This is a genomic window from Streptomyces sp. NPDC019443 (assembly GCF_044389785.1).
Taxonomy (GTDB): domain Bacteria; phylum Actinomycetota; class Actinomycetes; order Streptomycetales; family Streptomycetaceae; genus Streptomyces.
In genome coordinates, this window is record NZ_JBIRYJ010000008.1 from 57,672 (window position 1) to 168,584 (window position 110,913).

Annotated in this window: 107 protein-coding genes, 2 tRNA genes, 5 pseudogenes and 1 riboswitch (2 of these 115 running past the window's edge); of the genes and pseudogenes, 71 read left to right on the top strand and 43 right to left on the bottom strand. The window is 68.9% G+C overall.

The annotated features are described in order from the left end of the window. The 4 genes from ACH492_RS24370 to ACH492_RS24385 all read left to right on the top strand — a co-directional run. A protein-coding gene (locus ACH492_RS24370; protein WP_398989802.1) for an anti-sigma factor family protein crosses the window boundary here: on the top strand, positions 1–678 show its 3' portion. 153 nt of this gene lie to the left of the window's left edge; the window shows 678 of its 831 coding nt (coding positions 154–831); the start codon falls outside the window, past its left edge; it ends in the stop codon at positions 676–678. A 61-nt stretch (positions 679–739) separates the two neighbouring features. Continuing rightward, on the top strand, positions 740–3,040 hold the full coding sequence (locus tag ACH492_RS24375; protein ID WP_398989803.1) for a HelD family protein: 2,301 nt from the start codon (positions 740–742) through the stop codon (positions 3,038–3,040). A 406-nt stretch (positions 3,041–3,446) separates the two neighbouring features. After that, positions 3,447–4,880, top strand: a complete 1,434-nt coding sequence (locus ACH492_RS24380; protein ID WP_398989804.1) for an NAD-dependent malic enzyme — start codon at positions 3,447–3,449, stop codon at positions 4,878–4,880. Between the two features lie 306 nt (positions 4,881–5,186). Further along, positions 5,187–5,468 carry an HU family DNA-binding protein gene (locus ACH492_RS24385; RefSeq protein ID WP_004571953.1) on the top strand — a complete coding sequence of 94 codons (282 nt, stop codon included), beginning with the start codon at positions 5,187–5,189 and terminating at the stop codon, positions 5,466–5,468. Between the two features lie 110 nt (positions 5,469–5,578). On the opposite strand, the gene murA is transcribed toward ACH492_RS24385, so the two are convergent. Then, positions 5,579–6,919 carry a UDP-N-acetylglucosamine 1-carboxyvinyltransferase gene (gene murA, locus ACH492_RS24390; protein WP_356229732.1) on the bottom strand — a complete coding sequence of 447 codons (1,341 nt, stop codon included), beginning with the start codon at positions 6,917–6,919 and terminating at the stop codon, positions 5,579–5,581. Positions 6,920–7,196: 277 nt separating this feature from the next. On the opposite strand from murA, the gene ACH492_RS24395 reads away from it, so the two are divergent. The 12 genes from ACH492_RS24395 (at position 7,197) to mycP (ending at position 21,891) form a co-directional block, all read left to right on the top strand. Next, complete coding sequence (locus ACH492_RS24395; protein WP_398989805.1) at positions 7,197–7,757, top strand: YqgE/AlgH family protein; 561 nt, start codon at positions 7,197–7,199, stop codon at positions 7,755–7,757. 30 nt (positions 7,758–7,787) lie between these two features. Further along, positions 7,788–8,075, top strand: a complete 288-nt coding sequence (locus ACH492_RS24400) for a DUF3039 domain-containing protein (RefSeq protein ID WP_398989806.1) — start codon at positions 7,788–7,790, stop codon at positions 8,073–8,075. Positions 8,076–8,276: 201 nt separating this feature from the next. Continuing rightward, a complete protein-coding gene (locus tag ACH492_RS24405) occupies positions 8,277–9,581 on the top strand; it encodes an extracellular solute-binding protein (RefSeq protein ID WP_398989807.1) in 1,305 nt (434 codons plus the stop codon). Between the two features lie 404 nt (positions 9,582–9,985). After that, a complete protein-coding gene (locus ACH492_RS24410; RefSeq protein ID WP_398989808.1) occupies positions 9,986–10,933 on the top strand; it encodes a carbohydrate ABC transporter permease in 948 nt (315 codons plus the stop codon). Further along, positions 10,930–11,769: a carbohydrate ABC transporter permease gene (locus ACH492_RS24415; protein ID WP_307663117.1), complete on the top strand. Its 840-nt coding sequence runs from the start codon at positions 10,930–10,932 to the stop codon at positions 11,767–11,769. Before ACH492_RS24410 ends, ACH492_RS24415 begins: the two co-directional genes overlap by 4 nt. A gap of 19 nt (positions 11,770–11,788) precedes the next feature. Then, the gene (locus ACH492_RS24420; protein WP_398989809.1) at positions 11,789–13,468 is read left to right on the top strand and encodes a beta-N-acetylhexosaminidase; all 1,680 of its coding nucleotides are present in this window, start codon (positions 11,789–11,791) and stop codon (positions 13,466–13,468) included. A gap of 288 nt (positions 13,469–13,756) precedes the next feature. Further along, a complete protein-coding gene (locus ACH492_RS24425; protein ID WP_398989810.1) occupies positions 13,757–14,653 on the top strand; it encodes an FAD binding domain-containing protein in 897 nt (298 codons plus the stop codon). Then, positions 14,650–16,020 carry a 2Fe-2S iron-sulfur cluster-binding protein gene (locus ACH492_RS24430; RefSeq protein ID WP_398989811.1) on the top strand — a complete coding sequence of 457 codons (1,371 nt, stop codon included), beginning with the start codon at positions 14,650–14,652 and terminating at the stop codon, positions 16,018–16,020. The genes ACH492_RS24425 and ACH492_RS24430 overlap by 4 nt, the downstream gene beginning before the upstream one ends. Next, on the top strand, positions 16,017–18,332 hold the full coding sequence (locus ACH492_RS24435) for a xanthine dehydrogenase family protein molybdopterin-binding subunit (protein WP_398989812.1): 2,316 nt from the start codon (positions 16,017–16,019) through the stop codon (positions 18,330–18,332). The genes ACH492_RS24430 and ACH492_RS24435 overlap by 4 nt, the downstream gene beginning before the upstream one ends. Before the next feature lie 104 nt (positions 18,333–18,436). After that, entirely contained in the window at positions 18,437–18,931 is a 495-nt protein-coding gene (locus ACH492_RS24440) for a hypothetical protein (RefSeq protein WP_398989813.1), read from the top strand. Positions 18,932–18,976: 45 nt separating this feature from the next. Further along, positions 18,977–20,491: a hypothetical protein gene (locus ACH492_RS24445; protein ID WP_398989814.1), complete on the top strand. Its 1,515-nt coding sequence runs from the start codon at positions 18,977–18,979 to the stop codon at positions 20,489–20,491. Positions 20,492–20,520: 29 nt separating this feature from the next. Next, a complete protein-coding gene (gene mycP, locus ACH492_RS24450) occupies positions 20,521–21,891 on the top strand; it encodes a type VII secretion-associated serine protease mycosin (RefSeq protein ID WP_398989815.1) in 1,371 nt (456 codons plus the stop codon). A 223-nt stretch (positions 21,892–22,114) separates the two neighbouring features. Here the strand turns inward: mycP and ACH492_RS24455 are convergent, their stop codons facing one another. Further along, the gene (locus tag ACH492_RS24455; protein ID WP_398989816.1) at positions 22,115–22,243 is read right to left on the bottom strand and encodes a hypothetical protein; all 129 of its coding nucleotides are present in this window, start codon (positions 22,241–22,243) and stop codon (positions 22,115–22,117) included. A 66-nt stretch (positions 22,244–22,309) separates the two neighbouring features. Between ACH492_RS24455 and ACH492_RS24460 the strand changes: the two genes are divergently transcribed. The 6 genes from ACH492_RS24460 (at position 22,310) to ACH492_RS24485 (ending at position 28,005) form a co-directional block, all read left to right on the top strand. Continuing rightward, a complete protein-coding gene (locus tag ACH492_RS24460) occupies positions 22,310–22,555 on the top strand; it encodes a hypothetical protein (RefSeq protein ID WP_398989817.1) in 246 nt (81 codons plus the stop codon). Positions 22,556–22,560: 5 nt separating this feature from the next. After that, complete coding sequence (locus ACH492_RS24465) at positions 22,561–24,354, top strand: alpha/beta hydrolase (protein WP_398990031.1); 1,794 nt, start codon at positions 22,561–22,563, stop codon at positions 24,352–24,354. Then, a complete protein-coding gene (locus tag ACH492_RS24470; protein WP_398989818.1) occupies positions 24,351–24,929 on the top strand; it encodes a hypothetical protein in 579 nt (192 codons plus the stop codon). The genes ACH492_RS24465 and ACH492_RS24470 overlap by 4 nt, the downstream gene beginning before the upstream one ends. A gap of 1,368 nt (positions 24,930–26,297) precedes the next feature. Further along, the gene (locus tag ACH492_RS24475) at positions 26,298–26,990 is read left to right on the top strand and encodes a hypothetical protein (RefSeq protein WP_398989819.1); all 693 of its coding nucleotides are present in this window, start codon (positions 26,298–26,300) and stop codon (positions 26,988–26,990) included. A gap of 28 nt (positions 26,991–27,018) precedes the next feature. Further along, positions 27,019–27,672 carry a hypothetical protein gene (locus ACH492_RS24480; protein ID WP_398989820.1) on the top strand — a complete coding sequence of 218 codons (654 nt, stop codon included), beginning with the start codon at positions 27,019–27,021 and terminating at the stop codon, positions 27,670–27,672. Positions 27,673–27,834: 162 nt separating this feature from the next. Next, positions 27,835–28,005 (top strand): hypothetical protein, encoded by a 171-nt coding sequence (locus ACH492_RS24485; RefSeq protein WP_398989821.1) that lies wholly within the window; start codon positions 27,835–27,837, stop codon positions 28,003–28,005. A gap of 152 nt (positions 28,006–28,157) precedes the next feature. On the opposite strand, the gene ACH492_RS24490 is transcribed toward ACH492_RS24485, so the two are convergent. After that, positions 28,158–28,613, bottom strand: a complete 456-nt coding sequence (locus ACH492_RS24490; RefSeq protein ID WP_398989822.1) for an ATP-binding protein — start codon at positions 28,611–28,613, stop codon at positions 28,158–28,160. A 36-nt stretch (positions 28,614–28,649) separates the two neighbouring features. On the opposite strand from ACH492_RS24490, the gene ACH492_RS24495 reads away from it, so the two are divergent. Both ACH492_RS24495 and ACH492_RS24500 read left to right on the top strand, forming a co-directional pair. Further along, a complete protein-coding gene (locus ACH492_RS24495) occupies positions 28,650–28,868 on the top strand; it encodes a Scr1 family TA system antitoxin-like transcriptional regulator (protein ID WP_398989823.1) in 219 nt (72 codons plus the stop codon). Beyond that, positions 28,865–29,074, top strand: coding sequence for a DUF397 domain-containing protein (locus tag ACH492_RS24500; RefSeq protein ID WP_398989824.1), 210 nt, complete (start codon positions 28,865–28,867; stop codon positions 29,072–29,074). Before ACH492_RS24495 ends, ACH492_RS24500 begins: the two co-directional genes overlap by 4 nt. A 54-nt stretch (positions 29,075–29,128) precedes the next feature. Here the strand turns inward: ACH492_RS24500 and ACH492_RS24505 are convergent, their stop codons facing one another. The 6 genes from ACH492_RS24505 to ACH492_RS24530 all read right to left on the bottom strand — a co-directional run bounded on the left by ACH492_RS24505 (position 29,129) and on the right by ACH492_RS24530 (position 40,346). Beyond that, entirely contained in the window at positions 29,129–31,228 is a 2,100-nt protein-coding gene (locus tag ACH492_RS24505; RefSeq protein WP_398989825.1) for a serine/threonine-protein kinase, read from the bottom strand. A 23-nt stretch (positions 31,229–31,251) separates the two neighbouring features. Continuing rightward, positions 31,252–33,471, bottom strand: coding sequence for a protein kinase (locus ACH492_RS24510; RefSeq protein ID WP_398989826.1), 2,220 nt, complete (start codon positions 33,469–33,471; stop codon positions 31,252–31,254). 3 nt (positions 33,472–33,474) lie between these two features. Beyond that, complete coding sequence (locus ACH492_RS24515) at positions 33,475–34,395, bottom strand: serine/threonine protein kinase (RefSeq protein WP_398989827.1); 921 nt, start codon at positions 34,393–34,395, stop codon at positions 33,475–33,477. A 141-nt stretch (positions 34,396–34,536) separates the two neighbouring features. Then, entirely contained in the window at positions 34,537–36,564 is a 2,028-nt protein-coding gene (locus tag ACH492_RS24520) for a protein kinase (RefSeq protein WP_398989828.1), read from the bottom strand. Between the two features lie 22 nt (positions 36,565–36,586). Then, positions 36,587–38,797 carry a PQQ-binding-like beta-propeller repeat protein gene (locus ACH492_RS24525; RefSeq protein ID WP_398989829.1) on the bottom strand — a complete coding sequence of 737 codons (2,211 nt, stop codon included), beginning with the start codon at positions 38,795–38,797 and terminating at the stop codon, positions 36,587–36,589. Between the two features lie 682 nt (positions 38,798–39,479). Beyond that, positions 39,480–40,346: a GyrI-like domain-containing protein gene (locus ACH492_RS24530; RefSeq protein ID WP_398989830.1), complete on the bottom strand. Its 867-nt coding sequence runs from the start codon at positions 40,344–40,346 to the stop codon at positions 39,480–39,482. A 266-nt stretch (positions 40,347–40,612) separates the two neighbouring features. On the opposite strand from ACH492_RS24530, the gene ACH492_RS24535 reads away from it, so the two are divergent. Further along, positions 40,613–41,203, top strand: coding sequence for a hypothetical protein (locus tag ACH492_RS24535; protein WP_398989831.1), 591 nt, complete (start codon positions 40,613–40,615; stop codon positions 41,201–41,203). Positions 41,204–41,325: 122 nt separating this feature from the next. On the opposite strand, the gene ACH492_RS24540 is transcribed toward ACH492_RS24535, so the two are convergent. Next, positions 41,326–41,397 (bottom strand) — tRNA-Cys (locus ACH492_RS24540). 177 nt (positions 41,398–41,574) lie between these two features. Here ACH492_RS24540 and ACH492_RS24545 point away from each other — a divergent pair. The 4 genes from ACH492_RS24545 (at position 41,575) to ACH492_RS24560 (ending at position 46,965) form a co-directional block, all read left to right on the top strand. After that, complete coding sequence (locus ACH492_RS24545; protein ID WP_398989832.1) at positions 41,575–43,038, top strand: MFS transporter; 1,464 nt, start codon at positions 41,575–41,577, stop codon at positions 43,036–43,038. A 165-nt stretch (positions 43,039–43,203) separates the two neighbouring features. Continuing rightward, on the top strand, positions 43,204–44,988 hold the full coding sequence (locus ACH492_RS24550) for a DEAD/DEAH box helicase (RefSeq protein WP_398989833.1): 1,785 nt from the start codon (positions 43,204–43,206) through the stop codon (positions 44,986–44,988). 334 nt (positions 44,989–45,322) lie between these two features. Continuing rightward, positions 45,323–45,964 (top strand): IclR family transcriptional regulator, encoded by a 642-nt coding sequence (locus ACH492_RS24555; protein ID WP_398989834.1) that lies wholly within the window; start codon positions 45,323–45,325, stop codon positions 45,962–45,964. A 212-nt stretch (positions 45,965–46,176) separates the two neighbouring features. Further along, entirely contained in the window at positions 46,177–46,965 is a 789-nt protein-coding gene (locus tag ACH492_RS24560) for a S16 family serine protease (protein ID WP_398989835.1), read from the top strand. A gap of 109 nt (positions 46,966–47,074) precedes the next feature. On the opposite strand, the gene ACH492_RS24565 is transcribed toward ACH492_RS24560, so the two are convergent. From ACH492_RS24565 to ACH492_RS24585, 5 genes and pseudogenes are all read right to left on the bottom strand, one after another. Beyond that, on the bottom strand, positions 47,075–47,254 hold the full coding sequence (locus ACH492_RS24565; protein ID WP_398989836.1) for a hypothetical protein: 180 nt from the start codon (positions 47,252–47,254) through the stop codon (positions 47,075–47,077). 14 nt (positions 47,255–47,268) lie between these two features. Next, positions 47,269–47,853 (bottom strand): ArsR/SmtB family transcription factor, encoded by a 585-nt coding sequence (locus ACH492_RS24570; RefSeq protein WP_398989837.1) that lies wholly within the window; start codon positions 47,851–47,853, stop codon positions 47,269–47,271. An 89-nt stretch (positions 47,854–47,942) separates the two neighbouring features. Then, positions 47,943–48,420: pseudogene (locus ACH492_RS24575) on the bottom strand (glycine betaine ABC transporter substrate-binding protein); the annotation flags it as partial. Between the two features lie 104 nt (positions 48,421–48,524). Beyond that, positions 48,525–48,926, bottom strand: a pseudogene (locus ACH492_RS24580) (ABC transporter permease); the annotation flags it as partial. An 11-nt stretch (positions 48,927–48,937) separates the two neighbouring features. Further along, positions 48,938–49,414: an Lrp/AsnC family transcriptional regulator gene (locus tag ACH492_RS24585; protein ID WP_398989838.1), complete on the bottom strand. Its 477-nt coding sequence runs from the start codon at positions 49,412–49,414 to the stop codon at positions 48,938–48,940. 122 nt (positions 49,415–49,536) lie between these two features. Between ACH492_RS24585 and hppD the strand changes: the two genes are divergently transcribed. From hppD to ACH492_RS24610, 5 genes are all read left to right on the top strand, one after another. Continuing rightward, on the top strand, positions 49,537–50,682 hold the full coding sequence (gene hppD, locus ACH492_RS24590) for a 4-hydroxyphenylpyruvate dioxygenase (RefSeq protein WP_307663133.1): 1,146 nt from the start codon (positions 49,537–49,539) through the stop codon (positions 50,680–50,682). A gap of 89 nt (positions 50,683–50,771) precedes the next feature. Further along, positions 50,772–51,479: a response regulator transcription factor gene (locus ACH492_RS24595; RefSeq protein ID WP_398990032.1), complete on the top strand. Its 708-nt coding sequence runs from the start codon at positions 50,772–50,774 to the stop codon at positions 51,477–51,479. After that, positions 51,466–53,418 (top strand): sensor histidine kinase, encoded by a 1,953-nt coding sequence (locus ACH492_RS24600; protein ID WP_398989839.1) that lies wholly within the window; start codon positions 51,466–51,468, stop codon positions 53,416–53,418. The genes ACH492_RS24595 and ACH492_RS24600 overlap by 14 nt, the downstream gene beginning before the upstream one ends. A gap of 119 nt (positions 53,419–53,537) precedes the next feature. Continuing rightward, a complete protein-coding gene (locus tag ACH492_RS24605; RefSeq protein ID WP_398989840.1) occupies positions 53,538–53,957 on the top strand; it encodes a hypothetical protein in 420 nt (139 codons plus the stop codon). Between the two features lie 86 nt (positions 53,958–54,043). Beyond that, positions 54,044–54,637: a class F sortase gene (locus tag ACH492_RS24610; RefSeq protein WP_398989841.1), complete on the top strand. Its 594-nt coding sequence runs from the start codon at positions 54,044–54,046 to the stop codon at positions 54,635–54,637. Positions 54,638–54,694: 57 nt separating this feature from the next. On the opposite strand, the gene ACH492_RS24615 is transcribed toward ACH492_RS24610, so the two are convergent. Further along, positions 54,695–56,326 (bottom strand): tetratricopeptide repeat protein, encoded by a 1,632-nt coding sequence (locus ACH492_RS24615; protein ID WP_398989842.1) that lies wholly within the window; start codon positions 56,324–56,326, stop codon positions 54,695–54,697. A 109-nt stretch (positions 56,327–56,435) separates the two neighbouring features. Between ACH492_RS24615 and ACH492_RS24620 the strand changes: the two genes are divergently transcribed. Together ACH492_RS24620 and ACH492_RS24625 are read left to right on the top strand one after the other, a co-directional pair. Further along, the gene (locus ACH492_RS24620; RefSeq protein ID WP_398989843.1) at positions 56,436–57,803 is read left to right on the top strand and encodes an FAD-binding oxidoreductase; all 1,368 of its coding nucleotides are present in this window, start codon (positions 56,436–56,438) and stop codon (positions 57,801–57,803) included. 98 nt (positions 57,804–57,901) lie between these two features. After that, positions 57,902–58,282: a VOC family protein gene (locus ACH492_RS24625; RefSeq protein ID WP_398989844.1), complete on the top strand. Its 381-nt coding sequence runs from the start codon at positions 57,902–57,904 to the stop codon at positions 58,280–58,282. Between the two features lie 3 nt (positions 58,283–58,285). On the opposite strand, the gene ACH492_RS24630 is transcribed toward ACH492_RS24625, so the two are convergent. Beyond that, positions 58,286–58,765 carry an SsgA family sporulation/cell division regulator gene (locus tag ACH492_RS24630; RefSeq protein WP_398989845.1) on the bottom strand — a complete coding sequence of 160 codons (480 nt, stop codon included), beginning with the start codon at positions 58,763–58,765 and terminating at the stop codon, positions 58,286–58,288. Positions 58,766–58,984: 219 nt separating this feature from the next. Between ACH492_RS24630 and ACH492_RS24635 the strand changes: the two genes are divergently transcribed. Together ACH492_RS24635 and ACH492_RS24640 are read left to right on the top strand one after the other, a co-directional pair. Beyond that, complete coding sequence (locus tag ACH492_RS24635; RefSeq protein WP_398989846.1) at positions 58,985–60,553, top strand: RDD family protein; 1,569 nt, start codon at positions 58,985–58,987, stop codon at positions 60,551–60,553. A 64-nt stretch (positions 60,554–60,617) separates the two neighbouring features. Then, positions 60,618–61,346 carry an RDD family protein gene (locus tag ACH492_RS24640; RefSeq protein WP_398989847.1) on the top strand — a complete coding sequence of 243 codons (729 nt, stop codon included), beginning with the start codon at positions 60,618–60,620 and terminating at the stop codon, positions 61,344–61,346. On the opposite strand, the gene ACH492_RS24645 is transcribed toward ACH492_RS24640, so the two are convergent. After that, positions 61,332–61,679 (bottom strand): hypothetical protein, encoded by a 348-nt coding sequence (locus ACH492_RS24645; protein WP_398989848.1) that lies wholly within the window; start codon positions 61,677–61,679, stop codon positions 61,332–61,334. The genes ACH492_RS24640 and ACH492_RS24645 overlap by 15 nt on opposite strands. Positions 61,680–62,050: 371 nt before the next feature. Here ACH492_RS24645 and ACH492_RS24650 point away from each other — a divergent pair, with 371 nt between their 5' ends. Next, positions 62,051–64,468: an immune inhibitor A domain-containing protein gene (locus ACH492_RS24650; protein WP_398989849.1), complete on the top strand. Its 2,418-nt coding sequence runs from the start codon at positions 62,051–62,053 to the stop codon at positions 64,466–64,468. Positions 64,469–64,591: 123 nt separating this feature from the next. Beyond that, positions 64,592–64,894, top strand: a pseudogene (locus ACH492_RS24655) (hypothetical protein); the annotation flags it as partial. Between the two features lie 270 nt (positions 64,895–65,164). On the opposite strand, the gene ACH492_RS24660 reads toward ACH492_RS24655, so the two are convergent. Next, positions 65,165–65,749, bottom strand: coding sequence for a nicotinamidase (locus ACH492_RS24660; RefSeq protein WP_398989850.1), 585 nt, complete (start codon positions 65,747–65,749; stop codon positions 65,165–65,167). 121 nt (positions 65,750–65,870) lie between these two features. After that, entirely contained in the window at positions 65,871–67,199 is a 1,329-nt protein-coding gene (locus ACH492_RS24665; RefSeq protein ID WP_398989851.1) for a nicotinate phosphoribosyltransferase, read from the bottom strand. Between the two features lie 80 nt (positions 67,200–67,279). Here ACH492_RS24665 and clpS point away from each other — a divergent pair, with 80 nt between their 5' ends. The 7 genes from clpS to ACH492_RS24700 all read left to right on the top strand — a co-directional run bounded on the left by clpS (position 67,280) and on the right by ACH492_RS24700 (position 72,087). After that, positions 67,280–67,594 (top strand): ATP-dependent Clp protease adapter ClpS, encoded by a 315-nt coding sequence (gene clpS, locus ACH492_RS24670; RefSeq protein WP_398989852.1) that lies wholly within the window; start codon positions 67,280–67,282, stop codon positions 67,592–67,594. Then, complete coding sequence (locus tag ACH492_RS24675; RefSeq protein ID WP_398989853.1) at positions 67,594–68,187, top strand: DUF2017 domain-containing protein; 594 nt, start codon at positions 67,594–67,596, stop codon at positions 68,185–68,187. Before clpS ends, ACH492_RS24675 begins: the two co-directional genes overlap by 1 nt. 344 nt (positions 68,188–68,531) lie before the next feature. Beyond that, positions 68,532–69,998, top strand: coding sequence for an amino acid permease (locus tag ACH492_RS24680; protein WP_398989854.1), 1,467 nt, complete (start codon positions 68,532–68,534; stop codon positions 69,996–69,998). A gap of 78 nt (positions 69,999–70,076) precedes the next feature. Further along, positions 70,077–70,499 (top strand): Mov34/MPN/PAD-1 family protein, encoded by a 423-nt coding sequence (locus ACH492_RS24685; RefSeq protein WP_398989855.1) that lies wholly within the window; start codon positions 70,077–70,079, stop codon positions 70,497–70,499. Between the two features lie 110 nt (positions 70,500–70,609). Further along, entirely contained in the window at positions 70,610–70,726 is a 117-nt protein-coding gene (locus tag ACH492_RS24690) for a putative leader peptide (RefSeq protein ID WP_398989856.1), read from the top strand. A gap of 132 nt (positions 70,727–70,858) precedes the next feature. After that, positions 70,859–71,137 carry a MoaD/ThiS family protein gene (locus ACH492_RS24695; RefSeq protein ID WP_356226465.1) on the top strand — a complete coding sequence of 93 codons (279 nt, stop codon included), beginning with the start codon at positions 70,859–70,861 and terminating at the stop codon, positions 71,135–71,137. Continuing rightward, entirely contained in the window at positions 71,137–72,087 is a 951-nt protein-coding gene (locus ACH492_RS24700; protein WP_307663153.1) for a PLP-dependent cysteine synthase family protein, read from the top strand. The genes ACH492_RS24695 and ACH492_RS24700 overlap by 1 nt, the downstream gene beginning before the upstream one ends. A 209-nt stretch (positions 72,088–72,296) precedes the next feature. Here ACH492_RS24700 and ACH492_RS24705 read toward each other — a convergent pair whose 3' ends face one another. Beyond that, a complete protein-coding gene (locus ACH492_RS24705; protein ID WP_398989857.1) occupies positions 72,297–72,761 on the bottom strand; it encodes a type II toxin-antitoxin system PemK/MazF family toxin in 465 nt (154 codons plus the stop codon). Between the two features lie 178 nt (positions 72,762–72,939). Between ACH492_RS24705 and ACH492_RS24710 the strand changes: the two genes are divergently transcribed. Further along, complete coding sequence (locus ACH492_RS24710) at positions 72,940–73,692, top strand: MBL fold metallo-hydrolase (RefSeq protein WP_398989858.1); 753 nt, start codon at positions 72,940–72,942, stop codon at positions 73,690–73,692. Between the two features lie 102 nt (positions 73,693–73,794). On the opposite strand, the gene ACH492_RS24715 is transcribed toward ACH492_RS24710, so the two are convergent. Both ACH492_RS24715 and ACH492_RS24720 read right to left on the bottom strand, forming a co-directional pair. Beyond that, positions 73,795–75,048: a PTS transporter subunit EIIC gene (locus tag ACH492_RS24715; protein ID WP_398989859.1), complete on the bottom strand. Its 1,254-nt coding sequence runs from the start codon at positions 75,046–75,048 to the stop codon at positions 73,795–73,797. A gap of 263 nt (positions 75,049–75,311) precedes the next feature. Then, on the bottom strand, positions 75,312–76,607 hold the full coding sequence (locus ACH492_RS24720; RefSeq protein WP_398989860.1) for a PTS transporter subunit EIIC: 1,296 nt from the start codon (positions 76,605–76,607) through the stop codon (positions 75,312–75,314). A gap of 240 nt (positions 76,608–76,847) precedes the next feature. Here ACH492_RS24720 and ACH492_RS24725 point away from each other — a divergent pair, with 240 nt between their 5' ends. The 4 genes from ACH492_RS24725 to rdgB all read left to right on the top strand — a co-directional run bounded on the left by ACH492_RS24725 (position 76,848) and on the right by rdgB (position 79,092). Beyond that, positions 76,848–77,081 (top strand): glucose PTS transporter subunit EIIB, encoded by a 234-nt coding sequence (locus ACH492_RS24725; protein WP_398989861.1) that lies wholly within the window; start codon positions 76,848–76,850, stop codon positions 77,079–77,081. A 172-nt stretch (positions 77,082–77,253) separates the two neighbouring features. Continuing rightward, positions 77,254–77,994, top strand: a complete 741-nt coding sequence (gene rph / locus ACH492_RS24730) for a ribonuclease PH (RefSeq protein WP_398989862.1) — start codon at positions 77,254–77,256, stop codon at positions 77,992–77,994. A 101-nt stretch (positions 77,995–78,095) separates the two neighbouring features. Next, on the top strand, positions 78,096–78,479 hold the full coding sequence (locus ACH492_RS24735; protein WP_398989863.1) for a hypothetical protein: 384 nt from the start codon (positions 78,096–78,098) through the stop codon (positions 78,477–78,479). Between the two features lie 10 nt (positions 78,480–78,489). Next, positions 78,490–79,092 (top strand): RdgB/HAM1 family non-canonical purine NTP pyrophosphatase, encoded by a 603-nt coding sequence (gene rdgB / locus ACH492_RS24740; protein WP_398989864.1) that lies wholly within the window; start codon positions 78,490–78,492, stop codon positions 79,090–79,092. A gap of 61 nt (positions 79,093–79,153) precedes the next feature. On the opposite strand, the gene ACH492_RS24745 is transcribed toward rdgB, so the two are convergent. The 4 genes from ACH492_RS24745 to bcp form a co-directional block, all read right to left on the bottom strand. Continuing rightward, a tRNA-Leu gene (locus ACH492_RS24745) sits at positions 79,154–79,238 on the bottom strand. A gap of 53 nt (positions 79,239–79,291) precedes the next feature. Next, positions 79,292–80,290, bottom strand: coding sequence for an HNH endonuclease signature motif containing protein (locus tag ACH492_RS24750; RefSeq protein ID WP_398989865.1), 999 nt, complete (start codon positions 80,288–80,290; stop codon positions 79,292–79,294). Further along, entirely contained in the window at positions 80,283–80,579 is a 297-nt protein-coding gene (locus tag ACH492_RS24755) for a hypothetical protein (protein ID WP_398989866.1), read from the bottom strand. Before ACH492_RS24755 ends, ACH492_RS24750 begins: the two co-directional genes overlap by 8 nt. Before the next feature lie 133 nt (positions 80,580–80,712). After that, positions 80,713–81,180, bottom strand: coding sequence for a thioredoxin-dependent thiol peroxidase (gene bcp / locus ACH492_RS24760; RefSeq protein ID WP_398989867.1), 468 nt, complete (start codon positions 81,178–81,180; stop codon positions 80,713–80,715). A 126-nt stretch (positions 81,181–81,306) separates the two neighbouring features. Here bcp and ACH492_RS24765 point away from each other — a divergent pair, with 126 nt between their 5' ends. From ACH492_RS24765 to ACH492_RS24775, 3 genes are all read left to right on the top strand, one after another. Then, positions 81,307–81,627: a DUF3618 domain-containing protein gene (locus ACH492_RS24765; protein ID WP_398989868.1), complete on the top strand. Its 321-nt coding sequence runs from the start codon at positions 81,307–81,309 to the stop codon at positions 81,625–81,627. A 43-nt stretch (positions 81,628–81,670) separates the two neighbouring features. Next, the gene (locus ACH492_RS24770; protein ID WP_307663164.1) at positions 81,671–82,012 is read left to right on the top strand and encodes a co-chaperone GroES; all 342 of its coding nucleotides are present in this window, start codon (positions 81,671–81,673) and stop codon (positions 82,010–82,012) included. A gap of 76 nt (positions 82,013–82,088) precedes the next feature. Then, positions 82,089–82,153, top strand: a riboswitch (guanidine-III (ykkC-III) riboswitch). 32 nt (positions 82,154–82,185) lie between these two features. Continuing rightward, positions 82,186–82,506, top strand: a complete 321-nt coding sequence (locus ACH492_RS24775; RefSeq protein WP_398989869.1) for a DMT family transporter — start codon at positions 82,186–82,188, stop codon at positions 82,504–82,506. Positions 82,507–82,546: 40 nt separating this feature from the next. Here ACH492_RS24775 and ACH492_RS24780 read toward each other — a convergent pair. After that, positions 82,547–84,850: pseudogene (locus ACH492_RS24780) on the bottom strand (transglycosylase domain-containing protein); the annotation flags it as partial. A gap of 127 nt (positions 84,851–84,977) precedes the next feature. On the opposite strand from ACH492_RS24780, the pseudogene ACH492_RS24785 reads away from it, so the two are divergent. From ACH492_RS24785 to ACH492_RS24795, 3 genes and pseudogenes are all read left to right on the top strand, one after another. After that, positions 84,978–85,625: pseudogene (locus ACH492_RS24785) on the top strand (ABC transporter permease); the annotation flags it as partial. Between the two features lie 100 nt (positions 85,626–85,725). After that, the gene (locus tag ACH492_RS24790) at positions 85,726–86,715 is read left to right on the top strand and encodes an ATP-binding cassette domain-containing protein (protein ID WP_398990033.1); all 990 of its coding nucleotides are present in this window, start codon (positions 85,726–85,728) and stop codon (positions 86,713–86,715) included. A gap of 51 nt (positions 86,716–86,766) precedes the next feature. Further along, positions 86,767–87,447 carry a DUF1707 domain-containing protein gene (locus tag ACH492_RS24795; protein ID WP_398989870.1) on the top strand — a complete coding sequence of 227 codons (681 nt, stop codon included), beginning with the start codon at positions 86,767–86,769 and terminating at the stop codon, positions 87,445–87,447. Between the two features lie 260 nt (positions 87,448–87,707). Here the strand turns inward: ACH492_RS24795 and ACH492_RS24800 are convergent, their stop codons facing one another. Further along, a complete protein-coding gene (locus tag ACH492_RS24800; protein ID WP_398989871.1) occupies positions 87,708–88,949 on the bottom strand; it encodes an SGNH/GDSL hydrolase family protein in 1,242 nt (413 codons plus the stop codon). Between the two features lie 99 nt (positions 88,950–89,048). Between ACH492_RS24800 and ACH492_RS24805 the strand changes: the two genes are divergently transcribed. Next, positions 89,049–90,473, top strand: a complete 1,425-nt coding sequence (locus tag ACH492_RS24805; protein WP_398989872.1) for a DUF445 domain-containing protein — start codon at positions 89,049–89,051, stop codon at positions 90,471–90,473. Between the two features lie 77 nt (positions 90,474–90,550). Here ACH492_RS24805 and ACH492_RS24810 read toward each other — a convergent pair whose 3' ends face one another. Beyond that, positions 90,551–91,519: a CHRD domain-containing protein gene (locus tag ACH492_RS24810; RefSeq protein ID WP_398989873.1), complete on the bottom strand. Its 969-nt coding sequence runs from the start codon at positions 91,517–91,519 to the stop codon at positions 90,551–90,553. A gap of 172 nt (positions 91,520–91,691) precedes the next feature. On the opposite strand from ACH492_RS24810, the gene ACH492_RS24815 reads away from it, so the two are divergent. After that, a complete protein-coding gene (locus ACH492_RS24815) occupies positions 91,692–92,195 on the top strand; it encodes a hypothetical protein (protein WP_398989874.1) in 504 nt (167 codons plus the stop codon). Positions 92,196–92,358: 163 nt separating this feature from the next. Here the strand turns inward: ACH492_RS24815 and ACH492_RS24820 are convergent, their stop codons facing one another. Both ACH492_RS24820 and ACH492_RS24825 read right to left on the bottom strand, forming a co-directional pair. Continuing rightward, a complete protein-coding gene (locus tag ACH492_RS24820; RefSeq protein WP_398989875.1) occupies positions 92,359–93,087 on the bottom strand; it encodes an excalibur calcium-binding domain-containing protein in 729 nt (242 codons plus the stop codon). A 646-nt stretch (positions 93,088–93,733) separates the two neighbouring features. After that, positions 93,734–94,564 (bottom strand): class I SAM-dependent methyltransferase, encoded by an 831-nt coding sequence (locus tag ACH492_RS24825; RefSeq protein ID WP_398989876.1) that lies wholly within the window; start codon positions 94,562–94,564, stop codon positions 93,734–93,736. A 73-nt stretch (positions 94,565–94,637) separates the two neighbouring features. Here ACH492_RS24825 and ACH492_RS24830 point away from each other — a divergent pair, with 73 nt between their 5' ends. Continuing rightward, complete coding sequence (locus ACH492_RS24830; RefSeq protein ID WP_398989877.1) at positions 94,638–95,237, top strand: TetR/AcrR family transcriptional regulator; 600 nt, start codon at positions 94,638–94,640, stop codon at positions 95,235–95,237. A 557-nt stretch (positions 95,238–95,794) separates the two neighbouring features. Further along, on the top strand, positions 95,795–96,745 hold the full coding sequence (locus tag ACH492_RS24835; protein WP_398989878.1) for a hypothetical protein: 951 nt from the start codon (positions 95,795–95,797) through the stop codon (positions 96,743–96,745). Between the two features lie 78 nt (positions 96,746–96,823). On the opposite strand, the gene ACH492_RS24840 is transcribed toward ACH492_RS24835, so the two are convergent. The 4 genes from ACH492_RS24840 to ACH492_RS24855 form a co-directional block, all read right to left on the bottom strand. Continuing rightward, positions 96,824–97,198, bottom strand: a complete 375-nt coding sequence (locus ACH492_RS24840) for a hypothetical protein (protein ID WP_398989879.1) — start codon at positions 97,196–97,198, stop codon at positions 96,824–96,826. A gap of 75 nt (positions 97,199–97,273) precedes the next feature. Next, positions 97,274–97,711 carry a glycine-rich domain-containing protein gene (locus tag ACH492_RS24845; protein ID WP_398989880.1) on the bottom strand — a complete coding sequence of 146 codons (438 nt, stop codon included), beginning with the start codon at positions 97,709–97,711 and terminating at the stop codon, positions 97,274–97,276. Between the two features lie 144 nt (positions 97,712–97,855). Then, the gene (locus ACH492_RS24850; RefSeq protein ID WP_398989881.1) at positions 97,856–98,050 is read right to left on the bottom strand and encodes a hypothetical protein; all 195 of its coding nucleotides are present in this window, start codon (positions 98,048–98,050) and stop codon (positions 97,856–97,858) included. Then, positions 98,047–98,196 (bottom strand): hypothetical protein, encoded by a 150-nt coding sequence (locus ACH492_RS24855; RefSeq protein ID WP_398989882.1) that lies wholly within the window; start codon positions 98,194–98,196, stop codon positions 98,047–98,049. Before ACH492_RS24855 ends, ACH492_RS24850 begins: the two co-directional genes overlap by 4 nt. A gap of 197 nt (positions 98,197–98,393) precedes the next feature. Between ACH492_RS24855 and ACH492_RS24860 the strand changes: the two genes are divergently transcribed. The 4 genes from ACH492_RS24860 to ACH492_RS24875 all read left to right on the top strand — a co-directional run bounded on the left by ACH492_RS24860 (position 98,394) and on the right by ACH492_RS24875 (position 101,025). Further along, positions 98,394–98,654 carry a hypothetical protein gene (locus ACH492_RS24860; RefSeq protein ID WP_398990034.1) on the top strand — a complete coding sequence of 87 codons (261 nt, stop codon included), beginning with the start codon at positions 98,394–98,396 and terminating at the stop codon, positions 98,652–98,654. Then, positions 98,620–99,141 (top strand): DUF6879 family protein, encoded by a 522-nt coding sequence (locus ACH492_RS24865; RefSeq protein WP_398989883.1) that lies wholly within the window; start codon positions 98,620–98,622, stop codon positions 99,139–99,141. Before ACH492_RS24860 ends, ACH492_RS24865 begins: the two co-directional genes overlap by 35 nt. A gap of 14 nt (positions 99,142–99,155) precedes the next feature. Next, positions 99,156–100,004 carry a helix-turn-helix domain-containing protein gene (locus ACH492_RS24870; RefSeq protein WP_398989884.1) on the top strand — a complete coding sequence of 283 codons (849 nt, stop codon included), beginning with the start codon at positions 99,156–99,158 and terminating at the stop codon, positions 100,002–100,004. Between the two features lie 169 nt (positions 100,005–100,173). Next, positions 100,174–101,025, top strand: a complete 852-nt coding sequence (locus ACH492_RS24875) for a helix-turn-helix domain-containing protein (RefSeq protein WP_398989885.1) — start codon at positions 100,174–100,176, stop codon at positions 101,023–101,025. A 617-nt stretch (positions 101,026–101,642) separates the two neighbouring features. On the opposite strand, the gene ACH492_RS24880 is transcribed toward ACH492_RS24875, so the two are convergent. The 3 genes from ACH492_RS24880 to ACH492_RS24890 all read right to left on the bottom strand — a co-directional run bounded on the left by ACH492_RS24880 (position 101,643) and on the right by ACH492_RS24890 (position 102,965). Further along, entirely contained in the window at positions 101,643–101,843 is a 201-nt protein-coding gene (locus tag ACH492_RS24880) for a transposase (protein WP_398989886.1), read from the bottom strand. A gap of 82 nt (positions 101,844–101,925) precedes the next feature. Next, positions 101,926–102,120 carry a DUF397 domain-containing protein gene (locus ACH492_RS24885; RefSeq protein ID WP_398989887.1) on the bottom strand — a complete coding sequence of 65 codons (195 nt, stop codon included), beginning with the start codon at positions 102,118–102,120 and terminating at the stop codon, positions 101,926–101,928. Then, on the bottom strand, positions 102,120–102,965 hold the full coding sequence (locus tag ACH492_RS24890) for a helix-turn-helix domain-containing protein (protein ID WP_398989888.1): 846 nt from the start codon (positions 102,963–102,965) through the stop codon (positions 102,120–102,122). Before ACH492_RS24890 ends, ACH492_RS24885 begins: the two co-directional genes overlap by 1 nt. A gap of 254 nt (positions 102,966–103,219) precedes the next feature. On the opposite strand from ACH492_RS24890, the gene ACH492_RS24895 reads away from it, so the two are divergent. After that, entirely contained in the window at positions 103,220–103,834 is a 615-nt protein-coding gene (locus tag ACH492_RS24895; protein ID WP_398989889.1) for an ATP-binding protein, read from the top strand. 35 nt (positions 103,835–103,869) lie between these two features. Here ACH492_RS24895 and ACH492_RS24900 read toward each other — a convergent pair whose 3' ends face one another. Both ACH492_RS24900 and ACH492_RS24905 read right to left on the bottom strand, forming a co-directional pair. After that, positions 103,870–104,964, bottom strand: a complete 1,095-nt coding sequence (locus tag ACH492_RS24900) for a YDG/SRA domain-containing protein (protein WP_398989890.1) — start codon at positions 104,962–104,964, stop codon at positions 103,870–103,872. Positions 104,965–105,332: 368 nt separating this feature from the next. Further along, positions 105,333–106,346 carry an SEC-C metal-binding domain-containing protein gene (locus tag ACH492_RS24905; RefSeq protein ID WP_398989891.1) on the bottom strand — a complete coding sequence of 338 codons (1,014 nt, stop codon included), beginning with the start codon at positions 106,344–106,346 and terminating at the stop codon, positions 105,333–105,335. 90 nt (positions 106,347–106,436) lie between these two features. Between ACH492_RS24905 and ACH492_RS24910 the strand changes: the two genes are divergently transcribed. From ACH492_RS24910 to ACH492_RS24925, 4 genes are all read left to right on the top strand, one after another. Next, entirely contained in the window at positions 106,437–107,237 is an 801-nt protein-coding gene (locus ACH492_RS24910) for a class E sortase (protein WP_398989892.1), read from the top strand. Between the two features lie 52 nt (positions 107,238–107,289). Beyond that, positions 107,290–107,604: a DUF6412 domain-containing protein gene (locus ACH492_RS24915; RefSeq protein ID WP_398989893.1), complete on the top strand. Its 315-nt coding sequence runs from the start codon at positions 107,290–107,292 to the stop codon at positions 107,602–107,604. An 89-nt stretch (positions 107,605–107,693) separates the two neighbouring features. Continuing rightward, entirely contained in the window at positions 107,694–108,428 is a 735-nt protein-coding gene (locus ACH492_RS24920; RefSeq protein ID WP_398989894.1) for a YidC/Oxa1 family membrane protein insertase, read from the top strand. 126 nt (positions 108,429–108,554) lie between these two features. After that, positions 108,555–109,415, top strand: coding sequence for a fumarylacetoacetate hydrolase family protein (locus ACH492_RS24925; RefSeq protein ID WP_398989895.1), 861 nt, complete (start codon positions 108,555–108,557; stop codon positions 109,413–109,415). Positions 109,416–109,594: 179 nt separating this feature from the next. Here ACH492_RS24925 and ACH492_RS24930 read toward each other — a convergent pair whose 3' ends face one another. Further along, a complete protein-coding gene (locus ACH492_RS24930) occupies positions 109,595–110,110 on the bottom strand; it encodes a heme-degrading domain-containing protein (protein ID WP_398989896.1) in 516 nt (171 codons plus the stop codon). Beyond that, a protein-coding gene (locus tag ACH492_RS24935; RefSeq protein ID WP_398989897.1) for a Gfo/Idh/MocA family oxidoreductase crosses the window boundary here: on the bottom strand, positions 110,107–110,913 show its 3' portion. It continues 348 nt past the right edge of the window; 807 of the gene's 1,155 nt are visible here — the last part of the coding sequence; its start codon lies beyond the right edge, outside the window — the gene reads right to left on this strand; it ends in the stop codon at positions 110,107–110,109. The genes ACH492_RS24930 and ACH492_RS24935 overlap by 4 nt, the downstream gene beginning before the upstream one ends.

The following is a 110,913-nucleotide window of genomic DNA, read 5'->3' on the forward strand; positions in this document are numbered from 1 at the left end:
ATGCTGGCCATGCTGGCTGAGGCCCCGGTGCCGGTGCAGCAGCCGAATGTGCTGAACATGCCCGGCATGCGGTTCACGCCCGACGTCCCGCCGCCGCGACCGGTCCCCGTGGTGCCCACCGCGCCCCGCCCGCAGCTGCTCGGCGGACTGCTCGACGAGGTCGCCGCCAAGCGCGCGGCCAAGCGCCGGCGCGGCATGTATATGGTCGCGGCCGCCGCCGCCCTGATCATCGGCGGTCCCACCGTCGCGGTCGTGGTCACGGCGGACGACACCGGAAGCAACAACCAGGCGCGCACCGATCCGCACCCCACCAGTCCCGCCGAGGACGCCTTCTTCAACCACATGAACGAGAAGGTGCAGGCCACGGACGCGACCACCAAGGTCAGCGCGACCGTCGGCCTGGAGGAGAAAGGCTGGGGCACCCACACCGTTCTCGAACTGAAGAACGTCAAGGGCCCGCTCAAGTGCAATCTGATCGCCGTTTCCAAGAGCGGCGAGGAAGAGGTCGTGACCTCCTGGGCCGTCCCGAAGTGGGGTTACGGCATCGAGGACAGCCCGAACAAGTTGGGCAAGAACCCGCTCTACGTCCACGGCGGAGCGGCGATGGACCGGAACGACATCGACCACTTCGAGGTCCGCACCTTCGATGGCAAGCGACTGGTGGAGGTCGAAGCCTGACAGATTCGCCCCCTTCGCGTACGGTTGACGGCTGCCCAGTGCACGTCAGAAGGGGGCCTCGGTGGCCGCGCAGGATGCCGCTGTCGAAACCGCTGATCCCGGTGTCGATTCCGTACGAGACCGCGAGATCGGTATCGAGCAGGAACATCTGAATCAGGTGTACCGCCGCCTCGAGGAGAAGATCCACGAGGCGGAGTTCCTCATGCACGATGCCGCCAAACGCGGGCAGGTCGGCACGCCGGGCGCGCTCGCCGAGCGGGACGCCCAGGTCTTCCGGGCGGGAGTGCACCTCAACCGGCTGAACAACGAGTTCGAGGACTTCCTGTTCGGCCGGATCGACCTGCTGCATGGCAAGGACGGCAAGAAGGGCCCGGACGGCGCGTACACCTCGGTCGAGCCCGCGGACGAGGCCGTACGGGCGGACAACACGGCCGACATCGGGGAGACCCTGCACATCGGCCGTATCGGAGTCCTCGACTCCGACTACGCGCCGCTGGTCATCGACTGGCGCGCCCCGGCCGCCGCTCCCTTCTACCGCTCGACCCCGGTCGATCCGGGCCGGGTGGTACGCCGCCGGGTCATCCGCTCCAAGGGCCGCAAGGTCCTCGGCGTCGAGGACGACCTGATGCGCCCGGAGCTGATCGCCACGCTGGACGGGGAGCAGCTCCCGGTCGTCGGGGACGGCGCGCTGATGGCGGCACTCGGGCAGGCCCGCAGCCACACCATGCGGGACATCGTCGCCTCCATCCAGGCGGAGCAGGACCTGGTGATCCGGGCCCCCGCCGCGTCCGTCACCTATGTGGAGGGCGGGCCCGGCACCGGCAAGACCGCGGTGGCCCTGCACCGGGCGGCGTATCTGCTCTACCAGGACCGCCGGCGGTACGCGGGCGGCATCCTGATCGTCTCGCCGACCCCGCTGCTCGTCGCGTACACCGAGGGCGTGCTGCCCTCGCTGGGCGAGGAGGGGCAGGTCGCGATCCGCGCGGTCGGCAATCTGGTGGACGGCGTGGAGGCCACGGCGTACGACGAACCTGCCGTGGCCCGCGTCAAGGGCTCCTCGCGGATGCTGAAGGTGCTCCGCAAGGCCGCCCGGGGCGCGCTGGAGCTGGGGGACGGCCCGGACCGGCTGCGCGTCGTCGCCTTCGGGCGCCGCGTCGAGCTGGAGGCCGACGAGCTCCAGCGCATCCGCCAGGCGGTGCTGGGCGGCACTGCCCCGGTCAATCTGCTGCGCCCGCGCGCCCGCAGGCTGCTGCTCGACGCCCTGTACGCCAAGTCGGGCGCCGCGACCCGTCACACCGACCCGGAGCTCGCCGCCGAGCTGCGGTCCTCGTTCGACGAAGACGTGGCCACCGAGGACGCCTTCATCGGCTTCCTGGACGCCTGGTGGCCCGAGCTCACCCCGCGCCGGGTGCTCACCGCGATGGCCGACGAGAAGCTGCTCGGCCGCTGGGCTCGCCGGATCCTCAACCCGGGCGAGGTGCGCCGCCTCGCCCGCTCGCTGCGCCGCGAGGCCCTGTCCGTACACGACGTGGCGCTCCTCGACGAGCTGCAGACGCTGCTCGGCACCCCGGCCCGCCCCAGACGCAGGCGCGATCTCGATCCGCTGGACCAGCTCACCGGTCTGGAGGAGCTGATGCCGCAGCGCGAGGAGACCCAGCGCGAACGGGCCGAGCGGCTGGCTCAGGAACGTACCGAGTACGCGCATGTCATCGTCGACGAGGCGCAGGACCTGACCCCCATGCAGTGGCGGATGGTCGGCCGCCGCGGTCGGCACGCCACCTGGACGGTCGTCGGCGACCCGGCGCAGTCGTCCTGGTCGTCCCAGGACGAGGCGGCCGAGGCCCGCGACGAGGCGCTCGGCTCCCGCCCGCGCCGCCGCTTCCAGCTCACCGTCAACTACCGCAACCCGGCTGAGATCGCCGAACTCGCGGCCAAGGTGCTGGCGCTCGCCATGCCCGGCATGGAGTCCCCGTCCGCGGTCCGCTCCACGGGCGTGCAGCCGAGCTTCGCGGTCGTACGGGACGGGAACCTTGCCCAGACCGTACGGGCCCAGGCGCAGCGCCTGCTGGACCGGGTCGACGGCACGGTCGGCGTGGTGGTCGCGATGAACCGGCGCGAGCAGGCGGCGCGTTGGCTGGCCGGACTCGGCGAACGCGTGGTCGCGCTCGGCTCGCTCGAGGCGAAGGGCCTGGAGTACGACGCGACGGTCGTCGTCTCGCCCGCGGAGATCGCGGACGAGTCCCCGGCCGGGCTGCGGGTTCTGTACGTGGCGCTGACCCGGGCGACCCAGCAGTTGACGGTGGTCTCGGACCGGCGCGACGAGCCGGACGCGAACGGGGTGCCGGACCTGCTGCGGGACTGATGGAGAGTCAACCCGCGATGCGGGAGTCACTTACCGGGGTTGAGGGTCCGGGGGCGTCCCCAGGGAAAAGCACAGTGTTAGCCTGGTTGTGGCACCGGCTCGATCCAAGCCCCCGGGCCCAACCTTCGTCGCTACGAGCGACCACTTGCCGCGAGGCGAGCATGGCGGGTCGGTGCCACCTATTCGTACGAGAGACAGGTCCGCGTCACCGTGAGGTGACGCGGACCTGTTTCGTTGGAGGTTTCCGCCCGAACCGCCACATCTCGTATGGTGAAAAATACTTTCCGAAAACAAAACGAACGCTATTACCTGCTACTCGCAGGTAGGTGCGACCATCGGAAAGCGTCGCCGGGCACCAGCCGCGGCCGCATGGCAATGAAGCTAGCAAAAGCGGAGGAACCCGGTCATGGCAACGGCGCCCAGCGTCTCGTACTCGATGACGGTCCGGCTGGAGGTCCCCGCGAGCGGTACCGCGGTCTCTCAGCTCACCACGGCCGTGGAGTCCTCCGGCGGCTCTGTGATCGGCCTGGACGTGACCGCTTCCGGCCACGAGAAGCTGCGGATCGACGTCACGATCGCGGCGACCTCGACCACGCATGCCGACGAGATCGTCGAGGAACTGCGCAAGATCGAGGGCGTCGTCCTCGGCAAGGTCTCCGACCGTACGTTCCTGATGCACCTCGGCGGCAAGATCGAGATGCAGTCCAAGCACCCCATCCGCAACCGTGACGATCTCTCGATGATCTACACCCCGGGTGTGGCCCGGGTCTGCATGGCCATCGCCGAGAACCCCGAGGACGCCCGCCGCCTCACCATCAAGCGCAATTCCGTTGCGGTGGTGACCGACGGCTCCGCCGTACTCGGCCTCGGCAACATCGGCCCCATGGCCGCACTCCCGGTGATGGAGGGCAAGGCAGCCCTCTTCAAGCGGTTCGCCGGCATCGACGCCTGGCCGCTGTGCCTGGACACCCAGGACACCGACGAGATCGTCGCGATCGTCAAGGCGATCGCCCCCGGCTTCGCGGGCATCAACCTCGAGGACATCTCGGCGCCCCGCTGCTTCGAGATCGAGGCGCGGCTGCGTGAGGCGCTGGACATCCCGGTCTTCCACGATGACCAGCACGGCACCGCGATCGTCGTCCTCGCCTCGCTGACCAACGCGCTGCGCGTGGTCGGCAAGGCGATCGGTGACGTACGGGTCGTCATGTCCGGCGCGGGCGCCGCCGGTACGGCCATCCTGAAACTGCTGATCGCAGCGGGTGTCAAGCACGCCGTCGTGGCCGACATCCACGGCGTGGTGCACGCGGTCCGCGAGGACCTGGTGGACGCGGAGCCCGAGTCGCCGCTGCGCTGGATCGCCGACAACACCAACCCCGAGGGCGTCACCGGCACGCTCAAGGAAGCGGTCGTCGGCGCGGATGTCTTCATCGGAGTGTCCGCCCCGAACGTGCTGGGGGCGGCGGACGTCGCGGCGATGGCCGACGGCGCAATCGTGTTCGCGCTCGCGAACCCCGACCCGGAAGTCGACCCGGCAATCGCCCGCCAGACGGCGGCAGTTGTGGCCACGGGCCGCTCCGACTTCCCCAACCAGATCAACAACGTGCTGGTCTTCCCGGGCGTCTTCCGCGGCCTGCTGGACGCGCAGTCCCGGACGGTCAGCACGGAGATGATGCTCGCGGCGGCGGCCGCGCTTGCGGACGTCGTCACCGAGGACGAACTCAACCCGAACTACATCATCCCGTCCGTCTTCAACGACAAGGTCGCCGGAGCGGTCGCGGGAGCCGTCCGCAGTGCCGCGAAGGCGACCGGAGCGGCTGTGACGGGCCACACGTCGGCGTGACGCCCGGCGCGTCGCGAGTCGCGGGTCCGCGACTGCCGCTCTAGGGTGGCGGACCATGAGCCCCGCGGCTCGCGGCTCCAAGGAGTCTCCACCGAGTGGACGGAACGTCACCACGACGAGGCCGTGGCGCTTTTCGTGTGACTCCGGAGGGTGCCGGATTGGCTTTCCCGCCGCTGGTGGGGGCAGGATGCGTATTCGGGCGCGAGGGTCTGACAGCAGACCCGGGTCCGGGGACTGTCCGAGGGCCCTGGCAGCATCGGCTTCGATCTCACGCCTCACAGGCAAGAAGAACACGGGAGTAACAACATGAACCGCAGTGAGCTGGTGGCCGCGCTGGCCGACCGCGCCGAGGTGACCCGCAAGGACGCCGACGCCGTGCTGGCCGCTCTCGCCGAGACCGTCGGCGAGGTCGTCGCCAAGGGCGACGAGAAGGTCACGATCCCCGGCTTCCTGACCTTCGAGCGCACCCACCGTGCCGCTCGCACCGCTCGTAACCCGCAGACCGGCGACCCGATCCAGATCCCGGCCGGCTACAGCGTGAAGGTCTCCGCGGGCTCCAAGCTCAAGGAAGCCGCCAAGGGCAAGTAATCCGCCTGGGCAAGCCAATGGGCGGCCACCCCTGCCGGGGGTGGCCGCCCATTGGCGTGTGGCTGGGGCTCCGGGGGCGTCTCTTCGGCGCCGCCGCGGAGCCCCCGGGGTCAGACGAGCCTGCCGCCCGGCAGCTCCACCTTCGCGCCCAGCTTCTCGAGCTTCTCCATGAAGTTCTCGTAGCCGCGGTTGATCAGGTCGATGCCGTGGACCCGGGACGTCCCCTGCGCCGCGAGCGCCGCGATCAGGTACGAGAAGCCGCCGCGCAGGTCAGGGATGACCAGGTCCGCGCCCTGGAGCTTCGTCGGGCCCGACACGACCGCCGAGTGCAGGAAGTTGCGCTGGCCGAAGCGGCAGTCCGAGCCGCCCAGGCACTCGCGGTACAGCTGGATGTGCGCACCCATCTGGTTGAGCGCGGAGGTGAAGCCGAGCCGCGACTCGTACACCGTCTCGTGGACGATGGACAGGCCCGCCGCCTGGGTCAGGGCCACCACCAGTGGCTGCTGCCAGTCGGTCTGGAAACCGGGGTGCACGTCCGTCTCCAGCGCGATCGCCTTCAGCGCGCCGCCCGGGTGCCAGAAGCGGATGCCCTCGTCGTCGATCTCGAAGGCGCCACCCACCTTCCGGTAGGTGTTCAGGAACGTCATCATCGAGCGCTGCTGCGCGCCGCGCACGTAGATGTTGCCCTCGGTCGCCAGCGCCGCCGACGCCCAGGACGCCGCCTCCAGGCGGTCCGGGATCGCCCGGTGGGTGTAGCCGCCGAGCTTGTCGACACCGGTGATCCGGATCGTCCGGTCGGTGTCCATGGAGATGATCGCGCCCATCTTCTGCAGTACGCAGATGAGGTCCTCGATCTCCGGCTCCACCGCCGCGTTGGACAGCTCGGTGACGCCCTCCGCCAGCACCGCCGTCAGCAGCACCTGCTCGGTCGAGCCGACCGACGGGTACGGCAGCCGGATCTTGCAGCCGCGCAGCCGCTGCGGGGCCTCCAGATACTGGCCGTCCGCCCGCTTCTCGATCGTCGCCCCGAACTGGCGCAGCACCTCGAAGTGGAAGTCGATGGGCCGCCCGCCGATGTCGCAGCCGCCCAGACCCGGAATGAAGGCGTGGCCGAGCCGGTGCAGCAGCGGGCCGCAGAAGAGGATCGGGATGCGCGAAGAGCCCGCGTGCGCATCGATGTCCGCGACGTTCGCGCTCTCGACGTGGGACGGGTCGAGTACCAGCTCACCCGGCTCGTCACCGGGCCGGACCGTCACTCCGTGCAGCTGCAGCAGTCCGCGTACGACGCGCACATCACGGATGTCGGGCACGTTGCGCAGTCGGCTCGGCTCGCTGCCCAGAAGAGCGGCGACCATCGCTTTGGGCACCAGGTTCTTCGCGCCGCGGACGCGGATCTCACCCTCCAGCGGGGTTCCGCCGTGGACAAGCAGTACATCGTCTGTGCCGGTCATGAATCTCGCGTTCCGGAGGGGGTCCCCCCAGCGGAGCGAGGGGATGTCGGGCAGGGGGCCAGTCAAAAGAGTAAGGGGCGTCTACCCCTGTCCCGTAAGGCCAAGGACGCTCCGCGAGCGTAATGAATTGGGCACAACACACTGGGTGGCTGCCCCCTTGCGGAGCGTCACCGTCCCGGGTTCGCGTGCCGCCCCTCCTGTCGCGTCCTGAGCTGCGCCGGCTCACACTCAGCCGCCCGCTCCCCGCAGAGGGCGAAGATGCGGGATCATGTCTCGCATGACCGAGGTGTCCTCGCTCACAGGGCGGCTGCTCGTCGCCACTCCCGCCCTTGCGGACCCGAACTTCGACCGGGCGGTGGTTCTGCTGCTCGACCACGACGACGAGGGCTCGCTCGGCGTTGTCCTCAACCGGCCCACCCCGGTGGTCGTCGGCGACATCCTGGAGTCCTGGGCCGCCCTCACGGGCGAACCGGGCGTGGTGTTCCAGGGCGGGCCGGTCTCCCTCGACTCGGCGCTGGGCGTCGCCGTCATACCGGGCGACGAGGGGCCGCTCGGCTGGCGGCGGGTGTACGGCGCGATCGGTCTGGTCGACCTGGAGGCCCCGCCGGAGCTGCTCGGCGGGGCGCTCGGCTCGCTGCGGATCTTCGCGGGGTACGCCGGATGGGGGCCCGGTCAACTGGAGGACGAACTGAACGAGGGCGCGTGGTACGTCGTCGAGTCGGAGCCGGGCGATGTGTCGTCGCCGCGGCCGGAGAGCCTGTGGCGGGCGGTGCTGCGACGGCAGCGCAACGAGCTCGCCATGTTCGCGACGTACCCGGACGACCCTTCGCTGAACTGAGTGGCGTGGCCTTCAGTACCCTTGGCAGTTATGAGCACTCTTGAGCCCGAGCGCGGGACAGGCACGGGGACCCTCGTAGAGCCGACGCCACAGACGTCGCACGGCGACGGCGACCACGAGCGCTTCGCCCATTACGTCCAGAAGGACAAGATCATGGCGAGTGCCCTCGACGGCACTCCCGTGGTGGCACTGTGCGGGAAGGTCTGGGTACCGGGGCGTGACCCCAAGAAGTATCCGGTCTGTCCGATGTGCAAGGAGATCTACGAGTCCATGTCCGCCGGCGGCGACAAGGACAAGAGCGGCAAGGACAAGAAGTAGTCCTTCCGCCGGGGACGGCCCCCGGGACGCGCATTCGTGCGCGCCCCGGGGGCCGTTTCCGTTGCACGGGGTGCGTCTGCTGGTCACAGAGTGGTTGAGACCTCTTGTCCGGTTGTTGGCGCGCCCTTAGCCTCCTGCGTGTTGTGCAGAACGAAACGTTCGTTGCGCAGAGTGCAACGCCTACTCGTAGGGGAACCACGCATGAAGCTCATCGCCCGAATTGCCGCCCCGTCCGTGGCACTTGTGCTGGCGGGCCTCACCGCCACCGCCTGCGCCCCCCAGACCTCCGACAACAGCGCCAAGAAGGACGACAAGAGCGGCACCCTGCGCGTCTGGCTCTTCCAGGAGGTCAACAACAAGCCCAAGGAGCAGGTCGTCGACGCCGCCGTCGCCGCGTTCCGCAAGGCGCACAAGGGTGCCGAGGTCGAGGTCGAGTACATACCGGTCGAGACCCGCGCCCAGCGGATCAAGGCCGCCTTCAACGACCCGAAGAGCGCGCCGGATCTGATCGAGTACGGCAACACCGACACCGCCGGCTACGTCAAGGACGGCGGACTCGCCGACGTCGGTGAGGAGTTCACCGCCTGGGACGAGGCCAAGGACACCGACCCGACCGCCAAGAAGTCGGTCACGGTTGACGGCAAGATCTACGGCGCCCCGCTCTTCGTCGGCGTACGAGCGCTGTATTACCGCACCGACGTCTTCAAGGAGCTGGGGATCGCGGCTCCCAAGACCCAGGACGAGCTGATCGCCACCGCCAAGAAGATCCACAAGGCGAAGCCGGAGCTGTACGGGCTCGCGGTCGGCGGCGCGTACACCTATGGCGCGATGCCCTTCATCTGGGCGCAGGGCGGCGAACTGGCGCAGGAGAGCGGCGGTTCGTACAAGGCGGCCATCAACAGCCCGGCCGCGCAGAAGGGCATCACGGCGTACACCTCGCTCTTCGGCGACGACAACTGCCCGGCCGCGAAGTGCGCGTCGATGGGCGGCAACGCGACGGTGACCGCCTTCGCCTCCGGCAAGGCGGCGATGGCGATAGGCGGCGACTTCAGCCACCAGGCGGTGGAGGCGGGCGCGGTGAAGGGCAAGTACGCGGTGGTGCCGCTGCCGGGCAGGGAGGCGGGCTCGATCGCGCCGGCCTTCGCCGGCGGCAACAACATCGGCGTACTGAAGAGCAGTTCGCACCGCACGCTGGCGGTGGACCTGATGAAGCAGTTCACCGGTAAGGAAACACAGCGCAAGCTCTTCGACGCGATGGGGTTCCTGCCGACGTACACGGATGTACGGGCGGAGGTCGCGAAGAAGGAGCCGTTCGTCGAGCCGTTCGTACGGACGCTGGGCGCGGGCGCGAAGTTCGTGCCGGCCTCGTCGGGCTGGGGTCAGATCGACGCGTCGCTGGTGCTGCCGACGATGTTCCAGGAGATCGTCAGCGGCAAGAAGGACGTGGCGGCGGCGTCGGGTGACGCGGCGAAGAAGATGGACACGGCGTTCGCAGCCGCGGGCTGAGTGCGATGACAAACGGTACGGAGCCGGGGCCGAACGCTCCGGACAGCACGGGCACGCGCGAGACCGCGGTCCCGCCGCCGGGGACCAGGGCGCCGGACGGTGGGGGCACGTCGGCCGGTGCTTCGGCGGCTGAGGCCGCTGCGTCTGCCGGTGGTGCGGGACCGGCGGTCGGTCTCCCGGCGGCTGCCGCTGCCGGGCCGTCGGTCGAGGGTGTGGTCGCGTCGGCCGCTGTCGGGGCGGGGCTGTCCGGTGGGACCGCTGCGTCTGCCGGTGGTGCGGGACCGGCGGCCGGTCTCCCGGCGGCTGCCCGTGGGGCGGCTACGGCCTCCGGCGGGCCGGACGCGTCGGTCGGTGGCTCCTCGGTCGTCGGCACCGCCGGGCGGTCCGAGGGGCCGCCCGCGCGCGTGCCCAACGCCCGGAAGGCGGCCGGGGGTTCGTCCCCCGGCGACGGGCGCGCGGCGCGGCGCGGCCGGCGGCGCGACGGCTCCTGGACCCCGTGGCTGTATCTCGCGCCCGCGCTACTCGTCCTCGGTGGGCTCCTCGTCTACCCGATCTACCAGCTCGGCCTGATCTCCTTCCTCGAGTACACCCAGGCCCAGGTCAGCGGCGGCGAGCCGACCACCTTCCAAGGCCTCGGCAACTACCGCACACTCCTCGCCGACAGCCAGTTCTGGCAGGTCCTGCTGGCCACCGTCGCCTTCGCCGCCGCCTGCGTACTCGCCACCCTCACCGTCGGCTGCGCCCTCGCCGTCCTGCTGACGCGCGTACGCGCCCTCCCGCGGCTCGCCCTCATGCTCGCCGCCCTCGGCGCCTGGGCGACCCCCGCAATCACGGGCTCCACCGTCTGGGTCTTCCTCTTCGACCCGGACTACGGACCGGTCAACCGTCTCCTCGGACTCGGCGACTTCTCCTGGACGTACGGGCGCTACAGCGCCTTCGCGCTCGTACTCCTCGAAGTCGTCTGGTGCTCGTTCCCGTTCGTGATGGTGACGGTGTACGCGGGCATCAAGGCGATCCCCTCGGAAGTCCTGGAGGCGGCCTCACTGGACGGCGCGTCCCAATGGCGGATCTGGCGCTCCGTCACCGCCCCGATGCTCCGCCCCATTCTCGTCGTCGTGACCATTCAGTCGATCATCTGGGACTTCAAGGTCTTCACCCAGATTTACGTGATGACGAACGGCGGCGGCATCGCCGGCCAGAATCTCGTGCTCAATGTGTACGCCTATCAGAAGGCCTTCGCGTCCTCCCAGTACAGCCTGGGCTCGGCCATCGGCGTCGTGATGCTGCTGATTCTGCTGGTGGTCACCCTCGTGTATCTGCGGCTGCTGCGACGCCAGGGAGAAGAACTGTGAGCCTGCTCAGCATTCGCCGCCCCTGGCGGCTCGCCGCCGAGGCATCGGCGCTCGTCATCGCGGTCGTCGTGGCCTTCCCGCTGTACTGGATGGTGCTCTCGGCGTTCAAACCGGCGGGCGAGATCCAGTCCACCGAGGCACGCCCCTGGACGCTTTCCCCCTCGCTCGACTCCTTCCGCCGCGTCTTCGAACAGCAGGAATTCGGCCGGTACTTCCTCAACAGCCTGTTCGTGGCAGGCACAGTAGTGATCGCTTCCGCGCTGATCGCCTTCCTGGCGGCGACCGCGGTGACGCGGTTCCGCTTCAAGTTCAGGACGACTCTGCTGATCATGTTCCTGGTCGCCCAGATGGTGCCGATCGAGGCGCTGACCATCCCGCTGTTCTTCCTGATGCGGGACTTCGGCCAGCTGAACACCCTCGGCTCGCTGATCCTGCCGCACATCGCTTTCTCGTTGCCGTTCGCGATCTGGATGCTCCGTGGCTTTGTGAAGGCGGTCCCGGAAGCCCTGGAGGAGGCGGCCTACATCGACGGCGCGAGCCGGACCCGCTTCCTGTGGCAGATCCTGTTCCCGCTGGTCTTCCCGGGGCTCGTGGCGACGAGCGTGTTCTCCTTCATCTCGACGTGGAACGACTTCCTGTTCGCCAAGTCCTTCATCATCAGCGACACCTCACAGTCGACGCTGCCGATGGCGCTGTTGGTCTTCTTCAAGCCGGACGAGAACGACTGGGGCGGCATCATGGCGGCGTCTACCGTGATGACCGTGCCAGTGCTCGTCTTCTTCGTACTCGTACAGCGACGCCTGGTCTCCGGCCTGGGCGGCGCGGTGAAGGACTGACGCAATGAGCCTTATGGCCATGACCCTTACGGCAACGAGCCCTGCGGATCTGATCCCCGCGCCGCGCGCCGTCGACGGCCCGTACCGCACCCCCTTCGTGCTCGGTACCGGTGCCGCACTCGCGGCGGCGCCCGGCACCGAGGGCGTCGCCCGCTGGCTGCGTACGACCCTCGGCGGCGCTCTGGGACGCGAACTCCCGTCGGGGGTGGCGGGAGCCGCGCACACCATCACGCTGCGGACCGATCCGTCCCTGGAGCCCGAGGCGTACCGGCTCTCGGTCGCATCCGGTGTCGAGATCGTGGGCGGCGCCGCGGCCGGGGTGTTCTGGGGAGCACAGACGCTCCGTCAGCTCCTCGGCCCCGATGCGTACCGCCGGGCCTGCGTCGATCCGGAAGCCTGGCGGGGCATTCCGCACCAGGTCATCGAGGACGCACCCCGCTTCCCCTGGCGCGGCATGATGCTCGACGTCTCACGGCACTTCCTGTCCAAGGACGACGTCCTGCGCTATCTGGACCTCCTCGCCGCCCACAAGCTGAACGTCTTCCACATCCACCTCACCGACGACCAGGGCTGGCGCATCGAGATCAAGCGCTACCCCAAGCTCACGGACATCGGCGCGTGGCGGGCACGCACCAAATACGGCCACCGCGCCTCCGAGCTCTGGGACGAGAGGCCGCACGGCGGCTACTACAGCCAGGACGACATCCGCGAGATCGTCGCGTACGCCGCCGAGCGGCATATCAGTGTCGTCCCCGAGATCGACATCCCCGGCCACTCGCAGGCCGCCATCGCCGCGTATCCGGAACTGGGCAACACCGACGTCATCGACACAACAACCCTCTCCGTCTGGGACAACTGGGGCATCAACCCGAACGTACTCGCCCCCACTGACAACACCCTCCGCTTCTACGAGGGCGTCTTCGAGGAGCTCCTCGGCCTATTCCCCGCCGCCGTCTCACCGTTCATCCACGTCGGCGGCGACGAGTGCCTCAAGGACCAGTGGAAGGCGTCCCCGGCCGCCCAGGCCCGTATGAAGGAACTCGGTCTGGCCGACGAGGACGAGCTCCAGTCCTGGTTCATCCGCCACTTCGACACCTGGCTCGCCGACCGCGGCCGCCGCCTCATCGGCTGGGACGAGATCCTGGAGGGCGGGAGTCGAGCCGGAGGCGAGACGACGGAATTGGGCCTGGCCCCCGGCGCCGCCGTCTCCTCCTGGCGTGGATACGCCGGCGGCATCGCCGCCGCCGAGGCCGGTCACGACGTCGTCATGTGTCCCGAGCAGCAGGTGTACTTGGACCACCGCCAGCACGGCGGCGCCCAGGAGCCGATGCCCATCGGATACGTACGCACCCTCGAGGACGTCTACCGCTTCGAGCCCGTGCCCCCGGCCCTCTCGCCCGATGCCGCCGCGCACATCCTCGGCACCCAGGCCAATGTCTGGACCGAGGTGATGCAGGACCGTTCCCGCGTCGACTACCAGGTCTTCCCGCGGCTCGCCGCCCTGGCCGAGGTCGCCTGGTCCGCCCTGCCCGCCCCCGCAGAGCGCGACTTCGCGGATTTCGAGCGGCGAATGACCGCCCACTACAAGCGCCTTGACGCGCTCGGTGTCGACTACCGGCCGCCCGGCGGCCCGTTGCCGTGGCAGAAGCGACCGGGGGTGATCGGACGCCCGATCGAGGGTGCGCCCCCAAACGTGTGAGCCCGGCTCAAAGACGCATCTCCCGGGCACGTGACCCTGGGACCGTGTAAAGCCGCAAGGAATAAGTCGCACAAGGATCGCCGAAAAGCGGCAATCCGCACGTGGCGGCGAGGATGTTGCAAACCGGACCATCCGCGCGAGCCGGTATATCCGGTACGGATCTGCCCTTCGCGGACCCTCTCGCCGGTCGGCTCGGAAGATGTGCCAGAGTTGCCACGTCCGGGCTGTGAGCACGTACGGTACGGCAACACAGGCGGGACAGCCGGGACACCGGGAAGGGGCAGCTGGGTGACCACGCACGCACCGCAGACGGGGCAGTCGGTGACGCTGCCGGCTTCGCTCGACGAGGCCGTGGCGGCGCTGACCGCCATGCCCGCCGCCGTGCCCGTCGCGGGCGGCACGGATCTCATGGCCGCCGTCAACAAGGGCCAACTCCGCCCGGCCGGCCTCGTGGGCCTCGGCCGCATCAGCGAAATCCGCGGCTGGCGCTACCAGGACGGACACGCGCTGCTCGGGGCCGGCCTCACCCACGCCCGGATGGGACGGCCCGACTTCGCGGCCCTCATCCCCGCGCTGGCCGCGTCCGCGCGCGCCGCCGGCCCGCCCCAGATCCGCAACGCGGGCACGCTCGGCGGCAATATCGCCACGGCCGCCCCGACCGGCGACACCCTGCCCGTGCTGGCCGCCCTGGAGGCGGACCTGGTGATCGCGGGACCCGGCGGCGCACGCCGCGAGATCCCCGTCTCGCACCTCCTGGCAGGCCGGGAGATGCTCGCTCCCGCCGAACTCATCGGCTTCGTACGCGTGCCCCTCCTGCACGCCCCACAGGTCTTCCTGAAGGCCACCGGCCGCACCGGTCCCGGCCGCGCCACCGCATCCGTAGCCGTCGTCCTCGACCCGGCGCGGCGCGGCGTGCGCTGCGCGGTGGGCGCGATCGCGCCGATGCCGCTGCGGCCGCTGGAGGCGGAGCGGTGGATCGCGTCACTGATCGACTGGGACGGCGAGCGCGGCCTCGCGGGCGAGGCTCTGGCGGCCTTCGGTGAGTACGTCGCGGCGGCGTGCATCCCGGATCCGGCACCGGCCGCGCAGGGCGAGGAACAGCCCGTGCTGCCGCCCGCCGTACTGCATGTGCGGCGCACCGTCGCCGCGCTGGCCCGACGTGCACTGGGGAGGGCGCTGTCGTGAGCAACGAGGAGAACCCGCAGGGACGCCCGCCGGAGCAGGGGGGCTGGCAGCCCACGCCTCAGGGCGGTGAGTACGACGCCGAGGCCACCGCCTTTCTGCAGCTCCCGTCCGAGGGCGCGCTGGACGCGGCGCCGCTCGAAGCGCCCGGACACGGCTACGTACCGCCGATGATCACGCCTCTGACTCCGGCCTCCGCGGCCGATCCGGCGGCGACGGGCGACTGGGCCGTGCAGCAGGCGACGGGGGAGTCGGCGGTGCAGTGGCCGGAGCCCGCGGGCACCGAGCAGCATGTCGACCCGCACGCCACGGGGCAGTGGACCTTCACGGGTGCCGAGCCGGCCGGGGCGCCGGTCCCGCCCGCGCCTGCCTCCGAGTTGACCGGCCAGTGGACGATTCCGGTGGCGGACGGCGATCTGCCCGACGAGTCCGGCGAGTTCACGACGTCTTCGCTGGCGTCCCACTGGGGTACGACGACCCCGCCCGCGACGCTGCCGGGCGGGGCGACGGCCCCGTGGGCGACCGCGCAGGAGCCCCCGGCGACGCTGCCGGGCGGAGCGGCCGCGCCCTGGGCGACGGCCCCGGAGCCGTCGCCGGAGCCCGCCGCGGTGGCCGAGGAGCCGGAGTCCGTGCAGTCGGGGCCCGTGCAGTCGGGGCCCGTACAGGAGCCGGAGCAGGCGCCGGAAGCGGTCGAGGCCGAGGCGGTGGCGAGCCCCGACGAGGCCGCCGAGGCGCCCGCCGACACTCCTGAGGCCGCCGCCCCCACCTCCTCCACGGGCAGTGACGAACACCCGCCGACCTCCTACGTCCTGCGCGTCAACGGCACCGACCGCCCCGTCACCGACGCCTGGATCGGCGAGTCCCTCCTCTACGTACTGCGCGAGCGCCTCGGCCTCGCCGGCGCCAAGGACGGCTGCTCGCAGGGCGAGTGCGGCGCGTGCAACGTCCAGGTCGACGGCCGTCTCGTCGCCTCCTGCCTGGTCCCGGCGGCGACCGCCGCCGGCTCCGAGGTCCGTACGGTCGAGGGCCTGGCCACCGACGGCGAACCCTCGGACGTCCAGCGAGCCCTGGCGGGCTGCGGCGCGGTCCAGTGCGGCTTCTGCATCCCCGGCATGGCCATGACCGTCCACGACCTGCTCGAGGGCAATCACGCCCCCACCGAGCTCGAGACCCGCCAGGCGCTCTGCGGCAACCTCTGCCGCTGCTCCGGCTACCGGGGCGTCCTCGACGCCGTACGCGAAGTGGTCGCCGAGCGCGCGGCGAGTACCGCGGCCGCCGCCGAGGCGAGTGAGGAAGCCCGCATTCCGCACCAGGCGCCCCCAGGCGCGGGTAGTGTGCAGCTCCACCCGCACGACGGAGGCATGGCGTGAGCAACGACGCGGCCACCACGACGACGCCCAGGACGGTAGACGGCCCCCAGACGGAGCCTCCCGCCCACGGCCTCGGCGCGTCCCTCCCGCCGGCCGACGCCCGCGCCAAGACCGAGGGCACATTTCCGTACGCCTCCGATCTGTGGGCCGAGGGCCTGCTGTGGGCGGCGATCCTGCGCTCCCCGCACCCGCACGCGCGTATCGGCTCGATCGACACCTCGGCGGCGCTGGAGATGCCAGGCGTACGAGCCGTGGTCACCCATGAGGACATTCCGGGCGATTCATCGTACGGCAGGCGAATCGCCGACCGTCCCGTCTTCGCCTCCGAGCTCGTACGCCACCACGGCGAGGCGATCGCGGCGGTCGCCGCGGACCACCCCGACACGGCCCGCCTCGCGGCGGCGGCCATCGCCGTCGAGTACGACGTGCTCGACCCGGTCACCGACCCCGAGAAGGCATTCGCCGCCGAGCCCCTGCACCCCGACGGCAATCTGATCCGCCACATCCCCCTCCGCTACGGCGACCCCGATGTGACGGGCGAGGTGATCGTCGAGGGCCTCTACCGCATCGGCCGCCAGGACCCCGCCCCGATCGGAGCCGAGGCCGGCCTGGCCGTCCCGCGCCCCGACGGCGGCGTGGAGCTCTACGTCGCCTCCACCGACCCGCACACCGACCGCGATCTGGCCGCCGCGTGCTTCGGCCTGGAACCGGACCGGGTGAAGGTCGTGGTCACGGGCGTCCCGGGCGCGACGGGCGACCGCGAGGACCCTGGCTTCCAACTCCCGCTCGGCCTACTGGCATTGAAGACCGGCTGCCCGGTCAAGCTGACGGCGACCCGCGAGGAGTCCTTCCTCGGCCACGCCCACCGCCATCCGACGCTGCTGCGCTACCGCCACCACGCGGACACCGAGGGCCACCTGATCAAGGTCGAGGCCCAACTGCTGCTTGACGCGGGCGCGTACGCCGACGCGTCCTCCGAGTCACTCGCGGCCGCGGTCGCGTTCGCCTGCGGTCCGTACGTCGTCCCGCACGCCTTCATCGAGGGCTGGGCGGTCCGTACGAACAACCCTCCCTCGGGCCATGTGCGCGGCGAGGGAGCGATGCAGGTGTGCGCGGCGTACGAAGCCCAAATGGACAAACTGGCCTCGAAATTGGGCGTCGACCCCACCGAACTGCGGCTGCGCAACGTGCTCGCGACCGGTGACATCCTCCCCACGGGCCAGACAGTCACCTGCCCCGCACCTGTCGCGGAACTCCTCCGCTCTGTCCGGGACTTCCCGCTCCCGTCCCTCCCCAAAGACAGCCCCGAGAACGACTGGCTGCTCCCCGGCGGCCCGGAGGGAGCAGGCGAACCCGGAGCCATCCGCCGCGGAGTCGGCTATGCGCTGGGCATGGTCCACATGCTGGGGGCGGAAGGCGCCGACGAAGTCTCCACGGCAACGGTCAAGGTCCACGACGGCATCGCGACGGTGATCTGCGCGGCGGTGGAGACCGGCCAGGGCTTCTCGACCCTGGCCCGCCAGATCGTCCAGGAGACGCTGGGCATCGAAGAGGTCCACGTGGCCTCGGTCGACACCGACCAGCCCCCGGCGGGCCCGGCGGCCCACGGCCGCCACACCTGGGTCTCGGGCGGCGCGGTCGAACGCGCCGCGAAGATGGTCCGTACGCAACTGCTCCAGCCCCTGGCCCACAAGTTCGGCATGTCCACCGAACTCCTCCAGATCACAGACGGCAAGATCACGTCGTACGACGGCGTGCTGTCGACGACGGTCACGGAAGCGATGGACGGCAAGGAACTCTGGGCCACGGCCCAGTGCCGCCCCCACCCCACGGAGCCCCTCGACGAGTCCGGCCAGGGCGACGCCTTCGTGGGCCTCGCCTTCTGCGCGATCCGCGCGGTGGTCGACGTAGACATCGAGTTGGGTTCGATCCGCGTGGTCGAAATGGCGGTGGCCCAGGACGTCGGCCGCGTCCTGAACCCGGCCCAACTGACCGCCCGCATCGAGGCCGGCGTCACCCAGGGGGTCGGCACGGCCCTCACCGAAAACCTCCGCACGGCCCGCGGCCTGGTCCGCCACCCGGACCTGACGGGCTACGCACTCCCGACATCCTTGGACGCCCCGGACATTCGCATCGTCAAACTGGTCGAGGAACGCGACGTGGTGGCCCCCTTCGGAGCAAAGCCGGCGAGCGCGGCCCCGGTGGTGACGTCCCCGGCGGCGGTCGCGTCGGCGGTGCGGGCGGCAACGGGCCGCCCGATCAACAGGCTGCCGATCAGGCCTCAGGCGGCGGTGGCCGTCCCCAACTCGTAAGAGTGTGACGCGCGTTGCATGTGCAGGTGCAATGTAAGGGTGCGCACTGTCGGCGTGGCTCGGTACAGTGATCCCTGTAGACGTGTGTAAACGGGGAGGCGTTCGTGGCGGAGGACAACGGGGCGGAGGCGGGGCTCTTCGGGGCCTTTAGTTTGATGCCCATCGTGGGTAGCGCAGTGTCGGCGGCCAAGTTGGTCGCCGACATGGAGACGATGTCGGACTTCAAGAGGGAGGTCGACAAGATCCTCGTCGACCTTGAAGGCTCCGAGGCTGCACCAGAGAAAGTCTCCGCCGACCGGCTTGAGCCGAGCCACTTCGGCAAGCCTGAGTTTCGCGAGAGCGCGTACCTGTACGGCGTCTATTCTATCGTCCATGACGAGCTCGAGAAGCTTTCCAAGATTCTCGCCTTGCAGGTCGACGGCCTGAGCATCGCGGTGCAGGCCTCTCAAGTGGGCTACGAGAACATCGATTACGACATCCGGCAGCGAATGCGACGGCTCGCCAGCGAGGTGCAGCAGCAAGAGCAGGCGCAGCAGAACGGTGCCAACCAGGCGGGTGGCGGCGGGTCGCAGTCCGGCGACGGCGAGGCCGCTGTCTGATGAACACGGGGACGGGGACGGGGAAGGCGGGATTGGTGATCCACCATGGCTGATGAGGCGAAGACTGGACGTAGCGCTGTGCCAGCACTGCGGGAGACGGACTTCGAGTCCAAGACGCACAACGAGCTGCTGGACATGCTCGAAGGGACCAACGCCGAGTCGGCCGCGCAGCTTGCCAAGAAGCTGTCCAAAGCGGCGTCCATGATCACGCAAGTCGGTGAGGGCATGAAGACCCATATGACTCGGGTCGTATGGGAGGGCGAGGGCGGCCAGGCTTTCAAGGACTGGGGTCACAAGGCGGCCATGGCCACGATGGAGCTCGGCAAGTACAGCGAAGGCGCCTCAATGGTGCTCGAGCAAGTTGCCACCGCCATCGCCCAGGCGAAGGCGGCCGTGCCGAAGAAGGACGGGTCGCTCGAAACGCAGGCGAAGGAAGCCCAAGAGCTCTTGAGGGCGGCGCAGAAGACTGGCGGCGCCGGCGACATGCCCGAGACCAGCAAGCAGCTTCACACTGCCCAGGTCGAGATGGAGAGGCGACGCCTCGAGGCGGCCGACCAACTGAGGAAGTTGGGGCAGACCTACACGCATTCCGGGCAGCAGATCATGAGCATGCCCCCGCCGGAGTTCCCGCCGCCGCCGGGCCAGTTCGTGCCGCCGCCGACCGCCAAGGTCTACGACGCTGAGCGCATAGGAGAATCTGGCACGCGTGACGGGACTGGACGGTCCACCGCTGACGCCTACGTGTCCCCGCCCAGCCGTGAGGGCATCGCGAAGCCAACAGAGCTCGCACCGGCGGACTCCCGTCACGCCGCTCTGCCAGATCGGTCTGTCGATATGGAGATCGACAGCGTGGCAACGCTGCCTGACGTGCACACAACGCCTCCTGGAACGTCTGGCAGCATTCCGCCGGTCGCCAAGCCTGACGGGCCGGGCTACCCGCTCCCGGGGATGATCCCTCCTACGTTCGCTGGAAATTCCGGCCTGCCCAATACCAGTGCCCCGGGGGGGAAGGCCCTTCCGAGTGCTCGAGGCCTGGTGCCGCCCGGACAAGCCGGTGTCGGCTCGAGGATGCCGCGTGAAGGAATTGTCGGTGGCCGCCCTGTTGCGCCGAGCACGGGTCGGCCCACGGGTGGGATTCCTCGTGGCACGGTGATCGGCGGCGAAGGGACCACCGCCCGCGGACCGATGGGCCGCGGAGGCATGCCCGGAATGCATGGCGGCGGGGCCATGGGAGGGGTGGGCCAGAGCGGTATCTCTGGTGGTCGTCGCCTCGCATCCGAGACGGGTGGTGTTGTCGGAGGCCGGCCTCAGCAGGGTGGTCAGAACAGCACCCGTCCCTTCACGCCCGGTGGCTCCGGTCTGGTTCGAGGGACCAACGCGAATGCGGGCGGCGGCGCAAACGCCGGACTCGCAAGCCGCGCCGGTGCAATTCCCCCGGCGTCGAGTGGTGCCAACCCTCACCGGGATGAGGGGAACGGCGAGCGTCCGGACTACTTGTCGGAGGACGAAGAGACGTGGCAGCAGGGCGGCCGCCGCGTAGTCCCGCCGGTCATCGACTGATCCAGAGCTGAAACCGTCAGAAGGAAGAGATGCGAACCACCAGCAGCAAGCGAATTGTCCGGCCCACTGCCGTTGCGTCGGCTGCATTGGGATTGCTGCTGGTGGGCATCGCAGCGACTCCCGCGCACGCAGAGGCTGCGCGGGATCAGCAGTGGCACCTGGACGCGATGAAGGCTGACGAGATGTGGAAGGTCAGCACGGGGAAAGGCGTCACTGTTGCCGTAATCGACAGTGGCGTGGACAAGAGCCTTCCCGATCTCCGAGGACAAGTGCTCCCCGGCCTCGACCTCTCCAATAAGCCCGGTGATGAATACTCTGACTACGACGGGCACGGGACTGGGATTGCTGCGATGATCGCAGGCACGGGGAGTGGGCCAGGCAGCAAGGGGGCGGTCGGGCTCGCTCCAGGCACCAAGATCCTTCCTATCCGGATGCCCAAGGAGACTGAGGGCACCAAGCTGGCTTGGAATCCGGAGCTGTTCAACAAGTCCCTGAGCAAGGCGATTCGCCACGCTGCGGATTCCGATGCGAAGGTGGTCAACATCGCGCTGGCCGTACCGGAGACGACGGACGAAGTCGCGGAATCGGTGAAGTACGCCCTAAGCAAGGGTTCTTTGATCTTTGCTGGTGTTGGCAACAGTGGCGACGAGGCGAACCCGGTGCTGTACCCGGCCGCGGTCCCGGGTGTCATCGGCATGGCGGCCTTCGACAGGAATATCAAGGCGACGAAGGAGTCGGAGCGAGGGCCGCAGGTGGATTTCGGTGCACCGGGTGACGAGATTGTTCATGCGTGCCCCGGCGGCTCGCAGCTTTGTAGGAGCCACGGCACCAGTGACGCCACTGCTCTCGCTTCGGCTTCTGCCGCACTGATTTGGTCCAAGCATCCGGATTGGACCAATAACCAGGTCCTCCGCGTCATGCTCAACACCGCCGGCAAGGCAAAGAGTGGCAAGCACCGTACTGACGCCGTCGGCTACGGTGCTGTCCGCCCCCGCATAGCCCTGAAGACCCCTGGCGACCCGGGCCCCGCCGACGAGTACCCCCTCCCGGACCTAGCGGCCGCAGCCCCCAAGTCGCCTTCCCCGGAAGCCTCCATGCCCGCTGGCGATGCCGAGACCGACAAGGACCAGCCCGCCACCGCCCCGGCCGCGTCCAAGGACGACAGCAACACCGGCCTCTGGATCGCCATCGGCGTCGGAGCCGCCGCCATAATCGGTGCCGCGGTCGCCGCCTTGGTCGTCCGCTCCCGTCGGCGCAGCGCAACTGTCCCAGCGGCTCCGGCCTTCCCGCCCAATGCGTATCAACAGCAGCCGCAATACCCGGCCTACGGCTCGCCGCACGCTGGCCACAACCAGAACCCGCCGTACCCCGGTCCGCCCGGACCTGGTCAGCTAGGGTGACGTAGCTGTCTCCATTGAGTCTCTGTGCCCTTGTGGCTATGGGTGTCGAATGGTATGGCCGTCGGCGAGGATTGCTCACAGAATCCCCATTGCACTTGCGCATGGTGGTGTCGTCTTCGATAGCGTTTCCACGCGCGATAAGCGGTGTCGGATGAACGTGACAAGACGGGGGAGAGACGTGGCGAGCGAGACGCAGCCGCAAAGCCTGCAGCATCTGGTCGAACTAGAAGGGCAGCACGCAGCAGGGGTCCAGTCGGCGGGATCCGGCTCTGGGGATGGTGAGATGACGCTTGCTGCGGCCGATCCGGCCGACGGCGGGGGCGGTGGTGCGGGTGCCGACGGACTCAAGCACAGTGAGGGCCCTTGGACACACGGTGCAACGGTCGTTGGTGAGCTGAAGACGGACACCAGCTCCGGCATGACCAAGCTTGAGACGGCACACGGCGGAGTCTCCACCGGCACCGAGGGACTGGAGACCACCGCTGCGCTCAGTGCCGTCCTCTACTCCTGGCAACAACGGCTGAAGTCAGTCCGGGACGAGTGCGGAAACCTGGAGGCGCCGCTGCGTCTGGTGGCCAAGGACCAGGGGGAGTTCGAGAAGTATACGATGGGGAAATTCACTCAAGTGATGCCCCCTAAGAGCCAGGACAAGGGCGGGCGTTGACAGCGATGGTGTCCTTGCTGGAGCTGAAGGATATGAAGCTGCCGGAGCTTGTCGAGGCGGCCGAGGGCTGGGCTGACGTCAGCAACCGTGCGTACACGTCTCGCAGAAGAGTCGACCACGAAGTAGTGGCTAAGCTGACTGACACTCAGGAGAGTGTGGCGGCCATATTCGCCGTGATTCGCCTGGGGCGGCTGAGCCGTAACTTTCAGTACATCCACACCGAATGCGGACTGCTCCAGGCTTCGCTCAGCGGTCTGGCTCAGGAATTGGCTGCCCCCCAACGCCGTCTCCTCACGGTGATGGCCGAAGCTCAGTACCGCAAATTCACCGTGCACGACGACGGTTCGGTGAGCTACCCGGCGGCGGGGGAGGAGGTCGACGGTCAGCAGCCTCAAGGCGACACCGTCAAGGGCGCCGACGGCCTGTTTGGGAGTCTCTTCAAGACCCCGATGGCCATGGTGAACCCCAACCCCAACCCGAACGCAGCGGAGGCGCAGCGCATCGCCGACGAGATTGCAAGCGCCCTCAGTGAGGCCACCGAAATAGACGCCGAGTACGCCGCCGCTGTGCGGAGACTCAAGGCGGAACAGGGCCTTGAGGTAACCGAGAACACCTGGGCCGACGTCAGTGGTGACGCGAAGGCCGTCCATGGAGCGGCGGACGATGTCCTCAAGGACGACATTCCGACGGGCGGGACTGCGGTGGAGCGCAAGACTTGGTGGGAAGGGCTTAGCGAGGACGAACGGATTGCCTATCTGGCGGTCTACCCGGACACCGTCGGCAACCTGGACGGCATCCCGGCCGTGGCGCGTGACGAAGCCAATCGCAGCTATTTGCCACAGCTCATGGGCAAGCTTCAGGAGCAAGGCGACGAGACGTCCATGACCAAGCTGGCAGGCCTGCGCAAGATCGACGAGAAGCTGAGGCTGGGGGAGCAGCCCCCCATGTATCTCCTGGGCATCGGAGATCAGGGGAACGGCCGCGCGATCGTCTCGTACGGAAACCCCGATACCTCGAGGAATGTGTCGGCGTATGTCCCCGGGCTGAGCACCAAGCTCGACGATGAGTTCGCTGGTGGCACGCTGAACCGTGCGCGAGACACGGCCGTCGGTGCTCAGGAAGTCCATCCGTCCAGCGCCTCAATCATTTGGCTCGGCTACGACGCACCGCTGAGCGCTGACGTCGCGACCACCAATGACGCAGCGAATGGCGCCCCCGCCTATCAGAGCTTCATGGGCGGGCTCGCGGCGACCAATGAGAATGCCGACCCGCACCTCACCGCCATTGGTCACTCGTACGGCTCGCTAACTGTCGGTACGGCCACACAGCAGCCAGGCGGCATGCCTGACGTCGATGACATCATCCTCCTTGGCAGCCCCGGTGTCGGTGTGGATCGTGCGGAGGACCTGGGCGTCCCCAAGAACCATGTCTTCGTCGGCGCTGCGGAGAACGACGTTGTCACCAAGGCACCCTCCGGGGGCTCGGTCGTAGGTGGAATCGCTGGAGGAGTGACCGGGTTCGTCGTTGGAGGTCCGGGGGGAGCGGTAGCTGGCGCCGCCATCGGTTCGGACCTGGGTGACCCGGGCGACGACGACAACTGGTTCGGCAAGGACCCGGCCAGCGACTCCTTCGGTGCCACCCGGTTCAGGACGGAAGACGGACCGAACGCGCTGTGGAACCTCACAATGGGCGCACACTCGAACTACTTCGACCCCGACAAGGATCAGATGTCTGCGGACAGCATCGCCAACATCGTGGGTGGTAAGCCTGGCGCCATCACTCCGGAGGCCCGGCGATGAGGGCACGTCTCGCTGCCGCTGCCGCGCTGGTGCTGCTCGTCACCGGCTGTGGCCTCACGGAAGGGTCGGGAAGCGCGGAAGAGCGAAAGGCTCCGGATATGAATATGCAAGAGGCGGCAGAACGAGCCGACGCGCTCTTGAACGACACCATCAGCTCCATCAAGCCTCCGGTGAAATGGGCGCACGGTATTTCGACAGACGGCGGCTGCGAGGTGTCCCGGCGGATCTCGGTGACGACCGTCATTTCTCCTGTGAGAATGGGGAGCTTCCTCGGAGCGGTGGAGCGCCACTGGAAAGAGCGCGGATTCACCTACCGGGGATCGAACAAGAGCGAGGAGAGCCCGGCGACCTACTTCCTGACGCCGGACGGCTTTCAGATCAGGGTGCGGTTCGGCTTCCAGGGGCAGGCGCACTTCGAGGTGGCAACGCCCTGCGTCGAAAAGTCCGTAGTCGAACCGCCGAGGCAGGTTCCCAATGGACCCAATTATGACGGCAACAAAGCTCCTCTTCCTAGCGAGCAGTCGGACTTCTGGTCCGCTGGAACACCTGCTCCGGGAAGCTCGCCCAGTACGTGAAAACCCAAGAGCAGGTGAACACGGTGGCGTTGTTTCGGTGGCTTCAGCCGAATCGCCGTTCTTCGGGCGATGGTGCATCGCACGCCTTCAACTTTGCTGACAGCCTCGTAATTCATGACAAAGCGGCCAAGGGGCGGCGAAAGTATCGGTCAGATTCCGGGAGGGCGTGGCACCCGGAGCTCTGCGGCGATTGCTTCTGCGGACTGACAGGCCACGGCCGCCAGCCAGTCTGGCGCAGGAGTTGCCTAGCGGTAGGCATGGGGCGGTGGCGCACTCCCGGACAGATGAGCCGAAGCGGAGCGTCTCCCGGGGTCAAATAATCCCAACCCTCGCCGTGATGAGAAGAACGGCGAGCGCCCGGACTACCTGTCGGAGGACGAGGCACCGGGAATGGACCAATACCCAGGTCCTCCGCGTCTTGATCAACCCGGCTGGAAGGCAAAGAGCGGGAAAGCCCGTACGGGCACTGGGGGTATGGAGCTGTGTGCCCTCGCATCGCCTTCAAGACTCCTGGCGACCCGGGCCCCGCCGACGAGTACCCCTCCCTGACCTCGCAGCCACTTCCCCCAAGTCACCCTCCCCGCAAGCCTCCAAGTCTGCGGCGGGCGGCAGCGAGTCCGACAACGAGCGGCCTGACGCCGCGGCGCCCGTGTCCAAGGATGACAGCAACACCGGCCTCTGGATCGCCCTCGGCGTCGGCGCGGCTGCCCTTATCGGCGCCGCGGTCGCCGTCCCGGCCATCCGCTCCCGCCGCCGCAGCGCCGTCGCGCCTTCGCTGGCCCCGGCCTCCGCGCCGTCGTATCACCAGCAGCCTCCATGTCCGGCCTACGGTCCGGATAGCCACCGACACACAGCAACGGGGAACCATGTCGTTCGACGAGGAATGGACCAGCGCACGATCCAGTGCGACCAGCACGCGACTCAACCGGTTGCCTGCCGAGGGTGGGGGCGGTGGTGGCGGAGCGTCGGACTACAAGGTCACGTCCAAGGACCTGCAGGCCATCGGTAATGAAGCCCAGGAGTTCTTCCACGGTCTCGAAGTCGCTGCCTTCCACGCGGGAGCTAAGACCGACGCCGCCTCCACGAGTCTTGATCAGGACGGCTTTAAGACGGGCGCGGGCATGTGGAGTGGAGGAACACAAGGACAAGGTCGACGATCAGATCCGAGAGCAGCGGACCATTATCTACACCGCAGGTGAGAACAACTCCAAGGCGGCGATGGAAGACTTCCTTCAGCGGCACCAGATCAAGCCCGACAGTGACTTTGGGTAAGACCTGAAGACGTCTGTCAACCTTGGATACATCAATGGTAATTCCAAGGAAGACCAGCAGGGGCAAGACCCCGAGACAGGCACCTAGGTGGATCGAGTGAAGAAGCGTAGTGTCGCGATGTCGGTAATGGTGGTTTCCTTCCTGCTTTGGGGAACTGCGGCGTGTGGTGGTGATTCTGGGCGCGAGGACGCGATCAAGGAGCAGATGTCCACAACTGCTGACAAATTCTGTGGTGGCGCGGTTTCACCGGATGCGGAGCGGGCGCTGGCGCTGCTGACAGGAACGTCCGACCTTCACCCGACAGATGCCGATGAGAACGTGCGCACTACCGCCGACGCGTTGATCGCGGGGTGGGCACCCTTCGGCCCTCCGCCCAAGACCCCAGTTGATCACGACCTGTGCTCGATCTCGACGGAGAAGAACCTTGGTGAAGGGCGAGGAGATGTGCGAATCACGTTCAGTCTCTCGGATGCCGAGCAGGCGAAGGGAGACGGGGAGATCGCGAAGTCGCTGACACCGTACGAGATGGGGGAGCGCGCCTCGATCGGTACTGAGCGGGCCTACATGTGGTTCTCGTGCAAGAGCGCTCAGCTGTCGGGGTCGGAGGAGACCCCAGCTCATATTCTCGGAGCGGTTGAAAACTGGCGCGACCCGCAGGGTGAGGACGGACAGCTGCGTGACGCTAACGCGACGCTGCTGCACTCCACGTCTCTCGCCCTTGCTCGTCAGCTCGCTTGTGAGGGCGATGGGGCACTTCAGTCGAAGCCCGCGCTGAAGCACGCGACGTAGTGTGTTCCGCACGAGCCGAAGAGGTGACATGCGAAACATGCTGAGCAGGCTCATGGTGCCCGCGGCCGTCGTCGTCATGGCGGTGACGACGGGCTGTTCCTCCGACAGCGGTGGCGGGGATAGAGGTCAGGGCAAGCCGGCCGATGAGGTCTGCGGCGCTTTCGCCAAAGATGATGCCGCTTCCGCCGCGCTCAACGCCATCAGTGGAGGAGGGAACTTCACCAGTAGTCTCTCGGAGCCGGAGAAGGTTATCGTTGCCCTCCGTGAGGCTGCGCGAACGCAGTCGAGCGCGCAGGAACGCGCGCAGAGCCGCCACTTCTGCTGGCTCCTCCCCGCCGAGGGGGGAGAGACGGATCTGATTATTGATTTCCGTGAGGTCACGGGCGTTCCGCAGCGGGATGCCCGGCTGGAGGATTCCGTCACCTACTTCTCCACCGGTGGGCTGGCATCATCGTCCGACAGCCTTGCGTCGGTCTTCTTCAAATGCCGTATGAAGGCCCCCGCTCACGAGATCGTCATTGCTGCGCAGCTCCGTGGACCGGCCGGGAACAACGCCTCAAAGAAGGGCATCCGGGGCAACCAGATCACCGTGGCCAACGCCGCCGCACGCAAGGTCGCCGCCGACCTGGGCTGCCAGAACGACACCAAGCTGGTGAGCGGGGTGCCCAAGCCCGCGGCCTGAGCCAGCGCAGAACGCCGGCGGTTCCGGAGGGCGGCAACCGCGGCAGAGGCCGGGTTCTGGAGCGCGGAAGGCACGGTCGCAGCGGTCGCAGTTCTGGAGGGGGTCCGGGCGCTCTTGTTGTCGCGTCGCCGGGAGCGGTGGGGGAAGCATCGCGGTGAGGCGGTGGGTGAGCAGCGCCGCCGGGTGGTGGATCGGGCCTGTGGGGAGAGCGGCGGTGAGAGTGCGGCGTACCGCCTCCGGGGTGATGCCGCGCTCCAGCCAGGCGTCGACCGCCGGGGCAAGGCGTCGCACGTCGCGTTCGGCGAGGAGCAGGCGCGGATCATCGCGCCGTAGGGACGCGACCAGGTCGAAGGCGGCCGCAGTCGCCGACGCGGGTAGTGGTAGGACGGGAGCGGGGCGCGCGGGTTGCGGGCGACTGGGTGGTTGTGTTGGAGGTGAACTCGGCTCCGTGGCATGGGGGTTGTTGTACGAGACCGTACGGGTGATCACCCTGCCCGACGACAGCCGCTCGCGCGTACGGGCGAGGTAGCCGTGAGCCTCCAACTCACGGAGAGCGGCGGCGCAGGGCCGAGGACGGTTCCCCAGCGGTCGGCCAGCACCTCGACGAGCAACAGTCCGCGCCCCGACTCGGCCTCCGGCTCCGAGGGTTCGGGAGTCCGAGGCAGTCTGTCCGCACGGGTGTCGGTGACCTCGATACGTACAGTCTCGGAGTCGCTGAGGGTAAGGGCGAGGCGGAAGTCCCGACCGGATACGCGGCCATGCAGGGCGGCGTTTGCTGCGAGCTCGGCGACGATTTGCTCGGCCGCGTCGAATGGCCGCCCCCAGTCGCTGAGTTGCTGCACAGTCAGACGTCGGGCCAGGCAAGCGCCTCCGCGGGTCGAGGACAGCAGGACCGTGAAGTGGCGGACGCTGGTTGTGGATTGGGTGACTTCCTGGTTCACGTCAGTCAGCGTGGCCAAGCACACCTACGCTGAACAATGGTGCTGCGTCGGCAGCTCGAACGCCTCTTGGAGGTAGGACAGTTGCGGAATGTTGGGATCCAGGTGATGCCCTTGGACCGCGAGGACAACGCCGGTCTCGGCGGTTCGTTCCGGCTGCTGAGGCTGCGAGCGGGTGCCACGGTGGGGCTGAATGAAGTGCAGCTCATTCAGCCGCGTGAGCTCCGATCCCAAAGAGATCCTCTGGGAGAGACATGACCATAACGCCGTTTACCGGAGACCAAGGTTGCGGGCTGGAGTGGCTCAAGAGCACTTACAGCGCGGACGATGGGCCTTCGTGTGTCGAGGTCGCCAACACCCCCGGCACCGTTCACGTACGGGACTCCAAGAACACCCAAGGCCCTCAGCTCGCGTTCGGGCCCGCCACTTGGGCCGACTTCGTCGGCTTCGCCTCTGGAGACTGAGTCGGCCGACGCCGCTCCGAGGCCTGACCAGAGGCGAGAGACCAGGATGTAGGCTCAGATCACGGGCAGTGCTGTCAGTGATTCCTCGGTCATCAGGAAGACGCGGTTGCCGTTGGCCCGGAATCCCCGGATCGGGGCGTGATCTTCTGGCCGGAAGGACGCGAAAAGCCTGCCGCCACCCAGCTCCAACACGTCCACCGACCTGTCATTCACGATCCAGGCGGAGTCGCCCTGCCTCAGGACAGGGCTCTTGGCCTCCCCCACCGCCCCAAGTTCCCAGGTGACGCTGCCGTCCGTCATCGTGAGACGTTTGGCAAATCGGCCGCGCATGGCGTACACCCATTGGCCGTCGACCGTTGGCGTCGACCAGGTCTGGAGATCGTCGTTGTAGTCCCTGTAAGGCTTGGTCGTCCAGATCTCCTTGCCGTCGGAGATACGACGCGCGGTCAGGTTCTTGCCGCCGAAGTAGACCGTGTTGCCGTGGACGGTGGGGGCGTAGGTGACCTCGGCCTTGGAGGGGAATCCCCATACCTTTCTGCCGTTTCTCGTGTCGATCGCCACGATGTCCCCGCCGTTGGCACAGAAGAGGAGACGACCCTGCGCGACGACTCCCCGCGGCCCTCCTCCCGCGAGGACGTCAGCCAGACTGTCAACCGTCCAGCGAATCTTGGCATCGGAGCGGCTTACGGCGCGCAGTCGGCCGTCCGTCGTGACCAGATAGACCGAGTCCTTGTCAGCGGCGAGGACGAATCGGGCCTGGGCGGAGGCTGTCCACTTGCGTTCTCCAGTGGAGGCGACGAAGGTCACCAGCTTGCTTCCGAGGCCGACCGCCGCAATCAGCTGGTCGGACAGGGAAATGTATCCACCGGCAGTGACAACCTCCGGGGCGCTCCAGCGCAACTTCCCGTCGACGACGCTGTGCGCCGCCAGGCCGCCGTTGCGCGCGCCGAAGACGATGACGTCTCGCACAGGCTTGGGTGGCGGTGAGTCTTTGGCGTTCACGGGCAGTGGGCCCCACAGCGGTTTGAGTTCCGCCCCGATGGTGGGCTCGAGCTCACTCGGGCCCAGGGTGCGGGCTTTTGGCGTCTCCACCGCAGGGGGGATGTCGAAGGGACCGGGTGCTGGTTTGCCCTGCGTACCGGAGTCCGAACTCTCGTCGCCGCGCCGCAGCCACCAGACGCCCCCGCCGGCTGCCAGTACGGTCCCGCCTGCCGCGAGCGTGGTCAGAAGTCGGCGGCGGGAGACGGTGTCTGAGGTGTCCGAGCCGGGCTGGGTGGTGAGCTGGTGGACTCCCGTCTCGCGTGCCTTGATGTCATCGGCCAACCTGCCCTGCTGCCAGGCACGTTCCGCGCCACGCGGCGGCGCGAAGGCCGTGGCGATCTGACCGGAGGTGGGTCGCATACCGGCGTCCTTGGCGAGGCATGGGCCGATCAATGCCCGGAGAGTGGGTGAGACCTGTGCCAGGTCCGGTTCGCCGTGCACCACTTCGTACTGAACGGCAGCGACATGGCCGGCGTCGAACGCGCGGCTGCCGCTCGCGGCGAAAGCGAGTACGGCTCCGAGAGAGAACACATCGGCGGGGGGGCCGACCCGCTGCCCGAGGACCTGTTCCGGGGCGCCGTATCCGGGAGTGACCGGGACCTGGCCCGTGGTGGTGAGTGTCAACCCGTGCTCGGGACGGGCGATGCCGAAGTCGATGATGCGCGGTCCGGCCGACGTCATGACGATGTTCGGCGGCTTGAGGTCGCGGTGCACGAGTCCGGCCGTGTGGATGTCGTGGAGTGTGCGGGCGAGTGCCGACGCGAGAGCCCGTACGGTCGCGTCGTCCATGGGCCCGTACGAGCGGATCGCCTCGTCCAGCGTCGGTCCCGCCAGGAACTCGGTGGCGATCCACGGGCGCCCGCCCTCCATCTGCGACCCCAGCACCCGGGCCACGCCCTTGCTGGTCACGGCCTGGGCCATCTGGGCCTCTCGCACGAAGCGCTGGGCAAGACGCTGATCGTGGGCGAGTTCGGGACGCAGCACCTTGACGGCAGCGGTCCGGCCCGTGCCGTCCTGGCCGAAGTAGACCTTGCCCATGCCTCCCTCGCCGAGCACGCCGAGAAGGCGGTACGGGCCGAGGCGGAGCGGGTCACCGGTGCCGAGCGGGTTCATGGGGCGAGGGCTTTCTGTGGGGGTCACTGGAGCGGGAAGGCGCTGAGGGAGTTTCCGCCCAGGGCAATCACGACCTGAGCGCGGTCGTGGGCGACGAAGCGAGTGCCGGTTGTGTCGTACACACGAGAGGCCCTACGGGAGGCGAGCGAGAGGGCCCGCAGACTACGAGATCCCCTCTTGACGTAGATGTGCTCCACGCCGATGACGGGGGGAACGGTGACGTCTACCGCCACGGCCGTCCCCTCCTGGTCCAACCACTCGAAGTCACCGCTGTCCGCCCCGATGCCTTTGATGCTGATGTTCCTCTCCACCGCGTACACGACGCCATTCGCGACAGCCGGTGGTCCGAAGCCATCGGCACGGGGCGAGTCGTGACGCCAGACTTCGCCGCCGTCACTCAGTCGCAGGGCGCGCAACGCTCCCATTCCCAGGTAGACATGCTTGTCGTCCGTCGTCAACATTCCGCGAACCTGGTCCGGCTTGGCACCGGTCATCGGCTTGTCCCAAAGGGCCTTTCCGGTACTAGCGTTGCGGGCGACGACGCGGACGGTCCCCTCGGCGGTCTCCTGGAGCAGGACGAGCCGGTCGCCGACGGCCCGGCCGGTGAGGAAATGCAGCCGCTTGGACCCCTCCGCGCGGGCCGGCAGACGCTGTCTCCACAGCTCCTTGCCGGTACGAGTGTCCAGAGCGGCCAGGAACCAGGGCTGATCGTGCTGGATTCCAGCCTTCTTGTCGGCGCCCTGGCCCATGGCGAGGTAGACGACTCCGTCCCCGACGCACACCAACTGGTTCTCCCGAATGACTCCGTTGAAGTCATTCATCTGAGGAAAGCGCTTCTTCAGCTTGCCATTCGTGAGATCGACCGTCTCGATGACGAGCGGCCAGGCGCGGTCCGTCTCCCCGGCGGACTCTTTCAACTTGCCTATGCGGTAGATCTCCTCGCCGTCGGTAGTGACCTGCCATTGGCGCTCGAGTTCGCCGGTCGTCCACGCGGTCTGCCCGGTTTTAGGGTCGACCGCCGCCAGCCCGCTACTGATGATCAAGGCCAGCAGGTCACCAACAGGGAAGGGGGTCGACGCCGCCGCGGGCCATAGATCCTCTTGAGGACTGCGGACCTGGACCTGCCAGACGTAGTCCTCATCAGGAACCTTCGGGGACGGAGAGGAGATGCCCAGGGTCTTCAATGTGTCGTGCTCAGTCTGATTCCGTGGGCGGAACCACGACCAGGCGCCCGCCCCGGCGCCAGCCACCGCCACGGCCGAACCCCCGCCTATCGTCAGAAGCCTGCGGCGGGACATGGTGGGGGTGCTCTGTGTCGTTGATGCGGTCGCCTCCTGAGCCGGGGCCTGGAGGCGGTACGGGTGGTACTGCCAGACCTCTGCTGCGCGGCGGGCGATTTCTGTGAGGAGGGTGTCGGGGAGGTGGTCGGCGAATTGGCCCTGGCCGTTGTGGAGTTGGGTGGAGAGTTCCAGCGTGGTGGGGCGCTGGCCGGGGTCTTTGGTGAGGCAGCGCGTGAGGATGGGGAGCAGCGACTCTGGTACGCCGGTGAGGTCGGGGTCTGCGTAGCGGACGCGGTACAGCAGGTCCGCCGGCTGGCCCGAGCCGAAGGGACCGTGGCCCGTTGCCGCGCAGGTGAGGACTCCTGCCAGTGCGAAGACGTCGCCCGCCGGTGTGTGTTCCCGGCCCGTGGCCTGCTCGGGAGACATGAAAGCCGGGGTGCCCGCCGCCGCTCCCGTGCGAGTGAGGCGGTCGTCTCCTGCCGCCCGTGCGATGCCGAAGTCGATGATCTTGGGGCCGTAGGCCGTGACCATGACGTTCGAGGGCTTGAGGTCGCGGTGGACGACGCCCGAGGCGTGGAGTTGGGCAAGTGCTCCGGCAAGTGCTGCTCCCAGGGCGCGGACCGACGGCTCGGGGAGCGGGCCGGAGAGGGTGACCGCGGTGTCGAGCGGTGGGCCGAGGACGTACTCCGTTGCCAGCCACGGGGTTTCGGCGATCGGGTCCGCGTCGACGACCGTGGCGCCGTGGTGGCCGCCGATGATGCGGGCCGCGTCGATCTCCAGCCGGAAACGGGAGCGGAAGTCGACGTCGGCCGCGATGCCCGCATGCATCGTCTTCAGCGCGACCGTACGGCCGCCGGCAGAGCGGGCCAGATATACCGTGCCCATACCGCCGCTGCCCAGGCGCGCGGTCAGACGGTATGCGCCCAGCTGGACAGGGTCGTCGTACATCAGAGGCGAAAGCACCGGTCAGATCCTGGGGGAGAGCGGGACGCGGAGCTCCGCGGCGAGTACTTCAGCCGACTGACGGGCAACCGCCGCCACCACCCGGCCCGGCAGCCAGCCGGGGGTGAGCAGCGACGCCGTGGAGTCCAGCACCGTCGCGGTGGGGGCGGGCGACGACGGCGGGAGGGCGTGCAGGACCTCGGGTGCCGTGGGGCGGTCCGCCGGGTCCCTGGTCAGGCAGGCGGAGATCAACCCCCTTAGCGAGTTCGGGAGTTCGGAGCGTTCCGGGACCGTGTGGCCGGTGGCGGCGTACGCGAGGACCGCGCCCAGTGCGTAGATGTCGCCCGGCGGGCGTGGACGGCCGCCCGATGCCTGTTCCGGGGCCAGGCTGCCTGGCTCCAGGCCCGGGAGGCCGGTGCGCTGTTCGCCGTCCGGGGCCGCCGCGCGTACCGCGCCGAAGCATGTCAGGCGTGGGCCGTCGCCGGCCAGGAGTACGGCCGCGGGGGACAGGCCCGCATGCGTGATGCCCGTCGCGTGTGCGCCCGCAAGCGTCTCGGCCAGCGCCGCGCCCAGAGCCCGTACCGTGCGCTCGGGCAGCGGGCCGCCGTGGACGGCCAGGGCTACGGGGAGCGGCAGCGCGGGGAGGTAGGGGGAGGCGTACCAGGGGGCCGTGGACGGGGGCGAGACTTCGGCGACGGGGGAGACCCAGGGGCCCAGCAGGCGGCGGGCCGCGTCGGCCTCGACGAGGAAGCGGCCCGGGTCGGTGCCTTCGAGCGGGGCCCTGACCAGCATTGTGCGTTCGCCGTCCGCGCTGCGCGCGACGAACCGGCGCTCGGGTACGGGCGGGAAGCCGGGGCCGGTCGGATCGAGACGGGTGATCAGGTAGTACGGGCCGATCTGGCGCGGAGTGTCCACGCGGTGCCGTTCCGCCTGTGCTCGTTCCATCTGCGAATCCCCCGGGCTGGTCTCGAATGACAGGAGCCTACTCAAGTCGCGGAACCTGCCCGAAGAGTGGTCGGAGCCTGCCCGGAGAGTGGTCGGCCGACCGTCGCGATTCTGAAGGTCAGGGCGGGCGCGGGACGGTACTCATGCCGGGACGGACAGGACGGTCAGTTCTTCGTGGGAGAGGAGGAACAGACGGTTGCCTTCCGCCGACATAGAGCGAATTGGCCAGTCCTGCGGGTGGAACCATGCGCGCTCACCGCTGTCCTTGCGGACTGCTGCGACCCCCAGGGCGGGGTCCTCGAGGGCACGCGCATAGACGAATCGGCCGTGAACCAGCGGACTTTTCTCGGACGATGTGCGGAAGTTCAGTTCGTGCGTCCAGACCTTCGCGCCGTCGCTCATGCGCCGGCAGTGGAGGACGTTGCCGTCGATCGCGTAGACGAAGGCTCCGGAGACGGTCGCCGGGCTCCAGCGGTTCTTGTTGAGGAGTCCCTGCATGGAAACGGACCACACCTCCTTGCCGTCGCTCAGCCTCACCGCCTTCAATGTGTCGTTGCCCAGCAGGACCAAGTCCTTGTGTATCGCCGGTGTCGTGGGAAAGAGAGCCAGGTCATTGCGGGCCCACACCTTCTTGCCCGTACGACTGTCGAGAACGGCCGCATCACCCGTCGCGCTGTAGAGGGCAAGCCGGTTCCCGGCAACGGCGCCCTGGGCTACGGCGTCGATGTTGGCGCGGATCGGTGAGGGGACGATCCACCGCTGTTTGCGCGTTGCCAGGTTGTAGCAGCGGATCTCTTCGCCGTAGTGGACGTACAGGGAATCTTCGTCCATCGCGATCAGCGTTTCCCACCCCGCGTAATCCGACCATCTCTCCGTTCCAGTGGATGGGTCGAGGCCAAATGTTTCGCCGTGGCTGCTCGCAAGGACCAGCCCGCCGGGCAGGGCGAGGAAGCCCTGCTGCGCGTCGAAATCGGGCTTCGCCCACTTCTGCTTTCCGCTCCCGGCGTCGTACGCAGCGATGCCCTCGTCCGGCATGCCGACGACCACGACGCCTCCCACCGGCAACGGCGGCGGGCTCAACACGTCCGCGACCTCCAGTGGTCCCCACAGCACCACCGGCTCCGTACTGGTCTTCAGGGCGTTCTTGTCCGCCCCGCCGTCCTCCTTGCCCCTCCCCATCAGCCAGGCGGTGGTTCCGCCGCCGGCCGCCAGCACTGCCGCCCCCGTCGCCAGGCCTGCCAGCAGCCGCCGACGGCTCGGCGCGGCCGGTACGACCGTCCCGGGGAGGGTGGCCTGCGCTTTCGCGTTCGCCTCGCGGTGCTGGATATCGGCGGCCATGGCCCCCTGCCGCCAGATCCGATCGGCGCCTCGCGGTGGTGCGAAAGCCGTACGGATCTGCGGGGGGAGGGGACGGTAGGCCGGATCCTTCGCAAGGCATGGCCCGATCAGTACGCGCAAGTGCTCCGGAATGTGGCCGAGGGACGGCTGCCCGTGCACGACTTCGTACTGCACCGCGGCCACATGCGCGCCTTCGTACGCCTGGCGCCCGCTCGCCGCGTACACCAGCACCGCTCCCAGAGAGAAGACGTCCGCCGCCGTTCCGACGCGCTGTCCCAGCACTTGCTCGGGGGCGCCGTAACCCGGTGTCACCGGGGTCTGGCCCGTGGTTGTCAGAGTGAGTCCGTGCTCGGGCCGCGCGATGCCGAAGTCGATGATGCGAGGGCCCCGCGAGGTCAGCACGATGTTCGACGGCTTGAGGTCGCGGTGGATCAGCCCGGTGGCGTGGATGTCCTGGAGCGTGCCGGCGAGCGAGGCGGCGAGCGCGCGGAGAGCCGGTTCGGCGAAGGGGCCGTACGCCTGCACTGCCTGGTCCAGCGTGGGTCCCGCCAGGAACTCCGATGCGATCCAGGGACGGCCGCCCTCGGTCTGGGCCGCGAGGACACGCGCCACGCCCTTGCTCGCCACCGTCCGGGCGGCTTCGGCCTCGCGCAGGAAGCGCTGCACCAGATGCTGGTCATGGGCGAGTTGAGGCAGCAGGACCTTGATGGCCGCGGCCCTGCCCTGGCTGTCGTGGCCGAAGTACACCTGGCCCATGCCGCCCGCGCCGAGTACGCCGACAAGACGGTACGGGCCGAGGCGAAGGGGGTCGCCGGGGCCGAGGGGGTTCATCGGGGTTGCCTTTCCGGGTCGGTCAGTTCTGGTCCAGCCGGATGGCCACGACCAGATCGTCGCCCACCCCGACGAGCCGCGCGGCGCGTTCGTGGAGGACGAAGGTCGAGGGACTGGGGCTGAAGGTCCAGTCCTTCTTGTACGAAGCGACATTGACGGCGCCCAGCTGCGTGCCGTCCGAGCTGAAGACGTGGGAGCCATGGATGACGGGCGGGATGCGGAGCGCGGGGAACTGATTCCGCGGCTGCTCCTCCCAGCGCAGATTTCCGTCGGCCGCGGCCAGGCCCACGAGCCCGCCCTGGTACTCCGTCACGTACACCACGCCGTCCTTCACCGCCGGTGTGCCGTACGAACGGGCGTCCGCGGCGGCGATGCTGTCGCGCCCCTCGCCGAACCGCCAGGCGACGGAGCCGTCGGAGAGACGCAGAGCCAGGGCCTCGTCGGCCCCGAAGTAGACGTGCCGACCGTCCACCGCGAGCTCGCCCGGGAGGAGGACACTTGTGTCGGTCTCGCCCCTGGCCACGGTCGCCTTCCACAGCTCCGCACCCGTACGGACGTCCCTGGCGCTGACTTCGAGGGCGTTACCGGTGGTGGCCTTCCGGCACAGTACGAGCCGGCTGCCGCTGCGGGCCGAGACGATGGTCTCCTCGAGCACGCCGATCCGGTACGAACGCAGGGGCGTGCTCCACAGCTCCTTGCCCGTACTCAGGCTCACGGCCATCACGTGCCAGCTCTTCTCCTGCACCGGGCCGGGGTCGCCGGACGCCCCCTTCCTGGCGGCGAGGTAGAGCGTGCCGTTGGCGACGTCCAGCAGCTGGGCCTGCTGGACGGGCTTGTCGAACTTCCCGAACGCGGTGAGCGGCGTTGTGCGGCCATCGGTGAGGTTCACGGTGTGCGGGGACAGCTGATGGCCGTGCGAACCGCCGGGAAGCAGCACGTAGATCCGGGCTCCATCCGAGTGCAGCTGCCAGGCCTGCTTGAGGTCCTTGTTGAGCCAGCGCTGCTTTCCGCTCGTGGCGTCCAGGCTCAGGAGCCCCTCGTCGGTGGGCAGTACGACGCTGTCGCCCACTGCCATCGGCGGGATCCTCGTCACCTCGCTCTTGATCGTCCGGCGCCAGGCCTCGCGTGGGTCCTTGGCCTGCGCGGGCGGCGTGCTGGACGGGGTGTTCGAGGCTGTGGGGCTTGTGTCCGGGGCGTCGTTCTTGAGCCAGGTCCAGGTGCCGAAGGCTGCGGTGGCCGTGCCGAGGACCGACCCACCACCGACGGTGAGGAGTTTGCGGCGGGAGATGGGGCGGTGGGAGGGGACGGTGGGGCTGAGGGCGTGGTCGGCGGGGGCGGGGAGGCGGTGGGGCTGGTGCAGCCAGACCTCTGCCGCGCGGCGGGCGATCTCCGCGAGGAGGGTGTCGGGGAGGTGGTCGGCGAATTGGCCCTGGCCGTTGTGGAGTTGGGTGGAGAGTTCCAGCGTGGTGGGGCGCTGGCCGGGGTCTTTGGTGAGGCAGCGCGTGAGGATGGGGAGCAGCGACTCTGGTACGCCGGTGAGGTCGGGGTCTGCGTAGCGGACGCGGTACAGCAGGTCCGCCGGCTGGCCCGAGCCGAAGGGACCGTGGCCCGTTGCCGCGTAGGTGAGGACTCCTGCCAGTGCGAAGACGTCGCCCGCCGGTGTGTGTTCCTGGCCGGTGGCCTGTTCCGGGGACATGAAGGCGGGGGTGCCCGCTGCCGCTCCCGTACGGGTGAGGCGGTCGTCGCCCGCCGCCCGTGCGATGCCGAAGTCGATGATTTTCGGGCCGTAGGCCGTGACCATGACGTTCGAGGGCTTGAGGTCGCGGTGGACGACGTCGGAGGAGTGGAGTTGGGCGAGGGCTCCGGCGAGGGCTGCGCCGAGCGCGCGGACGGAGGTCTCCGGGAGTGGTCCGGTGAGGGTTACGGCGTCGTCGAGGGGCGGGCCGAGGACGTACTCGGTTGCCAGCCAGGGGGTTTCGGCGAGCGGGTCCGCGTCGACGACGGTCGCGCCGTGGTGGCCGCCGATGATGCGGGCCGCGTCCGTCTCCAGGCGGAATCGGGTCCGCGAGGCCGGATCCGATGCGATGCCGGCGTGCATGGTTTTGAGCGCGACCGTACGGCCGCCGGCGGAACGGGCCAGATAGACGGTTCCCATACCGCCGCTGCCCAGGCGGGCGATCAGGCGGTGGGCGGCGATCGCGACGGGATCATCGTGCGTCAGCGGGGAGAGCACCGGTCAGATCCCGGGCCCGGGAAGGAGGCAGTCATGCACGGCAGCGCATTGCTGCAGGGCTGTGCGCAGTCGTCCCATGTGTGAATCCCCCTTGGTGTCCCCAACAGAATCAGGAGCTTACTCAGCGGCTCGACAGACGTTTGGCCGGGTCGCCTGCCTCCCGGAAGGAGTTGTGGGTCACCTTGCTGCCCCGGCGGGCCAGGCAGTGAGGGCAGACGTACTCAATTGCGTACGGAAACGCGGGCGATGGCCGGGTGGTGCCGCCGAGGACCTGAATGAGTGCCGGTGCTCAGGGCAGTTAGTGATCCATACTCATCCGGGCCCGCGCCTGAACCGGCAGGGTTCGTACGACATCCCCCACGTGCGGGTGGCATGCCCGCGGAACGAGGTGCGCACCGATGACTCAGCCGCCGTATCAAGGTCCTCAGGACTGGCCGGGGCAGTACGGTCAGCCAGGACCGGAGGATGCGCGGCCCGGGGTGCCACCGGTTCCGCCTCCGCCGCCGGCGCAGCCGCCACAGGCTCCGCAGTATCCGCCGAACCAGCCCTTGCCGAATCAGCCGCTGCCGAACCAGCCCCTGCCGAACCAGCCCCTGCCGAACCAGTATCCGCAGTACGGCACGCCCTACGGGTCGTACGGTCACCCAGCGCGCGGCGGCCCGGGGCCGCCGCGCGCTGCCGCTCAGACCGCAGTCCGCTCCACGGGGATCCACAGCTCCGCGTCCGCCTGTGCCGCGTCCTGCGACAGCCGGGTGCGCAGGATCTCGGGCCCCGGCCGGCTCCGGTACGGATTGGACGGGAACCACTGCGTGAACACGTCCCGCCACAGGTACTGGAGCGCCTGCGGAAACGGCCCGGAGCTCTCGAAGACGGCCCACGTCCCGGCCGGGACGGTGAGCGCGTCCATGCCATCGGGCACAGCGGCGCGGGTCACCACGCCGTGGTAGTAATCGAGTTCGGTTCCCTCCGCGCGACTGTCGTCCAGATTGTCACTCACCGAGACGATCCCCTCCGGCACCTGATCGGACAGGCTCTGGATGCGCTGCAGCGTCTCCTGGCCGATGTCCCGGATGAAGGCGGCGATGGCGGGATTCACCCCCTCGTGCACGAGGGGGACGCGCGCCTTCCTGCCGACCACACGGAACTCCTCCTTCTCCACGACCCTGTACCGCATGCTGCTGCTCCCTTCGACGATGAGGCGGAAGGACATCCGTGGCTGGGACTGCAGACTCGCACCGGCCCGCCTGGCCTCGCCGGGACCGACGCCGTGCATGACGCGGAACGCACGCGCGAACGCCTCCCCCGAGGTGTAGCCGTAACGCACCGCGACCTCCAGCAGCGTCCGCTCCCCGGCCAGCACCTCGGCACCCGCGACCGTCAGCCGCCTGCGCCGGATGTACTCCGACAGCGGAATCCCTGCCAGCGCGGAGAACAGCCGCCGGAAGTGGTACTCCGACGTCACCACGATCCGCGCCAGGTCGGACACCTCGATCCGCTGATCAAGGTGGCACTCGATGTGCTCCATGGCCTGGTTCAGCCGCTCCAGCACCCCGGCCTCCTTCCCTTTCGATCACTCACGTTAGGAAGGACTCACCCTGCCGGACCCGACATCCTGTGCCCGGTCCGGTCGGGCCCGGTCGGGTCCGGTCGGGCCCGGCGGGCCACGGACGGCCCGCGCACACCACACCTGCCTCAGTCACAACGAGCAAACGCGGCCTAGCAGGGGCTGGACGGCGTACGCAAGAGCATCCGCGCGCGGAAGGTTGAGTGGGAGGTCTCTCGCCGGGGATTCCCCGGCTCCGTAGCGTCACGGCCATGATGGCGACGGTCGGACGCAAGGCGCTGACACTGGCGGGGACACTTCTGGGCGTGTGGGCGCTCGGTGGGTGCCAGGTGATGGGGGGCGGAGGAGGTTCCGACCCGGATCCCGCTGTCTATCTCTCGGAGGCCAGGCAGCGGCTCGATGCGCGTTCGCAGAGTGTGTACGACGGACTGGGCCTGGCGGGCGAAGTCCAGGTCAACGACATCCAGTCCACCGGTTGTTACACCACGACCTTGAGTCTCAAGGAGGAGCTGAACGGTCTCGGCATGGAGCACCGGTGGCAGATCAAGGATGTCGCCGAGGCCGACGCCGGGTCCGCGGACCGGCGGATGCGGGAGCGGATGCGCGCGGACGGCTGGGAGGTCGTCTACGACAGGCCGGGCAGCAGGGACGGGGTCGCAGGCGTCAACGTCCGGTTCAAGGATCCCGAGACCAAGGACTCGCTCAACCTCTCCTGGTGGCCCACGGCCAGGAGCCTCTCCGTGACGCAGTACGTGAACTGCACCCCGGTCGACGGCGACAGACCGGGTGCGCACGACCTCGTCACCACGTGGGACACGGACTTTCAGGGAGTACGCGCATAGCCGGCGAGTACGCGCGTGACCGGCGCCCTGGGCATGGGGCGCGGGCGGACGCGGAACGCTGGGCCGGGTACGGCAGCGGCCGCCCCCGCGCTATGGGGGCGGCCGCTGCCGTACGTACGCAGAGGCCGTGACCGGAATCGAACCGGCGTAACTCGCTTTGCAGGCGAGTCCCTCAACCACTCGGGCACACGGCCGTGTGCATCCAATACGTCGACCGTAGGCGGGGCCGGGACACCGCTCAAGGGTTCCGCTCGGGACGAAATGCGACTGCCATACGGCGTTCACGGTTCACGGTCGTACGACCAAGGGACCAGTGGGGGCCCGTCCAGAGACAGGGCCCATCCAGGGCCACGCCCCTTACTCTGAGGCTCATGACCGCCCTCGAACCCCGTGACGCCGAGGTCACGCCGCCGACCGATGACAGAGATGACAGAGACGCGGTGCCCGATGGCCAGGGCGTCCTCGGCAGGACACATCGTGCGCTCAGTGTCGGCATCGTCTCCGTCGTCGTGCTGATCGCCTTCGAGGCGACCGCCGTCGGCACCGCGATGCCGGTCGCCGCGCGGGAGCTGCACGGCATTGAGCTGTACGCCTTCGCCTTCTCCGCGTACTTCACCACCAGCCTCTTCGCGATGGTGCTCTCCGGGCAGTGGGCCGACCGGGACGGTCCGCTCCGGCCGCTCGCCACCGGGATTTCGGCTTTCGGCGCGGGGCTGCTGATGTCCGGGACCGCGGGCACGATGTGGCTGTTCATCATCGGGCGGGCCGTCCAGGGGCTCGGCGGCGGGCTGGTGATCGTGGCGCTGTACGTGGTCGTCAGCCGCGCGTACTCGGAGCGGCTGCGGCCCGAGATCATGGCGGCCTTCGCCGCGAGTTGGGTCATCCCGTCGGTCGTGGGGCCGCTCGCGTCCGGGACGGTCACCGAACACCTCGGCTGGCGCTGGGTGTTCATCGGCATCCCGGCGCTGGTCGTCTTCCCGCTGGCGCTCGCGCTGCCGGCGATCCGGCGGATGGCGTCCGGGCCCGCGGATCCCGCCGCGCCGCCGCAGCCGTTCGACGGGCGCCGGATCCGGCTGGCGCTGGGCATCTCGCTGGGCGCGGGTCTGCTGCAGTACGCGGCCCAGGACCTGAACTGGTTCTCTCTGGTCCCGGCGGCGGCGGGCGCGGCACTGCTGGTGCCGGCCGCGCTCGGGCTGCTGCCGCGGGGTACGTACCGGGCGGTGCGGGGGCTGCCTTCCGTCGTACTGCTACGGGGCATCGCGGCCGGGTCCTTCATCGCGGCGGAGTCGTTCGTACCGCTGATGCTGGTCACCCAGCGCGGTTTGTCGCCGACGATGGCCGGGCTTTCGCTGGCGGTGGGCGGGGCGACGTGGACGCTGGGCTCGTACGTACAGTCCCGGCCGCGGGTCGAGCCGTACCGGGAACGGCTGATGGCGCTGGGGATGGTGCTGGTCGCGGCATCGATCGCGACGGCGCCGAGCGTGCTGATCGCGTGGGTTCCGGTGTGGATCGTGGGGGTCGCGTGGGGCGTGGGCTGTTTCGGCATGGGGATGGTGATCGCGTCGACGAGCGTGCTGCTGCTGAAGCTGTCGGCGCCGGAGGAGGCGGGCGCGAATTCGGCGGCGCTGCAGATCTCGGACGGGCTGTCGAACGTGCTGCTGCTGGCGGCGGGCGGTGCGGCGTTCGCTGCGCTGGGCGGGGGAGCGGTGGGGGCGGCGCACGTCGCGTCGGGGGCGTCGGGCTCGTATCCGGGGGCGTTCGCGGCGGTGTTTGTGCCGATGGCGGGGGTGGCGTTGGCGGGGGCGTGGGTGGGGACGCGGCTGCGGACGCGGTGAGGCCGGGCGGGGTGAGGGTGAAGTCGCCCAAGACCCGCGCACTGTGAGGCGGGTCTCAACGAGGCCCGCCTCGCCTCGTCTGCCGTGGGGTGCGACAGTCCCACCGGTAGGGTGGCCCGGTTGTCGTACCGACCGACGTGTACCCGAGCCCGTGAACCGGAGACCGTGACTACTACCGCCTCCCACCACCTCTCACCCGCCTTCCCCGGGCGCGCCCCCTGGGGTACCGCCAACAAGCTGCGTGCCTGGCAGCAAGGCGCCATGGAGCGGTATCTCCAGGAGCAGCCACGCGACTTCCTCGCCGTCGCCACCCCCGGCGCAGGCAAGACCACCTTCGCGCTCACCCTCGCCTCCTGGCTGCTGCACCATCACGTCGTCCAGCAGGTCACCGTCGTCGCGCCCACCGAGCACCTCAAGAAGCAGTGGGCCGCGGCGGCCGCGCGGATTGGGATCAAGCTCGATCCGGAGTACAGCGCCGGGCCGCTGAGCAAGGAGTACCAGGGCGTCGCCGTCACCTACGCGGGCGTCGGCGTACGGCCCATGCTGCACCGCAATCGCTGCGAGCAGCGCAAGACCCTCGTCATCCTCGACGAGATCCACCATGCCGGCGACTCCAAGTCCTGGGGCGAGGCATGCCTGGAGGCCTTCGACCCTGCGACCCGCCGCCTCGCGCTCACCGGTACGCCCTTCCGGTCCGACACCAACCCGATCCCCTTCGTCCAGTACGAAGAGGGCAACGACGGGATCCGACGGTCCGCCGCCGACTACACGTACGGATACGGAAATGCGCTGGGCGACGGGGTCGTCCGCCCGGTGATTTTCCTCAGCTACAGCGGCAACATGCGCTGGCGCACCAAGGCCGGCGACGAGATCGCCGCCCGCCTCGGCGAGCCGATGACCAAGGACGCCATCTCGCAGGCCTGGCGCACCGCGCTCGACCCGCGCGGCGACTGGATGCCGAACGTGCTGCGCGCCGCCGACAAGCGGCTGACCGAGGTCAGGAAAGGCATCCCGGACGCCGGCGGGCTCGTCATCGCGTCCGACCAGGACTCCGCACGTGCGTACGCCAAGCTCATCCGCGAGATCACCGGCACCAAGGCGACCGTCGTGCTCTCCGACGAGACCGCCGCCTCCAAGCGGATCGAGGAGTTCAGCGAGAACGAGGACCGCTGGATGGTCGCGGTCCGCATGGTCTCCGAGGGCGTTGACGTGCCACGCCTCGCCGTCGGTGTGTACGCCACGACCATCTCGACGCCCCTCTTCTTCGCGCAGGCGGTGGGCCGTTTCGTACGGTCCCGGCGCCGCGGCGAGACCGCGTCCGTCTTCCTCCCCACCATCCCCAACCTCCTCGGCTTCGCAGGCGAGATGGAGGTCGAGCGCGACCACGTACTCGACAAGCCGAAGAAGGACGGGGACGAAGACCCGTACGCCGAGTCCGAGAAGGAACTCGCGGAGGCGGAGAAGCAGCAGGACGAGGACACGGGCGAGCAGGACATGCTGCCCTTCGAAGCCCTCGAATCCGACGCGGTCTTCGACCGGGTGCTGTACGACGGCGCCGAGTTCGGCATGCAGGCGCACCCCGGCAGCGAGGAGGAGCAGGACTACCTCGGCATCCCCGGGCTGCTCGAACCCGACCAGGTCCAACTGCTGCTGCAGAAGCGGCAGGCACGGCAGATCGCGCACAGCCGCAAGAAGCCGGACGACGAGGCGGACCTGCTGGAGTTGCCCGCCGAGCGGCGGCCCGTCGTCTCCCACAAGGAGCTGCTGGAGCTGCGCAAGCAGCTGAACACGATGGTCGGGGCGTACGTCCACCAGAGCGGCAAGCCGCATGGGGTCATCCACACCGAACTGCGACGGGTGTGCGGCGGGCCGCCGAGCGCGGAGGCGACGGCCGGGCAGATCCGGGAGCGGATCAAGAAGGTCCAGGAGTGGGCGACCCGGATGCGGTGAGCTCCGCTCGTACCCAGGTCGTACCCAGGCCCGCCCCCCACGGGCGTCCATCGAACGATTCCAGCGGTAATAGGCAGTTAAGGGCTTTTTGTCATCTAAAGTCCATCGATGTCCGGATCTGAGTCCCTGTCGCGCCCGGATTCTGGACGAGGTCTTCCGCTGAGCGAACCAGGTCGCTACTGTCCCCGCATTGCACACGCCCCGTGGCAGCGCCGCCGCGGAGCGCAGCCGGTGCGCATGGCCTGCCGGCGGCCTCTGGGTGCGTCGCCAACGGGACCGGTGTCGTAACTTCCGTAAGAGGACCGCCGTCACTCACTCCGAAGGAGAGGGCGACGTGACCGCGGAGACCTCCCAGACGCTCGACCGGGGACTACGTGTCCTCAAACTGCTCGCCGACACGGACCACGGGCTGACCGTCACCGAGTTGTCCAACAAACTCGGTGTCAACCGCACCGTTGTCTACCGTCTGCTCGCCACCCTCGAGCAGCACGCCCTCGTCCGCCGCGACCTCGGGGGCCGCGCCAGGGTGGGCCTCGGCGTAATCCGCCTCGGCCGACAGGTGCACCCGCTGGTGCGGGAAGCCGCGATGCCGGCGTTGCGCTCGCTCGCGGAAGACATAGGGGCCACGGCCCATCTCACCCTGGTCGACGGCGCGGAGGCCCTCGCGGTCGCGGTCGTCGAGCCGACCTGGACGGACTACCACGTCGCGTACCGGGCGGGCTTCCGGCACCCGCTGGACCGGGGCGCGGCGGGCAAGGCGATCCTCGCGGCCCGCCAGGGCAAGTCGAACGAGCCCGGGTACACGCTCACCCACGGCGAACTCGAGGCGGGCGCGAGCGGCGCGGCCGCGGCGCTGGTCGGGGTGACGGGGATAGAGGGGAGCGTGGGCGTGGTGATGCTCGCGGACTCGGTCCCGGAGAGGGTGGGGCCGCGGGTGGTCGACGCGGCCCGCGAGGTGGCGGACGCGCTGCGCTGACGCGGGGCCGGTGTCTGTCCGGGGTGCGGGGCTGCGGGGTGCGGGGTCCGCTGGGCGTGGTGTCTGTCCGGGGCCTGGGGTCCGCTGGGCGTGGTGTCTGTCCGGGGCCTGGGGTCCGCTGGGCGTGGTGTCTGTCCGGGGTGCGGGGTCCGCTGGGCGCGGGGCGCCCGGTGCCCCGTGGGGCGAGCATCCCCGCCCGATAGATTGACGCCGTGCTCTCCAGTCTCACGCGCCCCCGCGCCATCGCCCTCTGCGCCCTCCCCGTCGCCGCGCTCTTCGCCGCCGCCGGGCTCGCGCCGCTGCCGTACGCCGTGGCGCAGCCCGGCTCGACCGCGAACGTCCTGGGCGACGTCAAGGGCACACCCGTCATTGCCATCACCGGCGCGCCCACCCGTACGACCAAGGGTGAGCTGCTGATGACGACCATCCTCGCGACCGGGCCGTCCGCCGACGTCGACCTCGGAGATGTGGCCGGCGCGTGGTTCAGGACCGACCGCGCGGTCCTCCCGCGCGACTCCGTCTATCCGGCCGGCAAGTCCGACGAGGAAGTCGCACGGCACAACCTCAAGGACATGCGGCAGTCGCAGGCCTACGCCACCCGTGCCGCGCTCTCCTACCTCGGCAAGGACCCGGCGAAGGTGAAGGTCACCCTGCACCTCGCCGACGTCGGCGGGCCCAGCGCCGGGCTGCTCTTCTCGCTCGGCATCGTCGACAAGCTCGACGGGGACGGTGCGGGCGGAGATCTCACCGGCGGCCGCAGTGTCGCCGGTACGGGAACGATCAGCGCCGACGGCAAGGTCGGCGCGGTCGGCGGGGTGTCCCTGAAGACTCAGGCCGCGAAGCGGGACGGCGCGAGCGTCTTCCTGGTGCCCAAGGACGAGTGTTCCGACGCGCAGGCCGAACTCCCCGACGGGTTGCGGCTGATCCCGGTCACGGCCCTGAAGGACGCGGTGGAGTCCCTTCGGGCGCTGGAGAAGGGCGGCAAGGTCCCCAGCTGCTGACGGAGCCCACGGCCGGCGCTTCCGCGCCGGCGAGGCGGGCCCCCGGCAGGCACGTCCGGCGAACGGCCCCCGGCAGGCACGTCCGCGCTGGCGACCGGGCCCGCCGCGCTCATGCCATGCGCGCTGTCCGTGCGGGCTGCTGCCGCTGCACCAGGCGCAGGCCCAACTCGACGAGAGTCCAGCCCAGTTGCGTACGGAGGTTCTTCCGCGGCCGGCGGTACCTTGCGGCCTCGGCCCGCAGCTCCGCGGCGCGCAGCGCATGCAGCTGGAGATGTATGTCGGAGTGCATGTGTGGTGATCCCCTCAGTCGGTGGCGCGCGGGAAGGCATGCAGATGGAAGCGGACCTGGGCGGAGTCCTGTGTGCCGGTTTCCACTTCCAACTCCCGGTAGCTCTCGATGAGTTGGTGCATCTTCTCGTTCAGCTCATCGGTGAGCTCCGGAGTCAGCCGCAGGGTCCAGTCGCTGAGGTCCGCTGCCTCGATCCAGGGCTTCGGCCAGTCGCCCAGCGTGCCGACGAAGGTCGTCAGCTCCTGTCCGTGGATGGACGCGACCTCGTGGATGAAGAAGTTCGCGGCCCCGCGGACGGATGGATCGGGATTGCTGTAGAGGTCGTTGTTGAAGCGGATGGACTGGTACGAAGCCTTCCACCACCGCTCGCGCCCCTTGCCGTGCTCCGGGGCGTCCTCCACGAAGCCGTGCGCGGCCAGCTGGCGCAGGTGGTAGCTGGTGGCCCCGCTGGATTCGCCCAGGGCGGCGGCGAGTTGGGAGGCAGTCGCGGGACCGTCGGCACGCAGCTTCGACAGCAGCCGCATCCGCAGCGGGTGGGCGAGCCCGCGCAGGGTGCGCGGGTCGAGCTCGTGGACCTGTTCCTCGGGAATCTCCGGCATGGCACCGACTGTAGAGTTGCAAAGGAGCCTTTGCAAGAGGTTCTTTGCAACCGGTTCTTTGTAACTAGCCCTTTTTGGTCGACAGTTGACTAACCGTTCTTGATGAAGCCCTGCTCGATCAGCCAGTCCTTCGCCACCTTGTGCGGGTCCTCCCCATCCACGTCCACCTTCGCGTTCAGCTCCTGCGCGATCTGCGTCGTCAGCCGTGCGCTCAGCGGGTTCAGCAGCTCCGCGATCGCCGGCCACTTGTCGATCGTCGCGCTGTGGATCTCCGGCGCCGCGTTGTAGTTGGGGAAGAAGTGCTTGTCGTCCGCGAGCGTGTCCAGATCCATCTCCTTGATCCGGCCGTCGGTGGTGTACGCCTCGCCCAGCAGGCACGAGTTGGACTTCGTACATCGCGTCCGCGTCGCCGCCCACGATCGCCTGGCGCGCGCTGATCGAGCCGGGCAGGTTCGTACGGTCAAGCACCTCCGCGCCCGCCGCCTTGAAGATCAGGCCGATCATCTGGCCCAGGATGATGTTCTCGCTGAAGTTCTTGGAAGCGACCGTCAGCGACGCGCCCTTGAGGCCCGCAGCCGGTCAGGCCCGTCAGCGTCAGTGTGAAGGCGACCGCCCCGCTCAGCGCGGTACGCACGTACCGCATCACGCCTCCAGTCCGCGCGGCGTCAGCGCCAGTTGAGCGGCAGCTCCACCCGGAACAGCCGGGCGGTCCGGGACATCCCGATGCCCCTGGCGGCATCCACCAGGGAGGGGTCAACGCCGCGCAGCCCCACGATGGCGTTACGGACGATGGGCAGCAGCCCGTACAGCGTCAGGGCGATCACCGTGGGCGGCACGCCCAGGCCCACCATCGGGATCAGCAGACCGATCAGGGCGAGGGAGGGGATGGTGAGGAAGGCGGCCGTGGAGGTGATGGCCAGATTCCCGCCCCAGGTGCTGCGGTAGGTGAGCAACGCGATCAGGATGCCCAGCAGGGTGGCGATGACCATGCACTGGAAAACGGCGCTGACCTGCTGGAAGGCGTCGGTGAACAGCTGCTGGTGGTGACCCGCGAGATAGCCCCGGAAGCTCACACCGCTTCAGCTCAGACCTCGTCGTCCTCCGCGGCCTGCTCCACCAGCGGAATGATCCGCAAGGCGACCGGATTCTCCATGACGATCGCCGTGGACGCCCGCACGATGCCATCAAAACCGACAACCCGGTCGATCACACGCTGAAGATCGGCGTTGGAACGGGCGACGAGCCGGCAGAGCATGTCACCGTGACCGGTGGTGGTGTGCAGCTCCAGCACCTCTGGGACGCCGTCCAAATGGGCGCGGACGTCCGCGCCTTGTCCCTGCTTGATCTCCAGCGTCGCGAAGGCGGTGACGGGGTAGCCGAGCGCCGCCGGATCGACGTCCGGGCCGAAACCGCGGATGACGCCATTTGACTGAAGGCGGTCCAGGCGGGCCTGCACGGTGCCGCGGGCCACACCGAGGCGGCGAGACGCCTCGAGCACACCTATCCGCGGCTCGCGCGCCAGCAGGACGATGAGCCGGCCGTCCAGATGATCGATCGCCATGAGTGTCTCCCGAATGGTCATCCTGTACAGATAGCCCCTTCATAGTGCGCATACGCTATGCAGATTGCCCAGAGGAAACTCAAACTATTGCGCACCTTGTGGATCGGAGGGAGTCTGCGGTCATGACTGAGACCATCGATCACACCCCGGACACCGCGCGCAAGGCAGACCCCTTCCCGGTGAAGGGAATGGACGCGGTCGTCTTCGCTGTCGGTAACGCCAAGCAGGCCGCGCACTACTACTCCACTGCCTTCGGCATGAAGCTGGTCGCGTACGCCGGACCGGAGAACGGCAGCCGCGAGACCGCGAGTTACGTGCTGACCAACGGCGCCGCGCGCTTCGTCTTCACTTCCGTCATCAAGCAGTCCACCGACTGGGGCCGCTTCCTCGCCGAGCATGTGGCCGAGCACGGCGACGGCGTCGTCGACCTGGCCATCGAGGTGCCGGACGCGCGGGCCGCGTACGCATACGCCACCGAGCACGGCGCCCGCGGCATCACCGAGCCGTACGAGATCAAGGACGAGCACGGCACTGTGGTGCTGGCCGCGATCGCGACGTACGGCAAGACCCGGCACACGCTGGTCGACCGCTCCGGCTACGACGGTCCGTACCTGCCGGGCTTCGCCGCCGCCGCCCCGATCGTCGAGCCGCCCGCCAAGCGCACCTTCCAGGCCATCGACCACTGCGTCGGCAATGTCGAACTCGGCAGGATGAACGAGTGGGTGGCCTTCTACAACAAGGTCATGGGCTTCACCAACATGAAGGAGTTCGTGGGCGACGACATCGCCACCGAGTACTCCGCACTGATGTCGAAGGTCGTCGCCGACGGCACGCTGAAGGTGAAGTTCCCGATCAACGAGCCGGCGATCGCGAAGAAGAAGTCGCAGATCGACGAGTACCTGGAGTTCTACGGCGGGGCCGGCGTCCAGCACATCGCGCTCGCCACGAACGACATCGTCGCGACGGTACGGTTCATGCGCGCGGCGGGAGTTCAGTTCCTGGACACGCCCGACTCGTACTACGACACGCTCGGCGAGTGGGCGGGCGAGACCCGCGTGCCCGTCGAGACGCTGCGCGAGCTGAAGATCCTCGTCGACCGCGACGAGGACGGCTATCTGCTGCAGATCTTCACCAAGCCCGTGCAGGACCGGCCGACGGTCTTCTTCGAGATGATCGAGCGGCACGGTTCGATGGGCTTCGGCAAGGGCAACTTCAAGGCGCTCTTCGAAGCGATCGAGCGCGAGCAGGAGAAGCGCGGAAACCTGTAGCGGTTGGCCTGCCAGTACCTGCGGCCCCACGGATCCTGACCCGTGGGGCCGCAGAACTGCTTACGATCGGCCGCGTGTGCGCATACGTCATGGTCGCTGAGGACGACGAGAAGCAGGCCGAACTGGTCCGCCGTTATCTGGAACGGGAGGGCCATGCCGTCACGCTCGTACGGGACGGCCGCGCCGCCATCGAATCCGTCCGGCACAGAGCCCCTGACCTGCTGGTCCTCGATGTGATGATGCCGCGGGCCGACGGCCTGGATGTGCTGCGCGTGCTGCGGGCCGAGGCCCGCGAGCTGCCGGTGCTCATGCTCACGGCCCGCAGCACGGAGGACGACCTGCTTCTCGGGCTCGACCTCGGCGCGGACGACTACATGACCAAGCCGTACAACCCACGGGAGTTGATGGCCCGGGTCCGCACGCTGCTGCGCCGCACCCGCCTCTCCGGCGGCGTGGGCCCGGCCGCCGCCGCGCTGCCGGTGGGCACGCTCGTCGTCGACCCGGACCGGCACGAGGTGACCGTCGACGGCGGCCATATCGACTGCACGCCCGGTGAGTTCCGCATTCTCGCGGCGATGGCCGCCGAGCCGGACCGGGTCTTCACCCGGCAGCGGCTGCTGGAGGAGTTGCACGGCTTCGACCGGTACATCAGCAACCGCACCGTCGACGTCCACATCATGAACCTGCGCAAGAAGATCGAGCAGGCCCCGCGGAGCCCCGCCCGCCTGCTCACTGTGTTCGGCGTCGGCTACAAACTGACCGACCCCGCGAGGAGCGCGACCCGTGCCTCGTCGTAGGCAGGGCAAGCGGCTGCCGCTGCGCAAGAGCCTGCTCGGCCGGCTGCTGGCCGTGTCCGCGCTGGTCGCCGCCTGTTCGGTGGCCGCCACCGCGTGGCTGGCCGTGCAGACCACCTCCGGCGCGATCAAGCAGGAGCAGGGACAGAACCTCGCCGACGACGCCCGGATCTACCAGACCCTGCTCGGCCATGCGGCGAGCCACCTGCGATGGGACGGGGTCGATGGGACCGTACGCGACCTGGCGAGGCAGACCGGCCGGCGGATTGCTCTGACCACCCCGCAGCGGCAGCTCCTCGCCGACTCCGCCACCCAGGCTTCGCCGCCCGCGCTGCCGCCCCAGGCCTCGGCGATCGTCGACCCGCTCGCCGCGGACACCGCTCTCGCGTCGGCGGGTCAGCAGAGTTCCGGTACCACGGCGGACCGCATCGACCCGCGCGCCGTCGGGCCGTTCCGGCTGCCGACGGCGGAGCGGGACCGGCTGCGCGAGAGCGCGGACCGTGGCGTGGAGTGCCTGCGCCAGTACGGCATCGCCTCGGACGTCGTCGTAAGCCCCAGCGGACGTCCGCGCATCCAGATCGTGGGCAACGGCGTCGGGCGCATCGAGGGCACCAGGTGCGCGACCGACGCCCTGGACGCGCCGACCGCCACCGAGAAGAAGGCGCTCACCGCCCTCAATCAGCTGGCGAACGCCTGCCTGGACCGCCAGGAACTCGCGCACGTACAGCTGAATCCGGACCTGTCCTGGACGACGAATCCCGCGCCGAGCGCGCCGAGCGCGCCGACCGTCCGCGGCCCCAGTGACAACGACCGGGCCGTCGCCTCCTGTGTCTCGGCCGCGCGCCGCGAACAGCTCAGCTCCCATGTCGCCTCGCCCGCGCTGCTGTTCATCGGCGACGCCGACAGCGCGACCGTCCCCGGCTTCGACCTGTCCCCGGCCAACACCGCCCGGATCGCGGGCGCGGCGGCGCTCGTACTGGCCCTCACTGTGGGCGCGTCCGTGCTCGCCGCCACCCGGCTCGTACGGCCGCTGCACGCGCTGACCGGCGCGGCACAGCGGATGAAGGACGGCCACGAGTCGTCCCCGGTCCCGGTCACCGCGGACAACGAGATCGGGCGGCTGGCCGCGGCCTTCAACGACATGTCGGCGCACCGGGCGCGCCTGGAAGAACAGCGCAAGGCGATGGTCAGCGATGTCGCCCATGAACTGCGCACCCCGCTCAGCAATATCCGCGGCTGGCTGGAGGCGGCGCAGGACGGCCTCGCCGACCCGGACCCCGCCTTCGTCTCCTCCCTGCTGGAGGAGGCGATGCAGTTGCAGCACATCATCGGCGACCTTCAGGACCTGGCGCAGGCGGACGCGGGCGCGCTGCGTCTGCACCCCGAGCCGGTCCGGATCGAGGAGCTCCTCGGACAGGTCGCCGCGGCCCACCAGAATCTCGCCGAGACCGCGGGCGTCACGCTGACGGCGCCGACGGGGCCGCCCCAGGGCCGGGTCCCGGCCCCCGCGCTGAGTGCCGATCCGGTCCGGCTGCGGCAGGCCGTCGGCAATCTGGTCTCCAACGCGGTACGCCACACCCTGCCCGGCGGCGGCGTCACCCTTCGCGCGTACGGCTCAGCGACCGGCTGCGAGGTGGTCGTCGACGTCGCCGACACGGGAAGTGGCATACCGGCCGAGGACCTTGCGTACGTCTTCGACCGCTTCTGGCGGGCCGAGAAATCCCGCAGCCGGCGCACCGGCGGCAGCGGTCTGGGGCTCGCGATCGTCCGCAAACTCGCGGAGGCGCACGGCGGCACTGCGCACGTGGAGAGCACGGAGGGGCAGGGCTCGGTCTTCACGCTGCGGATACCGGCCGCGGGCCCTGATGGAGCCCGGATGGGAAATGGGATGACGACTCCGAGCGGTGATGGCCCCGACGCGGTGATAGCCCCGACGCGGTGACGACTCCGACGCGGTGACGACGCTGATGCCATGACCACAGCGTTCTGACAGCTTCTTCATAACTTCGCGCCAGCCTGTCGCCATCACCACCAAGGCCGAGCTGGAATTGGAGCTGTCCCATGTCCCACCGTCTTTCCCTGCGTGCACTCGCCCTCGCCACCGCCGTGGCCGGCGCGCTGATCCTCCCGTCCACGACGGCCTTCGCCGACACCACGCCCTCGCCGCGGGCGACCGAGCGGACGCCGGCGCCCTCCAAGGGCGGCGACACCGTCACGGCCCCGCGGGACCGCGGGCCTTCGGCCGCGCCGCGCGGCGGCGTGGCCGCCGGGGACAGGCGCACCCCCGCACCGGCCTCGGATCAGGTCTCGCAGCGGCGCTCAGCCGCGCCCCGGGGCGGTGTGAACGCCGGTGAGCGGCCGGCCGGGAACGAGTTCGGCACCACTGCCGCCCTCGCCGGATCGGCCGCCGCGCTCGCCCTGGTCGCGGGCGCGGGCACCGTCGTGGTGCGCCGGCGCGCGGCCGCTCATCGCGCCGGCTGACACCCGCAGCGGCGCGGCCCTCGGGCGGCGCCGCTGCGTTCGTCCCCGTCTGCCGTCCCCGTTCGCCCTCCCGTCCCTGGAGAGTCATGCCCCGTACGCACCACCTGGCGCGGTGCACCGGCGCGCTGGTCGCGCTTGCCTGCATCGCGCTGGCGGGCTGTTCGGCCGGCGCCGTGGAGACGACGGTCGACTCGGCCTCCCGCGCCCCCTCACGTACTGCGTCCGCCTCCACAGCCCCCGGCGAGCCTGCCCAGGTGGCCATCCCGTCGATAGGCGTGGCGAGTTCCCTGATGCGGCTCGGCCTCAACAAGGACGGCACGGTCCAGGTCCCGCCGGCGGACAAGGGCATGACCGCGGGCTGGTACACCGGCGGCGCCGTCCCCGGCGAACGCGGGGCCGCGGTGATCATCGGCCACAACGACACCCGCTTCGGCAAGGCGGTCTTCCACGACCTCAAGAAGATCACCAAGGGAGCGGACATCGCCGTACGGACGACTCGGGGGACGACGGCCCACTTCACGGTCACCGGCACCGAGACGGTCAGCAAGAGCGCGTTCCCGACCGAGAGGGTCTACGGCGCGACCGGCGAACGCGCGCTGCGCCTCATCACCTGCTCCGGGGACTTCGACGAGCAGGGCCACCCGGTGGACAACCTCATCGTCTACGCCACCCTGCGCTGACGCCGGTCCGCGGCGTGAAACTGTCACCGCGGACCGGCTGGTTGGGGCCGGGACCCCTCACTCGCTCTCCTGCGACGGCGTCGGGCTCGCGGAAGGCTCCACCGTCTCCACGCTCTGCTCCGGCGACGACGACTGCGTCACCGGGGCGGCGTCCGAGCGACTCGCGTCCGACGGCGGCGAAGCCTCCTCGTTCTCCGAAGCCGCACCTTCACCCGATGCCGATGCCGATGCCGATGCCGGTGGCGAAGCCGATGGCGAAACCGAATCCGGACCCGCCTCCGCCTCCATCTCCATCTCTTCGGGGTCGTAGCCCAGCACGTCCTTCGGCCCGCCCGGCGGCGGCTCCCCCAGCATGTCCAGCGCCTCCCTCGCCGCCGGTGCCAGCAGGGGCGAGAAGTACGGGTTGATCCGCACCGCCTCGGCGAGGTGGCGGCGGGCCGGGCCGGGCAGGTCCAGGGCGCGTTCGATCTCGCCGCGGTGGTACGCGAAGAGCGGGCTCCGCAGCCCCTGGTCCGTCGCAGTCTTCGCGTAGGGCAGCGCATCCGTCGCCCTGCCCGTGCGGTACAGCGCCCAGCCCAGCGCGTCCGCCACGTACATGCTCCGGTGCCCCCGGTCCCACTCGGCCTGCAGGCGTTGGACCGCCGTCTGCGGATCGCCGTGGTCCGCCTCGAAGAGGCCGAGCACGAGCTCCTCGTTCACCCCGTCGATCCCCGCCCGCTCCGCCCTCTTCCGCAGCTTCTCGTACTGAGACGCCGCATCCCCGTCCAGCCCCAGCGACTGGTACAACTCGCCTGCCTCCAGGGTGTATTCGGGCAGCTGCGCACGGTCGAACGCCGACTGGTAGTCGCGGAAAGCCTCATCCGTACGGCCCAGCGCCGCCAGCGCACGCCCTCGTGACGCCAGCGACGGATGGTGGTCCGGCGCCAGCTTCAGCGCCATGTCGTACTCCTCGATCGCCTCCTCCGGCTCGCCCCGCTCCCATGCCAGGTCACCCAGCCGGTGCAGCGCGACCGCCTTCTCCGCGGGCGACTCGGCGCTGCCCACCGCGTCGTACGCCTTCGCCGCCGCGTCCTCGCGCCAGCCGCGCTCGCGGTAGACCTGGGCCATCCGGCCGAGCGTCTGCGCGCCCGGGCGCAGCTTCGTGAGCTTGTCCATCGCCTTGTTCACGGCCTTGTAGTCCCCGAGCCCGCTGTACGCGTCGATCAGCACCTGATACGCCGTCCACCGCTTCGGCTTCTGCTCCGCCGCGCTCTCGCCCAGCGTGCGCGCCTTGGCGAAGTCGTGCCGGGCGTTGGCCAGCGACGCGAGCCCCACCAGCGCGTCGACGTTCCCCTCTTCGCCCGGCAGCACGTCCAGCGAGCGCTGCAGCGCCTCCTCCGCCTGCGTGTAGTACGCCGGCTCCGCCAGCCGGGAGCCCCGCTCCACATACGCCGACCCCAGTACCGCCCACGACTCCTCGTCCCGCGGGTGCGCCCGTACCCATCGCTCCCGGTCCTCGATCAGCGCGGTCAGATCCAGCATGCTGGCAGGTGCGCCCGCGCCCACCGCAGCCATCGCCCGCCCGGCGGCGCCCGGCGTGGGCCGCGGTCCCGCGTTGCCCCACCCGGGCGCGAGCGTGATCACCCCGACAACCAGCGTCGCTCCGACCAGCGTGCTGATCGTGGCGTTCTTCACGTGTTCGCTCTTCATGGCGCTCACTGTGCGCCAGCGCGCAGTCAATACGAAGAACACACCCCGCCCCGCGAGGCTGAAGGCCGACGGGTTCACACCGATGGCCCCCCGGTGCGAGGCTTGCACCATGGACGATCTTCTCGAGCGGCTGCGTACCGGTCTGTCTGCCGAAGCCCTGATCACCGACCCCGACGTCACGGTCTCGTACGCCAACGACATGGCGAGCTTCTGCGCGGCGGGCACCCCCGCCGTCGTCGTCCTGCCGCACACCGTCGAGCAGGTCCAGCACGTCATGCGCACCGCGACCGCGCTGCGCGTCCCCGTCGTCCCGCAGGGCGCCCGCACGGGCCTGTCCGGCGGCGCCAACGCCTCCGACGGGTGCATCGTGCTGTCCCTGACGAAGATGGACCGGATCCTGGAGATCAGCCCGGTCGACCGGATCGCGGTCGTCGAGCCGGGCGTCGTCAACGCCGTGCTGTCCCGCGCGGTGGGCGAGCACGGCCTGTACTACCCGCCGGACCCCTCCAGCTGGGAGATGTGCACCATCGGCGGCAACATCGGCACCGCGTCCGGCGGCCTGTGCTGCGTCAAGTACGGAGTAACCGCCGAGTACGTACTCGGCCTGGATGTCGTCCTCGCCGACGGCCGCCTGATGACCACCGGCCGCCGCACCGCCAAGGGCGTCGCCGGCTACGACCTGACCCGCCTCTTCGTCGGTTCAGAAGGCAGCCTCGGCATCGTTGTCAAGGCCGTCCTCGCGCTCCGCCCGCAGCCTCCCGCTCAGCTCGTGCTCGCCGCCGAGTTCGACTCCGCTGCCGCCGCCTGCGAGGCCGTCTGCTCGATCATGGAGCGCGGTCACACCCCCTCGCTGCTCGAGCTTATGGACCGTACGACCGTCCACGCCGTCAACGCCATGGCGAACATGGGCCTGCCCGACTCCACGGAGGCACTCCTCCTCGCCGCCTTCGACACCCCCGACCCCACCGCCGACCTGGCCGCCGTCGGCGCGCTGTGCAGCGCGGCGGGCGCCACTGAGGTCGTCCCGGCCGACACCGTCGCCGAGTCCGAACTCCTCCTCCAGGCCAGGAGGTTGTCGCTCACCGCCCTGGAGACCGTCAGATCGGCCACGATGATCGACGATGTCTGCGTACCGCGCTCGAAGCTCGGCGCGATGATCGAGGGCACGGCCGCCATCGCCGAGAAGTACGACCTCACCATCGGCGTCTGCGCGCACGCGGGCGACGGCAACACCCACCCCGTCGTCTGCTTCGACCACACCGACGCGGACGAATCCCGGCGCGCCCGCGAGTCCTTCGACGAGATCATGGCTCTCGGCCTGGAGCTCGGTGGGACCATCACCGGCGAACACGGCGTCGGCGTACTGAAGAAGGAGTGGCTGGCACGCGAACTCGGCCCGGTGGGCGTGGAGATGCAGCGCGGCATCAAGCAGACCTTCGACCCGCTCGGCATCCTCAATCCGGGCAAAATCTTCTGAGTCCGCAGCCCTACGACTCATGCCCGATGGTCCGGACACCGCTCTGCGCATAGCGTGAAGGGAGAGGTCAAACCGCCTCACACCGCAGAGGAGGAGCCGTGCCCGCACGCCTTGACCACACCATCGTTCACAGCCGCGACCGGTTCGCCGGCGCCCGCTTTCTCGCCGAGCTGATAGGGGAGCCGGAGCCCAAGCCCTTCGGCCCGTTCGCCAGTCTGCCGCTGGACGGCGGCGTCACTCTCGACTATCTCGACGAACGTGGCCGCATAACCTCCCAGCATCTGGCCTTCCTGGTCTCGGAGGACGAGTTCGACGAGATTTTCGGCCGGATCACCGACCGTGAACTGCCGTACTGGGCCGACCCCACACATGACAAGCCGCAGCAGATCAACCACCTTTTCGGCGGCCGCGGGGTGTACATCGACGACCCAGACGGCCACTCCATCGAATTCATCACGCATACGTACGTCACCGACTGACCGCTACTGGTTGTCACTCTGCGACGACTCGTCCGAAGGCCAGGCGTTGGGCAGCCACAGATCGTCGGCCGCGGTGGGCGCGAGAAGTTTGGCGAGGCCGTCGTCGATGTCGAGGTGCTCGGACTCGGAGCCCGGAGGAATCACCCGCAGGGTCCGCTCCAGCCAGTTGGACACCACGGCGGCGGGCGCTTCGAGCAGTGCGTCACCATCGGGGGAGCTCAGGGCCATCAGCACCACGCCGTGGTCCTCGACCTTGGTCGGCCAGATCCGGACGTCTCCCTCGCCGCACGGCCTGAACACCCCCTTGACCAGCAGCTCGCGGGCGAAGGCCCACTTGACGGGGTTGTCGGAGCCGATGTGAAAGGCGATGTGCACGGCGTACGGGTCGTCCGTGCGGTAGGTCAGCCGGGCCAGGACGGGGATGCTGAGCTCGGGCGACAGCACCAGTTGGAGCTCCAGCTCACGTTCCACCACGGTGTGCATGACAGTGCCCTTCCTTCCGCTACGAGGCCTTGTGAGCGGGCCTTGCAGGGAGGGAGCGCGCTCCTGCGCGGCTATGACGCGCCTTTCGGCAACAACTTTCTGTGACGGCTCAGTGACTGGAAAGTGGTCGTTACGGCAGGACCCGCCCGGCGATGCTCAAGGGTCTGATAGATGTGGAGCCTTGAATTGAGGCTCTCGAGGAGATACGGGACCACGGTGATGAGCGCCCCCACCCCGGCCACCGGCGACGGCAGCCCCACGCCCGGCTATTACCCGGATCCATCCATTCCTGGATATGTCCGGTACTGGAACGGTGCTGCCTGGGTTCCCGGCACCAGTCGGCCCGCGCCCAAGACGGGCGAGGCGATGCCTGCCGCGCCCGGCTCGGCGGCAACCGCGGCCGACGCCGGGCCTGCGGCCCAGCCCCAGTCCCAGGCCCCGGCCCCGGCATCGGTGGAGGAGACCGGTCCGGTCTTCTTCGACGAGGAGCCGGACGACGCACCGTCACGCCCGGAGCCGGCCACCGCCTGGCAGGCCGACGCCGCGCGCCAGACCGGCTTCGGCGGCGAGCGCGACAACCGCGTCGCGTGGGGCGGCGGCCAGGACCCGCGCACCTCGGACCGGGGTGGCGCGCCCGCCGACCCGCGCCGGCCCGCCTCGTCGAGCGCGCCCGCGGACCCGACGGGCGGCGCCCTGCCCGGCGTACGCTCGCTGGGCCCGGCCGCCGGGGGCGAGCCCCCTGTGGACGGTACGGTCGCGATCCGCGCCCTGCGCCCGGGCAAGGGCGCGCCCGCGGCCGGGAGTTCGGGCACCGCGGACCCCGCGGCGGCAGCGCCCACCGGCGACCCGTCCGCCCGCCGCCCCCAGCCGCAGCCTCCCGTCGACGGGACGGTCGCCATCCGCGCGCTGCGCGCCGGCGGCGGTGCGTCCGCCGGGCAGGCCGATGGACCGTTGTCCGTCCGCTCGATGACCCCGGGCGCTTCCGCGGCACCCACCGCTTCCGCGGCACCCACCGCGCCCGCACAGCCCCAGCCCCAGTCCCAGCCGCAGGCCCCGGCCCAGCGCCGCCCGCAGCCCCAGGCGCCCGTGCAGCCACAGCCCCAGCCGCAGCCCCAGCCGCAGGTGCCCGCGCAGGCCCAGGCGCCCGTCACCAACGGCCCCGGCGGCGGCTCCGCCTCCTGGGCGCAGCAGGTCCACCGGCTCGCCCAGCCCGGACCCGCGTCCGCCGCCGAGGCCGAGCAGCCCGTCGTGCCCTGGAAGCCGCCGGTCAACGACCCGTTCCTGCAGGCCGCCCAGGCCCAGGCGGCGGCCCGTCCCGCCTCGCTCGGCAAGCGGCTCGCCGCCCGGCTGATCGACGCCCTGTTCCTCGGAGCGCTCGTAGGCGCTGTCGCCGTACCCGTCCTGTCCCGGGCGCGCGCCCACGTCGACGACAAGATCGAGGCGGCGAAGCAGTCGGGCGAGACGGTCACCGTCTGGCTGGTCGACTCCACCACCGTGGGCCACCTCGGCATCATCCTCGGCGCGCTGCTGGTCCTCGGTGTGCTGTACGAGGCGCTGCCGACGGCGAAGTGGGGCCGCACCCTCGGCAAGAAGCTCTGCGGACTCACGGTCTGGGACATCGAGTCCCACGAGCCCCCGTCCTTCGGGGCCGCGCTGCGCCGCTGGCTCGTCTACAGCGTGCTCGGCGTGATCGCCCTCGGGGTGCTCAATGTGCTGTGGTGTCTGTTCGACCGCCCGTGGCGGCAGTGCTGGCACGACAAGGCGGCGCACACCTTCGTGACCGGCTGACCGCGTTCCCCCGAACGGCGTGCGAGCCGTTGCGGGGGCCATCGGGGCGCGGTGCACTGCCCCCATGAGCAACAACCATCCGCCGCCCGGCCAGCCGCCCGAGGACGACCCCTTCTTCAAGAAGCCACAGGAACCCACCCCGCCGTCGGCGGGCGGTCCTCAGGAGCCCCCGCCTCCGGGGGGACCGCCGCCGCCAGGGGGACCGTACGGCACTCCACCGGGTGGTTCCGGTCCGTACGACGGCGGAGGCGGCCAGCCCCCGCCGCGCGATCCCTACGGAGGCGCGTACGGCGGCGCGGCGGACCCGCTCGCCGGGATGCCGCCGCTCGCGGACTTCGGCAGGCGGTTCCTTGCCCGCGTGATCGACGCGCTGATCGTCTTCGTGCCGCTCTTCCTGATTTCTCTGGCCTTCGGAGGCTGGGGCGTCGGGACGGGCACCGGCGACAGCTGGGACGACATCACCGACCAGGTGAACACCGGCAGGCAGTGGATCTGGTCGCTGGTCTCCCTGGTCGCGTACGTCGGCTACGACACCGTGATGACCACCAAGGGGCACGGGCAGACCGTCGGCAAGCGCCTGATGAAGATCCGGGTCGCCATGCTCAACGACGGCAGCGTGCCGGACACCAGCTCCTCGCTGATGCGCGCCATCGTGCTCTGGGTGCCCGCGCTGGTCTGCTGCTTCTGCATCTGGTGGCTCGTCATCATGGTGACGATCCTGGCCGACAAGCCGTACAAACAGGGTCTGCACGACAAGGCGGGTAAGACGGTCGTGGTGTCAGCGACGCAGTGACGGCTCGCCGACCCTTGTCTCGGTGCCCGCGTGCGCGCGGGATGCGGGCACCCGGGTGGTGAGACCGTCGGCGGAGGCGGCCGAGGCGGAAACGCCGGAGGCGGCGGCATGGTTCGTACGGACCGTGTGCGCCGCCTTCGTCGTCCTCGCTCCCTGTGCGGCCCTGCCCATCGGCAGGGCGGCCGCGACCACCAGACCGAGCACCATCGATGCGACGCCTATGGCGGCGACACCGATGCCGTTGGTGGTACGGGTGAGCAGCAGCAGGGCGAGGGTCGAGAAGACGACTGTGGCCGAACCGTAGGCAAGCTGTGCGGCAGTCGGACGCGGCATGACGGTATCCGTCCTCGGGACATGGTCAGGGGGTGTCTCTCAACGCGGTCGCACTGGTCAAGTGACTCTACGACGGTGGATGCCCGGGAGGAACCGGCGGTAAGCGTGACCTAACACACGGTGCCGGTGCATGGGGGGCGCACTGAGTCATTCGTTCGCCCAACTGTTCAATCCAATGCGCCCGTTGTTCGATTGCTCGTCGTCCGAATACCGGAACCGGGCTCGCGCATAGTGCAGTTGGTCTGCTCAAGTCAAGGACTGTCTTTTCTCCGGTAACTCCGGTCGAATGTCGTCACTTGTGACGCGACACCGCGCGCGGACGACCCCACATCCGGTCCGTTGCGACGGACCGCGGGGGAGGACAGCATCAAGTGACCACCAAGCGACGGACGATCAGAGCGTCCGCGGTGCTCGTGGCCCTGGCCGCGACAACCGCGTCGGCCTCGGCGTTCAGCAGTGCGCAGGCCGACAACCAGCCGTCGTCGGGCCCGGCAGGCATCGAGCGCCATGACCCGGCGCCGCAGAAGGGCCAGGTCGAGCACGACCTGGAGGGCCCGTTCAGCAAGCAGCAGGAGCAGCAGCGCGAGGCTGCGCTGGAACAGGTCATAGCCGGCGACGCGACCGTGCAGAAGCGCGGCGCGTCCAATGTCGTGAAGCTCGGCGACAAGAAGTACGTCGAGCTCGGCCGGGAGAAGACGGACAAGATCTTCACGATCCTGGTGGAGTTCGGCGACAAGGTCGACGACACCACGATGTTCGACCCGGACGGCCCGGAGGGCCCCGAGGCCCCGGTCAAGAAGTACGGCGGCACGCCGGGTCCGCAGCACAACAAGATCGCCCAGCCGGACCGTAAGACCGACAACTCCACGGCCTGGCAGGCGGATTACAACCAGAAGCACTTCCAGGACCTGTACTTCGGCACCGGCAAGGACAAGACCGGTCAGCCGAAGCACTCCCTGAAGACCTACTACGAGAAGACCTCCTCGGGCCGCTACTCGGTCGACGGTGAGGTCTCCGACTGGGTCAAGGTCGACTACAACGAGGCCCGCTACGGCTCCAACTACTGCGGCGACAGCAACTGCGCCAATGTCTGGGACACGGTCAAGGACGGTGTCACCGCCTGGGCCGCCGACCAGAAGGCCAAGGGCCGTACCGACGCGCAGATCAAGGCGGACCTGGCCAAGTACGACCAGTGGGACCGCTACGACTTCGACAACGACGGCAACTTCAACGAGACCGACGGCTACATCGACCACTTCCAGATCGTCCACGCGGGCGAGGACGAGTCGGCGGGCGGCGGCGCCGAGGGCACCAACGCCCTGTGGGCGCACCGCTGGTACGCGTACGGCACGGACGCGGGCAGGACCGGCCCGGCGAACAACAAGGCCGGCGGCACCCAGATCGGCTCCACCGGCATCTGGGTCGGCGACTACACCATGCAGCCCGAGAACGGCGGCCTCGGTGTCTTCGCCCACGAGTACGGTCACGACCTCGGTCTGCCCGACCACTACGACACCTCGGGCAAGGGCGAGAACTCGACCGGCTTCTGGACCCTGATGTCGGCCGGCTCCTGGCTCGGCACCGGCAAGGACTCCATCGGCGACCTGCCGGGCGACATGAACGCCTGGGACAAGCTGCAGCTGGGCTGGCTCAACTACACCAAGGGCAAGGCGGGGACGAAGTCCGCGCACAGGCTGGGTGTGGCGGAGTACAACACCAAGAACCCGCAGGCGCTCGTCGTCGAGCTGCCGAAGAAGCCGGTCACCACGACTGTCGTGAAGCCCTCCGAGGGCTCAAAGCAGTGGTGGAGCGACATGGGTGACGACCTCAAGAACACCCTGTCCCGCCCGGTCGACCTCACCGGCAAGTCCAAGGCGTCCCTCGAGCTTTCGGGCTGGTGGGACATCGAGGAGGGCTACGACTACCTGTACGCCGAGGTGTCGACGGACGGCGGCGCCAACTGGACGCCGGTGGACGGCACGGCGGACGGCAAGCCGATCGGCCGGGACGCGGGCGACAAGCCGGCGCTGACCGGTGCGTCGGGCGCGTACAAGAAGCTGGCGTACTCGCTGGACGCGTACGCGGGCAAGAAGGTCGACGTCCGCTTCCGCTACCAGACAGACGGCGGCGCGGGCGGCAAGGGCTTCGCGGCGGACGCGCTGAGCGTGGTCGCGGACGGCACGGCGCTGTTCACCGACAACGCCGAGGGCGACGACGCGGGCTGGACCTCGAAGGGCTTCTCGCGCATCGGTGAGTCCTTCACCAAGGAGTACGAGCAGTACTACCTGGCCGAGAACCGTCAGTACGTCTCGTACGACAAGACGCTGAAGGTCGGCCCGTACAACTTCGGCTTCAAGGCGCCGAAGGACTCCTGGGTCGAGCACTACCCGTACCAGAACGGCCTGCTGATCTGGCTCTGGGACACCTCGCAGAAGGACAACAACACCAGCCAGCACCCGGGCCGCGGCCTGGTCCTGCCGGTGGACGCGCACCCGAAGGCCCTCAAGTGGGCGGACGGCACGCTGATGCGGAACAAGATCCAGACGTTCGACTCGCCCTTCAGCCTGCGGCCGACCGACGGCTTCACGCTGCACAAGGCGGATGTGGGGCTCCGGATCAAGCCGCAGGCGGGCAACCCGGTCTTCGACGACCGCAAGGGTGTCTACTGGTTCGCCGAGAACCCGACGGCGGGCGTTCAGGTAACTGACACCAACACCAAGATCTCGGTCGTGAGCGAGCCGTGGAACGGCCAAACGATCACGGTCAAGGTTGGCCCGTCGACCAATTAATTCGCGTTTTACCAGGTCAGAGCATGATCGGCCGTCGCCCTCTAGCGGGCGGCGGCCGATCGTGTTTAGGTGCGTCTTGCCAGGTCCTTATTGACATGCCATCTCACGGGGGAGTGGTTCCGCATGCCCGGCGGAGGTTTTTGCAAGCTGCCGAACGGCAGCGTGGTGGTCGCGCTCAGCCTGCCGAGCCCAGTGGGCGACGGCAGCCAGGTCCGCTTTCTGGTCCACGCGGCGAACCGCGCGAGGGCGCTGACGCGGCTGCGGAATCTGGGCCTGCGGGCGGTGTACCTGCGGGGCAACGCGGAACCGCCGACCCCGGACGAGGTCACGGCCGTGCTGCACCACCCGGACGGCCTGCTGTGGCGCGCGACGCCGGAGAACCACGAGGAGCTGTGGCACCCGATACGGGCGTTGTTCAGCCCGGCAGCGACTGGGGCTCCGCCGCAGACCCTGGTACGCCCGCTGGCGGTCCCCCTGAGCCCGCAGGGCATAGGGGGAGTGCCCTCAATCGCGGGACGGGCTTAGAGATCTGGCCGTCCGGCGGAAATTCAAGCCTCGTGGGGGTCCCCCGGGGGGAAGTCTGGGGGAGATTGAGGAGCTGGGTCCGGGGCCCCGAAATTCAGCCCCGTGGGGTCCCCCCGGACGAAGTCTGGGGGAGTTTGAGGCGCGGGGGTCCGGGGGTGGAGCTGCCCCCGGTCAGACCACCGGCTTGCCGGACAGCTCCACACCCGCCGCCCGCAACTCCTCCAGCGCCCTCTCCGTCGTCTCCTCCGCGACCCCCGCCGTCAGGTCGAGCAGCACATGCGTCGTGAAGCCCTCCCGCGCCGCGTCCAGCGCCGTCGCCCGTACGCAGTGGTCCGTCGCGATGCCGACCACGTCGACCTCGGAGACCTCACGCGCCCGCAGCCACGCCGCCAGCGTCGTGCCGTTCTCGTCCGTGCCCTCGAAGCCGCTGTACGCAGCCGCGTACGCGCCCTTGTCGAAGACCGCGTCGATCGCGCCCGACGCGACCGCGGGTGCGAAGTTCGGGTGGAAGCCCACGCCCTCCGTGCCGGCGACGCAGTGGCGCGGCCACGATCTGACGTAGTCCGGGTGCTCCGAGAAGTGGTCGCCCGGCTCGATGTGGTGGTCGCGGGTGGCGACGACATGGCGGTAACCCGGCTGGGCCTGGCCCACCAGGTCCGTGATGGCGGCAGCGACTTCGGCACCCCCCGTCACCGCGAGGCTGCCGCCCTCGCAGAAGTCGTTCTGAACGTCCACGACGATCAAGGCGCGGTGCATGGCGGGTGTCCTTCGATGGGGGTTGGCGGGGAGACCTGCGCCCGCGAGCGGATGTATTGAGCCTAGAGACTCCCGCCGCCTTGCGGGAGAGGGCTTCGGGCGGCGTTCACGCGGACTGAAGTCATACGTACTCCGTGGGCAGGACCGGCTCGCCCCTGGACAGTTGCATTGCCGACAACGGCAGCCCCGCCCGCGCCGCTATGTGCCGCTCGCGCACCGCGTCCAGCGGCTCGCGGGCGACGACCTCGCCGCCCTTGATCAGTTCCACCAGCAGCTGCCGGTCCACCAGGTCCGACGGCACCGTGTCTACGCAGATCACCTCTGCCTCGGCGACCCCGTCCTCGTCCAGTCGGCGCGCGGCCCACTTGCGGCCGCCGATGGAGGTCTTGCCGCCCAGCGACTTCTTCGCGACCGGCAGCAGAGGAGCCCCGGGGTCGGCGGACTCGGACCTGGCGACCAGCTTGTAGACCATCGAGCAGGTGGGGTGCCCGCTGCCGGTGACCAGCTGTGTTCCCACGCCGTAGGCGTCCACCGGCGCCGCGGCCAGCGAGGCGATGGCGTACTCGTCCAGGTCCGAGGTGACCACGATCTTGGTGTCCGCCGCGCCGAGCTCGTCCAGCTGCTGCCGCACCCGGTGGGCGACCAGCAGCAGGTCCCCGGAGTCGATGCGTACGGCACCGAGCTCGGGACCGGCGATGTCCAGCGCCGTACGGACGGCCTCGGCCACGTCGTAGGTGTCGACCAGCAGTGTCGTGCCCCGTCCGAGCGAGTCGACCTGCGCCTGGAAGGCGTCGCGCTCGCTGTCGTGCAGCAGGGTGAAGGCGTGCGCGCTGGTGCCCACCGTCGGAATGGCGTAGCGGAAACCCGCCGCCAGGTCGGAGGTGGAATTGAAGCCGCCGACGTACGCCGCGCGGGCCGACGCGACCGCGGCGAGCTCGTGCGTACGCCGTGCGCCCATCTCGATCAGCCCGCGCCCGCCCGCCGCCGTCGACATACGGGAGGCCGCGGCCGCGATCGCCGAGTCGTGGTTGAGGATCGACAGGACGACGGTCTCGAGCAGCACGCACTCGGCAAAGGTGCCCTCGACCCGCAGGATGGGCGAGCCCGGGAAATAAACCTCGCCCTCCGGATAGCCCCAGATGTCGCCGCTGAAGCGGTACGAGGCGAGCCACCGCAGGGTCGGCTCGTCGACGATCTTCCGCTCCCTCAGAAAGTCCAGCACGCCCGCGTCGAAGCGGAAGTTCTCGACGGCGTCGAGCACCCGGCCGGTGCCCGCCACGACGCCGTACCGCCGGCCCTCGGGGAGCCTGCGGGTGAAGACCTCGAAGACGGATCGGCGATCGGCGGTGCCGGATTTCAGTGCCGCCTGGAGCATCGTGAGCTCGTACTGGTCGGTGAAGAGCGCCGTCGACGGAACGTCCACCGGCAGCCCAAGGTCCGCAGGGTTCATACGCCGGATGCTATCGCACATCTCGTCAGAGTGACGAGATGTGCGGGTCGTTTGTGCGATGAGCCCCCTTGGGTGGCAGCATGGACCAGGTGAGTGTTGCTCCCACTGAGATCGAACGCACTGAGTCGGCGGAGGAGACCTTCGCCGTGCCCGAGCCCGACGTGCCGTGGGTGACGCTCGTCCACAACGACCCGGTCAACCTGATGAGCTACGTCACCTATGTCTTCCAGGCCTATTTCGGCTACTCCAAGGACAAGGCGCACAAGCTGATGCTCGACGTCCATCACAAGGGACGCGCCGTCGTCTCCAGCGGCAGCCGCGAGGAGATGGAGCGTGATGTGCAGGCGATGCACGGTTACGGGCTGTGGGCGACGCTGTCCCAGGACCGCTTCTGATGGCCGGGCACTTCGAGTCGATTCCCGGCGGCGGCGCCGCCGTCGCGCTCGACGAGGTCGAGATCTCCATCCTGCGCTCGCTGGCCGTACAGCTGCTTGAGCTGATCGGGCCCGGCGACGAGCCGGTGGAGGGCGAGGACCCGCTGGCCGCGCTGTTCTCGGAGGGGCCGAGCGAGCCGCCGACCGACCCGGCGCTGGCCCGCCTCTTCCCGGAGGCGTACGCAGGTCCCGGCGCCGACATAGAGGACGAGGAACTGCTCGCCGCGTCTTCGGAGTTCAGGCGCTTCACCGAGAACGACCTGCGTTCCCGCAAGCGCGACGATGCGCTCGCGGTCGTCCGCACCCTCGACTCGCTGGCCGCGGCCGGCGAGGGCGGCGCCGTCCTGAAGCTGACCGCCGACGACTGCCTGCACTGGCTCGGCGCGCTCAACGACCTGCGGCTGACCATCGGCACCCGCCTGGAGGTCAGCGACGAGGACGAGAACGGCGAGCTGTACCGGCTGCCCGACTCCGATCCGCGCAAGCCGATGGTGATGGCGTATCTCTGGCTCGGCGCGCTCCAGGAGACGCTCGTCGAGACCCTGATGTCCTGACCCCTGATGTCCTGAGATGTCCATTCGGACGCCATCAGGTGTTCGCTCAACGGACACTCAAATCCGGATAACGATCCCGTCACCGCCGAGCCTTGGATTGCGGTGTCCGGGGGGCGTTTGTCCTCTTCTTCATGTGGTGTGTGCCACGTCTTCTGGGTGAATCAATGTTGCCGGCGTGATAAATCTTCACGACCGCCTGCGGGACGCCACCCATGTCCCCAGGGGCGCTTGGGCCGGCTGATCGCCGGTAGCACTCCATCCATTTCCGGGGGGATCAGGACCTGATCCGCAGTACGCGGCAGATGCGGCGGACGCGGACCAGCATGGAGAAAGGGCGCATCACCATGACCTCACTGCAGGTCGACAAGCACGACAGCAATGAGGCCGCGGGGTCCGCGGCAGGCGCGGACGAGGGCTACCAGCGTGGACTGGGTGCTCGTCAGATCCAGATGATCGCGATCGGCGGGGCCATCGGCACCGGCCTCTTCCTCGGCGCGGGCAAGGGCATCTCCAAGGCCGGCCCCAGCCTCATCCTGGCCTACGCCATCGCGGGCTTGGTCATCTTCTTCATCATGCGGGCGCTGGGCGAGCTGCTCATGTACCGCCCCGTCTCGGGATCCTTCGCCGAGTACGCGCGTGAATTCGTCGGTCCCTTCGCGGGCTTCGTCACCGGATGGACGTACTGGCTCTTCTGGGTCGTCACCGGCATCACCGAAGTCACTGCGGCCGCCACGTACATGACGTACTGGTGGGACATTCCGCAATGGCTCTCCGCGCTGGTCTTCACCGTCATCCTCTACGGCGCGAACCTCATCTCCGTGAAGCTCTTCGGTGAGCTGGAGTTCTGGTTCTCGATGGTCAAGGTGACGGCCATCATCGGCATGATCCTGATCTGCGCCGGTGTGCTCACGATCGGTTTCTCCGACGCCGGTGACACCGCGTCCGTCACCCACCTGTGGTCCGACGGCGGCTTCTTCCCCAAGGGCCTCGGCGGCACGCTGATGACCCTGCAGCTTGTGATGTTCGCCTTCCTCGCGGTCGAACTGGTCGGTGTCACCGCCGGCGAGTCCAAGGACCCGGAGAAGACCCTCCCCAAGGCCATCAACACCGTTCCGTGGCGTATCGCCGTCTTCTACGTCGGCGCCCTGATCATGATCCTGTCGGTGGTGCCCTGGACCCACTTCCAGCCGGGCATCTCGCCGTTCGTCGCCGCCTTCGAGAAGATGGGCCTCGGCATCGGTGCCGCGATCGTCAACTTCGTCGTGCTGACGGCCGCACTCTCCTCCTGCAACTCCGGTATGTACTCCACCGGCCGCATGCTGCGGGACCTGGCGCTCAACGGGCAGGGCCCGAAGGCCTTCACCAAGCTGACGAAGAACGGCCTGCCGCTGATCGGCACGACCTTCTCCGCCGCGCTGATGCTGGTCGGCGTCTGGATCAACTACAAGGCCCCGGGCGAGGCGTTCAACTACGTCGTCTCCTTCGCGACCATCTCCGGCATGTGGGCCTGGATCATGATCCTGGTCAGCCAGATCCGCTACCGGGCCAAGGCGGACCGCGGTGAGCTGCCGCAGTCGGCCTTCAAGGCGCCCGGCGCCCCGTACACCAGCTGGTTCGCGCTGCTCTTCATCTGCATGGTCATCGTGATGATGGGCATCGACAAGGACGCGCGGATCTCGCTGTACTGCGCGCCGCTGTGGGCGCTGCTCCTCGGCGTCTCGTACCTGGTCCTGAAGAAGCGCAACCCCGAGGGCGCGGCCTTCGCCAAGCGCTCACCGCAGCGCGGACCCCGGCGCCGACCGCTGCGCTGACCCCAGTCGACGTCCATCATCCGGGCCGGTCCGTACCACCCTTCGGTACGGGCCGGCCTTCTGCTTATCCTGTCGCTCATGCTGACCCTCACCCAGGCTCTGTTCGACCAGATCGTGGCGCACGCCCGCGCCGACCACCCCGACGAGGCCTGTGGCGTGGTCGCGGGCCCCGAGGGCAGCGGCCGCCCCGAGCGCTTCATCCCGATGCTGAACGCCGCCCGCTCGCCCACGTTCTACGAGTTCGACTCGGGGGACCTGCTGAAGCTCTACCGGGAGCTGGACGACCGCGACGAAGAGCCGGTGATCATCTACCACTCGCACACCGCGACCGAGGCGTACCCGTCCCGTACGGACATTTCGTACGCCAACGAGCCGGGCGCCCACTATGTCCTGGTCTCCACGGCCGACACCGATGACGCGGGCTCCTTCCAGTTCCGCTCCTTTCGCATCCTGGAGGGCGAGGTCACCGAGGAAGAGATCAAGGTCGTAGAGGCATACTGAGCGCGACCTTCACGCCGCGGCACCTTCCGTGTACCGCATGCTGAGCAGAGTTCGTCCATCATGCGAGATCACATTCCGGAACCCGGATGGGGAATCGTTACGATGACCGCATGGTTCCCCATGACGTGAGCGACAAGACGCCGAGCGCCCTGCTGCTCGTGGCGCGGCTGCACGTCGACCTGTGCCGTCTCGCCAGCGCGATGTGTACGAGCCGCGCTGCGTCCTGACCGTTCCGGCCGGTTGTGAACCACGGCCTCTCGGCCCGAGCGCACTGCATCGCACCACCCCCTCGCGCGGGGGCCAGAGCCGCGCGCCCCTTGTGCCACCCCCGCCACACTCCCGAAACAGGAGCCCATGTCATGGCCATTGAGGTCCGCATCCCGACCATCCTCCGTACGTACACCGACGGCGCGAAGGCCGTCGAGGGGAGCGGGGACACTCTCGCCGAGCTCTTCGCCGACCTCGAGACCCGGCACAACGGCATCCGGGAGCGCATCGTCGACGGCGACCAGCTGCGCCGCTTCGTGAACGTCTATCTGAACGACGAGGACGTCCGCTTCCTGGACGGCATCTCCACCAAGCTCGCCGACGGCGACAGCGTCACGATCCTCCCGGCCGTCGCCGGCGGCATGGTCTGATGCGTTACGACTCCCCGCTCGCGGCGGTCGGCAACACCCCGCTGGTCCGCCTGCCGCGGCTGTCCCCGTCGGACGAGGTCCGCATCTGGGCGAAGCTGGAGGACCGCAACCCGACCGGCTCGATCAAGGACCGCCCGGCGCTCCACATGATCGAACAGGCGGAGAAGGACGGCCGCCTGACGCCGGGCTGCACGATCCTGGAGCCGACGTCCGGCAACACCGGCATCTCGCTGGCGATGGCGGCGAAGCTCAAGGGCTACCGGATCGTGTGCGTGATGCCGGAGAACACGAGCGAGGAGCGCCGTCAGCTGCTGGCGATGTGGGGCGCGGAGATCATTCCGTCGCCCGCGGCGGGCGGCTCGAACACGGCGGTACGGGTCGCCAAGGAGCTGTCGGCCGAGAACCCTTCCTGGGTGATGCTCTACCAGTACGGCAACCCGGACAACGCGGGCGCGCACTACGCCACGACGGGCCCGGAGATCCTGGCGGACCTCCCCTCCATCACCCACTTCGTGGCGGGCCTGGGCACCACCGGCACGCTGATGGGAGTGGGCCGCTACCTGCGCGAACACGTCCCGGGCATCCGCATCGTCGCCGCGGAGCCGCGCTACGACGACCTGGTCTACGGCCTCAGGAACCTGGACGAGGGCTTCGTCCCCGAGCTGTACGACGCGTCGGTCCTGACGACCCGCTTCTCGGTGGGCTCGGCGGACGCGGTCACCCGCACCCGCGAACTCCTCCAGCAGGAGGGCATCTTCGCGGGCGTCTCCACGGGGGCGGCGCTGCACGCGGCGATCGGCGTCGGCAAGAAGGCGATGAAGGCGGGCGAACAGGCGGACATCGTCTTCGTGGTCGCGGACGGTGGCTGGAAATACCTGTCGACGGGCGTCTACACGGCCCCGACGACAGAGGCGGCGATCGAAGCGCTGCAGGGCCAGCTCTGGGCGTAGGAGCGCCGGCGACGCTGCGAGGGTGTGGGGGCGCGAGCCCCACGTACCCCGGGTCAGTCAGGGCGCGCCCCCATGTACCTCGGGTCAGTGGGGGCGCGAGCCCCCTGCGTACCCCGGGTCAGTGCGGGCGGGCCCCCCTTATGTACCCCGGGTCAGCGATGGCGAGATGTACCCCGGGTCAGTGAGGGCGAGCCCCACGTACCCCTGGGTCACGCCGACAGATGCCGCACCTGGTCCCACACCGTCGGGTCCACCACCCCCACCCTTCGGCGGAACTCCCACACCCCCACATCCCGCAGCTCGTCCGTCTCCAGGAAACTCGCCCGCCCCCGGGCGTCCCCCACAGTCCCGGGTGGCAGTGAGATCACGCCCGGACTCTCGTCGTGGTACTTGCTCGTGATCTTCGCGACCTGCGCCGTCCCGCCCCGCACCGACAGCACCAGGCACGGCCTGTCCTTCGACCCGGGGCCGTCCTCGTACGGGACCTCCGCCCACCAGATCTCGCCCGGCCGCGGGCGCCGCTTCGGGCCGCGCCGGGGGCCCGGCGGGCGGCCCGGCGGGCGGGCGCGACCGCCCGGGCGGCGGGACGCGGTCCGGCCGCGCCCGTCCACCACCGTGGCGACCAGCGCGATCACCACCACGGCGAGCACCGCTAGCCACCACGACGTGTCCATACCCCAGACGGTACCGGCGCGCCGCCACACGCGCGCGCTCCGTCCGAACCGGTGACAGAGCAGGTGAGTTCCCCCACAACGCCCTGCCACCGAGGAGCGACCAGCCCTTTCGCGCCTTACGCTCGACAGACCGCACGACCCTCTCCCAGCCCTCCCCGTCAACGGAGGTTCAAGCTCCATGAAGCTCACCGTCGTCGGCTGCTCGGGGTCGTTTCCGTCCGCGGAATCGGCCTGCTCGAGCTACCTCGTAGAGGCCGACGGCTTCCGGCTGCTTCTCGACATGGGCAACGGCGCCCTCGGCGAGCTGCAGCGCCACATCGGTCTCTACGACCTCGATGCGATCTTCCTCAGTCACCTTCACGCAGATCACTGCATCGACATGTGTGGATATTTCGTGGCCCGCTACTACCGCCAAGACGGCGGCCGCTGCGACGCCCTCCCGGTCTACGGCCCGGAAGGCACCGAGCAGCGCCTGACCACTGCGTACGCCGACACCCCCTCCGCCAGCTCCATGAGCGAGGTCTTCGACTTCCACACGCTGAAGGCGGGCAGTTTCCACATCGGCCCGTTCTCCGTCCGTACGGAGAAGGTGAGGCACCCCGTCGAGGCGTACGGCATCCGCCTGGAGCACGCCGGCAAGTCGCTGGCGTACTCGGGCGACACCGGGGTCAGCGAGACCCTGCACGAACTCGCCGAAGGCGCCGACCTGTTCCTCTGCGAGGCGTCCTTCACGCACGGCAAGGAGGACATCCCCGACCTCCACCTCAACGGCCGTGAGGCCGGAGCCCATGCCCAGCGCGCGAACGTCGGCCGGCTCGTGCTCACCCACATCCCGCCGTGGACGGACGGGCAGCAGAATCTGGCGGATGCCCGCATGGTCTACGGCGGCCCTGCCGAACTGGCTGCCGCGGGCGCGATCTACGAGATCTGATCCCGAAAGAAACTCGAAGAAACTCGAAGAAAGCCGAAGCCCCTGCCCTTCCGTACGGAAAGGCAGGGGCTTCGGTCCTCAGTGGACGTCCTCAGCGTTTGACTACGCCTTCGTCAGGTCCTCGACCTCTTCCTCGGGCTCACGGCCCGGGGTGGTGAGGTTGAACTTGATGATCGCGAAGCGGAAGACCGAGTAGTAGATCGCCGCGAACGCGAGGCCGATCGGAATGATCATCCATGGCTTGGTCGCGAGTCCCCAGTTCAGGAAGTAGTCGATCGCACCGGCCGAGAAGCTGAAGCCGTGATGCACGCCGAGCGCCCAGGTGACAGCCATCGAGACGGCAGTCAGAACCGCGTGGATGGCGTACAGGAGCGGCGCGATGAACATGAACGCGAACTCGATCGGCTCGGTGATGCCGGTGACGAAGGACGTCAGCGCCAGCGACATCATCATGCCCATCACGGCCTTGCGGCGCTCGGGGCGAGCCGTGTGCGCGATGGCGAGCGCGGCGGCCGGGAGGGCGAACATCATGATCGGGAAGAAGCCCGACATGAACTGACCGGCGGTGGGGTCGCCGTGGAAGAAGCGCGGCAGGTCACCGTGCCACATCTGGCCCGCGGAGTCCTTGAAGGAGCCGATCTCCTGCCAGGCCACGGTGTTCACGAACTGGTGCATACCGATGGGCAGCAGCGCCCGGTTGATGACGCCGAAGATGCCGGCGCCAACGGCGCCGAGGCCGGTCATCCACTGGCCGAAGTCGGTGATGACGTTGCCGACGGGCTCCCAGACGAGGCCGAACAGCACGCCCATGGCCGTGCCGACGAAGGCCATGATGATCGGCACGAGCCGGCGGCCGTTGAAGAAGCCGAGCCAGTCGACGAGCTTCTTGCGGTGGTACCGCTGCCAGATGACGGCAGCGAGCAGGCCCATGATGATGCCGCCGAAGACCTTCGGGTCGTTGTAGGTCGCGGGTATGTCGGCGCCGGCCTGGACCTTGGCCTCGGCGATGGGGAACGCCGTGAGGACGTTCTTGTAGACCAGGAATCCGACCAGCGCGGCGAGCGCGGTGGAGCCGTCGGCCTTCTTGGCGAAGCCGATCGCGATGCCGATACAGAACAGCAGCGGCAGGTTGGCGAAGACCGCGTCACCGGCCGTGGCGAAGACCGCGGCGACCTTGTTCCAGCCAAGGCCGTCCTTGCCGAACACGTCGTCCTGGCCCAGACGCAGCAGGATGCCTGCCGCCGGCAGGACGGCGATCGGCAGCTGCAGGCTTCGGCCGACCTTCTGCAGGCCCTGGAACAGACCCGATCCCCACTTCTTGGTGGGCGACGCCGCCGTAGCGGTAGCCGTACTCATCAACTTCCTCCAGTGGGCAAGGCGCCGCCAGGGGGCAATACACGGGGGAGGGCGGCATCTCAAGGGGAACGCGGCGAAGCGCCACGTGGTCTACACCACTCAGTGGTGTAGACCAGTTTTAGCACGGTGAGGGCGAGATAAGGAACCTTCGATTTCTGTGGCCTGGGCCATAGCGCGAAATGCACGACATAAGGCCCCCGACCACAGGTCCATGGGGCCTTATGAGGCATTACTCGGGGGCGCAGTGCCCAGGAACCACTGCCCTACTTGATGACGTCCCGCTCCAGTTCACCCTCGACTTCTTCCGGTTCACGCCCCGGCGTCGGGATATTGAACTTGGTGATCGCGAACCGGAAGATCGCGTAGTACACCACCGCGAAGCCCAGACCGATCGGAATGAGCAGCCAGGGCTTGGTCGCCAGGCCCCAGTTGATGACGTAGTCGATCAGACCCGCCGAGAAGCTGAAGCCGTCCTTGGCTCCGAGGCCCCAGCTCAGTGCCATCGAGACACCGGTGAGCAGCGCGTGGATCACGTACAGCAGCGGCGCGACGAAGAGGAACGAGTACTCGATCGGCTCGGTGATGCCGGTGACGAAGGACGTCAGCGCGACCGACAGCATCAGGCCGCCGATCTCCTTGCGGCGGTGCGGCTTGGCGCAGTGTGTGATCGCCAGCGCTGCCGCCGGGAGAGCGAACATCATGATCGGGAAGAAGCCGGTGGTGAACTGGCCCGCGTTCGGGTCGCCCGCCAGGAACATGCTGATGTCGCCGTGCACGACCGTGCCGTCCGGCTTGGTGTAGCTGCCGAACTGGAACCAGATGGGCACGTTCAGGAACTGGTGCAGGCCGATGACGAGCAGCGCCCGGTTGGCGACACCGAAGATGCCCGCACCCCACGCGTCCAGGCCCACCAGCCAGTCGCTGAAGCTCTCCAGCGCGTCGCCGACCGGCGGCCAGATCCACAGGCACAGGGCCGCGAACGCGATCGCGACGAAGGACATGATGATCGGGACGAGCCGGCGGCCGTTGAAGAAGCCGAGCCAGTCCACCAGCTTGGTGCGGTGGAAGCGCTGCCAGAAGTAGGCGGCCAGCAGGCCCATGATGATGCCGCCGAAGACGCCCGGGTTCTGATAGGCGTACGGCACGATCATGCCGCCCTCCGACTGGCAGCCGACGGTCACCGCCTTCGCCGCGCCCTCGCAGTCCTTGGGGAACTGGTGCAGGACGCCGTAGTAGACGAGGAAGCCCGCGACGGCCGCGAGCGCTGTGGAGCCGTCCGCCTTCTTGGCCATGCCGATCGCGACGCCGACGCAGAACAGCAGTGGCAGACCGATGTTGGGGTCCAGCAGCGCGCCGCCGGCGCCGGCCATCACCTTGGCGACGTCGTTCCAGCCCAGTCCGTCCGCGCCGAAGACATCGGGCTGGCCGAGCCGGTTGAGGATGCCGGCCGCGGGGAGGACGGCGATCGGCAGCTGCAGGCTGCGGCCCATCTTCTGGAGCCCCTGGAACGCACCGGTCCACCGCTTGTGCTGTGGCGCGGCAGCACTTTCCGAACTCATCGGCGTCCTCCCGGAAGGTGCCTGGCTTGGCAGGTGTTGCAGACTGGTGTAGACCAGTCGCGGTACGGTCCCGGGGACCAGTCGCGGGAGAGGGTTCCCGTGCTCGTCATCATTCGGTACGAGATGGTTACTCGCCCGTGAAGATGGGCCAACCGTGCGTTACCGTGACAAAGCGGACCGATGTAGGCCGAGGCAGCGCTGAGCGCCCAGCGAACGCGCTCTTGAACGCAGGGAGAAGACATGGCCAGCAAGGCTGAGAAGATCGTCGCCGGGCTCGGCGGGATCGACAACATCGAAGAGATCGAGGGCTGCATCACCCGCCTCCGCACCGAAGTCGTGGACCCGTCCAGGGTCGACGAGGCCGCCCTCAAGGCGGCCGGAGCCCACGGCGTCGTCAAGATGGGCAACGCGATCCAGGTCGTCATCGGCACCGACGCCGACCCGATCGCCGCCGACATCGAAGACATGATGTGAGCCGCTGAGCCACCGCACGAGGCCGTACGAGGCGTACCAGGCCGTACGAGAAGGGCCCCGCTCCGGCCGGAACGGGGCCCTCGCGCATGCGGAACGGCACCCTCGTACACCCGGTGCGGGTCCTCGTACACGCGGAACGAGGCCCGTGCGCACAGCAGCTAGGCTCGACGCCATGTCTCGAATCGACGGCCGCACCCCCGAACAGCTCCGCCCGGTCACCATCGAACGCGGATGGAGCAAGCACGCCGAGGGCTCCGTCCTCATCTCCTTCGGCGACACGAAGGTCTTCTGCACCGCCTCGGTCACCGAAGGCGTCCCGCGCTGGCGCAAGGGCAGCGGCGAAGGCTGGGTCACCGCCGAGTACTCGATGCTGCCGCGCTCCACCAACACCCGCGGCGACCGCGAATCCGTACGCGGCAAGATCGGCGGCCGTACGCACGAGATCAGCCGCCTCATCGGCCGCTCGCTGCGCGCCGTCATCGACTACAAGGCGCTCGGCGAGAACACCATCGTCCTGGACTGCGACGTCCTCCAGGCCGACGGCGGCACCCGCACCGCCGCCGTCACCGGCGCGTACGTCGCTCTCGCCGACGCCGTCGCCTGGGCCCAGGCCAAGAAGCTCGTCAAGGCCGGCCGCAAGCCGCTCATCGGGACCGTCGCCGCCGTCAGCGTCGGCATCGTCGACGGCACTCCGCTCCTCGACCTCTGTTACGAGGAGGATGTGCGCGCCGAGACCGACATGAACGTCGTCTGCACCGGCGACGGCCGCTTCGTCGAGGTCCAGGGCACCGCCGAGGCCGAGCCCTTCGACCGCAAGGAGCTCAACGCGCTCCTCGACCTCGCGACCGGCGGCTGCGCCGACCTGGCCGCGCTCCAGCTCGAAGCGCTCGGTTCGAGCGAGTCGCTCGTATAGATCGAGTAAAGAAGCAACCAAGAACGCGCCACTGGGCGTCGATAGAGTCACGGGCGCACGGGCCGAACCGTGCGCCCGTCCGTATCCGGGAGGACAGCTCCATGTCTGCGCGCCGCCGAATAGCCCTCACGCTCGCCACCGCCGCTCTGATCGTCCCCATCACCGTCGGCTGCGCCGCCATCGACAAGGCACTCGACTGCGTCGAGACCGCCGACGCGATCGCCACCAGCGTCGACAAGCTCCAGCAGGCCGTCTCCAGCGCCGGCGACGACCCGGCAACGGCCCGGCAGGCTCTCGACGACATCGACAAGGAACTGAAGAACCTTGGCGACAAGACCGACAACGCCGACCTGAGCAAGGCGGTCGAGGACCTGAACGCCGGCGTCGACAACGTCCGCAAGGCGATCGAGAACGGCGACACCACCCCGGACATCAAGCCCGTCACCGACGCCGCGGGCGAGATCGGCAAGGTCTGCACACCCTGATAATCGGGGCATGACCCGTCTGATCCTCGCCACCCGCAACGCCGGAAAAATCACCGAACTCAAGGCCATCCTCGCCGACGCGGGGCTCACCCACGACCTCGTCGGCGCGGATGCCTACCCCGACATCCCCGACGTCAAGGAAACCGGCGTCACCTTCGCCGAGAACGCCCTGCTCAAGGCGCACGCCTTGGCCCAGGCCACCGGCCTGCCGGCCGTCGCCGACGACTCCGGCCTCTGTGTCGACGTACTCGGCGGCGCGCCCGGCATCTTCTCCGCCCGGTGGGCGGGCAGCCACGGCGACGACAGGGCGAACCTGAACCTGCTGCTGGCCCAGCTCGCCGACATCGACGAGGCCCACCGCGGCGCCCACTTCGCGTGCGCGGCGGCTCTGGCCCTCCCGGACGGCACGGAACGTGTCGTCGAGGGCCGCCTGCTGGGCACCCTGCGCCATGAGCCGGTGGGCACGAACGGCTTCGGCTACGACCCGATCCTGCAGCCGGAGGGCGAGACGCGTACGTGCGCGGAGCTGACCCCGGCGGAGAAGAACGCGATCAGCCATAGGGGGAAGGCGTTCAGGGCGCTGGTGCCGGTGGTGCGGGAGCTGCTCGGCTGACCCACGCGATGGGGTACGCCGAAGGCCCGGACTCTGAGTCCGGGCCTTCGGTTCAAAGGTGTGCGGCCGGTGGGACTCGAACCCACACGGGTATAAACCCACTGGGACCTAAACCCAGCTCGTCTCGCCAGTTCCGACACGGCCGCCAGCCGACAGCCATCGTACCGGGCTGCCGGATGTGGCGGAGGGTGCCCTGCCTCTATGGGACAGGTCGCTCCTTCGCGCGGTTCCGACACCACGTGTCGGTCAATGCGTGGCAGTTGGGGCAGAGGTAGCGGAGGTTTTCGGCCCGATTGTCGAGCCAGTCGCCGCTCACGTGGTCGATCTGAAGCGTGATCGGCTGACCGAGCCATTCGCCGGTGTTCCCACACGACGTGCATCGGTATGGGACGCCGGTCTCTTGGAGCGCTCGGTGGAGACGTGAGCGATTTGTGCGAGGCGAACCCTCGGGCAGAACGATGAGGGTGTCCGTCGCGACCGGCCTCGGTTCGTGCGTCCGTATCGTTCCCCATGTGCGTCGCCTGAAGTGGCTGGTGTCGAGGTCGAGTTGAGTGGCTCTCCGGCGTACGCGACGGTGGTTTGTGTCTTTCACGGGAAGGCCGAGGGTGCGCATGACGTCGGCGTAACTGGCGGCTGTGGGCACTGCCTCGCGCAAGGCTCCCTCTGGGATTATGAGCCGCGCATTGCGGAAGTGGGCGGTGCTGATGCCCCGTTCCCTCAGCATCCTGCCGAGCGCCGCGCGCGACCGACTGTCGTCGGGTACGCCGAGTTCGCGGGCCACGCCGCGAATGCTGTGGGCGGACGCGGCGGCAACTGCGAGTTCCGCTGTCGTGAATGGCAGGTCGAGCTGCTCGCGGTTCATCCCGGGAAAGTGACTGATGTCTATCTCTGCTGCCGCGATACGGCGGCCTATGTGCGACAGCGTGCCGGCGGCCGGTGGCGCGCCCAGCTTGACAGCGACCTCGCGCAGCGTCGTTGAGGTGGCAGCAGCGGCTGCGATGGCCTCGTCCGGATATTTGCGCCACGGGCTGCGCTGCTTGAAGTGGCTGGTGTCGAAGCCGTGCCCGGCGACCTTCTCCTGGAGCACGCGGCGCTGACCGCCGCTCTCCTTGAGCCCGAGGCGGCGTATCAGGTCCGCCCAGCCCTGCGACGCGGCAACGGCGGTGGCCAGTCTGTCCCGGTTGTAAGGATCAGACACGGATCCCCCACAGGTGACCTCGGTGCGCGGGAGTGACGTGCAGCGTGTCGATCCCCAGTGCGGCTGTTCGGCGGCCGATATGGACCGGGTTGCCGCTCACCGGGTTGATCCCCAGTCGGCGTACGACCTCCGCCACGCTCCTGGGACGGGCGACCAGCTCGCGCAACGCGCGGAGGTAGCGCCTGCTGCCCGGTGTCGGCTTACCACCGCACCAGCGCACTGCGTCGTCGAAGTTCGTCGTCTCGCGGGCCGCCTCGTCGAGTAGCTCCCGGGTGTACCTGACTGGCACGGTTCCCCTCCGGTCCCGGCCGCGCGTTCGCAGCCTCGCACTGAGTAACGAACCGGTTATCGGATGGTCACGCCCGAAATGCGGAAGGGCCCGCACCGCCTGCCGGTGCGGGCCCTTCCGGGAACTCGGGACCTCAGACGCCGAGGTCCTTGATGATCTTGGCGACATGGCCCGTCGCCTTCACGTTGTACAGCGCCCGCTCGACCTTGCCCTCCTCGTCGACCACGACCGTCGAGCGGATGACACCGGTCACCGTCTTGCCGTACAGCTTCTTCTCGCCGAACGCGCCGTACGCCTCCAGGGTCTCCTTGGACGGGTCCCCGACCAGCGTGACCTTCAGGCTCTCCTTGTCGCGGAACTTCGCCAGCTTCTCCGGCTTGTCCGGCGATACGCCGATGACGTCGTAGCCCGCGCCCGCCAGCAGGTCCAGGTTGTCCGTGAAGTCGCAGGCCTGCTTGGTGCAGCCGGGCGTCAGGGCCGCCGGGTAGAAGTAGACGATCACCTTCCGGCCCCTGTGGTCGGCGAGCGAAACCTCGTTGCCGTCCGCGTCGGGCAGGGTGAAGGCCGGGGCCGTGTCGCCGGGCTGGAGTCGCTCGCTCATGGTTCTCCTCGGGGGACGTGAGGGTGTACGCCGTCGAGCGTAATAGGGGTGCCATGCGGTGCGGCCGCGGCCGAGCTGACAGACTGTCGAGGAAGGACTACCGGACACGACCACGGAGGCAGCGCGGTGTCGGATGCCAGGACCCCTGCGCAGATCGAGGCGGACATCGTCCGCAGGCGCGACCAGCTTGCCGAGACCCTCGACGAGATCGGGGTGCGCATGCACCCGAAGACGGTCATCGGTGACGCGAAGGCCAGGGTCGCCTCGACTGTGGACCAGACCGCGGGTCGTGCTTTCGTCGCGATGAACCGCACGGTGTCCGACATCAAGGCGCAGTTCGTGACGGAAAAAGGCGCGCCCCGGCTGGAGCGGGTGGTTCCGGTGGCGCTGCTGGCCGTGGGGCTCGTGAGCCTGCTCGCCGTGTCGGCGAGAAGGCGACGGGCGTGACCCTCGGGCGTACGGAATGCTCCCGGGCAGGTAGGTTCAAGGCGTGAGCGACAATACCCACCACGACAAGCTGCCCATCCGGATGCTGCACGACCGCGTGCTGGTGAGGACCGACATCCCGGAGGGCGAGCGGCGTTCCAGCGGCGGCATCGTCATTCCGGCGACAGCGGCGGTCGGCAGGCGTCTGGCCTGGGCCGAGGTGGTAGCCGTCGGGCAGAACGTGCGCACCGTGGAGCCGGGCGACCGGGTGCTGTACGACCCCGAGGACCGCGCCGAGGTCGAGGTGCGGGGCGTGGCGTACGTACTGATGCGGGAGCGCGATCTGCACGCGGTCGCGGCGGACCGTTTCCAGGGTTCCGAGGACTCCACCGGGCTGTATCTGTAGCGCCTGTGCCTTGAGCACCTCCGCCCCTGAGCCTTGAGCACCTGCGCCTGGAGAACGTGTAAAGGCGCAGGTCAGGCTTTTGCTATCGTTGACTGCTCCCGACGAGACGCGTCGTACCGGGTCATGCAAAGACGACGCACCCCGCTGAAGTTCCGCGTCTCGGAGGTGCCGTCATGGCCTGGGTTCTGCTTGTTGTCGCCGGTCTGCTCGAGGTCGGCTGGTCGATCGGGATGAAGTTCACCGACGGGTTCACCCGGCTCTGGCCGAGCGTGTTCACCGCACTCGGGATCGTCGCCAGCATGATGCTGCTCTCCCACGCCGCCAAGACCCTGCCGATAGGTACGGCGTACGGCGTCTGGGTCGGCATCGGCGCGGCCGGTGCGGCGGTCGTCGGCATGATGGCGCTGAACGAGCCCGCGACCGCCGCGCGGATCTTCTTCGTCTGTCTGCTGCTGGTTGCGGTGGTGGGGCTGAAGGCGACCTCGGGTCACTGACTCGCCGGCTCACCGGGGCCGGGCGGTACGGGTGGGTGTGGGCCAGCTGCCCGCGCTCCCCGTCGGCCGCGCCCTCTTCGGTCTCACCCTCCTCGGTCTCACCGCCGTCGGTTGTTCCTTCGGTGTCCGTGCCCTCGTCGGTCTCACCGTCGTCCGTCGTCTCCCCGTCGGTGGTGCCCCTGTCCGTCTGCCCCTCGTTCTCGCCCTCTGTCTCTCCTGGCGCCTCGTCCGGCGATTCCGGCTCCTCCTCCTGCGACGACTCGTCCGGCGGCTCTTCCTCCACCCGCTCTTCCTCCACCGGCTCCTCCTCTTCCTCCTCCGAGCCCTCCTGGAGGTCCAGGTCGAACTCCTCGATCTCGGAGCCCTCCAGCGCGGCGCCCGTGAACTGGCCCCAGATCTTCGCCGGCGCCCCGCCGCCGTTGATCCTCGGCAGCCCCAGCGCGCCATACAGCGGCTTCTGCACACCCGTGGCCGGGTCCTGGCCCATCACCGCGACCACCGTCGCCAGTGTCGGGGTGTAGCCCGCGAACCAGGCCGCCTTGTCCTCCTCCGCCGTGCCTGTCTTGCCCGCGGCGGGACGGCCGGCCGACCGGGCCGCGGTGCCGGTGCCTTCGTCGACCACGCTCTGCAGGATCGAGGTGGTGGTGTCGGCGGCCTCCCGGCTGACGGCCTGCTCGCTGTCCTCCTCGGGCAGCCGGACGTCGAGGCCGTTCTTGGTGACCTTCTCGACGAGGGTGTACGTGCCGTGCCTGCCGTGGTTGGCGAGCGTCGCGTACGCCTCCGCCATGTCGAGGACGCTCGCGGTGGCGGGGCCCAGCGCGATGGAGGGGGAGGCGTTCAGATCCGGGGTGCTCGCGGGGATCCCGAGGTCGATCGCGGTCCGTCTGACGTTGGTGGGGCCGACGTCCATGGCCATCTGCGCGTACACCGCGTTGACGGATTTGTCGGTGGCGGTGCGGACGGTGATCGGGCCGTACGAGATGTCGTCCTCGTTCCCGGGGGCGTACAGCCTGCCGCTCCAGCCCTCGACCGTACGCCTGTTGGTGCCGTCGTAGACGGTGCTGGGGGTGATGGTCCGGCCGTCCTGGGTGCTCGACCCGTTCTCGACGGCCGCGGTGAAGACGAACGGTTTGAAGGTGGAGCCGACTTGGTAGTCGCGGCGGGTCGCGTTGTTGACGTACTGCTTGGTGTAGTCGACGCCGCCGTACATGGCGACGACCTTGCCGCCGTCCGGGTCGATGGACGCTCCGCCTACGCGGACATTGCGGTCCGCCTTGCGGTCTCCGTCCAGCTTGGACATCACCTGGTCGTCGACGGCCTCGGCGAGCGCGTCCTGCTTCTGCCGCTCCAGCGTGGTGGTGATCCGGTAGCCGCCGGTGGCCAGGGTGTTCTCGTCGATGATCTCGTTGTTGGTGAGGTAGTCCTCGACGGCCTGGACGATATAGCCGCGCTGGCCCGACAGCGCGGTCGGGGGCTTCGCCGTCTGCGGCGTGGGGAACTTCATGGCCGCTCGGGCGGCGGGGCTGAGCCACTTCTTCTTGACCATGCCGTCGAGCGTGTAGTTCCAGCGGCTGAGCGCGCTAGCCCGGTTCTCGGGGTGTGTGGCGATGTCGTACGCGCTGGGGGCGTTGAGCAGCGAGGCCAGGTACGCGCCCTTCGCGGTGTCGAGGTCCTGGACGTCCTCGCCGTAGTAGGCATGGGCGGCGGCCTGGATGCCGTACGCGTTGCGCCCGAAGTAGCTGGTGTTGAGATACCCCTGCAGGATGTCGTTCTTGCTCTCCTCGCGGCCCAGCTTGATCGCGATGAAGAACTCCTTCCACTTCCGCGAGATGGTCTGCTCCTGGCCCAGGTAGTAGTTCTTGACGTACTGCTGAGTGATGGTGGAGCCGGACTGTTTGCCCTTGCCGGTGAGGGTGTTCCAGGCGGCGCGGACCATCGCCTTGGGGTCGACGGCGCGCGCGGAGTAGAAGTCCCGGTTCTCGGCGGCCAGTACGGCCCGCTGCACCGAAAGGGGTACCTGCCGGAGGGTCACGTTCTCCCGGTTGACCTCGCCGTCGCGGGCGATCTGGGTGCCGTCCTCGTAGAGGTAGACATTGGACTGGGCGGTGGCCGTGGCGTTGGCGGGCGGGATGTCGACGAGCTTGTAGCCGGCCAGGAAGCCGCCGATCAGTAGCAGGGCGACGATCAGAAGCGTACCGAGCACCATCCGCCAGGTGGGGATGGCGCGACGCCAGCCGGTGCGCTTGCGGCGGGGCGCGAAGCCCTTCTTCTCGAGTGCGGCCGGCGGTCCGACGACGGTCGCGTCCCGGGGTTTCCAGCCCTGCTGCTTTGGCTCCTCGCTCATACGCACATACTGCACTTTTCGGTGGGTCAACCCGCGGACCCGGCAGGCGTAAAAGCGCTCGCGGCGGCTCGCCCCGCTGGGCTAGGGTCGTGCGCTTTGGTGCCCGCGTGCGGAGGGGGGAATCGACGTGCGGCTGTACGCGGTCGTCGCCGCCGGTGGGTTCCGGCGCTATGCGACGTACCGGATGGCGACGGCGGCAGGGGTGTTCACCAACACCGTCTTCGGCTTCATCATGGCGTACACCTATACGGCCCTATGGGACGAGCGCCCGCAGCTGGGCGGGTACGACCTCTCCCAGGCGCTCACCTATGTGTGGCTGGGACAGGCGCTGCTGATGACCTGCGCCATGATGGGCGGCGGTTTCGAGGACGAGCTGATGGAGCGGATCCGCACCGGGGACATCGCGATCGACCTCTACCGGCCCGCGGACCTCCAACTGTGGTGGCTTTCGGGCGACTTGGGGCGCGCGGCCTTCCACCTCATGGGCCGCGGCATCGTGCCGATGGCGCTCGGCGCGCTCGCCTTCGACCTTGCGCTGCCGAGCTCGCCACTGACCTGGCTCGCCTTCCTGGTGTCGGTGGCGCTCGGCGTGGTGGTGAGCTTCGCGGTCCGGTTCCTGGTGGCGCTCTCCGCGTTCTGGCTGATGGACGGGGCCGGGGTGATGCAGATCTGCTGGCTGGCCGGGCTGTTCTTCTCCGGGATGCTGCTGCCGCTGAACCTCTTCCCCGGCACCCTGGGCGAAGTGGCCCGGGCGCTGCCCTGGTCCTCGCTGTTGCCGCGGTCTGCTGCCGGCTGGCCGCCCTCGCCTGGCGCGTCGGCCTTCGTTCGTACCGGAGCACAGGGAGCTGAGGGTGGATCTCGGCGAGGGGGACTTCATGGACTTCATCGAACTCGACGGCGTCGAGAAGGTCTTCGACGTACGACGGAAAACCGGCCGACTGCGCCGCGAGAAGCAGCAGGTGCGGGCCGTCGACGGGATCAGCTTCCGGGTGCCGCGCGGCGAGATGGTCGGCTACATCGGCCCGAACGGCGCCGGGAAGTCCACCACCATCAAGATGCTGACGGGCATTCTGACCCCGAGCGGCGGGCGGCTGCGGGTCGCGGGCATCGACCCGTCCCGGGAGCGTACGAGGCTGGCGCAGCGGATCGGCGTGGTCTTCGGGCAGCGTACGACCCTGTGGTGGGACCTGCCGCTGAAGGACTCGTACCGCCTGGTGCACCGGATGTACCGGATCCCCGACAAGCGGTTCCGCGAGAACCTCGACCGTTGCGTCGAACTCCTGGACCTGGCCGAGCTGCTGGACGTGCCGGTGCGCCAGCTCTCGCTCGGGCAGCGGATGCGCGGCGACATCGCGGCGGCGCTGCTGCACGACCCCGAGGTGCTGTATCTGGACGAGCCGACCATCGGCCTTGATGTGATCTCCAAGGCGAGGGTCCGGGACTTCCTGCGGGACCTGAACGCCGAGCGGGCCACGACGGTGCTGCTCACGACGCACGATCTGACCGACATCGAGCAGCTGTGCAAGCGCGTGATGGTGATCGACCACGGGCGGCTGATGTACGACGGGGCGCTCGCCGGGCTCCACGAGGTGGGGGAGAGCGAGCGGACGCTGGTGGTGGACCTGGAGCGCGAGCTGCCGCCGATCGTCCTCGACTCCGCTCGTACGGTGAAGGTCGAGGGCCCCCGCCAGTGGCTGGCCTTCCCGGCCTCCCAGTCGGCGGCGCCGCTGGTGGCCGCGCTGGCCGACACATATCCCCTGGTGGACCTGTCGGTACGGGAGCCGGACATCGAGGCGGTGATCGCGAAAATGCTGTATCGAATGGGGGACACCCCCAAACCCCCGCCGGAGAGGTCGGGGCCTTAGCGCAGAGACCGGGGCTGTAAGCGTGGCGCGGGCTTGACTAGGCTGCTGACCATGACGAGCGAACTCCCTGAAATGCGCGCTTCGGACTCCGAGCGCGAAAGGGTGGCCGAGCGGCTCCGCGATGCGGTGGCGGAGGGGCGGCTCGACATGGAGGAGTTCGAGCAGCGTCTCGACGCCGCCTACAGGGCGCGTACGCACGGGGACTTGGAGCCACTGGTCAGCGATCTTCCCGCGGCGGGCACGGTGTTGGCGTCACCGGCGGTCGTCGCCGGGTCGGGCAGCTGGGCCGCGCGCGTCGGCGGCCCGGCCACCTCGAAGGGGGCCTTCGCGTTCTGGGGCGGCTTTGTACGCAAGGGCACTTGGACGGTGGCCCGTAGGTTCACCAGCTTCACGATGATGGGCGGCGGCGAACTCGACCTGCGGGAAGCCCGTTTCGAGGACCGGGTGACCGTGATCCGCTGCATCGCGATCATGGGCGGGGTCAGTGTCGTCGTGCCTCCCGACCTGAACGTCGAGGTCAACGGCATCGGCTTCATGGGCGGCTTCGGCGAACAGGGCGAGGGCAGACCGGACCCGGCGGCGCCGCGCGTGATCGTCTCCGGCTTCGCGCTGATGGGCGGCGTGGGCGTGGAGCGCAAGCGCACCCGGGCGGAGAAGCAGCGCCTCAAGGCGGAGCGCGAAGAGGAGAAGCGGGGGCGGCTGGAGAAGGGCGACCGCAAGGAGCTCGACTGAGCGGGGAGTGTGCCGTCGTCCGGGGTGAGTGCCTGCGGGGGTGAGCCGGGCCCGCTTCGGGGATGCCCGCAAGGGTGAGCCAGGGCCGCTCCGGTAGTGCCTGCGAGGGTGAGCCCGGGCCGCTCCGGGAGGGCCCGCGAGGGTGAGCCCGGGCCGCTCCGGGAGGGCCCGCGAGGGTGAGCCGGGCCGCTCCGGGAGGGCCTGCAAGGGTGAGCCGGGCCGCTCCGGAAGGGCCTGCTGGGGGCGGCGCGAGCCCGCCGTCACAGCCGCGCCGGGTCCACCGCCTTGGCCATCCGCGCGTAGCCGGCGTCGCTCGGGTGGAGATGGTCGCCCGAGTCGTAGCGCGGGCGCAGCCGGTTCGGCGCGTACGGATCGCGCAGCGCGCGGTCGAAGTCGACGACCGCGTCGAAGGTCCCACCCGCGCGGACGATCGCGTTGACCTGGTCGCGTACGGACTCGACGGCGGGCGTGCAGCGGCGGTGTCCGCCGCAGGGCAGCAGCGTCGCGCCGATGACGCGCAGGCCGCGTTCGTGTGCCCGGTGGGCGAGTTCGGCGAACCCGGTCGTGATCGTGTCGGCGGTGGGGGTACGCGCGGAGTGCAGCAGGTCGTTGATGCCGATTGCGACGATCACGGTCCTGGCTCCGGACCGGGCGAGTACATCGCGGTCGAAGCGGGCGAGGGTGCTGGGGCCGCGGCCCTCGGCGAGCAGTCGGTTGCCGCTGATGCCCTGGTTGAGGACGCCGTAGTGGCTCGCGCCCCGGCGGGCCAGCCGGTCGGCGAGGACGTCCGGCCAGCGGCGGTTGGCGTCGGCGGTGGAGGTGACCCCGTCGGTGATCGAGTCGCCGACGACGACCACCGCGCCGCGTGCGTCCCGGGTCAGCACGTCGACGGCGGTGAGGTGGTGCCAGGCGCGGGTCCTGCCGGTGTACGCGTCCCCGCTGACGTCCCGCGTACGGTCGCCGTCCGCGACGTACGACGTCTGGCGCGCGCGTGGGTGGATGGTGACGGGCCCGTCGGCGGCATGCACCGTGACCAGCAGATCACTGTCGTGCGGGATCTCCAGCACGACTGGGTCGCTGACCCACTGGCCGCCGGCCGCGATCGTGACGGCCTCGGCGCCCTGGAACGTCACGCGGCGCAGGGTGGCGGGCACGGCGGCGGGGCCGTGGCCCGCGCGGACGGCGAGCGAGACGTGGGCTATCTCGAGCGGGCGGCGGCCGAGGAGGTTGGAGAGGGTGAGCCGGGCGGCGACGCCGCCGATGCTGGTGTGGACGACATTGCGTATGGAGCGGCCGGTGGTGGCGCGAGCCGTGCCGGTTGTGGTGGCTGCGGCCTCGACGGGGGCGGCGGACCAGGTGCCGACCCAGACCGCGGGCGCGGCGGGCGTACGGACGGCTGTCCGGCCCTGTGCGGCCCCGACTCCGAGGTATATCGCGCCGCAAATGAGGACCACGACGGCGGTGAGGGCAGCGAGGGTCGCGTACCCACGGCGTTTGTGCATGAGCACATCATGCGACATGTCGTGGGAACTCGATGTGCGCCCCGGGAGTACCTGAGGAGGGACTATTGCGTACGGGACGCGCGCGGATGGGTGGAGCGGATGGAACGTACAGGACCGGAACGTACAGAACGGGAACGGACAGGACCGGAAGGGACGGGACCGGAACGGCCGGCGCACGCAGGGGGCGGCCGCGCCGACGCGAACCCGTCTGCCCAGGACCGGTCTGCCGGTGACGCGGTGCGCGCACGTACGCCCCTCCCCTCCTTCGCGTTCACCGAGGCGGACGCCGACAAGATGCGCGGCGTCCGCAGGATGAAGATGACGGCGACCGGCGCGCTGCTGTTCGTCGCGCTGATCTTCGTCCTCGCCACCTGGGGGAAGAACGCCGGGCTGGGCGGCTGGACCGGCTATGTCGCGGCCGCCGCGGAGGCGGGCATGGTCGGCGCACTGGCCGACTGGTTCGCGGTCACGGCGCTGTTCCGCTACCCCCTGGGCCTGCCCATCCCGCACACCGCGATCATCCCGAACAAGAAGGACCAGCTCGGCACGACGCTCGGCTCCTTCGTCGGTGAGAACTTCCTCTCCGGCGATGTCGTCCGCGCCCGGCTGCACGCCCTCGGTATCGGCGGCCGCCTCGGCGCCTGGCTTGCCGAGCCCGCCCACGCCGACCGGGTCACCGCCGAGCTGTCCACGGCACTGCGCGGAGCGCTGACGGTGCTGCGCGACTCCGATGTCCAGGCCGTCGTCGGCGAGGCGATCACACGCCGCGCCGACAGCGCGGAGATCGCCCCCGGAATAGGTAAGACCCTGGACAAGGTCGTCGCCGACGGCGCCCACCACCGCGCGGTCGACCTGATCTGCGCCCGCGCGGCCGACTGGCTGGTGCTCCACGCGGACTCGGTGATGGTCGCGGTCGAGGGCGGGGCGCCGGGCTGGACCCCGCGGTTCGTGGACAAGAAGGTCGGCGAGCGCGTCTACAAGGAGCTGCTGCGCTTCGTCACCGAGATGCGCGACATGCCGGCCCACCCGGCGCGCGGCGCGATCGACCGCTTCCTGACGGACTTCGCGGCCGACCTCCAGTCGGACACGGACACCCGGGCGCGGGTGGAGCGTATGAAGTCGGACCTGTTGTCCCGTTCGGAGGTTCAGGACGTGATCGCCTCGGCCTGGGCCTCCGTACGCACCATGATCATCTCGGCGGCCGAGGACGACCGGAGCGAACTGCGGCTGCGCGCCCGCGCCTCGCTGCTGTCGCTGGGCTCGCGGCTGGCGACGGACAGCCGGCTGCAGGCGAAGGTGGAGGGGTGGCTGGAGGACGCGGCGGTGTACGTGGTGACCACCTACCGCGCCGAGATCACCTCGCTGATCTCGGAGACGGTCGCGAGCTGGGACGCGGAGCACACCTCGCGCAAGATCGAGGCGCACATCGGACGGGATCTGCAGTTCATCCGTATCAACGGCACGGTGGTCGGCGCGCTCGCAGGCCTGCTGATCTACACGGTGGCACACGCGCTGGGCGCGTGACCGGTCCCTGCGGTACGGTCACGCGCCCAGCCACCTGGGGGAGGTGTCGTTGAGTACGTACGGCGAGCCGTACGCGTTCAGCGGAAGAGCTGCCCGCGGACGGCCCCGTCGGGGAACTCGGCGGTGTGGATGTTGGAGTAGTAGTTCTGCGGGTTGGCGCGGACGCGCTTGACCACGTCGGGGTTCTGCCCCGCCAGCTTCCCGGAGACGGCGAAGATCCCGTCCGGCACGGGCCGGTTGAAGAAGTCGAAGACGACATCACCGTTCTTGCCGAACGCGCCCTTGTGGAGGTGGCCCTTGGAGGGGCTCTTGATGTTGACCCAGGCGAAGGAGTAGTCGACGTTCGTACCCTTCGGGTGCAGGAACGTCACGGCGTGCCCGTCCGGGTCGCCCACCTTGGAGGTGTCGTTCTTCGGGACCTCCTGGTCGCCGTTGGACAGCGCCCGCAGCTTCCCGCCCTTGATGATGTCGAGCGGGTTGATGTTCTTGTGGAGCGGCTTGAGCTGTCCTCGTACGGCTCCGCCCGGGAACTCCGCGCTGTGCAGGTTCACATAGAAGCCGGACGGGTTGGTACGGATGCTCTTGGCCAGCTTGGCGTCGGTGATGGCCACCTGACCGGCCGCCGAGTGAACGGTGTCGGGCATCGCGGTCCCGAAGAGCGGGACCTTGACGCCGCCGTTCTTTCCGGCGACGCCCTCGTGGATGTGCCCGAGGCTGGGAACGAAGCCCTTCCACTGGAGGGCGAAGGTGACACGGTCGCCCTTCACCTTGACGAGGGCGACGGCCTTGCCGTCGGGGTCGTTGACGGCGGGCCCGCCGGGGACGGCGACCTCGTTGGCGCCCGAGAGCTGGGCGGCGAAGGTGACGGCGTGCCCACTGGAGGCCTTGGTGAAGGTGGTGGCGGCGTTGCCGCCCGCGGCCGATCCATGTCCGCTGCTGTGCCCGCTGCTGTGCCCGCTGTGACTGCCTTGGGCGAGGGCCGGAGTAACACCCGCAACACCAAGCACAATTGCGGCGGCGGTAACAGCAACATAACGCTTCTGCATTGTTTTGATCCTCCCGTTGAGGCCGACTCCGTACTGGGCCGGTCGCGATGAAGTACGCGCCCCGCAGTCGGCTCGTTCAATAGAAAATTTCTTGAATTCGCTTGAACCCCGGTTCAGTTGCCGCCGTAACACTCGATGTACCCATCACCCACACCACACCGGGGGAACAATCATGCGCAGCACCCGTAGGACACCTCTGCTCGCCGCACCGCTGGCATCGCTGGCGCTGCTGACTCTGGCCGCCTGCGGCGGCTCGACCGAGGACTCCAAGGACGGCGGCAAGGACGCCGCGGGGAAGCCGGGGGCGAAGCCCGCGGCGACTGTGTCCGTGCGGGCGGCGGACTCGCCCCTCGGTAAGATCCTCGTCGACGATTCGGGCCGTACGCTGTACGGATTCACCAAGGACAAGCCCGGCGCCAGCAAGTGCGACGCCGACTGCATCGCGGTCTGGCCGGCCCTCACCTCCGCGAAGGACGTGAAGGCGGGCACGGGGACCGACGCCGCCCTGCTGAAGGAGGCGAAGCTCGGCGAGGGCGCGGAACAGGCGGTGTACGGGGACTGGCCGCTGTACTACTACGTGGGCGACGCGACGGCGGGGGACGTCAACGGGCAGGGGCTGGACGGGGAGTGGTTCGTGATCGCGGCGGACGGCAAGCTCGTCAAGAAGACGGCGTGACTTCAGTGCGCATTGCGGAATTCATCAGTCCTTCATAAAAGCGGGACCTGATCCATCGGATTCAATTCCGTATCTGCTCCTCCTGCTCCCGCTCCTGATCCTGCTCCACAAAACCTGCGGCGGCCGTAACCCCCCACGGCCGCCGCAGTCATGCCCATTTCAGTTACTCGCAGCCGACGCCGTCGCCGTCGCGGTCGAGGTGCCGTCCGTAGCCGGGCTCCCCGGCGTGAATGGGATCGGCGCCTGCCGCGCGTACGGCGGCGCAGTTGGCGTAGTACGTACTCCCGCCTCCGCTGCCCCCGGAGCCACCGGTGCTTCCGCCACTGCCGCCACCGGAGGATTCGCAGCCGACCCCGTCCCCGTCGCGGTCGAGGTGCGGTCCGTAGCCGGGTTCTCCCTCGTGAATGGGATCGGCGCCGACGGACCGTACGGCATCGCAATTGGCGTACGAGACCTTGGGCTTCGCGGGCTTGGGTGTGGGCGTCGGCGCGGCGACGGTGATCCGCACGACGGCGGTTCCGGTCAACTGCTGCCCCGCGACGTCCACTCGGTACGTGAACTCGTCCGCGCCCCCGTACCCGGGGGTGGACGTATAGAAGATGGCGGACCCGTCGACTCGCGCGGCCCCGTGCGTCGGCGCGGTGTCCACGGCCACGGTGAACTCACCGGCGGCCAGAGCTACTTCGACCCGCCCGGTCTTGCCGTCCTTGAGTGTGATGCTGTCGTTGTCCAGCACCTTCACCTCGATCTCCTTCCCGGCGTCGGCGCTCTCCTCGTCGTCGACGAGGCCGAGGGCCGCCTTGACGGAAGGCGTGGGTGACGCGGACGTCGTCGCCGGGCTGGACGTAGCCGCGACGGGCTTGGGATCCGCGCTGTCGCTCCCACACCCCACGAGCCCCACGGTCAACACCACGGCACCTGCGGCCCACGCAACGCGCCCGTGGCTGCCTCTACCTCTCACTGACATGTGCCCCCCAAAGGCTTATGTGTCCGACTTGAGGGGCTGAGCATGACATTCCGGTTAAGTGATCGTCTCAATTGGGGCGTATAGAGGCCAAGTTGTGATGAAACTGTGCACAGTCGCGTACGGAGTGTGTGCTCGCGCGTCGGGCGTCGGCTGTCGCTGGGCGAGGACCGGACGCGTTCGTGGACGACGGCCTGGTCTTTCGGCGGCGACGAAGTGGTCTGGCCGGTGCGGGATCTGGCGGCGACGTCGGTGCTCTCGTCGCGGCCGGTGCGCCCGTTTTAGGTGACGGTCCGTCAGAGAAACTGGCCGGGACTGCAGTTCCTCGTCCCGACCGGCCGACACCACGGGTTCGAGTCGCTGGAGGAAGCGCGGCTGCATCCGGCCCTGGACTTCCTGCAGGTGTGGGAGGTACTGCCGCAGCCGTTCCGCATGGAGTTCGCGCACGTCGGCGGTCGCATCGAGCACTGGCCGGCGGCGGCATGTGTGGTCGGTGCCGGATGCGCTGTCGGCCCAGCGCCGCGCTGGTCCGGGCCTGCGTCCCCGCCGGCAGTGGACAGACGGTAGAGGCCGGTCAGGCGGCGCCGGTTCGGGCCGCGGCCACGGCCACCGTCGCGTAACGCATGGTGAAGCTGCCGCCCATCGCGTCGATAGCGGCCCCGACGCCCTCCAGCACCTCCGCCAGCTTGTCCGACGGGAGTTGGGTGAGGTTGCCAAGGGTGGGCATCTGGTCCAGCCACGCGTCCCGGGTGTAGGACCACTCCCAGTCGAATCGCCACTGCTCCGGGTCGCTGAACCCGCCCACCTCTCGGATCCCGTCGGCGGCCCTGGTGAACAGCACCGAGTACCCGTCCAGGGCTTGCTTCGTCATCGCCTGGAGGCTGAACGGCGAGTCGGGCATCACCCGCCGGTAGACCGCGGCGAAGGCTTCCGCCACGTCGGTCGGGAGCTGGAACACGTTCCAGAACGCTGCCAGCCGGCCGCCAGGCCGCAGCACCTGCGCGGCCTTGGTCGCCCCCGCAACCGGGTCTATCCAGTGCCAGGCCTGGCCGGCGACGACCGCATCGAATTCCCGGCCGGCCGGGTCCCAGGCTTCAAACGTCGCTACATCAACCTCGACCCCGAGCTGCCGCGCCGGGCCGGCCATCCGTGCGTCGGGCTCGACGCCCAGCACCTTGCAGCCGGCCGCCTGGAACTGCCGGGCGGCGATGCCGGTCCCGCAGCCGACGTCGAGGACGTCGAACCCGGGGCTGCCGGCGACGATCCGGTCCACCATGGCGTCGGGATAGCGGGGCCGGGTGCGGTCATAGCGTTCGGCGTCCGAGCCGAACGACTCCGCCGCCTGCCGGTATTGATGAGGCTCGTTCTCGGAAAGACACGCTCGCGCCGGGGGTAGAGTGGGCATGCGCCCACTATTAGTGGGCATGTGCCCACTCGTCAACCGGGCAGGGCCCCGCGAGAGAAGGAGAGATTGCACGGTGCCGACAGGGGTAGCCATCCGCGACGCGCGCGAGCAGCTGTTCGACGCCGCGGAGCGCGTTCTGCTCCGGGACGGGCCGAACGCGCTGACCAGCCGGGCGGTCACCACGGAGGCAGGCTGCGCCAAGGGCGTCCTGCACCGGCACTTCGCCGACTTCGACGCCTTCCTCGCCGAGCTCGTGCTGGACCGCATCGGCCGGATCGACAACCAGGCCGCCGCCCTGCGCAACTCCGCCGGGACCGGCACCGTCGCCGACAACCTCACCGGCGCGCTGACGGCCCTGTTCGGGTCGGTCGCTGTGGCGATCGTCGGCCTCATCACCTCCCGGGACAAACTGCGGGCCGGACTGCGCCAGGACAGGCCGGCCGGCGTCCCCGTACTAACGGAAGCTACGGCCATGATCGCCTCCTACCTCACCGCGGAGCGCGAACTGGGCCGCATCGCGGCGGATGCCGACGTCGACACGCTCGCGCTCATGCTGATCGGGACCGGACACCTGCTCTTCGCCGGCCGGGAAGGCACCCCGCCGGAGGCTGGAGCCGTCCGCAAGGTCGTGACCACGGTCATCGCCGGCGCCGTGCAAGGACCGCTGCTATGAACGGCCCAGCAGCAAGCCCGCACCCGGGGATCGGGCATCGGTGCGCGGAAGAGCTCAGCTTGGCGGACAGGTCCATCCGGCTGCACGCTCTGACGACGGCAGCGGCTGCCCGCCCCGCGTCGCCGTGATCGAGTCTTCGCTGTAATGGGGCGAAGCTGGTGATCGCTCACACCTGATGTCATCTCAGACGATGCTCGTCAGCCGCCATCAGCCCCCAACGACGCAGGCAGCAGCCCACCGGGGCCAACTGTCGCTCCTCGACGCGGCCAACTACCGATTCTCGGAAGCCGATGACCCTCAAAGCTCAACACCGGCCGGGCCAACAATCGGTCTTCGTCACAGGGACCGCCAGGACAGGGCGGGCGAGGCCGGCGACCCCCTGTCGCGCGGGCGGCCGATCAACCCGCCCAGGCGGGGCCGACTATCGGTCCTCGTCGCACTCTCCGGGGTCGTGTACTGGGATTGCGAGCAGCTTGGAATCCGGGTACAGAAAACGGGCACGGCCCTGACTTCGTAACAGCGGGTAGCGGAACGACCCGTGTGGGCATGGCTCCCACATGCGCACATCCACCGCCTCGCTCATCGCGGCCCAGGACGGCCTCGCCACCTCAAGGCAATTGGCCGCCCTGGGCTGGGCACCTTCGACCATTGCCCATCGCTGCACCTCTGGCGGCCCCTGGCAACGCGTACTCCCACGCGTGATCCTTCTCCAGACGGGAGCCCCGAGCGCCCGCCAACGCTTACGCGCCGCGCTCCTGTACGCCGCCGAAGGTGCACTGCTCACTGGCGCGGCTGCGCTCGCGCTGTACGGGGTTCGGGCGACGGGCCCGCTGACGCCGGTGGGCCCGGTGGATGTACTCGTATCCGGGACACGCAACCCCCGAAGCCGTGCGTACGTCCGCGTCCACCGCACGCAACACTCCTACCGCCGCCTGCCGATTGAGGGCCTGCCCTGCGCACCGCTGCCAAGGGCCGCTACCGACGCGATCCCGTATCTGACCGGCCAGAACGCGGTGACCGCCCTGCTCGCCGAGGTCGTCCAGCGCGGCCGTTGTTCCCTGGCCGAACTCACGACGGCACTACGATCCACCCACCGCGCGAGCGACCCGCGAGTCGCGACGACGATCGAGGGCCTGACGGCGGGGATCCGCTCCGTCGCCGAGGCTCAAGCCCGCCGCCTGCTCCGCGAGTCGGACATCCCGGACCCCGTCTGGAACCAGGACCTCTACCTCCCGGACGGCACCTTTCTGGCACGCCCGGACGCCTGCTGGCCATACGCGGGCGTGGTTCTCGAAATCGACTCGCGGGAATGGCACTTGAGCCCGGGCGACTGGGAACGGACGATGGCGCGCCGCAATCGCATGGCCCGGCATGGCCTGATCGTGCTCTCGGCGTCGCCCTCTCAACTCCGGGACAGCCCGGAGGAGATCACCACCGCGCTCCGAGATGCGCTGGCCACGGGCAGCGCGAGGACCCGACCGGCCGTGCACCTGGGTGCCCTTGGCTGAGCCGGCCCTCGCGCAGGGCGCGAGGAATTTCCGCGCCCCAGGACGCGGCAGGCCGGGGCCGGCGGATTGCTCAAGCCGTCACTCGATGGTGAGACGACCCGTGCGCAGGATCGCGTGATTGGCGAAGAGAACGTCGAGGTGGAACTCGCGGTTCAGGTCGGCAGTCCACTTGGCGTACGGCAGGTCGCGATAGGTGGGTGCTTTGACGGCGCGGGCCCGGGTGCATTGGGTGAGGATCCACCGGGCTTGTGTCTGGCTGGTGGGCGGGTTGTTGTACATGCTCGCGGCCAGTCGCCACAGGTGCTCGCCGGTGGCGGTGTCCGGGTCGGTGACGCCGACGATGGCGATGTCGCCGAGGCTGCGGGAGTCGCTCGACTGCGTGGTGTACGCGACGGTCAGGCCCTCCAGCGGGAAGACGGTGAGGCGGCTGCGGGCGGAGAGCAGGGCGGGCATGGGCGGGTTTCCGTTCTGCGCGCGAGGGTGCGCGGCCCGCTGGGGGAGACGGGCCGCGCAGGGGATCGGATCGGGTCAGCAGCCGTCGCCGTCGCCGCAGCAGGCGGGCGGGTTGCACTCCGCGGCGGTGCCCCACAGTTCGTGGTCGACGGTGTAGCCCATCTCTTCGATGGCCTGCACGGTGCGTTTGATGGCGATGCCGTCGCGCAGGCGCCGGCCCTTGAGCGGGTTGTGATGCAGGAACGTGCCGAACCGGCGGTGGCAGAAGTCGGCGTACTCGCGGCTGTGCAGGATGAAGGCGTGCCAGCCCGGGTCGACCTTCCGCGACGGGGACAGCGGTACGTCGCTGCGGTGCCCGGCCATGTCGATGAAGGCGAGGGCCTGGTCCATCACGCGTTCGGCCTGGGGCCGGTCCATGTCCTCTTCGAACTCGAGGAAGGTGACGAGCCGTTCGAAGAGTTCGGGGTCGAGGAGTCGGCGGCCGGTGGTCTGTTCGGTTGCAAGAGCGGTCATGCGATGCTCCTTGGGTGCGTCCTCGGCGCGAGGCGTTCCCTCACGCCGTCGTGCACGTGCGGGGGCCCTCAAGGGCCCGTCACCGCCTCGGCCGGGGTTTCCTGGCCGGAGTCGTCGGCCGAGGCGGGGCTCATTGGTTGGGGGCTACGGGCAGCACGCGCCCGCGAACACCTCGATGTCGAGGACGTGGACGCCGAGCCGGCCGCGCGATATCCCGACGCTGCGCGCGCCGGTCGTGAGGGGCTGGTCGCACCAGACGCAGGCTCTTCCCGCGTACTGCTCCCAGCTGAGGTCTCCGGCAGCTGGCAGCACGCGCGCATCGGCCGTGGATGCGGTCACCGGACGGCCCTGCAGCGGGGGCAGGAGCACGGCGGGAAGGCGAGGGAATCCAGGAGCCGCGCGGGGTCGCCCGTCGGGACCGTCAGCCTGTAGACCTCGCGCAGGCGGCGGGACGCGGCGTGCACCCGGTACACCTTGATCGTCATCACGGCCTGGCCCCTCGTCGGCGATCAGCTCCGATGCCGACGGTAGGAATCGCGCCCTTGCGTCCGCCACAAACCTGCACCAACTTGCACGGCAATGGATTTGACCTGTACCTGGCCGATTCGCGACCTTGACGGTCCGCGGCGATAGCCTGACAGTGATGCAAGTCCGAGCAAGCAACGAGGCGTTGGAGGTCGGCATGGCGTTACGGTGTATCGGCATCGATCCAGATACGGACCGCGATCACTGCCCGACAGTGTGGACCGACAAAGAAAAGCAGGAGTTGCTTTTCCAGGGCTGGAAGCCTGACGCCGGAACAGTTGCCGAATGCGAGGCGGCCAGCCCGGCGAACGGATCCGTACCGGAGACTGAGGCCATCATCAGGATTCCGGCGCGCATGGTGCCGGTGATCAGGAAGGCGTGCGATGCGATCGAGCGGGGAAATCCCGAGCTTCGCTGAGCTGCTGGCCAGCTGTCACACGTCCGCCGCGCACCTTGAAATGCGCGACAGCTACGCCGACAACGAGCGCTTCGAAGCCTGGCGGCGCGGAGACCGCATCGACTGGAAGGACCGGGCGACGTGGTGGCATCCCTACGACCAGACGATCGCAGACGCGGTCGCCCGCGGCGTCGTCATCCGCCGGGCTCGTATCGTCTCCGAGCCTGTGAGCGAATACATCCAGTGGGAGCACTACGTCACGACTGCCAACGTCACCGCAGGCGAGCAAGTGCGCTGGCTGCCACGTCGGCTGGCCACAGACATTGCCCTTCCTGGGAATGACTTCTGGCTCTTCGACGGCGCCCTTCTTCGGGTCCACCACTTCGACGGCAACGGCGCCGTGGTGGAAGACGAACTCACTGATGCCCCGGCCCTACTGAAGCTCTGTGCCGCCGCGTTCGAAACCGTCTGGGATCGCGCAACCCCGCACGATCAGTACCGGATCTGATAGCCCGTAGACACGTGACCGAGTTCGCATCGTCCAGCGTGCAATCCGCACGCGCCGCGCTTGCCGAGCGGCTGCGGGAGGTACGGCTGGACGCGGGCATCACCAAGCGGGAGCTGGCTGCTCGGTGCGGATGGCACGAGTCGAAGTCGTCGCGCATCGAGAGCGCCAAGACGCCACCGTCCGATGCGGACGTTAGGTTGTGGTGCCTCGCCTGCGGAGCCGACGGGCAGGCACCCGACCTCATTGCGGCGAACCGGCAGGCCGACTCCATGTACGTCCAGTGGAGGCGGCTCCAGCGCACCGGGCTCAAGCGGCTCCAGCAGGCAAGCCTTCCGCTGTACAAGCGGACCAAACACTTCAAGGTCTACTGCTCCAACGTGGTGCCCGGCTTCCTGCAGACGCCCGGCTACGCCACGGCGCTGCTGCGGGCCATCGCCACCTTCCGCGGCCTCCCGGACGATGTGGCCGAAGCCGTCAGCGCCCGTATGGATCGCTCACGTCTCGTTCGGGAAGGGAATCGGCGCTTCGCGATCGTCATCGAGGAAACCGTCCTGCGCTACCGCATCGGAGATGCCGGAATGATGGCTGGCCAACTCGGCTCACTACTGTCGGTGATGGATCTGCCGTCCGTGTCGCTGGGCGTCATCCCGGTCGGTGCAGAGCGCTCCGTGTGGCCCATCGAGACGTTCACAGTCTTCGACGACGAGCGGGTACACCATGAGCCGTTGTCGGCGTCCGTGAAGATCACCGCACCGGACGAGGTTGTCCAGTACCTGAAGGCGTTCGCGGCGCTGCACCAGCAGGCTGTGTACGGGGCGGAGGCGCGAGCACTGATAGTGAAAGCCATCGAGGCCCTGACATGACAGGCATACGAGGCAGCGAACACGGACCTGTGCGAGCCGCGGAGCCCCAGGGCTGGAAGTCGAGCGCCCGTCCGCGTCGACGCGCACACCCGCAGCGGACGCACCAGATGGCCGGCGCTGCCCACCTGGCCGGCCGACCCGATCCACTAGCAGGAAGGAACGTATAGGCATGCCCATCTCCCCGTCGTCGTCTGCGCAGGCTGCCCGCGAATCGGTTGCGCGGCGCTTGTGTGACTTGCGCAAAGCGTCTGGGCTGACGGTTTCCGAGCTGGCCGACCGATGTGGCTGGGACCACGCGAAGACGTCCCGCATCGAGAGCGTCCGCACCGCACCCTCAGCCAAGGACATACATCTGTGGTGCCGTGCGTGCGGTGACGCCGATCAGGCGGGCAACCTCATCGCGGAGTCCCTCAACACGGAGTCGATGTATAGCGAGTGGCGCCAGCAGGTGCGCAGCGGCCTGAAGCAACTCCAGGACAGCTATGTGGAGTTTTTTCACAACACCCAGCTGTTCCGCATTTACTCGTCGACGCTTGTCCCCGGTCTCCTACAGACCGAGGGTTACGCAGCCGCGTTGCTGAGCACCATCGCCGACTTCCGCGAGATCCCCAACGATGGGGCCGAGGCTGCGGCTGCCAGAGTCGAGCGTTCCCGCGTCATTCACGAGCAGGGGCACCGCTTCGTTCTCCTGATTGAAGAAGCCGCTCTGCACTACCGGCTCGGCGACGCGGACGCGATGGCCGCGCAGCTGGAATACCTCCTCACAGCGGGCGCTCTGCCGTCTGTATCGCTCGGTGTGATCCCGATGGCCACCCCGCAGCGTCGGCTCTGGCCGCAGGAGACGTTCAACATGTACGACGACACTCTCGTGTCGGTGGAGCTGTTGTCGGCGCAGGTGGACATCACGCAGCCGAGTGAGATCACCCTGTACCTGAAGGCGTTCGAGGAACTGCGGAGCATGGCCGTGTACGGGCAGGCGGCACGGGCGCTGATCGTGAAAGCAATCGATGCTCTGAACTAATCCAGGACGCACGAATGCACCCCCCTACCCGAGGGTGAGAGCGTGCTCTCGGCTTCCCTGAGCCAACTCCGGGACATCCTTGAGGAGATCACAGCGGGCGCTTGATCCGCAGCGACCGACGCTCTAACTGCGACACGTCCGGTTCGGACGAGGTCATGACACTGCGTGGCTGCAGATCTAGTGTCTAGCTATGTCCGTGAACGAAATGAGCGGTGTCAGCGCCCGCGTACAGTTCGATCCAGCCGAGGCCGATCCGTTATCCCAGCGACAGCGAGCCGGAGCGGCTGCCGCTCGGAGCAGGGTGCACCGCAGGCTCAGGAGTAATCGCCGCGGCGATGGTGGAGTGCTCACTCACCGGATGCGCATCGATACGGGCTTTGTTGCCGATGTCGGTGGCGGCCGCCAGCACCGCACCTGTGGCCGCCAGAACCTCGGCGTTGGGCGGTTGCCAGAAGTGTTAATGGCCGTCGGCCCTGTTCGCAGGCCAGGCGAATCCTGGTGGACCAGCCACCCCCGGACCGGCCCAAGCCGTGGTCGTCGGGCTCGGTTCGGATCCCCCGGTGGTTCCTTCTTCCCACGTGATCAGCCCGGCGCATCGGCTCGAGCCTGCAACCCCGTCAGCACCGCCGACCAGACACCATCGTGCTGCAACGGCGAATGAGCCCATAGATCGTCTGCCACGGTCCGTACTCCGCGGGCAGATCCCGCCAAGGCGCCCCGGTCCGCACCCGCCGTCGGATCCCGTCGATCAACCTCCGCCGACATGCTGACGGCCTGCCACCGCCGCGACAGGCAACAACGGCTCCAACACTGCCCACTGATCAACCGAGAGATCACTACCCCCCTCACCGAGATCATCACGGCATGAGGGGTGGCCAGGAGCTCAGTCTAAAACACGCCCTAGTCGAGCCGGCCCTCGCGCAGTGCTTCCACAAAGCCCCTCCAAGCGGAGGAGGGGAGGGCTAGCCGCGGGCCGTGCGGCACCTTGGAGTCCCGCACGCCCACGTCCTCGGCAGACGCGGCAACCTCGACGCACTCGGTACCGCTTCCTCCGCTGTACGAGGACTTGATCCAGCGGATGTCTTCCTGATCCATCACAGCTCCTTGCTGACCCGATCCAGGAGCGCAGCCGACGCCTGAATGTCCAGCGCCTGCGCGCGCAGGTATTCGAACGCCAACTTATAGCGCTCAAGTTCCTGCGGCTTCTCCATAAAGAGGCCGCCGCCGATGATGTCCACGTATACAACGTCAAGTTGAGGGGTGGGGCCGCCCAAGATGACGAAACTGCCAACTGCGGCGGCGTGGGCTCCAGCTGTGAACGGCAGTATCTGAACGGTCACTTGAGGCGCTTCCGCCCTAGCGAGGAGGAGGTGCAACTGCTCGCGCATGACATCGCGTCCGCCAACCATGCGTCGGATGACTGCCTCGTCGATCACGGCCCAGACGTGCGGTGGGTCCTGACGATCGAGGAGCTCTTGACGCTTCATGCGGATGTCGACCATGTGCGCGATCTCTTGATCGGTGCAGCGCATCTCGGATGCACGGTGCACTGCTTCTGCGTACGCACGGGTCTGCAACAGGCCGGGTACGTACATGCATGCGTAGTGGTCCTCGCGTACGACCTCGTCTTCGAGAGTCAGCATGAGGCTCATCGAGTCAGGAATCGGGTCCGCCAGCGAGCGCCACCAGCCTTGGATCTTTGCGCCTTTGGCCAACTCAACTAGTGTTTCGCGTTCTTGATCAGTAGCGCCGTACTCGCGGCAGAGTGCGTCGACCGCAGGCCACTTGACCGCGCCTTCCTTCTTCTCGTACCGACTCAAGGTGGCCTTGGAGACGCCAACCAAAGCCCCGGCTTCCTCCAGCGTCAGCCCCTTACGCTCACGCAGGCGGCGTAGGTCGGCGCCGAGTTGGCGCCTGCGGGTGGTTGGTCCAACTGTCATCGTCGAGGCCCTTCGTGTCGATCTCCCTGAGCGTGCACGCTGCATGCGACGCATACAAGACAGCGCACGCTGGGGGCGCGTGTGGATCGGCGTGCACCCTCAAACTTGCTATGAGAGTTCCATTTTGGGAGTCTCACTGTCACTCTCTAGATGCACCACTCAACGCAGTGCGATCAAGGAGACTACGGGAAGGGGCGGTTGGTATGGATGGATGTCGATTTGGGGTCCGTAGGAAGCCTTGGGATCTCCCCTTCATGGCAACGCCTGAAGAGTTGGCGGGATTACGGCGGGTGGTACGAGTGCATCTGGGAGTCTGGGGCCTGCCTGACCTGGTGGACTCTGCTCAGCTATGCGTGACGGAGCTGGTGAGCAACGTCATCGCGCACGTCGGTCCTGGGGCGCCAACAACCCTTGCTGTCTCGATGAATGGAACCCATCTGCGCATCGAGATCCACGATCCTGATCCCCGAGCGCTTCCGACGCTCGTTGCGGCAAAGGGAGAGGCGGAGGCTGGGCGCGGTTTGGTGCTGGTGGACGCGACTGCGGAGCGCTGGGGCGTGATCCTGCGTGCAGACAGTAAGGTCACGTGGTGCGAGTTGGCGACTGGGCTCCCTTCCCCAAACGGCCACACGGAAGGTCCGAGAGTCGCCAAGGCTGAGGCACTGCTGGGGCTCTACTGCTGGGACAGCCACCCGCCGGCGCCCGGTGCCGGTCAGCTCGGAGTGGGCCGCGCCCAGCAAGCGGCGATTGGCATGATTGTTGACATCCTTCACTGGTTCCGCGCCCATGGCTGCGATCCGGACGAAGCTCTGGACCGTGCCCAATTTCATTTTGAGGAAGAGATCAGCGAACGGAGCTGCAGTGTCTAACAACTGATGCCAGACGGTGGGCATGGGAGGGTGCGTTAGTGACCTATGTGCCTTCGGTGGTAGTCGAGGTGAACGTCACTGATCTCATGCTCGGGCACAGTGCGGAGGCTTGTGCGTTCCCCGGAAGAGTTTCTTACAACCGTCATGTCGCTGCAAATGGTCAACATCCCGAAGTCGAATTCCACGTGGTGATTCGGGCAAAGGCAGAGGATGTTGTCTGGTTCGTCCGGCCCTTCGTGAGGCTGTCCCAGTGGGCGTATGTGGGCAGCCTCGGAGTAAGCACCGGTTGGCGTCTCGATCCGCAATCCGCATATTTGACAGGTGTGTCCGTGAGCACGCTTCACCCAGTTCGCCCTCGCCGTGCTTCGGACTATCCGCTGCACCTCAGTCTTGCGACGTTCGGGTTTGGAGTTGCCCCCAATGGGCGGTGGGTCGACGGGTAGGGGGGTCGTCGTGGGAGCCGTCGTGGGCTCAGGCCATATCTTGCGCAGTCGAAATCGCCAGATGACGAAGCCCTCGGCGCACTTGTCCTGCCAATGCGCCTCAACTCGGAAGAGCCCGTCGTATCTCATGCCGGAGGGCGGGGCGTGCTCCGAGTGGCTGCCAGCACCTCGTAGAACCCGGACAGGGCGACCGGATGCGATGCTGTTTACCAGTGCTGCGTTACCACGGGTGAGGGTCTGGTCGTGCGTATGTCGTCCGTCTGTTAGGCCGCCTTGGCCGGTGTAGATGATTTCGTCGCCGTAGTCTCTGTCGTCGACGTAGCCGCCGGACAGGACTATGGACTTTGCATCCTCGCTTTGTTTGCCGGATATTCCCCCTTGTCTCTGGCCGTGTACCTTGGCCTCAAATGCGGCGACCTGGCCAGCAAAGACTGCACCAACAGGGATGTATGGAGGGTGCCCGTAGCCGTCAAATTTCTTTTCCTGTAGGCCGACTTCGAGAAGGATCTCTTCCCACGAGACCGCTGGGAAGTAAGTCTTTAGGAGGGAGTGGGTTGCCTCTTGGCGAAAGGTTTCGTTTGAGCCGATCAGGTTGTAGAGGTTCTCCTCAAGCCCCCCTTGTGGGTTGTGTTGATCGAGCCAGGGGCGGACGCTCGAGCCGCGGGCTTGCGGAACCTCCGATTTCACGTCCTCGAGTCGCCAGAGCGGCGATCGGTGGAGTGCGACGAAGGGATAGGCGGGCTCAGCCGTAGAGCCGGGGTGGCCGTGCCTTTCAAGGAGCGGTCGCAAAGACTTCTGCGCATCACGCCAGAAAAGGAGTCGCTGCTTACGTTGAAAGGCACGCCCCATCGCCCAGAGGAGGACGATTGGTTGATGACGAGCTGGGGTTCCGCTGGATCGATCGACTTTCAGGGAATCGAAGGCGTGCAGGTAGCCAGTTGTACTGCTGGTGGGAGCATCAGGCACGGTTGAACTTTCCTCCTCGCTTCGGGGTGGCTGTTAAGCCCCAATGCCAGATTGGAACTCTTGGAGACCTGAGCCGACGGTCGCCGTGCTCACCCCTGAACCGGCCCCCCGTGACAGTCCCGGTACGCCACCCCCGACCCGCACCAGCAAGCCGCCCCCTTCGCCGGCGGCCACGCCACCGCCCTGCCCCTTGCCGCCAGCGTCGTCGCGTACTGCGGCAGCAGGTCCGCGTTTGCCGGGGATGACTGTTCCGAGGCCGCGAACGCCTCGTACGACGGGACCGTCGCCGTCACGATGCCCAGGTTTTCCGTGCCCGTGGAGGACAGGTCCCGCAGCGACGCCTCGATGTCTGTCAGGTGGGCCCTCTGGGTCGGGTATTCCGATTCCAACTCGGGGTAGGCCGCGAGCAGTTCGGTCAGTTCGTCCTCCGGCCAGTGGAGCACCGCCACCGGGAACGGGCGGGACAGTGCCGAGCGGTACGAGCCCAGTTCGGAGCGGAGGCGGGCGATTTCAGCCTTCAGTTCGGCCGGGTTGTCGGAGCCCAGGGCCCACAGGCGCTTCGGGTCGTGGAGTTCGTCCAGGGAGATGTTCGACGCGTGGCCCCGGTCCGCCAGGGCGTCCCACTCGTCGTGGGGCAGGCCCAGCAGGCGGCGGACGCGGTGGCGGCCCGTGAGTAGGGACTGGATGTTGTACGGGACGGGCTCGTCGTCGCCTGCGGGGAGGAGCAGGGTGATCGCCGTCGTGAAGCAGTCGTGGGACGTCTCGAGCTCGTCGTGGGACTCCAGCGTCTCGGCGATGATCTCCCACGGTGCGGCGTCCGCCGGGGCCGCCGTGCGGATGCCGTTGATCAGGGCGCGGGCCTCTGCCTCGTGGCCGTACTCCCAGAGGTTCGCCGCCTGGAGGGCCTTGATCAGCAGGGGGTGCTCGGGGTTGGCCGCGAGCATGCGGTCGTAGAGGGTCGAGGCGCGTTCGCGGTCGCCTGCCAGCTCCAGATGGGCCACGGCTTGGAGGAGCAGTGGCTCATGGTCCGCGGGGTACTGCTCCGCGGTACGCAGCAGGCGCTCGGCTTCGGTGATGTGATCGGCAGGCGTGTCGGGGCGCATGGTGGACACCGTACTGCTGTACGGGGGTTCGGCGGGATCAGCCGATTCACGGGTCTGGTGACTTGGGGGATCAGCCCCTATCGTGCCGCCGTGCGGGAGCGGCAGCGGGAGCGGATACCGGTCGTGGTGCAAGGGCGCAGCTCGCGGCGGCGGGCCACGCTTGCCCATGGGCTCTGGGCCGGGGCCGAGGTCACCGTCACCCTCGGGGTCGTCGTACTCCTCCTCGTCGTGCATCAGCTGTGGTGGACCAACCGGCAGGCCCGGGAGGGCGCCGAGCACAAGGTCCAGGCTCTCGAGCGGGAGTGGGAGGACCCTGCCGGCGATGTGGGGGAGGACGTTCCCCAGGACGCGGGGGACGTTGTCGACGAGACCGCGCCGGGCGAAGCCGCCGCGCCCCCCGTCCGTGATCAACCCGCCTCGCGGACAGCCGCGCCCCGCTGGGACCAGGCCTACGCCGTCCTCCGCATACCCCGCCTCGGCGTCGTCGCTCCCGTCGCGCAGGGCATCGGGAAGAAGGGCGTTCTGGACAAGGGGTATATCGGGCATTATCCGCAGACCGCGCAGCCCGGTGAGGCCGGGAACTTCGCCGTCGCCGGGCATCGCAATACGCACGGCGAGCCCTTCCGGTACATCAACCGGCTGCGCGGCGGCGACGAGATCAAGGTCGAGACGCGCGACGGGGTCTATGTGTATGTGGTCGACCAGGGGGTGCCACAGACCTCGCCCCGGGACACCGGAGTGATCGCGCGCGTGCCGCGCAGCATCGTGAAGCCGGGCGCCGGGTACGGCGAGCCCGGGTACTACCTCACACTCACCACCTGCACGCCCGAGTACAGCTCCAAGTACCGGCTCGTCGTATGGGGGACGTTGAAGTCGATGAGCCCGCGCTAGGCTGAGGTTCGACACAGCGAGGAAAGCAGCGAAGGAATAGCGAGGGGGGACCATGGTCGGTCGTATGACGCGGCTGCTGCGGCCCGCCGCGCTGCTGCTGCTTCTCCTCGAGGTCCTGCTCGTCGACGGCGGCAGCCTCACCGCCGCGGTCGCGCTCGCCGCGACCGCCACCGCTGCCGCCGGTTCCGCGCTCGTCGTCTGCGCCATGATCAGCGCGCGCTGCGCACCCGCCGTGCCGCGCACCCGGGTTCGCACCGCCATCCGCGACCGTGAGCAGCGCACCGCCTTCCTGCCGCAGTGCGATCCCGATGCGAAGGGCCGGACCAGGCCCCGAGCGCCGGGCCGTGCCCTTCCGACGGCCGCGTAGGGGCCCCCACTCGCACCACACACCCCTCGCGGGTCGTCATGCCGCCATGTCCTCATCCCGGCACGACGAGACCCTCGGAGGGCTCACCCATGTCCGTTTTCGCAAGTTTGGTCGCGCACCTCGCCGACCTGCTCCAGCCGCTGTTCCACGCATCCGCCACCGCCGCCGCGATCGTCGTCTTCACCGCGCTCGTACGGCTGGCCGTCCATCCCCTGTCGCGGGCTGCCGCCCGCGGCCAGAAGGCCAAGGCGAGGCTCTCGCCGCAGATTGCCGCGCTGCGCAAGAAGCACGCCAAGAACCCGGACCGTATGCAGCAGGCGCTCATGGAGCTGCATGCGAAGGAGAAGGTCTCGCCCTTCTCCGGCTGCCTGCCGAGCCTGCTTCAGCTGCCCGCGTTCTTCCTGATGTACCACCTGTTCTCGAGCGGACAGATCGGCGGTGAGCCGAACGGCCTGCTCACGCACACCCTCTTCGCCGCGCCGCTCGGGGACAGGTGGACCGACGCGCTCGCGCACGGCGGGGTTTTCGGGGGCGCCGGGCTTGTGTACGTCGCGCTGTTCGTGATCGTCGCGGCCGTGGCGACGTACAACTACCGGCGTACGAAGCAGCAGATGGCGGGCGCGACCATGGACCAGCAGGTCCCCGGGATGGGGGCGATGACGAAGGTCATGCCGCTGCTCTCCTTCGCGACCCTCCTCACCGTGGCGTGGGTGCCGCTGGCCGCCGCGCTCTATGTCGTCACCAGCACCACTTGGACGGCGGTCGAGCGGGCGTTCCTGTACCGGGACATGCCGGTCGCGGGTGTGCTTGCTACCACTGTGTAAAGGTCCAGGTTGTGAACGGGGTCTTGCAGGGTGGTCCGATGTCTTGGAGGATCAGCCAACCCTCCGATCCCTCGATGGCCGCTACCCGTCGCCCGGGCTCACAATCTCGACCAGGGGAGACAGACCATGAAGCTGCTACGTGTCGGTACACCGGGCGCCGAGCGACCCGCCCTGCTGGACCAGGACGGGACGACCCTGCGCGACCTGTCGGGCCTTGTCACGGACATCGACGGGGAGCTGCTCGCCGACGCGTCCGCCCTCGCCCGGATACGGGCCGCGGCGGACGCGGGCGAGCTGCCCGTGCTGGACGCCGATGGTCTGCGTACGGGAGCGCCCGTCGCCCGGATCGGCAAGGTCGTGTGCATCGGACTGAACTACCACGATCACGCTGCGGAGACGGGCGCCAAGGCCCCGGGCGAGCCGGTCGTCTTCTTCAAGGCCGCCGACACGGTGGTCGGGCCGAACGACACCGTGCTGGTGCCGCGACGCAGCCGCAAGACCGACTGGGAGGTCGAGCTCGCGGTCGTGATCGGGCGTACGGCCCGCTATGTGGAGGACGACGAGGACCCGTTGTCGTACGTCGCCGGGTACGCGGTCGCGCACGACGTGTCGGAGCGTGAGTTCCAGATCGAGCGCGGCGGCACCTGGGACAAGGGCAAGAACTGCGAGACGTTCAACCCGTTGGGCCCGTGGCTGGTGACGGCGGACGAGGTCCCGGACCCGCAGGCGCTGAGCCTGAAGCTGTGGGTCAACGGCGAGCTGAAGCAGAACGGCACGACCGCGGACCAGATCTTCTCGGTGGCGGGGGTCGTGCGGTACGTCAGCCAGTTCATGACGCTGTACCCCGGGGACGTCATCAACACCGGGACGCCGGCCGGGGTGGCGCTGGGGCAGCCGGAGCCGAAGCCGTTCCTGCGGGCCGGGGATGTGGTGGAGCTGGAGATCGAGGGTCTGGGCCGCCAGCGCCAGGAGCTCAAGGACGCGTAGGCAAGCGCGTAGGCAAGGACGCGTAGGCAAACGGTAGGCGAGGACGCGTTGGCGTAACCCGCGGCTGCGGGCGGGGGAGTCCGCAGCCGCGGGTCGGGGAAGGGCCGCGGAGGTACGGGGGATGTCCCCGCGGCCCTGGTCTGTGGGTGTTTCAACGAGCCGAAGCTCGCCCGCCGCCATCACGTCGCGATGAACCGCTCCAACGCCTCGACCACCATCGCGTGGTCCTCCGCCTGGGGCAGGCCCGAGACCGTGACCGTGCCGACGACGCCCACGCCGGCGACCGAGATCGGGAACGATCCGCCGTGGGCCGCGTACAGATCCGGGTCCAGACGCGAGGACTCCTCGAACGTCGTGCCCTTCGCGCGGTGGCGGGCGCCGACCAGGAACGAACTCTCGCCGTACCGCTCGACGACCCGGCGCTTGCGGTCGATCCACGCGTCGTTGTCCGCGCTCGACCCCGGCAGCGCGCAGTGGAAGAGCTGCTGCGTCCCGCGGCGGATGTCGATGGCGACCGCCGCCTGCCGCAAATAGCCCATCTCGACCAGCATGCTGCCGAGCGCCCAGGCGTCGTCGTTCGTGAACCGCCGCACCGTCAGCCTGCGTTCCTGGGTGACCAACTCGTCGACGGTGAGCGGCGTGGGCGTGGGCGCGGGCGTGCGGCGTCCGGGCGTCGCGGGCGTGGGCGCGGTCATGCGGAGACCTCCACCGTGACGCCCTCGCGGGCGGAGCGGCGCGCGGCTTCCAGGACGTCCAGCGCTGCCGCCGCTTCGTGGGCGGTGACCGGCGGGGGCGTACCGTCGCGCAGGGCCGTGGCGATTCCCGCGTAGTACGCCGGGTAGTCGCCCGGCACCGTCTCGACCGGGCTGCCTTCCCCTCGCGCTTCGCCCTGGGGAGACCCCATGCCGGTCTGCGGGGACTCTCCCCCAGAGGCTTCGCCCTGGGAGGTGCCCCCAGCGCCGATCCGGCCCCACAGCGACTTGGGCTCGACGCCCCAGCTCTTGCCCGGCGTGGGGCGCTTGCCGTCGCGCAGGTCGGCCTCCTGCGGGTCCAGCCCGTACTTCACATATCCGGCCGTAGAACCCAGCACCCGCAAGCGCGGGCCGAGCTGCGCGGTCGTAGCACTCACGTACAGGTGCGAGCGCACTCCGTTCGCGTGCGTGAGCGCGATGAAGGTGTCGTCGTCGGTCCGGGCGCCCGGGCGGCGTACGTCCGCCTCGGCGTAGACCCGCACGACCGGGCCGAACAGGGTCAGCGCCTGGTCGACGACATGGCTGCCCAGGTCGTACAGCAGACCACCGATCTCGTCCGGGTCGCCGGACTCGCGCCAGCCGCCCTTGAGCTGCGGACGCCACCGCTCGAAGCGGGACTCGAAGCGCTGTACGTCGCCGAGCTCACCGTCCGCGATCAGCTGCTGGAGAGTGAGGAAGTCGTTGTCCCAGCGGCGGTTCTGGAAGACCGAGAGCAGCAGACCGCGCTCCTCGGCGAGGGCGGCGAG

What these genes read in the sequence shown, in the direction of transcription:
- ACH492_RS24460 (WP_398989817.1), top strand. Translation starts at nt 22,310, where the DNA reads ATGACCAAGCTTGAGACGGCACACGGCGGAGTCTCCACCGGCACCGAG.
- ACH492_RS24585 (WP_398989838.1), bottom strand. Translation starts at nt 49,414, where the DNA reads ATGGCGATCGATCATCTGGACGGCCGGCTCATCGTCCTGCTGGCGCGC.
- ACH492_RS24680 (WP_398989854.1), top strand. Translation starts at nt 68,532, where the DNA reads ATGACCTCACTGCAGGTCGACAAGCACGACAGCAATGAGGCCGCGGGG.
- ACH492_RS24790 (WP_398990033.1), top strand. Translation starts at nt 85,726, where the DNA reads ATGGACTTCATCGAACTCGACGGCGTCGAGAAGGTCTTCGACGTACGA.
- ACH492_RS24470 (WP_398989818.1), top strand. Translation starts at nt 24,351, where the DNA reads ATGAGGGCACGTCTCGCTGCCGCTGCCGCGCTGGTGCTGCTCGTCACC.
- ACH492_RS24595 (WP_398990032.1), top strand. Translation starts at nt 50,772, where the DNA reads ATGGTCGCTGAGGACGACGAGAAGCAGGCCGAACTGGTCCGCCGTTAT.
- ACH492_RS24725 (WP_398989861.1), top strand. Translation starts at nt 76,848, where the DNA reads ATGGCCAGCAAGGCTGAGAAGATCGTCGCCGGGCTCGGCGGGATCGAC.
- ACH492_RS24640 (WP_398989847.1), top strand. Translation starts at nt 60,618, where the DNA reads ATGAGCAACAACCATCCGCCGCCCGGCCAGCCGCCCGAGGACGACCCC.
- ACH492_RS24685 (WP_398989855.1), top strand. Translation starts at nt 70,077, where the DNA reads ATGCTGACCCTCACCCAGGCTCTGTTCGACCAGATCGTGGCGCACGCC.
- ACH492_RS24855 (WP_398989882.1), bottom strand. Translation starts at nt 98,196, where the DNA reads ATGACGATCAAGGTGTACCGGGTGCACGCCGCGTCCCGCCGCCTGCGC.
- ACH492_RS24545 (WP_398989832.1), top strand. Translation starts at nt 41,575, where the DNA reads ATGACCGCCCTCGAACCCCGTGACGCCGAGGTCACGCCGCCGACCGAT.
- ACH492_RS24645 (WP_398989848.1), bottom strand. Translation starts at nt 61,679, where the DNA reads ATGCCGCGTCCGACTGCCGCACAGCTTGCCTACGGTTCGGCCACAGTC.
- ACH492_RS24835 (WP_398989878.1), top strand. Translation starts at nt 95,795, where the DNA reads ATGCGCACATCCACCGCCTCGCTCATCGCGGCCCAGGACGGCCTCGCC.
- ACH492_RS24695 (WP_356226465.1), top strand. Translation starts at nt 70,859, where the DNA reads ATGGCCATTGAGGTCCGCATCCCGACCATCCTCCGTACGTACACCGAC.
- ACH492_RS24660 (WP_398989850.1), bottom strand. Translation starts at nt 65,749, where the DNA reads ATGCACCGCGCCTTGATCGTCGTGGACGTTCAGAACGACTTCTGCGAG.
- ACH492_RS24675 (WP_398989853.1), top strand. Translation starts at nt 67,594, where the DNA reads ATGGCCGGGCACTTCGAGTCGATTCCCGGCGGCGGCGCCGCCGTCGCG.
- ACH492_RS24380 (WP_398989804.1), top strand. Translation starts at nt 3,447, where the DNA reads ATGGCAACGGCGCCCAGCGTCTCGTACTCGATGACGGTCCGGCTGGAG.
- ACH492_RS24925 (WP_398989895.1), top strand. Translation starts at nt 108,555, where the DNA reads ATGAAGCTGCTACGTGTCGGTACACCGGGCGCCGAGCGACCCGCCCTG.
- ACH492_RS24810 (WP_398989873.1), bottom strand. Translation starts at nt 91,519, where the DNA reads ATGCAGAAGCGTTATGTTGCTGTTACCGCCGCCGCAATTGTGCTTGGT.
- ACH492_RS24620 (WP_398989843.1), top strand. Translation starts at nt 56,436, where the DNA reads ATGGACGATCTTCTCGAGCGGCTGCGTACCGGTCTGTCTGCCGAAGCC.
- ACH492_RS24710 (WP_398989858.1), top strand. Translation starts at nt 72,940, where the DNA reads ATGAAGCTCACCGTCGTCGGCTGCTCGGGGTCGTTTCCGTCCGCGGAA.
- ACH492_RS24920 (WP_398989894.1), top strand. Translation starts at nt 107,694, where the DNA reads ATGTCCGTTTTCGCAAGTTTGGTCGCGCACCTCGCCGACCTGCTCCAG.
- ACH492_RS24895 (WP_398989889.1), top strand. Translation starts at nt 103,220, where the DNA reads ATGGCAACGCCTGAAGAGTTGGCGGGATTACGGCGGGTGGTACGAGTG.
- ACH492_RS24915 (WP_398989893.1), top strand. Translation starts at nt 107,290, where the DNA reads ATGGTCGGTCGTATGACGCGGCTGCTGCGGCCCGCCGCGCTGCTGCTG.
- ACH492_RS24890 (WP_398989888.1), bottom strand. Translation starts at nt 102,965, where the DNA reads ATGACAGTTGGACCAACCACCCGCAGGCGCCAACTCGGCGCCGACCTA.
- ACH492_RS24865 (WP_398989883.1), top strand. Translation starts at nt 98,620, where the DNA reads ATGCGATCGAGCGGGGAAATCCCGAGCTTCGCTGAGCTGCTGGCCAGC.
- ACH492_RS24535 (WP_398989831.1), top strand. Translation starts at nt 40,613, where the DNA reads ATGATGGCGACGGTCGGACGCAAGGCGCTGACACTGGCGGGGACACTT.
- ACH492_RS24520 (WP_398989828.1), bottom strand. Translation starts at nt 36,564, where the DNA reads ATGAACCCCCTCGGCCCCGGCGACCCCCTTCGCCTCGGCCCGTACCGT.
- ACH492_RS24815 (WP_398989874.1), top strand. Translation starts at nt 91,692, where the DNA reads ATGCGCAGCACCCGTAGGACACCTCTGCTCGCCGCACCGCTGGCATCG.
- ACH492_RS24570 (WP_398989837.1), bottom strand. Translation starts at nt 47,853, where the DNA reads ATGCCGGAGATTCCCGAGGAACAGGTCCACGAGCTCGACCCGCGCACC.
- ACH492_RS24885 (WP_398989887.1), bottom strand. Translation starts at nt 102,120, where the DNA reads ATGGATCAGGAAGACATCCGCTGGATCAAGTCCTCGTACAGCGGAGGA.
- clpS (WP_398989852.1), top strand. Translation starts at nt 67,280, where the DNA reads ATGGACCAGGTGAGTGTTGCTCCCACTGAGATCGAACGCACTGAGTCG.
- ACH492_RS24420 (WP_398989809.1), top strand. Translation starts at nt 11,789, where the DNA reads ATGACCCTTACGGCAACGAGCCCTGCGGATCTGATCCCCGCGCCGCGC.
- ACH492_RS24610 (WP_398989841.1), top strand. Translation starts at nt 54,044, where the DNA reads ATGCCCCGTACGCACCACCTGGCGCGGTGCACCGGCGCGCTGGTCGCG.
- ACH492_RS24700 (WP_307663153.1), top strand. Translation starts at nt 71,137, where the DNA reads ATGCGTTACGACTCCCCGCTCGCGGCGGTCGGCAACACCCCGCTGGTC.
- hppD (WP_307663133.1), top strand. Translation starts at nt 49,537, where the DNA reads ATGACTGAGACCATCGATCACACCCCGGACACCGCGCGCAAGGCAGAC.
- ACH492_RS24505 (WP_398989825.1), bottom strand. Translation starts at nt 31,228, where the DNA reads ATGAACCCGCTCGGCACCGGTGACCCGCTCCGCCTCGGCCCGTACCGC.
- ACH492_RS24715 (WP_398989859.1), bottom strand. Translation starts at nt 75,048, where the DNA reads ATGAGTACGGCTACCGCTACGGCGGCGTCGCCCACCAAGAAGTGGGGA.
- ACH492_RS24845 (WP_398989880.1), bottom strand. Translation starts at nt 97,711, where the DNA reads ATGACCGCTCTTGCAACCGAACAGACCACCGGCCGCCGACTCCTCGAC.
- ACH492_RS24720 (WP_398989860.1), bottom strand. Translation starts at nt 76,607, where the DNA reads ATGAGTTCGGAAAGTGCTGCCGCGCCACAGCACAAGCGGTGGACCGGT.
- rph (WP_398989862.1), top strand. Translation starts at nt 77,254, where the DNA reads ATGTCTCGAATCGACGGCCGCACCCCCGAACAGCTCCGCCCGGTCACC.
- ACH492_RS24735 (WP_398989863.1), top strand. Translation starts at nt 78,096, where the DNA reads ATGTCTGCGCGCCGCCGAATAGCCCTCACGCTCGCCACCGCCGCTCTG.
- ACH492_RS24615 (WP_398989842.1), bottom strand. Translation starts at nt 56,326, where the DNA reads ATGAAGAGCGAACACGTGAAGAACGCCACGATCAGCACGCTGGTCGGA.
- ACH492_RS24930 (WP_398989896.1), bottom strand. Translation starts at nt 110,110, where the DNA reads ATGACCGCGCCCACGCCCGCGACGCCCGGACGCCGCACGCCCGCGCCC.
- ACH492_RS24405 (WP_398989807.1), top strand. Translation starts at nt 8,277, where the DNA reads ATGAAGCTCATCGCCCGAATTGCCGCCCCGTCCGTGGCACTTGTGCTG.
- ACH492_RS24565 (WP_398989836.1), bottom strand. Translation starts at nt 47,254, where the DNA reads ATGCACTCCGACATACATCTCCAGCTGCATGCGCTGCGCGCCGCGGAG.
- ACH492_RS24495 (WP_398989823.1), top strand. Translation starts at nt 28,650, where the DNA reads ATGGTGCTGCGTCGGCAGCTCGAACGCCTCTTGGAGGTAGGACAGTTG.
- ACH492_RS24385 (WP_004571953.1), top strand. Translation starts at nt 5,187, where the DNA reads ATGAACCGCAGTGAGCTGGTGGCCGCGCTGGCCGACCGCGCCGAGGTG.
- ACH492_RS24480 (WP_398989820.1), top strand. Translation starts at nt 27,019, where the DNA reads ATGCGAAACATGCTGAGCAGGCTCATGGTGCCCGCGGCCGTCGTCGTC.
- ACH492_RS24775 (WP_398989869.1), top strand. Translation starts at nt 82,186, where the DNA reads ATGGCCTGGGTTCTGCTTGTTGTCGCCGGTCTGCTCGAGGTCGGCTGG.
- ACH492_RS24840 (WP_398989879.1), bottom strand. Translation starts at nt 97,198, where the DNA reads ATGCCCGCCCTGCTCTCCGCCCGCAGCCGCCTCACCGTCTTCCCGCTG.
- ACH492_RS24690 (WP_398989856.1), top strand. Translation starts at nt 70,610, where the DNA reads ATGGTTCCCCATGACGTGAGCGACAAGACGCCGAGCGCCCTGCTGCTC.
- ACH492_RS24905 (WP_398989891.1), bottom strand. Translation starts at nt 106,346, where the DNA reads ATGCGCCCCGACACGCCTGCCGATCACATCACCGAAGCCGAGCGCCTG.
- ACH492_RS24445 (WP_398989814.1), top strand. Translation starts at nt 18,977, where the DNA reads ATGGCTGATGAGGCGAAGACTGGACGTAGCGCTGTGCCAGCACTGCGG.
- ACH492_RS24515 (WP_398989827.1), bottom strand. Translation starts at nt 34,395, where the DNA reads ATGGAACGAGCACAGGCGGAACGGCACCGCGTGGACACTCCGCGCCAG.
- ACH492_RS24825 (WP_398989876.1), bottom strand. Translation starts at nt 94,564, where the DNA reads ATGCCCACTCTACCCCCGGCGCGAGCGTGTCTTTCCGAGAACGAGCCT.
- ACH492_RS24630 (WP_398989845.1), bottom strand. Translation starts at nt 58,765, where the DNA reads ATGCACACCGTGGTGGAACGTGAGCTGGAGCTCCAACTGGTGCTGTCG.
- ACH492_RS24875 (WP_398989885.1), top strand. Translation starts at nt 100,174, where the DNA reads ATGCCCATCTCCCCGTCGTCGTCTGCGCAGGCTGCCCGCGAATCGGTT.
- ACH492_RS24395 (WP_398989805.1), top strand. Translation starts at nt 7,197, where the DNA reads ATGACCGAGGTGTCCTCGCTCACAGGGCGGCTGCTCGTCGCCACTCCC.
- ACH492_RS24800 (WP_398989871.1), bottom strand. Translation starts at nt 88,949, where the DNA reads ATGCACAAACGCCGTGGGTACGCGACCCTCGCTGCCCTCACCGCCGTC.
- mycP (WP_398989815.1), top strand. Translation starts at nt 20,521, where the DNA reads ATGCGAACCACCAGCAGCAAGCGAATTGTCCGGCCCACTGCCGTTGCG.
- ACH492_RS24705 (WP_398989857.1), bottom strand. Translation starts at nt 72,761, where the DNA reads ATGGACACGTCGTGGTGGCTAGCGGTGCTCGCCGTGGTGGTGATCGCG.
- bcp (WP_398989867.1), bottom strand. Translation starts at nt 81,180, where the DNA reads ATGAGCGAGCGACTCCAGCCCGGCGACACGGCCCCGGCCTTCACCCTG.
- ACH492_RS24635 (WP_398989846.1), top strand. Translation starts at nt 58,985, where the DNA reads ATGAGCGCCCCCACCCCGGCCACCGGCGACGGCAGCCCCACGCCCGGC.
- ACH492_RS24805 (WP_398989872.1), top strand. Translation starts at nt 89,049, where the DNA reads ATGGAACGTACAGGACCGGAACGTACAGAACGGGAACGGACAGGACCG.
- ACH492_RS24860 (WP_398990034.1), top strand. Translation starts at nt 98,394, where the DNA reads ATGGCGTTACGGTGTATCGGCATCGATCCAGATACGGACCGCGATCAC.
- ACH492_RS24465 (WP_398990031.1), top strand. Translation starts at nt 22,561, where the DNA reads ATGGTGTCCTTGCTGGAGCTGAAGGATATGAAGCTGCCGGAGCTTGTC.
- murA (WP_356229732.1), bottom strand. Translation starts at nt 6,919, where the DNA reads ATGACCGGCACAGACGATGTACTGCTTGTCCACGGCGGAACCCCGCTG.
- rdgB (WP_398989864.1), top strand. Translation starts at nt 78,490, where the DNA reads ATGACCCGTCTGATCCTCGCCACCCGCAACGCCGGAAAAATCACCGAA.
- ACH492_RS24665 (WP_398989851.1), bottom strand. Translation starts at nt 67,199, where the DNA reads ATGAACCCTGCGGACCTTGGGCTGCCGGTGGACGTTCCGTCGACGGCG.
- ACH492_RS24400 (WP_398989806.1), top strand. Translation starts at nt 7,788, where the DNA reads ATGAGCACTCTTGAGCCCGAGCGCGGGACAGGCACGGGGACCCTCGTA.
- ACH492_RS24500 (WP_398989824.1), top strand. Translation starts at nt 28,865, where the DNA reads ATGACCATAACGCCGTTTACCGGAGACCAAGGTTGCGGGCTGGAGTGG.
- ACH492_RS24795 (WP_398989870.1), top strand. Translation starts at nt 86,767, where the DNA reads ATGACGAGCGAACTCCCTGAAATGCGCGCTTCGGACTCCGAGCGCGAA.
- ACH492_RS24605 (WP_398989840.1), top strand. Translation starts at nt 53,538, where the DNA reads ATGTCCCACCGTCTTTCCCTGCGTGCACTCGCCCTCGCCACCGCCGTG.